71 protein-coding genes, 3 tRNA genes, 2 rRNA genes and 1 other RNA gene (1 of these 77 cut by a window edge) are annotated in these 82,959 nt (G+C 51.7%); 23 read left to right on the forward strand and 54 right to left on the reverse strand.

What is annotated here, in order from left to right; genetic code table 11:
- The 4 genes from GS535_RS08735 to GS535_RS08750 form a co-directional block, all read right to left on the reverse strand.
- Positions 1-949: the 5' portion of an efflux transporter outer membrane subunit gene (locus GS535_RS08735; RefSeq protein ID WP_160792967.1), read on the reverse strand. Its footprint begins 554 nt before the window's first position; only the first 949 of its 1,503 coding nucleotides appear in the window; the start codon lies at positions 947-949; its stop codon lies off the left edge, out of view.
- A 1-nt stretch (position 950) separates the two neighbouring features.
- Positions 951-1,862, reverse strand: a complete 912-nt coding sequence (locus GS535_RS08740; RefSeq protein ID WP_160792966.1) for an HlyD family secretion protein — start codon at positions 1,860-1,862, stop codon at positions 951-953.
- A 15-nt stretch (positions 1,863-1,877) separates the two neighbouring features.
- Positions 1,878-2,072: a DUF1656 domain-containing protein gene (locus tag GS535_RS08745; protein ID WP_018980075.1), complete on the reverse strand. Its 195-nt coding sequence runs from the start codon at positions 2,070-2,072 to the stop codon at positions 1,878-1,880.
- Between the two features lie 351 nt (positions 2,073-2,423).
- Positions 2,424-2,867 carry a hypothetical protein gene (locus GS535_RS08750; RefSeq protein ID WP_160792965.1) on the reverse strand — a complete coding sequence of 148 codons (444 nt, stop codon included), beginning with the start codon at positions 2,865-2,867 and terminating at the stop codon, positions 2,424-2,426.
- Positions 2,868-3,245: 378 nt separating this feature from the next.
- On the opposite strand from GS535_RS08750, the gene GS535_RS08755 reads away from it, so the two are divergent.
- The 5 genes from GS535_RS08755 to GS535_RS08775 all read left to right on the forward strand — a co-directional run bounded on the left by GS535_RS08755 (position 3,246) and on the right by GS535_RS08775 (position 6,234).
- Positions 3,246-3,986, forward strand: coding sequence for an extracellular solute-binding protein (locus GS535_RS08755; RefSeq protein WP_160792964.1), 741 nt, complete (start codon positions 3,246-3,248; stop codon positions 3,984-3,986).
- 37 nt (positions 3,987-4,023) lie between these two features.
- Complete coding sequence (locus GS535_RS08760) at positions 4,024-4,515, forward strand: YcgN family cysteine cluster protein (protein WP_160792963.1); 492 nt, start codon at positions 4,024-4,026, stop codon at positions 4,513-4,515.
- Positions 4,516-4,526: 11 nt separating this feature from the next.
- The gene (locus tag GS535_RS08765) at positions 4,527-5,195 is read left to right on the forward strand and encodes a M48 family metallopeptidase (protein ID WP_160799194.1); all 669 of its coding nucleotides are present in this window, start codon (positions 4,527-4,529) and stop codon (positions 5,193-5,195) included.
- A 20-nt stretch (positions 5,196-5,215) separates the two neighbouring features.
- Positions 5,216-5,301, forward strand: a tRNA-Leu gene (locus tag GS535_RS08770).
- A gap of 162 nt (positions 5,302-5,463) precedes the next feature.
- Positions 5,464-6,234 carry a tetratricopeptide repeat protein gene (locus GS535_RS08775; protein WP_160792961.1) on the forward strand — a complete coding sequence of 257 codons (771 nt, stop codon included), beginning with the start codon at positions 5,464-5,466 and terminating at the stop codon, positions 6,232-6,234.
- Here the strand turns inward: GS535_RS08775 and GS535_RS08780 are convergent.
- The 10 genes from GS535_RS08780 to rplM all read right to left on the reverse strand — a co-directional run bounded on the left by GS535_RS08780 (position 6,231) and on the right by rplM (position 13,112).
- The gene (locus GS535_RS08780; protein WP_160792960.1) at positions 6,231-6,659 is read right to left on the reverse strand and encodes a molybdenum cofactor biosynthesis protein MoaE; all 429 of its coding nucleotides are present in this window, start codon (positions 6,657-6,659) and stop codon (positions 6,231-6,233) included. The two genes, GS535_RS08775 and GS535_RS08780, sit on opposite strands and share 4 nt — an antisense overlap.
- A gap of 4 nt (positions 6,660-6,663) precedes the next feature.
- Positions 6,664-6,903 carry a MoaD/ThiS family protein gene (locus GS535_RS08785; RefSeq protein ID WP_237442262.1) on the reverse strand — a complete coding sequence of 80 codons (240 nt, stop codon included), beginning with the start codon at positions 6,901-6,903 and terminating at the stop codon, positions 6,664-6,666.
- A complete protein-coding gene (locus tag GS535_RS08790) occupies positions 6,903-7,499 on the reverse strand; it encodes an NTP transferase domain-containing protein (RefSeq protein WP_160792959.1) in 597 nt (198 codons plus the stop codon). The genes GS535_RS08785 and GS535_RS08790 overlap by 1 nt, the downstream gene beginning before the upstream one ends.
- A complete protein-coding gene (moaC, locus tag GS535_RS08795; protein ID WP_160792958.1) occupies positions 7,496-7,978 on the reverse strand; it encodes a cyclic pyranopterin monophosphate synthase MoaC in 483 nt (160 codons plus the stop codon). The genes GS535_RS08790 and moaC overlap by 4 nt, the downstream gene beginning before the upstream one ends.
- A 1-nt stretch (position 7,979) precedes the next feature.
- Positions 7,980-9,002, reverse strand: a complete 1,023-nt coding sequence (moaA, locus tag GS535_RS08800) for a GTP 3',8-cyclase MoaA (RefSeq protein ID WP_160792957.1) — start codon at positions 9,000-9,002, stop codon at positions 7,980-7,982.
- Entirely contained in the window at positions 8,993-10,174 is a 1,182-nt protein-coding gene (locus GS535_RS08805; RefSeq protein WP_160792956.1) for a molybdopterin molybdotransferase MoeA, read from the reverse strand. The genes moaA and GS535_RS08805 overlap by 10 nt, the downstream gene beginning before the upstream one ends.
- A 398-nt stretch (positions 10,175-10,572) precedes the next feature.
- On the reverse strand, positions 10,573-10,878 hold the full coding sequence (locus tag GS535_RS08810) for a hypothetical protein (protein ID WP_160792955.1): 306 nt from the start codon (positions 10,876-10,878) through the stop codon (positions 10,573-10,575).
- Positions 10,879-10,897: 19 nt separating this feature from the next.
- Complete coding sequence (locus GS535_RS08815) at positions 10,898-11,983, reverse strand: branched-chain amino acid aminotransferase (RefSeq protein ID WP_160792954.1); 1,086 nt, start codon at positions 11,981-11,983, stop codon at positions 10,898-10,900.
- A gap of 145 nt (positions 11,984-12,128) precedes the next feature.
- Entirely contained in the window at positions 12,129-12,629 is a 501-nt protein-coding gene (rpsI, locus tag GS535_RS08820) for a 30S ribosomal protein S9 (protein WP_018980089.1), read from the reverse strand.
- 9 nt (positions 12,630-12,638) lie between these two features.
- Positions 12,639-13,112: a 50S ribosomal protein L13 gene (gene rplM, locus GS535_RS08825; RefSeq protein WP_160792953.1), complete on the reverse strand. Its 474-nt coding sequence runs from the start codon at positions 13,110-13,112 to the stop codon at positions 12,639-12,641.
- Positions 13,113-13,489: 377 nt separating this feature from the next.
- Here rplM and GS535_RS08830 point away from each other — a divergent pair, with 377 nt between their 5' ends.
- Positions 13,490-15,043 carry a hypothetical protein gene (locus GS535_RS08830; RefSeq protein WP_160792952.1) on the forward strand — a complete coding sequence of 518 codons (1,554 nt, stop codon included), beginning with the start codon at positions 13,490-13,492 and terminating at the stop codon, positions 15,041-15,043.
- Positions 15,043-15,924 carry an NAD(P)H-binding protein gene (locus GS535_RS08835; protein ID WP_160792951.1) on the forward strand — a complete coding sequence of 294 codons (882 nt, stop codon included), beginning with the start codon at positions 15,043-15,045 and terminating at the stop codon, positions 15,922-15,924. Before GS535_RS08830 ends, GS535_RS08835 begins: the two co-directional genes overlap by 1 nt.
- Positions 15,925-15,941: 17 nt before the next feature.
- Here GS535_RS08835 and GS535_RS08840 read toward each other — a convergent pair.
- Positions 15,942-16,017, reverse strand: a tRNA-His gene (locus GS535_RS08840).
- A gap of 219 nt (positions 16,018-16,236) precedes the next feature.
- On the opposite strand from GS535_RS08840, the gene GS535_RS08845 reads away from it, so the two are divergent.
- The gene (locus tag GS535_RS08845; protein ID WP_160792950.1) at positions 16,237-17,694 is read left to right on the forward strand and encodes a SulP family inorganic anion transporter; all 1,458 of its coding nucleotides are present in this window, start codon (positions 16,237-16,239) and stop codon (positions 17,692-17,694) included.
- A gap of 511 nt (positions 17,695-18,205) precedes the next feature.
- Here GS535_RS08845 and hflX read toward each other — a convergent pair.
- The 7 genes from hflX to GS535_RS08880 form a co-directional block, all read right to left on the reverse strand.
- Positions 18,206-19,537 carry a GTPase HflX gene (gene hflX / locus GS535_RS08850; RefSeq protein WP_160792949.1) on the reverse strand — a complete coding sequence of 444 codons (1,332 nt, stop codon included), beginning with the start codon at positions 19,535-19,537 and terminating at the stop codon, positions 18,206-18,208.
- Positions 19,534-19,803, reverse strand: a complete 270-nt coding sequence (gene hfq, locus GS535_RS08855) for an RNA chaperone Hfq (protein ID WP_160792948.1) — start codon at positions 19,801-19,803, stop codon at positions 19,534-19,536. The genes hflX and hfq overlap by 4 nt, the downstream gene beginning before the upstream one ends.
- Positions 19,804-19,828: 25 nt before the next feature.
- Positions 19,829-21,250 carry a sigma-54 dependent transcriptional regulator gene (locus tag GS535_RS08860; RefSeq protein WP_160792947.1) on the reverse strand — a complete coding sequence of 474 codons (1,422 nt, stop codon included), beginning with the start codon at positions 21,248-21,250 and terminating at the stop codon, positions 19,829-19,831.
- A 9-nt stretch (positions 21,251-21,259) separates the two neighbouring features.
- A complete protein-coding gene (locus GS535_RS08865) occupies positions 21,260-23,614 on the reverse strand; it encodes an ATP-binding protein (protein WP_160792946.1) in 2,355 nt (784 codons plus the stop codon).
- A 4-nt stretch (positions 23,615-23,618) separates the two neighbouring features.
- Complete coding sequence (locus tag GS535_RS08870) at positions 23,619-24,299, reverse strand: helix-turn-helix domain-containing protein (RefSeq protein WP_160792945.1); 681 nt, start codon at positions 24,297-24,299, stop codon at positions 23,619-23,621.
- A gap of 63 nt (positions 24,300-24,362) precedes the next feature.
- Positions 24,363-25,466 (reverse strand): tRNA dihydrouridine synthase DusB, encoded by a 1,104-nt coding sequence (dusB, locus tag GS535_RS08875; protein WP_160792944.1) that lies wholly within the window; start codon positions 25,464-25,466, stop codon positions 24,363-24,365.
- 56 nt (positions 25,467-25,522) lie between these two features.
- A complete protein-coding gene (locus GS535_RS08880) occupies positions 25,523-25,807 on the reverse strand; it encodes a hypothetical protein (protein ID WP_160792943.1) in 285 nt (94 codons plus the stop codon).
- 105 nt (positions 25,808-25,912) lie between these two features.
- On the opposite strand from GS535_RS08880, the gene GS535_RS08885 reads away from it, so the two are divergent.
- Together GS535_RS08885 and GS535_RS08890 are read left to right on the forward strand one after the other, a co-directional pair.
- Positions 25,913-26,983: a quinone-dependent dihydroorotate dehydrogenase gene (locus GS535_RS08885; RefSeq protein WP_160793073.1), complete on the forward strand. Its 1,071-nt coding sequence runs from the start codon at positions 25,913-25,915 to the stop codon at positions 26,981-26,983.
- 178 nt (positions 26,984-27,161) lie between these two features.
- Entirely contained in the window at positions 27,162-28,679 is a 1,518-nt protein-coding gene (locus GS535_RS08890) for a glycosyltransferase family 2 protein (protein ID WP_160792942.1), read from the forward strand.
- 97 nt (positions 28,680-28,776) lie between these two features.
- Here GS535_RS08890 and GS535_RS08895 read toward each other — a convergent pair whose 3' ends face one another.
- The 7 genes from GS535_RS08895 to GS535_RS08925 form a co-directional block, all read right to left on the reverse strand.
- The gene (locus GS535_RS08895) at positions 28,777-30,216 is read right to left on the reverse strand and encodes a sugar porter family MFS transporter (protein ID WP_160792941.1); all 1,440 of its coding nucleotides are present in this window, start codon (positions 30,214-30,216) and stop codon (positions 28,777-28,779) included.
- Positions 30,217-30,302: 86 nt separating this feature from the next.
- Positions 30,303-31,727, reverse strand: coding sequence for a sugar porter family MFS transporter (locus tag GS535_RS08900; protein WP_160792940.1), 1,425 nt, complete (start codon positions 31,725-31,727; stop codon positions 30,303-30,305).
- 137 nt (positions 31,728-31,864) lie between these two features.
- A complete protein-coding gene (locus tag GS535_RS08905; protein ID WP_160792939.1) occupies positions 31,865-32,893 on the reverse strand; it encodes an asparaginase in 1,029 nt (342 codons plus the stop codon).
- Positions 32,883-33,467 carry a Fur family transcriptional regulator gene (locus GS535_RS08910; RefSeq protein WP_237442263.1) on the reverse strand — a complete coding sequence of 195 codons (585 nt, stop codon included), beginning with the start codon at positions 33,465-33,467 and terminating at the stop codon, positions 32,883-32,885. Before GS535_RS08910 ends, GS535_RS08905 begins: the two co-directional genes overlap by 11 nt.
- Positions 33,468-33,488: 21 nt before the next feature.
- Positions 33,489-34,430, reverse strand: coding sequence for an RNase adapter RapZ (rapZ, locus tag GS535_RS08915; protein WP_160792937.1), 942 nt, complete (start codon positions 34,428-34,430; stop codon positions 33,489-33,491).
- A 99-nt stretch (positions 34,431-34,529) separates the two neighbouring features.
- Positions 34,530-36,284 carry an ATP-binding protein gene (locus GS535_RS08920; RefSeq protein WP_237442264.1) on the reverse strand — a complete coding sequence of 585 codons (1,755 nt, stop codon included), beginning with the start codon at positions 36,282-36,284 and terminating at the stop codon, positions 34,530-34,532.
- A gap of 58 nt (positions 36,285-36,342) precedes the next feature.
- Complete coding sequence (locus GS535_RS08925) at positions 36,343-37,092, reverse strand: response regulator transcription factor (RefSeq protein ID WP_160792936.1); 750 nt, start codon at positions 37,090-37,092, stop codon at positions 36,343-36,345.
- A gap of 245 nt (positions 37,093-37,337) precedes the next feature.
- Here GS535_RS08925 and GS535_RS08930 point away from each other — a divergent pair, with 245 nt between their 5' ends.
- The 4 genes from GS535_RS08930 to infC all read left to right on the forward strand — a co-directional run bounded on the left by GS535_RS08930 (position 37,338) and on the right by infC (position 41,649).
- On the forward strand, positions 37,338-37,952 hold the full coding sequence (locus GS535_RS08930) for a nucleotide exchange factor GrpE (protein WP_160799195.1): 615 nt from the start codon (positions 37,338-37,340) through the stop codon (positions 37,950-37,952).
- A gap of 29 nt (positions 37,953-37,981) precedes the next feature.
- Positions 37,982-38,953 carry a glycosyltransferase family 9 protein gene (locus GS535_RS08935; RefSeq protein ID WP_160792934.1) on the forward strand — a complete coding sequence of 324 codons (972 nt, stop codon included), beginning with the start codon at positions 37,982-37,984 and terminating at the stop codon, positions 38,951-38,953.
- Between the two features lie 77 nt (positions 38,954-39,030).
- The gene (gene thrS / locus GS535_RS08940; protein ID WP_160792933.1) at positions 39,031-40,977 is read left to right on the forward strand and encodes a threonine--tRNA ligase; all 1,947 of its coding nucleotides are present in this window, start codon (positions 39,031-39,033) and stop codon (positions 40,975-40,977) included.
- Between the two features lie 111 nt (positions 40,978-41,088).
- A complete protein-coding gene (gene infC, locus GS535_RS08945; protein ID WP_202401684.1) occupies positions 41,089-41,649 on the forward strand; it encodes a translation initiation factor IF-3 in 561 nt (186 codons plus the stop codon).
- A gap of 87 nt (positions 41,650-41,736) precedes the next feature.
- Here infC and GS535_RS08950 read toward each other — a convergent pair whose 3' ends face one another.
- Together GS535_RS08950 and GS535_RS08955 are read right to left on the reverse strand one after the other, a co-directional pair.
- Positions 41,737-42,588: a methylenetetrahydrofolate reductase gene (locus GS535_RS08950; protein ID WP_160792932.1), complete on the reverse strand. Its 852-nt coding sequence runs from the start codon at positions 42,586-42,588 to the stop codon at positions 41,737-41,739.
- Between the two features lie 135 nt (positions 42,589-42,723).
- On the reverse strand, positions 42,724-43,680 hold the full coding sequence (locus GS535_RS08955; RefSeq protein ID WP_160792931.1) for a metalloregulator ArsR/SmtB family transcription factor: 957 nt from the start codon (positions 43,678-43,680) through the stop codon (positions 42,724-42,726).
- A 261-nt stretch (positions 43,681-43,941) separates the two neighbouring features.
- Between GS535_RS08955 and metE the strand changes: the two genes are divergently transcribed.
- Positions 43,942-46,260, forward strand: coding sequence for a 5-methyltetrahydropteroyltriglutamate--homocysteine S-methyltransferase (gene metE, locus GS535_RS08960; RefSeq protein ID WP_160792930.1), 2,319 nt, complete (start codon positions 43,942-43,944; stop codon positions 46,258-46,260).
- A gap of 15 nt (positions 46,261-46,275) precedes the next feature.
- Here metE and GS535_RS08965 read toward each other — a convergent pair whose 3' ends face one another.
- The 4 genes from GS535_RS08965 to GS535_RS08980 are packed head-to-tail and all read right to left on the reverse strand — an operon-like array spanning position 46,276 to position 50,090.
- The gene (locus GS535_RS08965; RefSeq protein ID WP_160792929.1) at positions 46,276-47,265 is read right to left on the reverse strand and encodes an ABC transporter substrate-binding protein; all 990 of its coding nucleotides are present in this window, start codon (positions 47,263-47,265) and stop codon (positions 46,276-46,278) included.
- Positions 47,266-47,315: 50 nt separating this feature from the next.
- Positions 47,316-48,047: an MliC family protein gene (locus GS535_RS08970; RefSeq protein ID WP_160792928.1), complete on the reverse strand. Its 732-nt coding sequence runs from the start codon at positions 48,045-48,047 to the stop codon at positions 47,316-47,318.
- An 11-nt stretch (positions 48,048-48,058) separates the two neighbouring features.
- The gene (locus GS535_RS08975; protein WP_160792927.1) at positions 48,059-49,513 is read right to left on the reverse strand and encodes a glycosyltransferase family A protein; all 1,455 of its coding nucleotides are present in this window, start codon (positions 49,511-49,513) and stop codon (positions 48,059-48,061) included.
- 55 nt (positions 49,514-49,568) lie between these two features.
- Positions 49,569-50,090, reverse strand: a complete 522-nt coding sequence (locus tag GS535_RS08980; RefSeq protein ID WP_160792926.1) for a hypothetical protein — start codon at positions 50,088-50,090, stop codon at positions 49,569-49,571.
- Between the two features lie 124 nt (positions 50,091-50,214).
- Here GS535_RS08980 and GS535_RS08985 point away from each other — a divergent pair, with 124 nt between their 5' ends.
- Positions 50,215-52,926: a pitrilysin family protein gene (locus tag GS535_RS08985; protein WP_160792925.1), complete on the forward strand. Its 2,712-nt coding sequence runs from the start codon at positions 50,215-50,217 to the stop codon at positions 52,924-52,926.
- Positions 52,927-52,996: 70 nt separating this feature from the next.
- Here GS535_RS08985 and GS535_RS08990 read toward each other — a convergent pair whose 3' ends face one another.
- The 7 genes from GS535_RS08990 to aroA form a co-directional block, all read right to left on the reverse strand.
- Positions 52,997-53,998, reverse strand: coding sequence for a glycosyltransferase (locus GS535_RS08990; RefSeq protein WP_160792924.1), 1,002 nt, complete (start codon positions 53,996-53,998; stop codon positions 52,997-52,999).
- A 64-nt stretch (positions 53,999-54,062) separates the two neighbouring features.
- Positions 54,063-57,044, reverse strand: coding sequence for a glycosyltransferase (locus GS535_RS08995; RefSeq protein ID WP_160792923.1), 2,982 nt, complete (start codon positions 57,042-57,044; stop codon positions 54,063-54,065).
- Positions 57,045-57,051: 7 nt separating this feature from the next.
- The gene (locus GS535_RS09000; RefSeq protein WP_160793070.1) at positions 57,052-60,402 is read right to left on the reverse strand and encodes a glycosyltransferase; all 3,351 of its coding nucleotides are present in this window, start codon (positions 60,400-60,402) and stop codon (positions 57,052-57,054) included.
- 212 nt (positions 60,403-60,614) lie between these two features.
- The gene (rpsA, locus tag GS535_RS09005; protein WP_026294224.1) at positions 60,615-62,324 is read right to left on the reverse strand and encodes a 30S ribosomal protein S1; all 1,710 of its coding nucleotides are present in this window, start codon (positions 62,322-62,324) and stop codon (positions 60,615-60,617) included.
- 293 nt (positions 62,325-62,617) lie between these two features.
- Positions 62,618-63,583 carry a hypothetical protein gene (locus GS535_RS09010; RefSeq protein ID WP_160792922.1) on the reverse strand — a complete coding sequence of 322 codons (966 nt, stop codon included), beginning with the start codon at positions 63,581-63,583 and terminating at the stop codon, positions 62,618-62,620.
- Positions 63,584-63,601: 18 nt separating this feature from the next.
- Positions 63,602-64,240 carry a (d)CMP kinase gene (gene cmk / locus GS535_RS09015; protein WP_160792921.1) on the reverse strand — a complete coding sequence of 213 codons (639 nt, stop codon included), beginning with the start codon at positions 64,238-64,240 and terminating at the stop codon, positions 63,602-63,604.
- On the reverse strand, positions 64,237-65,568 hold the full coding sequence (gene aroA / locus GS535_RS09020; protein WP_160799196.1) for a 3-phosphoshikimate 1-carboxyvinyltransferase: 1,332 nt from the start codon (positions 65,566-65,568) through the stop codon (positions 64,237-64,239). Before aroA ends, cmk begins: the two co-directional genes overlap by 4 nt.
- 171 nt (positions 65,569-65,739) lie before the next feature.
- Here aroA and GS535_RS09025 point away from each other — a divergent pair, with 171 nt between their 5' ends.
- Both GS535_RS09025 and GS535_RS09030 read left to right on the forward strand, forming a co-directional pair.
- Entirely contained in the window at positions 65,740-66,060 is a 321-nt protein-coding gene (locus GS535_RS09025; protein ID WP_160792919.1) for a TIGR02300 family protein, read from the forward strand.
- 151 nt (positions 66,061-66,211) lie between these two features.
- Entirely contained in the window at positions 66,212-66,697 is a 486-nt protein-coding gene (locus GS535_RS09030; RefSeq protein ID WP_160799197.1) for a hypothetical protein, read from the forward strand.
- A 112-nt stretch (positions 66,698-66,809) separates the two neighbouring features.
- Here GS535_RS09030 and GS535_RS09035 read toward each other — a convergent pair whose 3' ends face one another.
- From GS535_RS09035 to GS535_RS09070, 8 genes are all read right to left on the reverse strand, one after another.
- Complete coding sequence (locus GS535_RS09035) at positions 66,810-67,559, reverse strand: SDR family oxidoreductase (protein WP_160793069.1); 750 nt, start codon at positions 67,557-67,559, stop codon at positions 66,810-66,812.
- Positions 67,559-68,161: a recombination mediator RecR gene (recR, locus tag GS535_RS09040; protein ID WP_160793068.1), complete on the reverse strand. Its 603-nt coding sequence runs from the start codon at positions 68,159-68,161 to the stop codon at positions 67,559-67,561. Before recR ends, GS535_RS09035 begins: the two co-directional genes overlap by 1 nt.
- A gap of 15 nt (positions 68,162-68,176) precedes the next feature.
- Positions 68,177-68,500, reverse strand: coding sequence for a YbaB/EbfC family nucleoid-associated protein (locus tag GS535_RS09045; RefSeq protein ID WP_160792917.1), 324 nt, complete (start codon positions 68,498-68,500; stop codon positions 68,177-68,179).
- A 15-nt stretch (positions 68,501-68,515) separates the two neighbouring features.
- Positions 68,516-70,522 (reverse strand): DNA polymerase III subunit gamma/tau, encoded by a 2,007-nt coding sequence (locus tag GS535_RS09050; RefSeq protein WP_160792916.1) that lies wholly within the window; start codon positions 70,520-70,522, stop codon positions 68,516-68,518.
- 102 nt (positions 70,523-70,624) lie between these two features.
- An RNA gene (ffs, locus tag GS535_RS09055) (signal recognition particle sRNA small type) lies at positions 70,625-70,721 on the reverse strand.
- A 53-nt stretch (positions 70,722-70,774) separates the two neighbouring features.
- Positions 70,775-72,586, reverse strand: a complete 1,812-nt coding sequence (gene ggt, locus GS535_RS09060) for a gamma-glutamyltransferase (RefSeq protein WP_160792915.1) — start codon at positions 72,584-72,586, stop codon at positions 70,775-70,777.
- Positions 72,587-72,633: 47 nt separating this feature from the next.
- Entirely contained in the window at positions 72,634-73,434 is an 801-nt protein-coding gene (gene map, locus GS535_RS09065; protein WP_160792914.1) for a type I methionyl aminopeptidase, read from the reverse strand.
- Between the two features lie 128 nt (positions 73,435-73,562).
- Positions 73,563-74,573 (reverse strand): D-alanyl-D-alanine carboxypeptidase family protein, encoded by a 1,011-nt coding sequence (locus tag GS535_RS09070; RefSeq protein WP_370518177.1) that lies wholly within the window; start codon positions 74,571-74,573, stop codon positions 73,563-73,565.
- Positions 74,574-74,874: 301 nt separating this feature from the next.
- On the opposite strand from GS535_RS09070, the gene clpS reads away from it, so the two are divergent.
- Together clpS and clpA are read left to right on the forward strand one after the other, a co-directional pair.
- On the forward strand, positions 74,875-75,195 hold the full coding sequence (gene clpS, locus GS535_RS09075) for an ATP-dependent Clp protease adapter ClpS (RefSeq protein ID WP_160792912.1): 321 nt from the start codon (positions 74,875-74,877) through the stop codon (positions 75,193-75,195).
- Positions 75,196-75,268: 73 nt separating this feature from the next.
- Positions 75,269-77,584, forward strand: a complete 2,316-nt coding sequence (gene clpA / locus GS535_RS09080; protein ID WP_160792911.1) for an ATP-dependent Clp protease ATP-binding subunit ClpA — start codon at positions 75,269-75,271, stop codon at positions 77,582-77,584.
- Positions 77,585-77,592: 8 nt separating this feature from the next.
- Here the strand turns inward: clpA and GS535_RS09085 are convergent, their stop codons facing one another.
- Positions 77,593-78,093: a DUF3465 domain-containing protein gene (locus GS535_RS09085; protein ID WP_160792910.1), complete on the reverse strand. Its 501-nt coding sequence runs from the start codon at positions 78,091-78,093 to the stop codon at positions 77,593-77,595.
- A gap of 98 nt (positions 78,094-78,191) precedes the next feature.
- On the opposite strand from GS535_RS09085, the gene GS535_RS09090 reads away from it, so the two are divergent.
- From GS535_RS09090 to GS535_RS09100, 3 genes are all read left to right on the forward strand, one after another.
- On the forward strand, positions 78,192-79,205 hold the full coding sequence (locus GS535_RS09090) for an MBL fold metallo-hydrolase (protein ID WP_160792909.1): 1,014 nt from the start codon (positions 78,192-78,194) through the stop codon (positions 79,203-79,205).
- A gap of 188 nt (positions 79,206-79,393) precedes the next feature.
- Positions 79,394-80,980: an NAD(P)/FAD-dependent oxidoreductase gene (locus GS535_RS09095; protein ID WP_160792908.1), complete on the forward strand. Its 1,587-nt coding sequence runs from the start codon at positions 79,394-79,396 to the stop codon at positions 80,978-80,980.
- Position 80,981: 1 nt separating this feature from the next.
- On the forward strand, positions 80,982-81,815 hold the full coding sequence (locus GS535_RS09100) for an N-acetylmuramoyl-L-alanine amidase-like domain-containing protein (protein ID WP_160792907.1): 834 nt from the start codon (positions 80,982-80,984) through the stop codon (positions 81,813-81,815).
- A gap of 78 nt (positions 81,816-81,893) precedes the next feature.
- On the opposite strand, the gene GS535_RS09105 is transcribed toward GS535_RS09100, so the two are convergent.
- The 3 genes from GS535_RS09105 to GS535_RS09115 form a co-directional block, all read right to left on the reverse strand.
- Positions 81,894-81,970, reverse strand: a tRNA-Met gene (locus GS535_RS09105).
- A 33-nt stretch (positions 81,971-82,003) separates the two neighbouring features.
- Positions 82,004-82,118: ribosomal RNA gene (gene rrf, locus GS535_RS09110) — 5S ribosomal RNA — on the reverse strand.
- A gap of 86 nt (positions 82,119-82,204) precedes the next feature.
- Positions 82,205-82,959: ribosomal RNA gene (locus GS535_RS09115) — 23S ribosomal RNA — on the reverse strand; the annotation flags it as partial.

Below are 82,959 nucleotides of genomic sequence, written 5' to 3' on the forward strand. Positions count from 1 at the left end.
CAGCTACTCCGATATGAGCCGTACTTTCAGCATAGCGCCGCTCCGCCTCACGAATATCAGGACGATTAGCCAACACCATCGACGGAATCGTCGAAGGGAACGTAGGCACCTTGGGGAGGGGACGACGCTCTTCAAGCTCTGGCTCTAACGTGCCGGGCATTTCGCCCATTAACGTCGCGATCGCATGAATCATTCGCTCTTGCTGAGCATGAAGCGGAGGAAGTCGCGCCCGCTCTGTATGCTCTTCTGTTCGAGCCTGCGCAATCGCTAAGGTATTGCCCACACCATTAGCATACAGCCGCTCTACCATATTCGTGCTTGAATGTGCTGTGCGGATTGCATTCTCAGTCACAGCAAGACGGCTCTGAATGGTTCGTAACTCGACATAGTCACTGACAAGTTGGCTTAACAATGAAATTAGTAAGCCACGCCTTGCCTCAATCGTTTCTTCAACAGCACGTTTACGTTGCTGGACTTGACGAGCAATGCGCCCAAAAACGTCAATTTCCCAGCTGGCCCGTGCACCATAAGTCAAAACAGAAGCATGAGGATGATTTGTGGGATTTCCGGGCCGGATAGGCCAGTTATCTACATTAATGGAATAGCGACTATCCCCACCGCCGGCATTGGCATCAAGCTGAGGATACCAATCCGCCTGCGCTTGGCGTCTGAGCGCCTGTTCACTCCAAATATGCTGCGTGGCTGCTTGTAAATCATAGTTTCCTGCAATCGTTCGCTCTACGAGACGATTGAGGATAGGGTCGTGAAACTGCCCCCACCATTCTTTTAACGACTTCTCCGTAGCTGCGATTTCCTCTTTCGTCGCCGGATGAGGCTGACTCGTAAATTTCTTCGGCAGAACAATGTTATCTGGCTTATAATTTGGCCCCACCATGCATGAGGAAAGTAAACAACAACCAGAAATTAAAAGGGCAAGGGTACGTTTCATATTACAAGTGATTCTGCAGCCATGTCGTCAACAGACCGCTCCCCCCTCTTTTCGCTTCTCCCGCCGCTACAGTCGCTGTCATACCAGCAGACAAAATCAGATCTGGAGGCACATCATCAAACTCAATACGAACGGGAATACGCTGTGCTAAACGCACCCATGTAAAGATCGGGCTGACATCTGGCAGACCAAGCTTATCGGACACACCGTTCGCATCATTAATACCACGCCCAATGCTTATGACATGCCCTTTGAGAACACGACGATACCCCATCAGTTTAATACGGGCGACATCCCCAACATGCACACCGTGCATCTTGGTTTCTTCAAAATAGCCATTCACCCAATAACTATGCGCATCAATGACAGCCATACGAGGCTGACCAGCCTCAACATAATCCCCAACCCGCAAGTTAAGGTTTGTGATGTAACCATCAACGGAGGAATAGACTGTCGAACGTTGCAAATTTAAAATGGCTGTATCTAGGTCTGACTTAGCTTCCTCTACACGAGCGCGGCGCGTTTCCATCTCAGAGTTAAAGTTGTCTTGCTCTTCACGAGAGACAACACCCCCCAAGCCTTTGCGACGACGAGCGTTAGAAACACTCAGCTTATAATCTTCCATCACTCCCAATAAGCGGGCTCGCGCTTCATCAATTTTGAGGCGGAAACGTAACGGATCGATCGTAAACAGTGGATCGCCGCGATGAACAAACTGGTTATCAATAACGGGAACAGAGACAACCGTCCCTGATACTTCAGGTGCCGCATTCACTACGTAAACACGAACACGCCCATCACGTGTCCATGGATCTAGGACATAAATATCCCACACAACGTAGCCAAGACCCGCTGCCAAGCAGAGGATGAGGCATGTTAACAATGGACGCAAGAAACGGCGAAGCCATATCATAAGGCGGCCTCCCTGCTAAACATACAACACCAGGAGGCAAAGCACACAGACATATAACGCAATCTCAAAAAGGGCGACGTGCCAAAACCATCCTAAGGCTCCAATCCTCCATAACAAAAAACGGAGCATCAAAGTCACGAAAACGGCAACGACAGCATAAATAGCGATGGGGGAAACAAAAATACCAAAGAGATTGACTTCAGCAAGCATTACACATCCCTCTGACCTCCGTCACAACGACGAATTACATGGTCTGCTAACACTTGTGCCACGCTTCTCCCCAATCCTTAATAAATAGAGCTGATTCCTTTTCATCAGAATCAGCCAAGTCAGTAAGCAGAGGGTAACGAATTAGACGACTATTGACTAGTCTGATCTGGACACAGAAAAGGCACTTACCCCCGTCCAGATGAGGGAAAGTGCCTCTCCATTCCTTCAAAAAAGGCAGAATAACGCAATTATTCGTACGTCCACCCAATTATTGCGAAGATCTATCACCTTTACGTGATGCTGACATAACCCCCGCACTGTCCTATCTGCCTTAACGGCCCTTGCTCTTTTTTACGACTTCTTACGTGAGAAGAGAGAGCGAACAATCTTAAAAGCCTGACCTCCTGCATAACGACCAACCGGGCCGTTCAGCACACCTAAGACCGTTGACAAGGCAAAAACTTGCTTCAGTTCTTGAACTTTCCGATCACGCTCCATCCGTGCCTTTTCTTCTGCCACACCAGGGTGACGCGATAAGGACGCGAGAATAACAAAAATCAGCACAAAGAGCAGATCAACACCCAAGACACACAAGGCTGAATAAAAAGGCCCTAAATGACAAATTGTCAGGAAAAGAGCCCACAGAACCCCGTGGAAGGACAACGCGGCAAACCCCAAAAACGCCAGCGCAACAATTGCAAAAGCAGCGCGCAATCCATAGCGCTTTGCACAATGTCCGATAATCTGCCCTTGAGCAGAAAGAACCTCTTGACCAACTTCAACAGGACTACTCATGGCGCATCTATAACCTCTTTATGAAGAAAACAGACTTATAAACATAAAGAAGATCACCGAAAGAGAAAAGCCTTTCTCTCTTTTAATGCAAAAACCATATACTCTGCCTTATCGAAATAAATAATATTTTTATAAAAAATGACCTATTAAATTCCTAATTTTCTTATAAATCCTTAAATTTCTTACTAACTTTGAGAAAATAAGATAACATTCCTTCGTATAGTATCCTTTTCTCATGTTTGAAAATGATTTTTAGAATAACCCTATGATTTTCTACAACAAATCTTGCGAACTTCACAAAATACTCTAAAGTTTATTTTTTATCATCTTCACCTCCTATGCTGCCTTATGCTTCCCTTTTCTAAAAAATATTATCAAATGCTTCATTCTCAAAAGAAAATTATAGCATGCCTTATAGGGGGTTTTCTCAGTTTAGCATCACCGTCTTATTGTGCTGTTGGAACGGCGGAGCATACCTCACCAGTGCTCGTCGATGAAACACGGCTTATCCTCAACTGCGACCATGGGAAGTTTCAACCGCTCCATTCCCCTACAAACTGCGAGCAACCTGCCAGATATGCTGAGGATATTTTAGTATGGGATCAAGCACGTTTAAATACACCGCCCAAATGGCAAGATTTGTGGAATGTAGTGCAGCTCCCCGGGAAAAGAGCTCTTCCCAAAAGCGCACGTCTTACCCTTGAAATTGCTCTTCTTTCTGATGGTGTGCCCCCACAGCGTATTTACAGAACTCTTGCCACATCACGCGGCGTCGCCCATGCGTTCCATCGTCTAGACCAATTACGACCTTATATTGTGTGGTGGGACACCCCTTCTAAGGCACGAGACTTAATGCAAAAAAAGGCTTTTTTGATAGGCGTCACACCCCGTAGAAGCATGGTTCCATCAATGAAAACATCTAATGCCTCTCTTTTTATGAGCGGCACAGCATACACGCCTTATACCGCACAATTCTGGACAATCCTTCGGGAAGCAAACGCCGCAGATGTCTCCCCAAACACGCCGATCTCTGATAGAATGCTTGAAATTGACAACCATTTCTGGACGGTTCATGCACCTGTGCTAGAAGCACGTTTCGCAGCATGGCTTCGCCGTTAAGCTTTCATCTTCATCACCCCTAACGATACTGGACTCCATGACTTCTAACGCGCCCTTTTGGCAAACCACTTCCCTTGATGACATGACAACAGAACAATGGGAGTCTCTTTGCGACGGGTGCGGGCGCTGCTGCCTCAACAAATTACGTGACGAAGAAACAGACGCCATTATCTGGACGGACGTTTCATGCCGCCTTCTAGACGGATATAGCTGCCTCTGCTCAGACTATCATCGTCGCCATCGGCGTGTATCTGATTGCATCACCCTCACGCCGACTATCCTCCGCGAAGCAGATTGGCTCCCCCCTAGCTGCGCCTATCGCCTCCTCCGTGATGGGTTTGACCTACCAGACTGGCACCCGCTACGCAGCGGTACGCATGAAACAGTCCATGAAGTGGGCGCATCGGCCCGTGATCGTTGTATCAATGAGCGCGATGCCGGAATGCTCGAAGACCATGAGGTTGACTGGCCCGGTGAATGGCCAGAGCATGCTCCGCCTTGTGCGGCACCCCTGTCATCCGACACGTAATCTGCCTGTTTATGTTCGCCCCTCCGGTTATTTGGAAGAATGCACCGCGTGCTAAGCGACTTTCGCTACGCATTGATATACAGAGTAAAGCTGTGGTGATTACACTTCCCCCACGTGCAAGCCGGAAACAGGGTATCGCACTTTTACACAGCCAAGCACATTGGATCAGCGAAGCTCTCGCAGCGCTTCCCGCGTCTGCTCTGGAAAGACATCATGTGCTGTTACACGGGCGCTTCTACCGGCTCCAGCACTCTACAAGCAACGAGACGACACTCACCGCCGACGCCCTTCTCCTCGGTGGTGAATGTTTTGACGATAAGCAGCGCCTCCTCAAGAACTTTGTGCATCAGAAAGCCAAAGTGACCTTGCCGGCTCTTATTGAACATTACAGTCGCATCATGGGTCAAAAACCACAGAAAATTACTCTGCGCGATACAAAGAGCCGTTGGGGCAGCTGCACGCGCCAAGGACGCCTTATGCTCAACTGGCGCCTGATTATGGCGCCAGACGACATTGCTCGCTATGTGATTGTTCACGAACTTGCTCACATGACACATTTCAATCATAGCCCAGCCTTTTGGGCTCATGTGGATCGTTTTTGCCCTGATGGAAAAAAAGGGCGTCTTAAAGCAGAAAAATATCTTCATCAGAATGGTATTCTTCTTATGCGTATGGTATGAGGCTTTCAGCTTCTGGTGTTGCGCGCTTGGCGGAATGGTAGACGCACGAGACTTAAAATCTCGGGTCCGTAAGGACGTGCGGGTTCAAGTCCCGCAGTGCGCACCAGAAGCAATCCCCCCTCCGATAAAACCGTTCTCTTTAGCGTACATCTGTTATCAGGCCTCACCTAGAGGATGCCTATATTAAGATAATGCTTCTTATTCTCATCTATCCATTCTATCATGGGATGTCTTCTGCTTTCTCCCATTGATAGGGTTCTGCTTCTTCATGGCACTGACACGCTTTCTGTCCTTCTTTCGCCGTTCACAGAAAGACAACATCCCTACCCCATTGCCGAATTCCATTCAGGATATTTACCAAAAAGCAGCCAATGGTCATGTTCTTGAACAAGTTTTATGGGGAAAAACCCTTCTCAACAGCCAGTACGTAACCCCCGACCATAAAAAGGCCTATGACTGGTTCACCATCGCTGCTCAGGCCCATTATGGCCCAGCGCATAATATGCTTGGCCGTTGCGCCCAGTTTGGCTGGGGATGTCCGCTGAATCTGCCAACAGCCGTTCAACATTATCGCCGCGCGGCTGAGCTTAACGATTTATGGGGCATGTATAATCTAGCGATCTGCACGATGCGTGGGCTGGGGACACCCAAAAACATGAAAGAAGCCTTCACGCTTTTTCACCGTGCCGCCCATAAAGGACACCCCAAATCCATGAATCTTCTCGCCCGTTTCATAGAAGAAGGCTGGGAAACACCGCGTGACCCTCGCGCTGCTTTGGACTGGTATCGCCGTTCAGCAGAGGGGGGGGATTATCGGGGCCAGCATAATTATGCAACGATTTTACTCTCCCAAAACCGTCCCCAAGAGGCACTGTCACTCTGGCAGCGCGCTGTGCATGACGCCACGCCAGATATTCTTCTGGCCATGGAACGTGAACTCAGCCGCCCTCACGCCCCCCAAGACCCCGAGTTAAAAGCGCTTCTGGACGAAAAACTCACGATCCTGCGTGCACAGCAGGAAAACACAGCGTCTTCTTAACCATGATGGTGGCACGCCACCCATTGAGCCTCACCCCCTATGTAATGTTCTTTCTTCCACACGGGTAAGCGCTCTTTGATGGCATCAATAATAAAACGGCATGCCTGAAAAGCCGCCTCACGATGAGGGGCTGACACACCAATCCACACCGCCATGTCACCTATATCCAACATTCCAGAACGATGCATCGCAGCAGCGGCTGAAATCTCAAAACGCGCCATAGCGTCTTCCAAAATAGCGGTGCCTTCTTTACGCGCCAGAGCCTCATACACCTGATATTCCAGCGCTTGCACAACCCGCCCGTGATTATGGTTACGCACCCACCCCTCAAAAGAGCAATAGCCCCCTGCCTCTGCTAAATGCAGCGCTTGCTTCAAGGGGGTTATATCCATCTCTTGAGCTGCAATGACAAAACGCACCGCCATGGTTTTAACCGCCCGTCACGGGAGGAATGAATACCACCATATCCCCCTCATGAGGTGCCTCATCCCATGAAGCAAACGCATCATTCACCGCCACACGAAGCTGATCACGCTCTAATGGGAACTGATAATCACGCCTGACCTGCTCATAAAGCGTGCCGAGGCTAATCGCGTCAATGTCCCGCTCTTCACGCGTGCATCCTGCCAGATCGCGCAGTTGAGCGAAATATTCCAAGGTAATCCGCATCAGGCATCCTTTCCCATCTGTGCCAGAGCCGCTGCGCGATCCGCCTGACTATTCGCATTGTTCACATGATTCGCGTTCAGCGTATCCAACAGCGCACTCTCCTGCTTTATCAGAGCCCGACGTGGGCATACGTACCCTTGGGCAACGTACTCCGACAATGCCGCCAGCATAGGCGGCGTCCAGATCGCGCACAAAGGCTCGGGGAGACCATTATCTGCGTTACGATACGCAAGAGAACGGGAAGAAGATAGACGCCACTGATCACATAAATGTGCCAAACAGGCCGGATCTATAAAAGGCAAATCACACGCCAAGATCAGCCAACTCGCTTTGGGGAACGCACGATATGCTGCCAAAATCCCTGCTGCTGGCCCCGTGACGGTTCTATCGTCAACAAGGCACGAAAAACGCGCCCTTACGCTCTCATGGCGCTGTTCAGGCCTTATAGAAACGAAAGACTGCTGCACGTAAGGCGCCACCACCTCCATAAGATAATCAAGATGGGGCTTCCCATGGTAGGACAGCAGCGCTTTATCAGACCCCATCCGCGTACTCTGTCCGCCTGCTAGGACAAGGCCGTAAAGACCATCACTCATACATTTTCTCGTTGAAAATCACGTTTCCCGCCGGCTTTTTGCAGCAACCGCACCTCATGAATCTCAATGTCATGGCTCAGCGCCTTACACATATCATAGACCGTCAAAGCTGCGACAGAAGCCCCCGTTAGCGCTTCCATCTCCACCCCCGTTCGGCCATGGCACGACACACGGCATTGAACAACAACGTCGTCCCCCTCAACATGCAGGTCAACCTGACAACCATTCAGCAGCAATGTATGACAAAGCGGAATAAGCTGCGGCGTCGCCTTGACACCCATCACCCCAGCAATTTGCGCAACCGTCAAAACCGCGCCTTTCTTGGTCATAAAGCCTTGGTCACGTAACTGTTGCGCGCATTCAGCGGGAAAGCGAATACGCGCTTGCGCCGTAGCATGACGAGAGGTCACGTCTTTTTGGCCAACATCGACCATATGCGGATTCTGATTATGAGGATCAACATGATTTAGGATGGTCATTTCAGCCCCCGATATAATTCATCTCAGCACGTTGCGAGGTAGGCTTCTGCCCATCAAGCCCTGCGCGCTGCTCACTATAGCGGTCTGAACGCCGCTGCCATAACGTACGCAGAACCTCCTCCACAGCATCAGGCCCTCCATGACGCACGATCGAACGGAGATCTTTCCCTTCCTGGGCGAAAAGACACGTATAAAACCGACCATCTGACGATAACCGCGCGCGTGTGCATGTCCCACAAAAAGGCATCGTGACAGAGGCAATAATGCCCACCTCACGATCAGTCCCACGATAGCGGTAACATGTGGCAACGTCGCCCTTATAGCGCGGGTCTATACGCTCAAGGGGGCCATTTTGTTCAAGCAAAGCATAGATCTCATCAGCCGTCACAACCTCATGACGCTGCCACCCATTGCGCGTTCCCACATCCATATATTCGATAAACCTTGTATTGATCTGACGCGCCGCCCCATAAGCCGCCAGTTTGGGAACCTCACGCTCATTCACACCCCGCTGCACAACGCTGTTGATCTTCACACCATCAGGGAACTGAGCCTGACAAGCCGCTTCAATCCCGCTCAGCACATGCTCAACATGCCCACGACCGCCACTCATATGAGAAAAAATCACAGGGTCTAACGCGTCCAAGCTAACCGTCACGCGCCGCAACCCCGCCCTTTGCAACGGTTTTGCGAGATGCGGAAGCAGCACCCCATTAGTCGTCAGCGCTAAGTCCTCCACTCCTTCCAAAGCTGCTAAGGCTTCAACAAGCTCCAACAACTGTGGATGCAGCAGGGGCTCTCCTCCTGTCAGGCGAATTTTACGCACACCCAGCCGCACAGCACTGCGCGCAATCGTGACCATCTCCGCCACGCTCAAGCGCTCATCAGACGCGAGGAAACGAAAACCATCGGGATAGTCCGTCTCTGGCATGCAATACGGACAACGGAATGGACAACGATCAATGATCGACAGTCTTAAATCCCGCCACGCACGATCGTACTGATCCCGTATGACTATGCCCATGGATAAAAAGGAACGCGCGTCCCAACGAACGCCTCTCCTTCCCCTGGAGAGAGCTCAATAATCCCATCAGTGTGAGACAACCCCATAAAATCTCCCGAGGTCGGCATAGGGAAAGGCTGGGCCTCTCCGCCTCTCACCTGCACCGGTACAAAACGTGTTCGCTGTGCCAAGCGTGACACGGGGGCCGTTAACGACAACGATACAACCTCGCCCACCACGCGCTTAGCCGCTTGATCCAACAACGGCAGCACGTAACGCGCCATACATACCATGGCCGATACGGGGTTTCCCGGCAAACCAACGACACGTTGCCCCGCGGAACCATAACCAAACCATAGCGGCCCACCGGGGCGTTGTAAGACTTTATGAAAAACGCACTGTACCCCAATATGTTCTAAAGCACGCGGCACATAGTCAAAGGCCCCCATCGAAACCCCGCCACTGAGCAAGACCACATCGTAACGCGCTATAATATCCCCAAGCACAGCACATGTCTCATCATACGCATCCTTTAGCGTGCGATGTTCAAGCATTGAGCAGCCGTGCAGCTGCAACATCCCCATAATCGCATAATGATTTGACCGCCGTACCTGCCAAGGCTGGACAGGCTCATCCACCTCCACCAGCTCATCACCCGTTGTCACGACACAAACAGCGGGCTCACGGCTGACCAACGGTGTCGCCACCCCGTTCGCCGCTAGAACGGCCAAAGAAGGGCCGGCCAACTTCTGCCCCTCACATAGAAGAACGTCTCCTTGTGTGCGATCAGACGCTTGAGGATGAATGAACGCACCCTGAGTAGGGAGCGCGTCTCCTACAAAAAAGACCTGATCATCCACCCGCCGAATCTGCTCAACAGGAATGATGCAATTCGCCCCCATAGGCAGTACAGAGCCTGTCGTGACCTCCCAGCAGAAGGCGCCCTCAGGCAGTTCACGCGGTGGTTCCCCAGCCCGTTGCATCCCCAAAACATGAAGTGGGAAAGCAGCCCCTACTCTTAGAGCAATGCCATCCATCATCACACGGTCATAAGGCGGCTGATCACGCTCTGCTCTGACCTTCTGTCTCAAGACCCGTCCATTTGCACGATGTAACGGCACAGACTCACACCCGAAATCACCCGCATACCGCAGCACAGCCTTATGCGCCTCTGTTACTGTGATGAGAGCCATGGCTGTCCTCTTTTTCGTCCTCAGTACCGTCCCTCTTAAATAAGAACCCAATGCCCACAATCAACAGCTGACATAAACGCAGGGCCCTTCCTTTGTCGTCTCTCCTTCGCCTGCTTCTGTCTTTGCCGCTATAGGGCTATCGTCGCAAAGCCTCGCTCTTATTGTAGCAAGCCTCCGTCGCGCCCCCCTCCTCACAAACATCGACAATCAGTCAGGCAGAAGGCCATAGAAGAGAAGAGTATCAGCAATACAGAGCACGTTCCCAAGAGCGAGGCTTTACTAACGCTGGCCACATAAAAAAGGGCCTTCATTATCGAAGACCCTTTCCCATCACACCTTCCCTCTATCTCTCACTAAAAAACAGAGAGGGAACACTCTATGACAGTCTCTCCCCTCCTTTAAGAAGGAGGCGTTATGTTAAGTGCCCAAGCGGCATCTTGATTGCGCTCCGGCGTATCCGCCAGAACATAGCCCTCATCAGACAGCATACGCGTCATATAATGGCGATTATAGAAAAAGCAGTAAAATAACTGCCAAAATCCGCCCGTAATCGCCGTTAAAACGGCATGAAGAACAGCAACCAAAATCTCACCGCGAATAAGCGGCACGAGAAAGCCAAAAAAGAGATATGTCCAGCTAAAACCGATATAACCGTTCCGCGTGATCCCTGAAGCCGCGTTACGAATCAGAACTCTCTCTGCCATGAAGCCGTCCCTTTATTGCTCACAATGTTACGTGGTGAACCCAATTAAACGAATCCTCTGCCTCACCACGTTGCACGTTACTCAAGGCTTCGCGCAAGCGTAAAGCAACAGGGCCGGCCGTTTTCCCATCACCAAAGCGCGCCTCATCGCCCGACGCGCGATGGAAAGACCCAATGGGGGACACTACAGCAGCCGTGCCACACGCGAATGCTTCGACGATCTCCCCTGAAGCAGCGCCTGCAAACACATCATCAATAGCGATGGGCTCCTCACGCATCGTCAGGCCCATCTTACGGCCCAGCTTGAGCAAGCTATCACGTGTAATCCCACGCAGAATGGCTCCGCTCAGCGGCGGTGTCACGACAGAACCATCTTTATGAACGAACATGACATTCATGCCGCCCATCTCATCGACATAACGTCGCTCACGCGCATCAAGGAACAACACTTGATCGCACCCTTTCTCAGCAGCTTCTTGCTGAGGGACAAGGCTAGACGCGTAATTACCGCCACATTTTGCCTCGCCCGTTCCGCCGATTGCTGCACGGGTATAATCGTCAGACACCCACACAGACACACAGCCAGAGCTGAAATAAGCTCCAACCGGGCTCGCCAACAGCACAAACAAATATTCGTTCGCGCGCTTCACACCCAAAAACACTTCATTGGAGATCATGAAAGGGCGCAGATATAGGCTCTGATCACTTCCTTGTGGGACCCAGTCACGATCCACTTTAAGAAGGTTTTCGATAGCCCCCATGAAAAGATCTTCCGGCAATTCCGCCATCGCAAGACGACGAGCCGATGCCGCAAAGCGAGCGGCGTTTGCCTCAGGACGGAACAGAGTAATGTCCCCATCCTTTCCACGATAGGCTTTCAGACCCTCAAAAATTTCCTGCCCATAATGCAGCACCGTTGAGGCTGGATCGATCGACAGAGGGCCGCGTGGCACCACCTTTGCATCATGCCATCCCTGACCTTCAACATAGCGAATAACCACCATATGATCGGTAAACACACGACCAAATTGTGGGTCTTTAAGGAGTGCTTCCCGTTGATCAGCCGGAGTAGGAGTGGAGGTCTTTTCGATGTGGAAGTCAGCCATGACGTAAGATTCCTAAAGAAAATAGGGCATTTAACGCAATAATACTTTCCTAGCTCTGACACAAGTTTTCCCACGAAAAACCCCCGCTGCATAACGCAGACGGGGGCTTTCCATAGCGGCTTCCAAGCCACCAAACGTCGAAAAATTAACGCTTGGAGAACTGGAAGGAACGGCGAGCCTTAGCCTTACCGTATTTCTTACGCTCAACAACACGGCTATCGCGGGTGAGGAAGCCAGCTGCCTTCAGGACGCGGCGTAGCTCTGGCTCATAATGAGCCAACGCACGGGACAAACCGTGACGCACAGCACCAGCCTGACCAGACAGACCACCACCCGTAACCGTGCAATACACGTCAAACTGGTTGTAACGATCCACCAGCAAGAAAGGCTGAGTGATCAGCATACGCAGCACAGGGCGTGCGAAATATGTTGTGACCGGACGACCGTTCACAATGATATCGCCTTTACCTGGCTTGATCCATACGCGAGCAATAGCGTCCTTACGACGACCCGTCGCATAGGAACGGCCTTGTGCATCACGCTTGGCTTCATAAACCGGTGCAGCATTTGTAGTAACAGGAGCAGCGCTAGCAAGATCCTGCAGCGTGCCGGTACGCTCGGCGGAGCGCTCTTGAGTCTCTGACATGATCAGGCCTTACGACTTGCGTTGTACAGTATTCTTGCGGTTCATAGCGGCAACATCCAATGTCACAGGCTTTTGACCTTCGTGAGGATGCTCTGTGCCCGCATAAACGTACAAGTGCTTCATCTGAGCGCGCTGCAATGGGCCGCGTGAGATCATACGCTCAACAGCTTTCTCCACCACGTGGCCAGGGTTTTTCCCTTCCAGACGCTGGCGAATGCTGCGCTCCTTCACACCACCGGGATGACCAGTGTGATAATGGAACAGCTTCTGACCGACTTTATTGCCTGTCAGAACGATCTTGTCTGCGTTGATCACAATAACAGCATCACCAGCATCCACATGTGGTGTGTACTGAGGCTTATGTTTGCCGCGCAGACGGTTAGCGATGATGGTAGCGAGACGACCCAAGACCAGCCCTTCGGCATCGATCAGGATCCAATTTCTCGTCACCTCCGCAGGTTTCAACGAAACTGTGGTCTTCATTAATGACGTTTCCAACTTGAGGCGCCGCGAACATCGCCGCACCGGGAAAAGCTTTCCTCGCCTCCCTCCTCATTGTCAGAGAATCAAGGCATAAGAAAAGACATAAGATAGGGCGCGTTATCGCGAGAGATAGCGTTCAGGTCAAGTGTTTTTTACAAACAGAGTTTGAGTGTTTTTGGCTAAAAACTGCTACTTATTGCAATGTGGTATCATATTACCGTAATATTTTTACCAACAAATCATCCGATTGATCATTTTTTGCCATAATCATGTCCCCAACAGAGGCTTGCCCCCATCAAAGTGGATGATATGGTGGCCCTCTTTCCCGTTTCAGGCCCTCCCGGTCAGAAGATACGCCCTTTCAAAGAAGACACACCGTGAAAAGACCTTGGCTGACGACTTCTTTAACAGTCCTTATCCTCTGTGTGGCTGGTATTGGACTTTATCGTGAGGCGTCTCATGCGCTAACCCATATCCTCACACGGTTTCAGGAAACGCTGCCTGCTGGCAGTCATTTCACCTACCGCAGCGCTTCACCTTCCCTCCTCATAGGCGGCGCAACGCTCCATGATGTGACGTTTCACAGCCCGACAATTACCTTCCACGCTGCTCAAGTTCGTTTAGGACATCCTCATTTTCTCCACGATGGTAGCATCGGCATGGCAAGCCTTCAGCTCGATTCTGCCGATTATCGCGGCCCTTCACTTAATTTGCATGCAGCCAAGGCTATTTTCCGTCATCTTCTTATCCCGTCTCCCCCCAAGGCTGCACTCCATACAGACCTCACAACCGTCAGCACGCATTCTCTTGCCGCTATTCTCTCCTTCAACCCACAGCATCTCTCATCACTGCGCTTTGGCCGAACCCATGTTGAGGGGCTTGATTTCACCTTCCCGCCTCAACAACCCTTCTTTTCTCCTGCCCTCCACCTCACACATATCACAGTGGAAACCTTCACTTTGGAAGGCTATGGCATAGGGTCTCGCGTTCTCACAGATATCAAAAATGCGTCTTTGTCGTTGTCGCTATCTTCAAAGAGCACATCCACTTGGCCTGCGCTTCTTTCCGATATGCTGTGCCCTCCAGACATGACAAACACCGCAACCATCCCTCTTACACTCACGGTCGAGAGATTTTATGCTCGCAATGGCCATCATCATTGGCTCCAAAGCAATTCATCCCACATTGAAGAGGCATTATCCCAAGCATTTCAACATGATCCTCTCCAAAATTTGTGGGAAAGTCCTGGCTCTCTGTGGCTCCATCGCCTTGCGCTTACCATTGGGAAACCAACAAATAGCAGTGTCTTTCGGCTCGACCACTTGAACCTGACACGTAAAAATGACCCCTCATCAGCCCTCCATACAGAGGGCAACCTTCAAGGCATTCATCTACGCCCTGCTGGCGGACGACATTTTACCATGTCGATCAATGGCCAAAAGACGCTCTTACATTTCATAGAAAACAGCCATAAAAATGATAAAGGATGGGACAACGCCTTCACCTCCCATCTTACGGTTCCTTCTCTTGGGCATGTAGCGTTGGACGCACATACGCGCCTTCCAGCAGAAAACCCTTTCCATAATGCCATTGATCGAAAGAATTTTGCCCACAACACTCTTATGACAGACGCTACTATCACCCTTAAAGGCGAACGGCTTCTCGATCTCTGGCCACATCTCGCTCATATTAACGCCTCCGTAGAGGAACGGGCCCATTTCCGTGAAGATCTCATCCATGCACTAGAACGGGCCATCAGCGCACGTCCACTCTTCACACCCATGATGGATTATGTGCTCACTCCTAAAGACCGCACATTAACGATTGGTCTTGGCTCCCTGTCGGTTGATGATGTCATTCATCTCCCGCTCACAGGCCCCACCAATGCCGTGCTAGACCACGCGCATATTACCTCTGTCACGGTGCATTAATGAGCTCTTCAGCGCCCGTTGCCGTCATTGGAGCCAATGGCCGCACGGGCCGAGCTTTGTGCCTGACTCTTCTAAAGGCAAACATCCCCCTTATTGCCTGCACACGCTCACCTGAGCAGGTGCGCAAAAACCTCGCCCATTTTCCTCAGAACGCCGTTACCGTCCGCTCTCTTGAACTTCACGACAATCAAAGTGTTCGGAATGCGTTACGAGATGGGGTATTCATCATCACAACGGCCCATGCACGCCACTTGCCCACGATTCTCCATGCGTCAAAAGCCCCAATCGTCGCACTCGGAAGCACCCGTAAAAACACCAAATGGCCCGATGACCATGCCCGTGGCGTCCTTCTTGGCGAGCGTGCCCTGCAGAATGACCCGCGCCCTTCCATCATCTTACACCCAACGATGATTTATGGTGCAGAGGGTGAAAATAACGTGCAACGCCTCACCAAACTTCTGCGTTTTCTTCCCGTCATCCCACTTCCCAATCATGGGCGCGCTCTCGTGCAACCGATTGACCAAGGGGATGTCATACGCTGCCTTTCTGCCGCTTTAGAGCTTTTACGAAAACGCAACATCACGGGGCCAGAAGGCATCACGATCGCAGGGGCAGAATGCTTATCTTATCGAGATTTTATCACAAAGATCATGCGTCATGCAGGCTTAAAGCCGCGTCCAGTTCTCTCTTTGCCAGCCTCTTTTTTAATGCGGCTGGCCCAGCTCACGGCATTCATTCCCGCTTTACCGACCATTACACCGCCTGAAATCCGGCGTTTGTTGGAAGATAAAGACACTGATATCACCATTATGACCACACGGCTTGGCGTACAGCCCATCAGCTTTGACGAAGGACTAAAGCGTCTTTTTCAATCAACTTAATTTTTAAAGGGGAATGCTGGGGCGAATGATGGGACTCGAACCCACGACCACCGGTACCACAAACCGGCGCTCTACCAACTGAGCTACATCCGCCATACAGCGAGGCAAGTTCTATTAAATCCTCACCCTTACGTCCAGCCCCTAAATGATAAATTTTCAACAAAATATCATTCCACCATCCCATCCTTTATCTTCACAGCGTCTTGAGAAGCTTTTATACCACGAGAAGAATTGCCGCCCCGGGCCGGAATACGGTGTGCATCTGTCCTTAATTGATCACCACTTACCCGTATCACAGAAGGGTCATCCCCTATGGTATCCGCCACATCTTACGTCCAAGAATGGACACAACGCCCGGTGAAGGAAATTCTCGCCGGGATGGTGGGGACATTTGCCCTCATTCCTGAGGTCATTGCCTTTTCCTACATTGCCGGGGTTTCACCGGCCGTCTCACTGTTCGCTTCCTTTGTGATTTCCGTCTCCATTGCGTTTTTAGGGGGGCGCCCGGGTATGATTTCCGGCGGAGCAGGGTCCGTCGCGCTTGTCATGGCCCCCCTCGTCCATACGCACGGTGTGCAGTATATGCTGCTAGCGACCCTTATGGCCGGGGCCTTCCAGGTTATTTTCGGGCTATGTAAGCTGCAATCTGTCATGCGCTTTGTTTCAAGCGAAGTGCGCACGGGCTTTGTAAACGCTCTCGCCATACTGATCTTCTCCGCTCAAGTGCCGCAAATGCTGGGCGTAACATGGCATACGTACCTGCTCATCGCGATTGGTTTGGTGATTATCTACCTCGTCCCACGCGTCTTTAGCGCCATCCCCTCACCCCTCATCTGCATTATCGCGCTAACAGCCATTACAGCCTTCCACCCTATGCCTGTGCGCACGGTGGCTGATCTTGGAGAGCTTCCCACAGGCCTGCCACATCTCACCCTCCCCCACCTTCCCCTGACATGGCAGACCATCTCAGTCGTTTTCCCCTATGCCTTAGCGGCTGCGGCTGTTGGCCTGCTGGAATCCCTCATGACAGCGTCTGTTGTCGATGACATGACCGACACACACGGGAAGCCACAACGTGAATGCACAGGCTTAGGCTTATCCAACATCTTCGTCGGGCTTTTTGGAGGCATTGCCGGATGCGGCATGATCGGCCAGACCGTTGGTAACCTGCGCTATGGTGGGCGTGGGCGGCTCTCAACCTTTACCGCTGGGGCGTTTTTGCTACTCCTGATGGTCGCCTTGCATTCATGGATTGCCCGCGTGCCCATGGCCGCCCTCGTTGCTGTGATGATCATGGTCTCTATCAGCACCTTTGCATGGGACAGCTTAAGGGGCCTCATTCGCCAGCCTAAATTGTCGAGCTTTGTCATGATCGCGACCGTCATCGTTGTTGTGCTAACACACGATCTCGCCGCTGGCGTGGTCGTTGGCGTCCTGCTGTCAGGTGTCTTCTTCGCTTGGCGTACAGCAAAACTGGTTCAAGTCACCCCGGCTCGGGATGGTGGAGTGCTGACCTACTCCATCAGTGGGGAAGTCTTCTTCGCATCAGCCGACCTTATTCCCAGCTCTGTTGACTACCTGACCGATGCCCCAACCGTGGTATTTGACCTCACTCATGCACGGTTTTGGGATGTTACCTCTGTGCAGGCAATGGAAAAGGCCATTGATAAGCTTCGCCGGCATGATCGTAAAGTGATCATCCAAGGACTTAACGCGCTCCATCATTCGATTTTTAACAAACAATCGGATGAAAAAACGCTTCGCACTTAACCAATGATATTAAGCCAGTCTTTCTCTTTGGAAGACTGGCCGCATCAATAGGATGGTTAGAACATGCCCAACTGACACAATCTGGCATGTTCTAACCAGTTTTACCCCTTACCCACCGTGATATTAAGCTTGAGAGGGATGTCATCTTGGTACGCGCCTAGAAGTGTGCTCCATCACACCGAAGCGAAAAGCCCACGCGCTTTACGCCAGCCATCGTAGCCCCAAACCCCTCAAAAAGAGCGCGTCTGACAAAGTGCCTGCTTATCTCTGGCCTTTTTTATAACGATTACCGCTTTCAACCAACATCATGAGATAACAACCTCATCTGCCCTTCAGCAGTCAAAACATTTGAGCGGCCTCTCCGAGCCTTAACTCTCCGGCTTGATCATCCCTAAAACTGACGTCACTATCGTGAGACAGACTAACCACGACCTACACCCTCTTCACCCGAACTTCACCTGACCGGAAAGGGCACAAAACGCAAGCTCGACAGTATAAGCCAATGCGCTTTTTAATCAGTCGCGTTAGCCACATCTTCTAAAGAGAAAGTCGGATAAGCACGTTTAAACCGTTCACGGTTCACAGGTGTTAAGCGCACAGTCAGCGTAATCGCCTCGTCACTATCAGCACGCTCGATGACTTCACCATGATCGTAAAGCCATGCCATCGCCGCACCATCCGTGACAGCAAGAGACGTCCGTACGATTTCCATAGAGCGTGTCATGAACTGATCAAGCGCTTCAAGCAGATCAGGCAGACCCTCCTTGGTCAATGCAGAAACAACAACCGCACCCTCACGTTTAGGAATCGCTGCTGTACCCCCCAAAAGGTCAGCCTTGTTCATCACCTCAATCACACGCTCTGGCCAATGGCTATCCAACATTCCGTCTTTAGCCATATCATCAAGAACAGAAAGCACATCATCGCGCTGTGCGTTGCTTTCCGGATGAGCTGCATCACGCACATGCAAGATAATATCAGCTTCTGCCACTTCTTCGAGTGTCGCACGAAATGCGGCAATCAACTCCGTGGGAAGATCACTGATAAAGCCCACCGTGTCTGAAAGAATAACATGCCGTCCTGAAGGGAGCGTCAGCCCACGCATCGTTGGATCCAGCGTTGCAAAAAGCTGGTCTTGCGCGTGAACCTCAGCTCCTGTGATCGTGTTAAACAGTGTGGACTTTCCCGCATTTGTGTAACCAACCAACGCGACAATGGGGAAAGGAACGCGCCGCCGCGCTGACCGATGCAACCCACGTGTGCGTCGCACCTGCTCTAGCTCTTTACGAAGCTTTACCAAACGCTCATCAAGCATCCGGCGATCGGCTTCCATCTGAGTTTCCCCTGGGCCACCCATAAAGCCAAACCCACCGCGCTGACGCTCCAAATGCGTCCAAAGCCGCACGAGGCGTGAGCGTTGATATTCCAAATGAGCCAGCTCAACTTGCAGCACACCTTCACGCGTGGCCGCCCGTGCACCAAAAATATCAAGAATAAGCCCCGTACGATCCACCACTTTGCAGCCCAGCTCTTTTTCCAAATTTCGCTGCTGCACAGGTGATAAGCGCGAATCGACAACCACAACGCCAATATTCTGCGCTTTTACTTCATCACAGAGCTGCTCAAGCTGCCCGGCCCCCAACAGAGTCGCAGGGCGCCGTGAGCGTAGCGGGAAAATCGTTGTGTAAGCAATCTCCAGCCCAATAGAGGCTGCCAGCCCAACGGCTTCTTCAAGGCGCGACTGCGCGGCACGCGGATTGCTATAGGCGCCTGTTTTTTCTACGGGAAGGACAACGGCTGCAACCGTCGGAACACGTGCTGTTTCTTTTGGCTGACGTCTCACAAACTCTCTACACTTTCCTCAGAACCATCAATCAATTCTTGGGTGAAATCGGGCATTGACGCCACGGGCATGATGGTACTCACAGCATGTTTATACACAAGCTGTACATGGCCATCACGCCGTAGCACCAGCGTGCGATCATCAAAAAGAACAATAACGCCCTGAAGCTTCACCCCATTCACAAGAAAAACCGTTACCGATTCCTCACATTGACGCAAATGCTCCAAAAAGGCCTGTTGTACAGAACCTGACAGTGATGACGACATAAAGACTTCGTTTCCCCTATCGCCCTTAGCGTTCAGCCGAAGCAGATTGAGCGCTATTATTACGCTCTTCCTGCGTAACACCAAGCTGCTTGAGTTTGCGATGCAACGCGCTACGCTCCATGCATACAAAATTAGCCGTTCGGCTAATATTGCCTCCAAAACGCATCAGCTGCACCTGTAAATATTGTGTCTCAAATTTATCGCGTGCCTCACGTAGGGGCAGACTCATCACGTCCGCCTCCGCATTCAGGCGGGTCATGGAAGGCGCTCCCTTACGTACCATCTCAGGCAACATATCCGCACGGATTGGGTCTGTATGGTTCGCACTGCCACTTGGGGCCATGATCAGCATACGTTCCATCAGATTACGCAATTCGCGAATATTGCCCGGCCACTCATAGGTCTGCAAACTCGCAAGCGCATCGACAGAAAGTTCACGCTTAGGCAGGCCAGAGCTCTCCGCGCAGCTTTCCAAAAAATGCCGTGCAAGAGCTGGGATATCCTCAGGCCGTTCTGCCAATGAAGGAACCTTCAGCGGCACAACCGCTAAGCGATAATATAAATCTTCGCGGAAACGCCGTGCTTCAATTTCTTCCTGCAAATCACGACTTGTCGTCGCGATAACGCGCACATCAGCCTTTACATTATGAGTGCCACCTAAACGCTCAAAGGTGCGGATTTGCAGAGCACGCACGATCTTTCCCTGCGTCTCCAACGGCATATCCGCAACTTCATCAAGCAACAAGGTGCCACGATGCGCACGCTCGAGCACGCCACGACGTGTCGGCTGGCCTTCCTTACCCTCCACCCCAAAGAGCTCTTCTTCAAAATGGTCAGGGGCTAAGGTTGCGCAATTCAGCACCACAAAAGGTTCATCAGAGCGCTTAGACTGCGCATGAATCATCCGCGCGGCCACTTCCTTCCCTGCCCCGGCAGGGCCGCTGATCAACACACGTGAATTTGTCGGGGCTACGCGTGAAATTTGCTGACGCAACGCGGCCATCAAACCACTATTGCCCATCAGTGTCATTTGTGCCCCGGCACGCAAACGAAGCTCGGCATTTTCTTGCTTTAAACGCGCCGCTTCAAGGGCTCGCTGCACAATGACCAAGAGACGATCAGACTGAAATGGCTTTTCAATAAAATCGTAGGCCCCTTCATGAAGGCTCGAGACAGCCGTTTCAATCGTGCCATGTCCTGAAATCATCAAAATAGGCAGGTTGGGCTCTTCTTCCTTAAAGAGCTTAAGCAGCTCCATCCCGTCTAGCTTTGAATTTTGTAACCAAATATCAAGGATAACAAGTGAAGGCCTGTAGTCACGAAACAGTGCAATCGCCTCATCGGACTGCGCTGCACTCTGGGTACTATAGCCCTCATCCTCCAAAATTCCCTCAAGGAGAAAACGGATATCGGGTTCATCATCGACAATCAGAATCTCATGTTCCATCTGATATCCTCACGATCCGTTACACTCCTCTGCAATATTATCGTCTTCCACCAGCGGCAAACAGAGTGTGACAAGCGTTCCTTGCTGGCTCTCCCCGAACTGGTCGTCATCATTGAACCGGCCCCCCTCACGACGATCCGTAAAAGTGATCCGGCCACCATGAGCGTCCATGATCCGATGAACAATGGCAAGCCCTAGGCCCGTACCTTTTGGCTTGTGGGTTACATAAGGCTCAATAAGCCGATGGCGTTCACCGGATGGTAAACCAATACCATTATCACTCACGCCAATGACGGCTTCTTTATCGTTTACCTTCAACGATAAAACAATCTCTCCAATATACGGTTGCGTCTCATTTATTTTACGCCCTGTCATCGTGATCGCATCTGCTGCATTTTGCAAAAGATTAGTTAAACACTGCCCGATAAGACGCCGGTCGCACAAGACCATGACCCCTTTCGCTTCAAGCCCTTCCGTTCGATAGAGAATGTCAGGATGGGCATGGCGCTGCAAAATAGGCGCCTCTTGGCACAAACGCACAAGATCATAACGCGCCAATTCAGCTTGAGGCATACGTGCAAAAGACGAGAACTCATCAACCATGCGCCCAATATCACCCACTTGGCGGATAATCGTCGCCACAAGCTGGCTATACGTATCAGGATCACTGGTGATTTCCTTTTGAAAGCGCCGCCGCAACCTTTCTGCTGAAAGTTGAATGGGCGTCAAAGGATTTTTAATTTCATGAGCAATCCGTCGTGCAACATCCGCCCATGCTGCCTTGCGCTGCGCCACTTGGAGCACCGTAATATCGTCAAAAGTAACGACATAACCATCAATATCACGCTCCCCTTTCTCCGTCGCCACACGAACAAGAAGCGTGCGGCCAGCGCGTGCGCCCCCACCTTCACCAGGGCCACCGGGAGCTTGTGCCCCTTCCGTGTCGATCTGCACTTCAGCGGTATGTTCACGCTCAGGTACGCGTTGTACGGCCTCTAGCAACGCGGTAAATTCAGGCACACACTCTACAAGTGCCCGGCCAATATACTGGTGTAGGTCACGCTGCAAGATCACCGAAGCGGCGCGATTAGGCAGCTCCACAACCTGCCGGGTATCCAACCCAATCACCCCTGCGGACACACCTGAAAGCACCGCTTCTGTAAAGCGCCGTCGTTCGTTGATCTGGTCATAAGCCATCATCAACTCTGAACGCTGGCCTGCAAGCTGGTCTGTCATGCGGTTAAACGCCCAAGAGAGGGTTTTAACCTCATCATCGCGCTCAGTTGGCACGCCTTCAATCGGCACACGCGCCTCTAAGTCTCCACGTGCAATACGACGCGCCGCAATAATCAGCCGGCTCAGCGGATGAGCAATACGGTTCGCCAAAGCAAGGCCCGTCAGCATACCAACAGCGAGCACTAACAACCCCATCAGTGCCAAAATGAGGATGAGGGTAACCTGCGTTTTATTCCTGTTTCGCATCATACGCTGGTAATTATGCACCAGCGTATTTGTGCGCTGCATATGCCGAATAATGTCGGGATCAACTGGGCGTGTAATGACAAGCACAAGCCCCGAGCTTTCCCCCAGCGATACCACCGCCCTCACCACATGAGAGTCAGGCTGATCCAAGATGGCGACATCCCCCGCTTTCACCATCGCAATGACTGACCGTGAAGGAAGCGAGAGCTGAGGGGCTCCCTCTTTCCCCACGAACAACCCACCCGTGGCGATCACTTTATCGGATAAAGGATCAAAAATAATGGCATCGCTAAGCCCACGTTCTGTCACTTCATCTTCTAGAAGCGTTTGAAGCCGAGAAGGCGCATGGAAAAGATCCGTCCCATGCGCAAAAAACTCGTCATTTTGAATCGTCAACAAGGTGTTAGCGAGTGCAAATGCTTCCGTACGTGTGTTCTCGTTATGCTCACGCAAATAGCCTGCAGCGACCGAACGCGCTTCGCTCAATGCCGTATTCACACGGTTGGAAAACCAAATCTCCACACCATAATGAAAAAAGAGTGCCGATAACGCTCCAACCATCAAAGTGGGTGCCACGGCAATCACACCAAACAGCGTCACAAGACGGACATGGAGCCGCGCTCCCGCCATGCCCATCCGTCTCTCAGCCTGCATTCGCCCAATCTGGCCAATAGCCGCCGCACCGATCAGCAATAAGGTGATGAAATCCAGAAGGAACAGGAGGGCCTGCACCTGTGGAATATGCGCTACTGACATACCACTGGCGAGCACCCAAAAGGTGAGCAACGCCAAGAAAAGCGCCAAGACGGTGAGTGACACAATGCCATCGGCACTTATAAGCCGAGCTAGGAAGCGCCGTATCCACCGTGTTGAACGCCTCATCGTATCATCCCCCCTTCGGTAGATTGATACCCAGGTCTCGAATACGCTTACGCAGCGTATTGCGATTAACACCCAGCAAAGAAGCAGCACGCAGCTGATTGCCGCCTGTGTGATGAAGCACCATAGAAATTAACGGCTTTTCTACTGCTCCGACCACTTGCGCATGAAGCATGCATCCACCTGCTTCAAGACCAGCCTCCACATAGCTACGCATCGCAGGCTCCAATACAGAAGAAAGACCGGGGCTCCCTTTATGATCAGGCAAAGCTCGTACCGCTTTTATCCGCTCCGGCCCCAAACGCTGACTAGCTGTTAACCCCTCCAACCAACGATGGAGCGGCTCCTCTAACTGGCCATCACGCAATAAGAGACCATGATCATGACGACTGGCCACCATCAGTCGAATATCATGATCTCGGCCTAAGAGCAGATCAGCAACACGCTTCTGTAACTCTGTAGTCAGGCAATCCAACTCATCAATCAGCAACGTGCCGCCCTGCGCTTGCTCCACCCAACCCGTCACCTCTCTTGAGCCGAATAAATGCTCCCTCCGCAACGCTTGCGGGATCGACGTCAGCTGTGCCTCAACAAAAACAGCTCGTGCACGAGCACTATGGGCATGCAACTTACGGGCTACTTCCAGACGCTCAATCCGACTCGTTCCGTAGAGAAAAAGCGTTTTCATCAGAGCACCTCGCTCTGTTCACGCACCATCAGCCAACAACCCGCCTTCAATAGACCTAACCGATTAGGCCGCATGACGCGCCGCCATTCCTTCACGATCGCGCACAAAACCAGCGGCAATCAACGTGTCGTAAAATTGCGTCAAATGCTCCACAACATCTGGAGCGGAGCTCATATGATTAACAGCCGCACGAAAAGCAGCAGACCCCGGAAGACCTGCCGAATACCACGACACATGTTTACGCGCGAGACGAAGGCCGGGATACTCTCCAAAATGATCCAGCATCATTTGGTAATGCTTCAGCACAATGCGTTTTTCTGTTTCCAGATCAGGGTCAGGCACATCCTGACCTGTGCGGAGGGACTGCACAAGCTGGGCAGGGAACCACGGCCTTCCGTAACACCCACGGCCAACCATCACGCCATCAGCTCCAGATTGTGTCAGCGCTTCACGCGCATCGGCAATACTAGTGATGTCACCATTGACGATCACAGGGAGATCCATGGCCTCTTTCACCAGCCGCACAAAAGCCCAATCGGCCGTGCCATTATAGAACATCTGCCGTGTTCGGCCATGCACCGTGATCATGCGAATCCCACATTCCTGCGCGATTTTCGCCAAACGCGGCGCATTCAGATTGGTATGATCCCAGCCCATACGCATTTTCAGCGTTACCGGCACATCAACCGCTTTCACTGTCGCCTCAAGAAGGCGACCTGTCAGGGCTTCATCACGCATGAGGGAAGAGCCCGCCATTTGACCGATGGCCACCTTTTTTACAGGGCAACCAACGTTAATATCAATCACATCAGCCCCACCATCGACCGCGATCCGGGCTGCTTGTGCCATCGCCTCGGGGTCACATCCAGCAAGCTGCACAGCATTAAGCCCGTCTTTCCCCGCTGTACGCGCCATACGCATCGTATTCTCATTTTCACGGATCATCGCCCAAGATGCAATCATTTCCGACACAACAAGCCCAGCACCGAGCTCACGTGCAAGACGGCGAAATGGAAGGTCTGTTACACCAGACATAGGGGCAAGAATAACCGGATCCTCAATCACCTTACCGCCACCCAAAGAAATCGGGGGTAAAGAAAAAAGAGGAGCAGACGTAGAGCTCGGCTCTACCTGGACAGAAGACGATGGGGAGGGAATGGCGTTCATAGGCCGCTTAATTTAGCGCCCCCCCTTCAAAAGCGCAACAAATCCCCCACGTTCCTTCAGCCTTTTTTCAGGGCAGATATCCGAGGGGCCATCCCTTGGATTTCCTGCTCATGGCGCGCAGCTCCTTTAGGTGTAATCACAAACCGCCCATTCTCTCCCTGACGCGCAAAACCACGGTCGGCAAGGCGATCCAGGCAAGGACGATCTTTCAGGGGCTGCCTAAAATCTGGAAGCTGAGCTCCCGCAGGTGCCGCCGCAGGCCGCCCTTCATCGCCACTCAGCCACAGACGATGGAGCGCGGAGCGGCAGCAAGTTTCAAGATAGGGATCATCCCAACTCATGCTATCTCTACCTTTTGAAATTCGTTACACTGAACACGAAGGCTGGGCGCCGCCAAAGAACGTGGTGCGGCGATAGCGGGTTTTAAAGTCAAAGGAAACTGCATGATGATTGATACCAGTACGATCGCAAGTTGGGTGCTCCGCCACGTTAATCCTGAGCTCGCTCATGAAATCGCTATCCATTCCATTCGCTCGGGCTTTGCAGGAAGCGCCCCTGCCGATGACCCTGCTTTAGCCACCACAGCTCTTGGCCATTCTTTCTCCAACCCTATTGGTCTCGCAGCTGGGTTCGATAAAAATGCGCGTGCCGTTCGAGGCCTTGCCAAACTTGGCTTCAGCCATGTTGAAACCGGAACTGTGACACCTCGTCCCCAGCCTGGCAATCCACGCCCTCGTCTTTTCCGACTTCCAGAAGATGGTGCAATTATTAATCGTATGGGCTTTAACAGCTGTGGGATTGATCGTTTTTGCCAAAATCTCTCCCTCCTCTACCGCCCCGCTAGCGACGGCACCGTTCAGGCTGCGACGGCTCCCATCGGCATTAATCTTGGAATTAACAAAACCGGCTCATCCCCATTGAAAGACTACCCCGCCCTTGTCGGTCGGGTAAAAAACTATGCTGATTACATCACTATCAATCTTTCATCCCCCAACACACCGGGTCTGCGTGACTTGCAAGGGCCAGATACAATCAGCCGCCTGCTTGATGCTATTAAGCAGGCTCATCCCGACCATCCGCCTCTCCTCGTCAAGCTTGCGCCTGACCTCAGCGACGATTCGTACCGACCAATCGTTGATGCAGCCATTAATAGCGGGGCCAGTGGTTTAATTCTCACCAACACAACCCTCGCGCGCCCCAAGAGCCTCACCTCCTCTCATGCGCTTGAAGCAGGCGGCCTCTCCGGTGCACCACTTAAGGCACGTTCTAATGATGTCTTGCAGCTTGTCTCTCAGCTCACCCGTGGACGACTCACCTTAATTTCCTCAGGTGGCATCACGACCGGGCGCGATATTCTTGATCGCCTCAAAATGGGAGCAAGTTTGGTACAGATCTACACAGCCTTTATCTATGAAGGCCCTGCAGCCCTTGTGCGGTTAAAAAAAGAACTCCTAGCAGCCATGCGGGCTGATAATATCTCCTCTCTTGCTGAGCTCACTCCCTCTTCTCAGCGTTAAAGCCATCATAATACCTTGCCCCGCAGGGCAATAGTCTGAGGAAACATCCCATGCCCTGCGGCTTCCATCTCAGAGAAAATACCATTATCATGACGGTCTGTGCGGGTTGTACTTTTTGTCGAACCTGTCCAGCTTCAACGCCCCTAATCACCTTTAGCAATGGAGAATGGTACGCCTCATGAAAACTGCTCTAGTCGGGATTATCCGCAATGAGGCAAGTGACCTTCTCGCTTGGATAGGCTGGCATGCCCTACTCGGAGTAGATACATTCGTACTCTTCGATGATGGGTCTGATGACGGCACACGCGCTCTCTTAAAGGCTGCCTCAGTGCAGCATGATATCCGTGTGTTTTTCATTAATGAACTGCACGGCAGATCGTGGAAACCCCAGCAACCTGTTTACTGGGAACGCCAAAGAATCGTCTATATGGATGCCCTTCACGCGCTCAAAGACAGTGCGGATTGGGTCGGTTTCCTTGATACAGACGAATATCTAGCCCTGCACCGGCACGATACGCTGAAAAATTTCCTTCGTAGTTTTGGCCCCGATGTCGGTGCTGTCGGTATTCATTGGTGTCTTTATGGCAGTAGCGGGCACGTCACCTGTCCCGACATGCCTCCCTTTTACGCCTATACACGCCATAGCACAGAAGATAACCCCGTTAATCGGCATATCAAGACATTTTTGCGCCCACAATATTGGAATGGCGAGTGGGAAAATACCTATGCTTTCCCACTTAAAGAGGGTCGTTATGTTGACCCTAACGGGCGTGACCTAACCTGGGGTGCCCAGGTTGGGATGACGGAAGCGCTGCCTGACTGGGGCACAGCCCGTATCATGCATTTCCGCGTGCGAAGCCTAGAGCACTTTGTCGAGCGCGCACGCCGTCGGCGTGATAGCCGCCTTACCTTGGCTGATTTTAACGAAGATGACTGCAATGACTGCCAAGATAGCCGCCATCAAGGGCGTACACCTCTTGTGCTTGACTGGATGCGGCAGACCGTTTTTCAGGGTGTCGGAGAGGCGCTAAATAACCTCCCTCGACCAACCTCTATACCAGAACAAGTCTCCGTCACACGGCCTCAGACACCTTATAACCTAACTGTTTCACGCCTTATACCGTGGAATAATGACAAGCTCGAAATTCATGGCTCACGTGTTTGCTCACAAGGGCTGGCTAAAAACAATACAAGCCTCTTTGTTTTACACACCGCTTCTGTGCCCCATCAGGGTTTCCTCTTCGCACTTGATCTCAAGGATAATATCCTCGACTTCTCCATTTTGGCGGATAGTCGCTTAACAGGTTTTCTGGGCTACAACCTTGTTCCAACCGAAAAAGCTGATCACGTTGCTTTGCAACAAATAGGAGGAATGAGTCGCCGTCACGCGTACCTCACCACAGTGCCCGGCGAACCCCTCATTGCGGATCGACCTGTTCCCCATTTATGGGAAGCCTTCAGCCTTGCCCCTGCATATACAGCCCCTGATGGACGCTCGTGGCACGAGCTTTCATTCATGCGGTTACTGGAAAACACTCTGCGCCATCCGGTCACTCTCGAAACCATTGCCCATATGGCTCATAAAGATCGACGAGCCACGATCCGCCTTCTCCCCCTCCTGCACAATGTTCTCTCAGAAGGCGATCAAAAATATCTGGAAGCACAACTCGGCCCCTTTGCGCCCTTTGTCTTGTAAAATACGCTGTCGTACACCGTATAAAAAACCCCTTCTCTTCATATGAAAGAGAAGGGGTTTTTTGTATCGGGAATAGTGGAATGTCTTCTAAGGAACCTTAACGCCCCAATTTACGAAGTTTCACACCTTTCATCAGACGCTCTTCAATCACGGCCAGCGCCATACCTTTTGTTTCTGGAACCAATAGAATGGTCAAAATAAGGAAGAATGCATTCAACGCCCCTACCAACCAGAATGTTCCTGCTGACCCCAACGTTTCCATCAAGGTCAGTGCACTCAAGCCAACGGCCATATTGGTGAGCCAGTTCGTCAACGTGGACGCAGCCATACCAAAATCACGTCCGCCTATGGGCTGAATCTCAGAGCACAAGACCCACATCAACGGCCCCGCCGACATCGCATGTCCTGCACAGAAAACCATCAGCACAAAAACCGCCGCCATCTGCGCACCGCTGGAGCCCATGCCAGAATGAAGCAAACATCCTAAAACAACCATGGCAATCGCCATCACCGTAAAACCAACATACAAAATCGGCTTACGTCCCCAACGATCGACCAGACCAACAGCCACAAAGGTGGCAAACATGTTGACCATCCCGATAATAGCCGTGCACCATACTTGGGATTGCGTATCGAACTTCGCATATTCCAAAATTTTCGGTGCGTAAAACATCACAATATTGATGCCAGCAAACTGCTGCATCGCCTGCAGCATAATGCCCAAACCGACCGAGCGACGAAAATTGGAATTCGTCCGGAAGAGCTTCCAACCATCCTGCTTCGTTTCAAGTTGCAGACGAATAGCCTGAATCTCTTTCGCCGCTTCCAAAGGATCATTACGCAGATCCAGCATGATCTGCCGGGCCTCTCTATGGCGCCCCTGCATCACCAACCAGCGTGGACTATAAGGAAGAAATAAAACTCCTATCAGGAAGAGCGCCGCAGGGAAGGCCGCCACCCCGAACATCCAGCGCCAGTCACCACTATACGAAAAATACGTATCGGATAAAAACGCGACAAAAATCCCAACTGTCAGCATCAGCTGATAGGTGGAAACCATCGCTCCACGAGAATCCTCACTCGCAATTTCAGACAAATATAATGGCGCCGTAAAAGCCGATAGCCCAACAGCAACCCCCATCACGACGCGAAAGGCAATCATTGAGGGGATAGACCAGCTCAAGGCACAACCTGCCGCCCCAATAGCAAAGACAGCAGCGCCCAAGATAAGAGCGCGTTTTCGCCCCATATGATGAGACAACCATCCTGCGCTAACAGACCCAACAGCCGCGCCTGCCATCATTGAGCTCACCACCCAAGAAAGAGCCAAGGTGGAGGCATGAAATTGCTTACCAAAAAAAGAGAGCGCCCCTGACACCACGCCGATATCAATCCCTGACATCAACCCAGCGAGAGCCGCAACAACACCAATAGCCAAAATCTTAAAGCGTGTCGGATCAAAAAACGATGCTGAATCGTCTTCTGTTCCATCCGCGGACACCACGCCCTGTCCTTGACGGGCCTCTTCTTCAACCATGATTTTGGTTAGACCTTTCCTCTAAACAATGGCGCAAAGGTGCTTATGGGTACACGACCACATCATTCATAAGCACCTTCCCCTGTTTATTTTCCTAATTGACGCAGCTTAACACCACTCATCAGGCGTTTCTCAATTGTTTCTAACGAGACATCTTTTGTTTCTGGCACAAAGAGATAGATGAGAATAATAGCAAGAGCGTTAAAACTCGCAAATACCCAGAACGTATTAGAGCTGCCGAGCCCTTCAAGCATCGTCAAAAAGGTCGTCCCAATAAACAGATTGCTCAACATATTGGTACCCGTCGAAATTGAAATACCAAGATTGCGCCCAGCATTAGGCTGAATTTCAGAGCAAATCACCCACATCAGCGGCCCAGCCGACATCGCAAACCCACCGACGAACACAATAATGAGCGCCAACGCAGAAAGCTGAAGCGCCAAAGAACTCGGCCCGACATAGAGAATAACCGCAAGGATAGCCATGCTTAACGCCATGCTTGCATACCCCATGTAAAGAATAGGTTTACGCCCCCAGCGATCAGAATAACCAATCGCTACAAACGTCATCAGCACGTTAACGAGGCCAATCAGAGCGGTGCACCACATTTGCGCTGTGAGATCAAAATGTGCGGCTTCTAAGATGCGCGGGGCATAATACATGATGATATTAATACCAGCGAATTGCTGCATAATTTGCAACAACATACCAAGCCCAACAGAACGCCGAAAATTGGAATTTCTGCGTAAAAGCTTCCAACCTTCTTGTTTCGTTTGAAGCTGCTCATCTATAGCCTCCAACTCACGTTGGGCAGAAGACGACGTATCACGCAGATTAGTCATGACCTCAAAGGCATGTTCCCAATGACCACGCATCACAAGCCAGCGCGGGCTCTGTGGAAGGAACAAAAAAGCCCCCAAGAACAGTACAGCTGGAATAGCCTCAACAATCAACATCGTCCGCCATGCTCCCGACGGAGACAGCCAACTGTTGGAGAAAAAAGCAAGGAAAATCCCGATCGTTTTAAGCAACTGGTAGGTGGAGACCATTGCTCCACGCTGCTCTTTACGAGCAATTTCCGACAAATATTGAGGGGTTGTAAAATCGGAAAGCCCCATGCCTAAACCAACCAACACACGGCAAGCAATCATCGACGCAACAGACCAGCTTGCAGCCGATCCGAAAGCCCCAACGGCAAACAAAAATGCAGCAATTGTTAACGTATATTTACGCCCTAGATGGTTACAAAGCGTACCACCCGTTAGGGCCCCAATCGTCGCCCCCACCAACATACCACCAACAACCCACTCAAGGAGGCCTGTTGAGACATGAAACTGCGTGCCAAATGGTTTCAGCACACCTGAAATAACACCAATATCCAGCCCACACATTAGGCCAGCGAGTGATGCTATAAGACAAACAGCAAGCACACGGCGACGCGCTACTTTATTAACGTGACCTTCTTCGGGTGTGTCGGGAGCAGTAGCCTCCTGATCCGATACCGTTTTCATAAAGGGAATGCTCCTAATTTTATGAGAGCTCTTTAGGCAGTTCCCTCGCATCTACCACAAAAAGCACTTTTAACTAAGCTAATAGATCAGTCGCTCTTGTCATAAACAAGGCAACATCCCCCCTGTTCCGGCGCCAATCACCGGATAACAGAGCGAAGCATCCCGACCTCTCGACCACGCCAATTCAGCTGCTTACGCGCACTCCAACGATCGAGAAACGCCTCATCTTCTCCTGAATGACAGAGGCTCTTCTGACCAAAGCGCTTCAACAACGCTGTTAATGCTAACTCCGCCGCACGCGCTCCACCATCTTCAGCCTTCACGACGATGCCCAAACCTTCTTCTGGTAAAGCCGCAACCATAATGCCTTCAGCACCCATTTTCACAAAGGCACGCTCACCAAAACGCTCCATAATCGCGGTATCATAACGCCCAGTGCCCGCCACCATATATGGATGCGCCGCCACAGCCCGGCGCAGACGAGCCGCCGCCTCTGCGTAAGCATCCGATAGGCCATCCCCCGTGCCAAAACGGGCTAACCCTTGGGCCAATGCCCGATAAGGCACGGCATAAGTCGGCAATGAGCATCCATCCATCCCGCGATTTTCTGCGCGATGAGGCACCCCAATCACCTGTTCTAGTGAAGCGGTCACACGTTTTTGTATCTCATGCTCCGGATCTACATAACCGGTCGGGTCTATCCCCTGATCACACGAAAGGCAGACCATCCCTGCATGTTTCCCCGAGCAGGTATTATGCAAACAACACGGAGCCGTATGGCCTTGCGCCATCCATTGCCCAGCTGCAGGCGCATAACTCGGCCAATGAGCACCACATTCAAGTGCTGTTTCATCCCGCCCAACACGAGCTAACATCGAAGCCGCCAAACGCGTATGGGCCTCCTCCCCTCCGTGGGACGCACAACTTAAAGCAAGCGCATCATCACCGAGTTTCAAACGATCCGCCGCTCCGCTTGCAACCAATTCTAGCGCTAAAAAAGCTTTGACGGTCGAGCGTGGGAACAGCCAAGACTCCGCATCACCACACGACCAGACAAGACGACCCGCCGTATCGACGACAACGGCACGCCCATAATGACGCGACTCAACCCGCCCTCCACGCGTTGCCTCTGCCAATAAGCCCATATCCATCTTTTTATCGGTCATGATCACTATCTTTCCCGTGGTGAGAGGTACCGCCATCTGAAAGAGACACCGCGCATTCCGCACAGAGTCCTTCAATTTCCACCGTTGCCGCTTCTGCTTGGAAGCCCCTCCCACGTGCAGAAGACAGTAAAACAGCCGCCACAACATCCTGTTCCAGCTCTTCCACACAACGACATTGGCGACAAATTAAGAACTGCGCACGATGCACACCCCATGTCCCGTGCTCACGACAACCACTCTGGCAATCCAGAGCATGATGGCATCCCACAAAAGCACTCAGACGCTCAATTCGATGAACCAGCCCATACTCAAGAAGGAACTCTAACGCTCGGTACACAGTGGGAGGCACCGCACGTGGCTGCAACGTGCGCAAACGCGCTAAAAGATCGTACGCACCCGAAGCCTGTTTTTCAGACAGTACCAAGCCTAAAACTTGCCGCCGTGTTTTCGTCAAACGCTGCCCATGCTGACGGCACCATTGCTCGGCCTCATCTAACCGCCGTATCACCGAGGCGGGGAAAACTGCCTCTTCCCCGTCATGATCCTGAGCAGGCTGCCCAGCCTTTTGTGCCATGCGTGTTTCCTTCATGCCCTTTTAATCGCGCTGAGACGCTGTGCCTTCCTCCGGAGCCACCGCCCAACGCCATGACGCTAATCCTTGCCGCGCCAACTCACGATGCAACACCATAATCGGCACATGCTCAGCCTCTACAGGCTTTTCCCGTTGTGCTAAATCACGTGCCAAAGCTTCCACAAGCGTCACGGAACGATGGCGCCCACCACTACAGCCAATCGCAATAGTGACGTATTTTTTCCCCTCTTCTACAAAGCGCGGAAGCACCAGCGATACCAAGCCTAAAACATGATCATAAAATGGCTTATAAAAGGGGTCTTCCTTCACATAATCAGCGACCACTTTCTCCAACCCCGTACGAGGACGAAGAGCCTCATCATAATGTGGGTTCCGCAGAAAACGAGCATCGAGCACAATATCAGCTTCTCGTGGCAAACCGGCCGGATACGCAAAAGACATCAGAACGACGGAAAGATCATTATCCGCATGCCCACCAAACCGTGCCGTAATGAGTTGCCGCAACTCAGGTAAAGGAAGGTCTGACGTATCCACCACAAGGTCTGCTTCAGAGCGCAATGGGGCGAGCAGCTTGGCTTCCTGCTCTAGCCCTGTCACGACGCTTCCACCACTGACAAGCGGATGACGCCGGCGCGTTGCCGTGAAACGACGCAGGAGAATGTCATATTCAGCGGTCGCATAGAGAAGATGCACGACACTATCGGATTGCGCCCGCAACCACGAGACACGCTCCAGCACACGCTGAGCCTCAAAGCCACGGCTTCTGACATCAATGCCAATCGCGAGCCGCTTCCCTGCCCGCGAAATCAGTGCATCAAAAAGATCCAATGGCGGATTATCAACCACCTCATAGCCGAGGTCTTCAAGCATGCGCAGGATGGACGCCTTCCCTGCACCTGAAAGGCCCGTTACGAGCAAAATATGCCGAAGAGTCTGCTCTGTCATAATGAACAGTCCAGCCCTCTACGATCACATCGCTGTTCGCACCTTGTCACCATGTCGGAAGCCCTTTCCAAGACGACATGCGCGCCCCCTGTCTGATCGTTAGCCCCAACAACGCGGCAAGTGGATGATAAATCGAGCACCATTGACCTCTCTCCCTCCCTCTGAAGAAGATGAGGCATCATAGCGATTTTCTGCATAAAGATCACCTCCTAATGCACGCACAATCTGGCGGCTAATAGCCAGTCCTAACCCAGAATGCTGCCCAAAATCTTCCGTTCCAGGACGTTCGGAGTAAAAACGCTCAAAAATATTTTCAATCTTGGCAGGCGGAATGCCCGGGCCTTCATCTTCAATCACAATCTCAACGAAAGATGTTTTGCTCCCCTTCTTCCCCCTACGAGAAGCATCACTTTGTTGGGGGCTTTCACTCCCGCACACCCGCACCGCAATCGTAACCACCCCTTTCTCTGGCGAGAAAGACAGCGCGTTATTGATCAAATTACGCAGCACCTGCACCAACCGATCTTCTACCGCCCGCAAGCATAATTTACGTCCCTTTTTATCGGTCTTCAGGCGTAAGATCGGGTCTGTATCGCGCCGGGTCGTTTGGTGCATTTCCACCAACACATTCAGTAAAGGAACAATTTCCACACAACCACGCTGGCCACGGCGCAAGTCCCCTTCAACACGACTTGCATCCGAAATATCAGCAATAAGCCGCTCTAACCGCCCTACATCGCCGCTCACAATATTCAAAAGCCGGTCGCGCGCGGCTGCGTCATGAATCCGTGGCAGCGTTTCTAAAGCCGAGCGGATCGAAGAAAGCGGATTTTTAAGCTCGTGACTTACCTCAGCTGCAAAGCGCTCCGTGTCGTCCAACCGTGCCCATAAGGCCAAAGTGCTAATACGCAAAGCACGCGCAAGCGTGCCAATTTCGTCTTTTCTATTTAGAAGATTTTGCGGCACACAATCCGCTCGCCCCTTCCCGGGCTCACGCATATCATGCGACGTTTTCACCAACCGTCGCAATGGCCGAGCAATGGTTGATGAGAGATAAAGTGAGAGAAGAACCGTCAAGCACAAAGACAGTAAAAACAGCGATAAAATGGAAGAACGCACAGCAAACAAAGAACGGTCAATCTCTGGAGCATGACGCGTTAGTTGAATCTCACCAATCGTCGCATTACTGTCTGCTATAATCGGCTCCACCACCGTAATCACAAGCTCATGTGTATCTGTCCTACGGATATAGGGAGGCATCTCTACTTGCGTCGGCATCGACGATGAACCCGTCAATGCGGCGTCATCTGTTGAGTTATCAAGCGGCACAGGCCCTGCGCTTGATGTGAGTGGCAAACGCAGCAATACCCACGCATAAAACATATCAAAAATATTATCGCGTGGCGGAGACCAGCGCTCAGGACGCCCCGGAACCACGACACCACCAACCCGATCAGGAGGGAAGTCACGCCGACTATCAACCAGTAAATGTCCATCAGGGCTATAAAGACGTGCGTGGGCGTTCAAGCTGGAATTCATCAAGCTGGCTAATAAAGGACTCGCTAAAGATGCCTCCAGCGCCACCTCATGACGGTCACCACGACGAACAGCCGACTCCCCTAGCGCTCCTGCATAAATATGCGCCTGCTCACGCAGAGCCGTCACATCTGCTTCTAACAAGCTGGCTTGGAATTGATTGATATAGAGCAACATCCCCGCCAACAACATAAGCGGGACAATGTTTACCAACAGAACACGCACAAGTAAGGGCGATACTTGCCGAGGGGATCGTAACCAGCGAGGGAAAAGACGCCGCACCGTCATATCAAACGATCCTCCAGAGCGAGAAGGCATCTAAAACACCCCTCTTATGCGATTTAATGGCGAACATAGACCGATTAGGATAGACAGGTCAGGACGCAATATCGCGGTAACGATAGCCAACACCGTAGAGTGTTTCGATCTGATTGAAGCTCTCATCGACCTGACGGAATTTCTTCCTGACACGCTTGATATGACTGTCAATCGTCCGGTCATCAACATAGATGCTATCACCATACGCGGCATCAATAAGTTGATCGCGTGACTTCACAAGACCAGGCCGCACGACCAATGCCTTGACCAACAAAAATTCCGTTACCGTTAAGGCTACTTCCTTATCATTCCACAAGCATTGATGCCGCGCTTCATCCAACGCTAACGGCCCACGCACAAGAATCGACCGCCCGGCCGTATTTTCTCCCGTCACCTCAGCCTGACTGACTTCATGACGTCGCAACAAAGCACGGATCCGCTCAACGAGAAGACGGAGCGAAAAGGGCTTGGTAATATAATCATCTGCTCCCAGACGCAGCCCCATCAGCTGATCCATTTCTTCATCTTTAGAGGTCAAGAAAATAACAGGCATATTAGAGCGTGTCCGCAACCGCTTAAGCAGCTCTATGCCATCCATCCGGGGCATTTTAACGTCTAAAATCGCTAACGAGACAGGACGAGATAACAAGCCCTGCAATGCGCTCTCACCATCTGTATAGGTATGCACCCCATAACCTTCTGCCTCTAATGCCATTTGCACAGACGCTAAAATGTTACGATCATCATCCACCAACGTGATAATAGGCGCTCCGCTCGCACGCCCATGCTGTTCGTCAGAATTCGGCATCTCTATAGGATCTCCTAACATAATCAAACACAATATATATTTTAAAAGCACGCATTGAGAGATCACCCGTAGCATGAAAGCGCCTAAGACCAAATATCCCCCAAAGAGCTGTTTTTAGCCTTCCTCTCCCGCCGCCATATGGCATATTCCTCTTGCTTTCAGGCTCATCATCATTATGTCCTCTACGAAGGAAGGGTCGTCCTGAAGGCCCATTTAAAAGACACAAAACGCAATAGGGTCATATTATGACAGAACAAAATCCTCATACAGAAACAGACGAAACAGCTGGCGCACGTGCCGCTGCAGAGGCTGCCGCCGCTCTTGATGAGCAAAAAGAAGGTGAAAAGCCTGCAGCTGATGCCTCACCAGAGGAGCGTATTGCGGCTCTGGAAGCAGAAGTTGAAGAAATGAAGAACCGCTGGCTCCGCTCTGAAGCAGATAATCAAACCCTGCGGACACGTGCGAAGCGCGATCTTGATGATGCCCGCCAATATGCCGTGCAAAAATTTGCACGCGATGTCGTTGAAGCTGCAGAGAATCTTCAACGCGGTGTCGCCTCCCTTCCCGAGCCTAAAGAAGGGGAAGATAAAATCATCACCAGCATTCGCGAAGGGCTCGAGGGCACGGAGCGTTCTTTCCTTGCCATCCTTGAACGCAACGGGATCACCCGTCAGGATGCCACAGGCCAGGCTTTCGATGCCAACCTTCACCAAGCCATGCAGGAAGTTGAGTCCCCTGACCATGCTCCGGGCTATGTTGTGCAAGCATGGACACCGACATGGATGCTCAAAGACCGCTTGCTGAAGCCTGCCATGGTTTTGGTTGCCAACAGTGATTCCAAGGGCAAAAAACCCGAGTAATCCCTCTACAGTTATGAAAGGCGGAGACGTTGGCTCATATCCTCGTCATTAAGCACGGTGCTTTAGGGGATTTTTGTCAGGCCTTTAGTGCTTTTGCCACGCTCCGCCATCATTTCCCCTCAGATCATCTCACGTTACTCACCAGCAGCCTGTATCGCGCCTTAGCTGAATGCTCGCCGTGGTTTGATGACGTGCTGGTGGACGATCGCCCGTCATGGACGCATTGGCGTCATCACATGTGGATTCGCCAGCTTCTCCGCCGGGTTGATAAGGTTATTGACCTCCAAAACTCCGGTCGCACACAGTCCTATTTCCGCCTTGCTGGACGACCTGCTTGGTCGGGACAGCATGCGAAGAGCGACAAAGCTCATACCAATCCGCAGCGCCGTGCTATGCACGGCTTAGCACGGCAAAACGACCAGCTCCGCACAGCCGGCCTCACCCCTCTACCTCGCCATGTCCCCGATTGGCTCACAGCTGAGGGGCCCGTTCTCTCCCCTCCCTATGCTGTTCTCGTCCCCGGGGCAGCCGCCCATCGCCCAGCAAAGCGCTGGCCTGTCCGTCGTTTTGCCGCACTCGCTCAATGGCTTGTTGAGCAAGACATACAGCCTGTCATCGTCGGCGATGCTGCACAGCACGGGTTAGGCTCCTTCATCTGCAACACCGTGCCAAGCGCGCACGACCTAACTGGCCGGACATCTTTGCCAGAACTCGCCGGCTTGCTTCATCGTGCGGCTTTCGCGGTCGGGAACGACACGGGGCCTATGCATATGGCCGCCACAATGGACTGCCCCAGCCTCACTCTTTTCTCCCACGACAGTGACCCACGCCTTTGCGCGCCGCTCTCTCTCACACCGGGCTATAGCCGCTCTCTTGTGACGCGTGACCTAGCCACCCTTTCAGCCGAGCGCGTATGCCGCTACCTTCAAGACTGGGCCTTCCCCTTACTTAATCTTGAGCCGCAACAGAAAAGCGTGCAAAATATCTTAATGATCGGCTAGACTACGCCGCTCGTGAGGAAACGTCCGACCTCCTCGCTCATTTTTATCGATAACATCCTCAACCAAGGAGCGCCTTCATGCCTGCCATTACGTTGCCCGATGGAAGTATCCGAACCTTCGACGGGACAGTAACTGGCACGACGATTGCCAGCTCCATTGGTGCCGGCCTCGCCCGTGCAGCCCTTGCCATGGAGGTTGATGGGAAGCTCGTCGATATCGCAACACCCATCGAAAACGATGCACAGGTGCGTTTCATCACACGTAAAGATGATGAAGCCCTTGAGATGATTCGTCATGATGCGGCCCACGTTCTTGCAGAAGCTGTGCAAACCCTGTGGCCAGAAACACAAGTGACCATTGGGCCAAGCATCAAAGACGGCTTTTATTACGATTTTGCGCGCGACAAGCCTTTCACACCCGATGATTTTGCCGCCATTGAAAAGAAAATGGCCGAGCTTATCGCTAAAAATACTGACTTTACCCGCGAAGTCTGGGATCGCGATGAAGCCATCCGCTTTTTTGAAAAGAATGGAGAGCATTTTAAGGCAGAGTTGATCCGCGATCTCCCTGAAGATGAGGTCATCTCCATCTACCGTCAGGGAGAGTGGCTGGATCTCTGCCGTGGCCCGCATCTGCGCAGCACCGCTGATGTTGGTAACGCCTTTAAGCTGATGCGCGTGGCAGGCGCCTATTGGCGCGGTGACCATCGCAACCCCATGCTGACCCGTATTTACGGCACCGCATGGCGCGATAAGAAAGAGCTGAAAGCCTATTTACAGCGCCTAGAAGAAGCGGAAAAGCGCGATCATCGCCGTATTGGCCGCGATATGGACCTTTTCCATATTCAAGAAGAAGCTGTAGGCCAAATTTTCTGGCATCAAAAGGGCTGGCGCCTGTACTCAACCGTGCAGGATTATATGCGCCGCATTCAAGAGCGCTATGACTACCAAGAAGTGCGCACCCCACAGCTGGTTGACCGCGCTCTTTGGGAAGCCTCAGGCCATTGGGATAAATACCGCGAGAATATGTTCATCGCCACTGTGGAAGATGAAGATAAAACCCTCGCCCTTAAACCCATGAACTGCCCCTGCCATGTGCAGATTTTCCGCCACGGGCTACGCTCTTACCGTGAGCTTCCCTTGCGTATGGCAGAATTTGGCGCTTGCCATCGTTACGAACCCTCAGGCTCTTTGCACGGCATTATGCGTGTGCGCGGCTTTACCCAAGACGATGCCCATATTTTCTGCACAGATGATCAAATTGCCGAGGAAACCGCTCGCTTCGTGACGATGCTCGGTGAAGTGTATAAAGATTTCGGCTTTGAAAGCTTCCGCGTTAAATTCTCCGATCGTCCTGAAACACGCGCTGGGTCTGACGAGGTATGGGATCGCGCTGAAGGCTCTCTCAAACGCGCGTGCGAAATGGTCGGCGTCGATTATGAGCTTAACCCCGGCGAAGGGGCATTCTACGGCCCTAAATTAGAGTTCGTCTTGACCGATGCGATTGGTCGTGACTGGCAGTGCGGCACCCTTCAAGTCGATTACGTCTTGCCGGAACGTCTGGATGCTTCTTACATTGGCGAAGATAGCGCCCGCCACCGCCCCGTCATGCTTCACCGCGCTATTTTGGGAAGCTTCGAGCGCTTTTTAGGCATTCTTATTGAGCAATATGCTGGGAAATTCCCACTCTGGCTTGCTCCTACGCAAGTGGTTGTGGCCAGCATCGTGACCGATGCCGCTGATTACGCCCATGAAGCAGCCCAACAGCTCCGTCAGGCAGGCCTGCATGTTGAAACCGATACACGCAATGAGAAAATCAATGCGAAAGTACGTGAGCATAGCTTAGCGCGCGTGCCTGTGATTCTTGTCGTTGGTCGCCGTGAAGCAGAGGAGCAGACCGTGAGTATGCGCCGCCTTGGCGACCAAGCTCAAAAGGTTATGCCACTTGCAGAAGCCGTCACCACCTTAAGCTCTGAAGCATTAGCTCCAGATATTGCTCGCAAAAAGAATGCACTAAAGCCTTAATCAGTCTCCTTCATAGCCCTTGCACCACTGCCGTAGCAGGGCTATGAATCGTAGAGAATTGTAATACCTTGCTTGGAGTCTTTCCGATCAAGGACGACATAGTGACAGGAGTTGACCATAGCTAGACCGCCGTTTAACGCCGCCCCTCAACGTGATGGGCCGCGCGTCAATGAAGAGATCCGAGTGCCGCAGGTTCGTGTCATCGACGCTGATGGCGAAATGATTGGTATCATGCCGACCCGTGACGCCCTGTCGCGTGCTTTCTCTGCCGGACTCGATCTTCTAGAAATCAGCCCGACGGCTGAACCTCCCGTAGCTAAAATTCTCGACTACGGTAAGTTTAAGTACGAACAGCAGAAAAAGCGCAACGAAGCTCGTAAAAAGCAAAAGGTCATTGAGATCAAAGAAGTGAAGGTGCGCCCAGGCACGGGTGAACATGACTTCATGACCAAGGCCAAAGCTGTGCAGTCGTTTCTTGAAGAAGGCGACAAAGTGAAGGTTTCTCTTCGCTTTAAGGGCCGCGAAGTCGCCCATCAGGATCTTGGCTACAAGATGATGGAGCGTATCCGTGAAGCTACCGCGGATATTGCTAAGGCTGAGCAGCGCCCTCGTCTTGAGAACCGCCAAATGATTATGATCTTGGCTCCGACAAAGACGCGGGAAACAAAGTAACCCCCATTTCGCGCCCCCTCCCTGAGTGAGGCGCTCTATCGCGGGTATTTAAAACCCCTGCCCCATCAGACTGGCAGGGGTTTTTTCTTATTCGGGGAAATGCCCTAAAAGCCGGCTTACAGCCGCACAAGTGGCACTTTGGTTGAGCGTATAGAAATGAAAATGATCTACTCCCTCATCCAACAATTTTTGACACATACGGTCAGTCATCACCGCAGCAAGATGCGTGCGTACCGCCACATCATCTTCTAACCCAGCAAAAAGATGACGTAAGTCTTGGGGAACCGACGCTCCGCACATTTCAGCAAAACCCCACGCCTGTGCGGGATTGCTCAGTGGCAAAATACCCGGCACGACAGGTTTGGTCATGTTATGAGCGGCCAAACGATCACGAAAATGCAAGAAACGATCGGCTTGGAAAAAGAACTGCGTAATAGCCCGATCTGCTCCCGCATCAAATTTACGCTTCAAATTATCAAGATCAGATTCTGGACTTTGAGCTTCTGGGTGCGTTTCCGGATAGGCAGCAACGGAAATCTCAAACGGAGCAATTTTCTTCAGCCCGGCAACAAGCTCCGCCGCATTCCGGTAGCCTTGTGGATGCGGCTCAAACGACCGTGCTTTGCCATCAACTGGACGTGGATCACCACGCAACGCCACAATATGACGCACGCCACTGTCCCAATAAGCCCGCGCTACGTCATCCACCTCACCCTTGGACGCATCAACACAAGTCAAATGACCGGCCATTGGTACAGAAACAAGCCCGACCATATCACGCAGCGTTTTCAATGTACGCTCCTGCGTGCTGCCCCCCGCGCCATAGGTCACGGACATAAATTCAGGGTTGAGCCCTGCAAGAGTTTGCGCTGTTTGCAGCAGCTTCGCGGCGCCCTTTTCCGTTTTAGCGGGAAAGAACTCGAATGAAATCTTAGGCATGCTACCGGTCTTCCTTTACATAAGCGCTCGTTGCGTCTCCTGAAAATTAGTTCAATCATGATCGGAAAAGAGAACCCTCAAAGCAGTAGCGCTGCCACCCCCTTCAGGGCTCTCACTCAGGTTATATGTCCGCCTTTACGACGCCGTTGAACGAAGCTGACCAAGCCATAATTTGACCGTCAGCTCTCCTTCCAACGCCTCGGTTAAGACAAGGTCAAAGCCCGCTGCTTTAAACCACTCGGCCATCTGCTCGTCACGAAACCCCAAATAGACGTGTGCATCACGCATCCGGAGTTCTTCACGTTGGTGAGCAGCAAAATCAACCAGCAAGAACTGTCCACCCGGCGCTAAAATACGCGCAGCTTCCGCAACCACCGCCGCAGGGTGCTGCGCATACCGCAAAGCTTGATGCATAATGGCCAAATCAGCAGCATTTTCAGCCATTGGCAGGGCATAAAAATTCCCCTGACGGAGCTTAATCCCCTCACCAGAAGCCGTTTGTATATGCTCTAACTTCGCCCGGGCTAAGCGCAACATAGAAGGACTACGGTCAAAACCCACCGCACTACGGGCAGTCCCTGCCAGTAGCTCCAACATCCGTCCCGTTCCTGTGCCAATATCCACAAGGCAATTCTTAAGCGAATCGCCCAGTACCCGGCCAATAGCAGCTTCGACCTCCTTTTCCGACACATGCAAGGAGCGAATCGCATCCCACTCCGCTGCATGAACTTCAAACCAATCCTCTGCGGCCCCCATGCGCACATTACGCACGGCCTGAAGACGCTGCCGATCCGCTCGTACTAAGTCATCTTCCGCTTCCGATTCGGCTGGATGCCACTGATCCAGCGCAGCAAAGACCGGGTCGAGGTCTTTTTTCGCCCCTAAGGCCAAAAAAACCCAGCTCCCTTCTTTGCGACGCACCACGAGTTCTGCCTCAGCCAAGACTTTAACATGGCGAGACACACGCGGCTGGCTTTGGCCCAGAACCTGGGCCAATTCCCCTACAGAAAGCTCCATCTCACGCAGAAGACGTAAGATTCTTAAACGAGTCGGCTCAGCAAGAGCCTGAAAAATGATAAGCGCACGATCCATAAGAGAGTGTATATAACGACTTCATTATATGCGCAATAGGCTATTGACAGTTTTTAGGGAGCCTGTCAGTGCTTAATGCAGTCACGGTCGTGAAACGATTTTTTTTGGGAGTCACGTCACCGACCGAGACCCGACACACCCCTGTCGGTTCAGTATGGTTTTACAGGGCAAACGCCCTCCCTCTCTGTTCCGTTTCTCCCTACGGAGCGGAGCGGGAGGTGCCCTTTTCCTGCTGGCCGCTACGCCATGAGGCACACATAAATGACTGTACAGGTTGCTACACTGGGCTTCCCTCGCATTGGGGCCCGCCGTGAACTTAAAAAAGCTCTTGAAAGTTTCTGGGCTGGAACCAGCACAAAAGCTGATCTTCACCAAACGGCAGAACATCTCCGCGCTGAAGCATGGTCTCGCCAGAAAGCCCAAGGTGCGGACATCATTCCGTCAAACGACTTTTCTTTTTACGATCATGTGCTGGATACCAGCGCGATGGTTGGTGCCGTTCCTGAAATTTACGGGAAGGTTGAGGGCAATGTTGACCTCACCACCTATTTCGCCATGGCACGCGGTCGTCAGGTCAAAGGTGAGTCGCATGAGGATTGCGGTTGTGGCAAACACAGCCATGGTAGCGACGTTCCTGCTGCTGAGATGACAAAATGGTTCGACACGAACTATCATTATCTCGTGCCGGAATTCAGCGCTGATCAGACATTCCGCCTCTCCTCAACTAAAATCGTTGATGAATATCGCGAAGCGAAAGAACAAGGCCATGAAACGCGCCCCGTTCTCCTTGGCCCGGTTAGCTTCCTCCTTTTGGGGAAAGGACGTGATGCCTCCCTTAACCGGCTCGACCTTCTGGGCTCTTTGCTGCCTGTTTACGCGGACGTGCTCACTAAGCTTCATGAAGCCGGTGCGCAATGGGTTCAAATTGACGAACCTGCACTCGTTCTAGACCTTGAAGACGCCACACAAGCCGCTTTCAAGCAAGCTTACCAGAGCCTAACGCAAGCTGTTCCCGCTATTAAGCTTCTGCTGACCACCTATTTCGGTGGACTAGGCCATAATCTGGACACCGCTCTGAGCCTGCCTGTGCACGGCCTGCATCTGGATCTCGTCCGTGCTCCTGAGCAATTGGACACCGTTTTGAGCAAAGCGCGTCCAGACCTGCTTCTGTCGCTCGGTGTAATTGACGGTCGTAATATTTGGCGTGCTGACCTCAACGCGATTTTAGAGCGCCTTGAACCTATTGCCGCTAAACGTGATCTCATTATCGCTCCATCATGCTCGCTTCTGCACACCCCGATTGATCTAGAACGCGAAACCGCGCTTGATCCAGAGGTAAAGTCTTGGCTGGCCTTTGCTGTCCAAAAGATTGGCGAACTATCCACCCTCGCAAAAGCCCTCAACCAGGGACGCGATGCTGTGCGTGCAGCCCTTGATGAATCAGCAGCTGCTGTGAAAAGCCGCAAGAGCTCTGTTCGTATTCACAATACGGCTGTTAAAGAGCGCTCTGCTCAGAAAGATGCATCTTTAGCAAAACGCCTCTCTCCCTTCCCTGTGCGTCAAAAGGCCCAAGAAGAAGCGCTTCACCTACCGCTCTTCCCAACCACAACGATTGGCTCCTTCCCACAAACGAAGGAAGTCCGTCAGGCACGCGCCAAGCACGCTAAGAAAGAAATCAGCACCGCTGAATACGAAGCGTTTTTGAAAGAACAAACCGCTTCTGCGATCAAATGGCAGGAAGAAACCGGCCTTGATGTGCTGGTTCATGGTGAGTTCGAACGTAACGACATGGTGCAGTATTTTGGTGAGCAGCTCTCCGGCTTTGTCTTCACCAAACATGCATGGGTGCAGTCTTATGGTTCTCGCTATGTGCGCCCACCCATCATTTATGGCGATGTCACACGCCCAGCACCCATGACGCTGGATTGGTGGAAATATGCACAATCCTGCACGCAGAAGCCTCTAAAAGGCATGCTGACCGGCCCAGTCACCATCTTGAACTGGTCTTTTGTGCGGGACGATCAGCCTCGTTCTGAAACATGCCGCCAAATTGCTTTTGCCATCCGTGATGAAGTGCAAGACCTCGAAAAAGCAGGCTGCCCTATCATTCAGATTGACGAAGCCGCTCTGCGTGAAGGCTTGCCACTACGCCGCCAAGACTGGAAAACCTACCTGGATTGGGCTGTCGAGAGCTTCCGCATTGCCTCAAGCGGTGTGCAGGATAAAACCCAGATTCACACCCATATGTGCTATTCGGAGTTCAATGACATCATTGAATCCATCGCTGCAATGGATGCTGATGTGATCTCCATTGAGACAGCACGCTCTAAGATGGAGCTTCTGGAAGCCTTTACCGACCATCACTACCCAGCCGAAATTGGCCCTGGCGTGTATGACATTCACTCACCGCGTATTCCAACCGTAAGCGAAATGGCGGATCTGTTAGTCGCAGCAGAAAAGAAAGTCAGCCGTCGCCAACTTTGGGTCAACCCAGATTGCGGCCTGAAAACCCGCCGTTGGGAAGAAGTTCGCCCAGCGATTGCCAACCTTGTTGCAGCCGCACGCGAACTCCGCGGCTAACGAAGATTCTCCTCTTTAAGAAGGAGAAGGAGGCAGGGCGGCCAACATCCGCCCTGCCTCCCAGTTGCTCACGTGCAGACCATAGAAGTCGCGATAAAAAGCCACGATCCGATCCATCATCGCGCCTTCATCACTATGGCCTGCCGTGACAATCTGCTTAGCCCAGTCTAGCTGGAGCAACAATTCCGGGCCGTAACGATCCCACAGAAACAACCCAGCGGGGTTACGATAAACACGTTGTGTCTGCACCGCGCGTAAACGCGATAAAATAGGGTGAGATTGGAAAAAATCACGCTCTGGAGCCGACGCTGGGATAATAATCACGTCAGGGTTCCACATCACAATCTGCTCCGCTGTGACCTCACGATGATTTCCCGAAAGAGAAGCTGCATTTTGCCCTCCAGCGGCTTCTATCCATTGGTCAATAATCGTTTGTCGTCCGTCAACTTTAAGCGGCTTTAACGATGCCATATGTAAAAGACGTGGCCCATGCGGTGATGGAACACACTGCGTTAACGCATGACGTAACGCCCGCTCATATGCACGCGCACGCCGGAAAGCGAGCGGTGTATTGATCAGAGATGCCGTTTCTCTCACGCAATGCAGCAACCCTTCCATATCTGAAAATCCGAGCGCTACAGCACGTAAGCCTTGCTGACGGAAAACGGTACTCTGCCCCATCTCTGTTTCAGGAAGAAATAAAAGATCCGTCTTGAGCGACAACAACGCTTCAGCATTAAGTGCAGGCGGTTGCAGACGTGCGATCTTGCGAAATTGAGGGAAAAAATGAAACATCCACGGTGTTATTTCCGGCCGCGCCGCCGTGGCTACAAGGCGATCTTGCGCTCCAAGCAACACAAGAAAAGCCGTGTGCGCATACCATGCCTCTGCAATAAAATGCGGTGACAGTTGCCGTTCCTTCTCCGCAGGGAAAGCAGAATCTATACTCTGAAATACAGCACCGAAAGCCGCGCTCTTATAAAGTATGGCACGCCGCGTAAGCATTCCCCTACCCACACACGACTTCCTGTGCATCAACGCCTAACCACCCACCCCTAATGCTGGGATTGTTGAGTGTTTTTCGAAGTGTCCTGCGAAGAAGAAGGCTGTGTAGGCAACGCTCCACCATCGTGAGAAGATGACGAGGACGGCACAACGGACGCCCGTGACGTCGATACCCCATTATCTTGATGAGACGAGGCAGAGGTCTTCGCTGGTGAGGATGAAGACGTTCCTCCAGCACGCTGTTGAACGGGAGTAGCAGCTTTAGGCTGCGCGTCACGCGATGGGGGCCCTTCTGCCTCCGCCTTGGAATGGTCTACAGCCTCACTCACAACACGGCACGAAACCGACATATCATCACGATCGACCCGAGAGAATGTCGCTTCATCCCCTTGTGTCGCCCATGAATAACGATCGGCCACATATTTCGCTCCAGACCCCGATATGACATTCGCCATGGCCAACATATTTCCATCCACGGGAAGAACAGCCAGCGCTGTCATATCGGCATTTAGATACGACGCAGTAAAACGTCCACCGTCAGGGAGAGATTTGAGCAAATCCTTCCCTCCATGCTCATCTTTCTTGTCGTTATCTGTGCAATGATAGATCACATCCTGCCGGTTCGAAGCTTCACCATGATGGAGCGGCACCATCATCACCCCATTAGGCGGGCTCTTCTCATGATGGGCAGAGGATTGTTGGGCAGCATAAGCGCATCCAGCACTTCCCACCAGAAGAGCAAGCCCCATAGGTGCACAACCCATCAAAAATGGTGATTTCATACGTCTCCTTTTCACTTATCCCAGCTTCCATCACTATGGCGGTACACACCAAGCTGAGAAATCATATCGGCCCAAGCCTGAGCTTTACGCGCTTCATCGCACTGATCAGGGGCCTGGCTATTAGCAAAAATCATCCGCGCATCCGCAGCACTCGCCGCCCCGTAATTGGTAAAGAGCACGCGAAACTCAAGAGTGGGATAACGCGCCGCAATGGCATCAACCAGTCGTTTAAAGTCAGGCACACGCGTATGCGAAGGGCGATGACTCCCTTCATAATGAAGCGTCTCTTGCCAATCGCGCACAAAGAGCACACGCTGTGTCCCATCGCAAAGCTGGTCAAGCTGTGCCAGATAATTCTGATATTCCTGTTTAAGGCGCCCCAGCTGACTATGAAACAGCTCTACACTCGCCCGCTCACCGGGGGGAATATCCAAACAATTATGATAGACAATCAGACTATCGCGGCAGCGCAATGCATCGTGATAGCCATAGAGACAATTGGTCGAGAAAAGATCGCGAAAATCCGTTTCAAATAAAGTAATCAAACTGTGAAAAGGCGCCATAAAGCCGTCAAAAAGCCGCGACCCCGTTTCACCAAAAACCTGCTCCAGATAATGAGAGATTTTCTCACTTCCACCCAACGAAACAACCGCATCAAAACCGTTATCACTCGGCTGTGTTGTTGGCGTTGGACGGTTCAAAGCGGCTTCCATTTCTTCACGAAACAAAAACATCTGCTCATCAGAGCGCCATGGGGCCCGATAAAGTGGTTCATGTTGAATCTGCCGGTGCAGCTCAACATTGCGGTGCACACATTCTGGCGTTCCATGCGATTCAGAGGGCAATGTCTCCAGCCCACCACGTAAAAAGAACACTTGGCCCCGTTCCGGCGTTCTAAATTGTGGCAAACCACCATACCCCGCTCTTAGAAAGCGATGGGTATGCTCCACATGTTCTTCACCATATTTTTCGAAGCGAACCTCGAGATAGCCGACAAAATCGAGCGCACGCGCATGATACCCCACGCAATAAGCTTGATGCATCGGTGCAATGTAAGGATCAGCCGCTGTGCCAGTGCCAGAGGAAACATCATTATCAATCTCAAGCGTGATTTCGGGCATATGGTTCATATGACCATAAGCCTCAACAGCCTCAATCCACTGTTTTTCCCACCCGAACACGCATGGACGACAATCATCTTCAAACACTAAGATAACATCGCACTGCTTTTCTTCTTTAAGCCACCAGATCGCCCGATTACGGTTCCAGGCGATCCCACGGTTATCGCCAGTTATGTAAGGAACGTGCAGGCGCTCTAGCAAAGATGGCGTACCATCATGGGAGCCATCATCCGCAACGACCAACTCAAAAGGATGTTGCGTAAACGTGCGAAGGGCCTCCACGCATTGCCGCACAGTCTCCTTCCGATTGTAGGTGATGACCCCAATACCAAGCTTTATGGCCACGCTTCACTCCCATAACGACCAGTTATGCCCCTATCAGTCCTCAGACCTAACATGTTTACCGAGCAGCCGCACGCCCCTGAAAAGCCCCTTTCCAAGAAGAAGCCTTTTGTGTTTTCGGCGGTCGAGGCTGGCAGGCCATAAAATAAAGCCCAATGACAAAAATAACTAAAGACACAAAGTCCAGATCATTCCAGAGCTCATCACCTGATGGGTCTGTCATTAAACACCAGCCACTATAGAGCACAAACCCAATCCCGATAACGCGCAAGCTCCTCATCATAGGGCGCAAAGGGTTCATCATATCCGGACGAACAAGGGTGCGATAACGCTGAAAACCGAGAAATAAGACAAGGCTGCACAGAAAGCCCAAAACAGACTGCACAACAAGATTGACGCTCACACGATAAAAAAGAAAAGGCACAACAATAGACGCCCCCTGAAAAATCAGAGAACCAAGTTGAAAGCTCATTCCCACCGACCAAGACGACCATCCTGCGGGCAGGCGGTCTGCTATCGGTTGGAAAACACCATCAAGCAAAGCACTATCAGCACGACGAATCGTCTCTTGCACACTCACTCTTATTTATCCTTTCCGCTCATTTCATGGGGTTTCAGCCATAGACAAAGACGACGTCAAGCTTTTTACTCAGTTGTACGTTTTTCTTTGGCCCACCACTGACGCGCTCATTGCTGGAGGTTGCATGTTCCCCTCTCTTTCCCGTCTGTCACGATGGACGCTCCTTAGTGCGTCCATCCTCGCCGCTCCGTCACTCGCTTGGGCTCACCAAACCCCGTCTTCAACACCCACCGCGCCTTCTAGCTCTCCAGATACAGTAGCTCCCCTACGCGCAACGCTGCCCAATGGACTACGCGTCGTCATCGTGCGTAACCGTCTCGCACCCGTTGTGCAAACCATGCTGAATTATGAAGTTGGCTCCGCTAATGCGCCCGCTGGCTTCCCCGGTACAGCCCATGCTCTTGAACATATGATGTTCAATGGCTCACACACCCTCTCGCGTGATCAACTTTCAACACTCAGCGCACGGCTCGGCAATGAAGATAACGCTGACACCACGTCTGATGTCACACAATATTATTTCACAGCTCCTGCATCTGACCTTGATATCCTGCTCCGTATTGAAGCAGGCCGTATGGAAGGGCTCACTCTCGACGCCAAAGAATGGGCCCATGAAAAGGGCGCTATCGAGCAGGAAGTCTCACGTGACCTTTCAAGCCCTATCTATCGCTATATGTCCCAAGTACGAAGCATTCTCTACAAGAATACGCCGTATGAATATGATGCTCTCGGGACGCGCCCCTCTTTTGATGCGACCAACACGCATACACTCCGCCATTTTTACCAAGACTGGTATGCCCCTAATAATGCCGTCCTCATCATTGTAGGCGATGTAGACCCACAAGAGGCCCTTGCCCATGTGCAACGCGCTTTTGGTCGCATCCCTCCACACGCTCTTCCAGCACGCCCCACCGTTAAACCACAATCGGTCACGGCCAAAGACCTCCAACTACCCACCGATTTACCAATCGGCCTCACGACCATGGCGTGGCGAATGCCAAGCCAGCGTGACCCACGTTATGCCGCCGCTACGTTACTCTCCGATGTCTTAGCAAGCGAACGTGGACAGCTTTTTGCGCTCGTGCCCCAAGGCCAAGCCCTTGAAACAGGCTTCATGTACTCCCCAGAAGCACAAGGAGGCATTGCCACGGCCTATGCAGGCTTCCCTAAAGGCAGTAATCCCGCAGCCCTTAAAGCAGCAATGGCGCGTATTTTAGAGGATTACCGCCAACATGGCCTCCCAGAAGAGCTGATTGAAGCAGCACGACAACGCGAAATTGCGGCTCTGGAATTTAACGCCAACAGTATTTCCGGCTTAGCAGAGAGCTGGTCACAGGCGGTAGCGATTCAACATCTTAACAGCCCAGAAGATATGATCGCCGCGTTCCGTTCTGTGCGTAAAAGCGACATTGACGCCCTCGCTCGCCAATGGCTGAACCCCAACAATGCGGTTAGCGCAACACTCACCCCCAGTGATTCCGGCAAACCCATTGCTGATAAGGGCTTTGGTGGAACAGAAACTCTGACCTCTCCCCCTAGCCGTGCGGTCACCTTGCCCGACTGGGCCCAGAAAGCCTTGGCGCGGTTAACCCTTCCGCCCAATGCCCCTCAACCTGTCAGCACGGTCTTACCCAATGGGTTACGTCTGCTTGTGCAGCCTGAGCATGTCAGTCACACAGTTGAGCTTTTTGGCACCATTCGGCAAAATCCGGCTTTAGAGCAACCTCATGGGAAGGAAGGGGTTGCAGGATTAACCGATTCTCTCTTCCTTTATGGAAGCCACAGCCATGACCGACTCGCCCTCGCAAGCGCACTTGATGCCCTGTCAGCCGATGAGAACGCCGGTTCATCCTTCAGCCTCAGCGCATTAAGCTCCAAATTCCATGATGGGCTCACGCTGTTAGCCGACCATGAACGCGACCCAGCTTTCCCACAGAAAGCATTCGACATTACACGGGAGCAAGAAGCACAAGCACAATTCGGCACCTTACAATCTCCGGGCTATCATTTCAGCCGTGCCGTACGCCGTGCTCTCGTCCCCCCAACAGACCCAACCTTGCGTGAAGCATCACCAGCGGGCATTCGCGCTCTCACACGGGACGATGTCCTTGCTTATTATCGCACGGCCTACCGCCCAGACCTGACGACAATTGTCGTCATCGGTGATATTACACCTGAAAAAGCACGCGCTGAAGTTGAACGAACCTTTGGCTCGTGGGAAGCAACAGGGCCCAAACCACAGCTTGACCTCCCCAGCCTTCCTGAAAGTCGACCCTCTCAAGCTGTGATTGCCGACCCCGGCCGCTCACAAGATAAAGTCACACTGGCTGAAACCTTAGCCCTCACCGTTCAACATCCAGACCGCCATGCGCTTGCTGTTGGGAATGAGATTCTTGGTGATGGTTTTTCATCACGCCTTATGCAAGACCTCCGCGTACGCACCGGCTATGTTTACGGTGTTGGAAGCGGCATTAACTATTCCCGCACGCGCACAAGCTTCTCCATTACTTTCGGTGCAGATCCTTCTAAAGTCAGCACAGCACAGAAACGCGCCCTTGAGGATGTCGAATCCCTCCGCACAACTCCTGTTTCAACCGAAACACTCGACCTCGCAAAAGCAACCTTACTGCGCAGCCAACCGATGGGACGAGCAAGCTTTAGCAGTCTTGCAGGCACATGGCTTGGGCTGATCTCCCTTGACCTGCCTCTCGACACACCTGATCAATCAGCACGTGCCATTTATACGATGACACCACAACAGGTGCAGGCAGCCTTCTCTCGTTGGATACGCCCTGCCGATATGGCACGCATTATCCTTGGGCCAAAACCACAATAACGCCCTCATCAAAAAAGCCTTCCCACATTGTGTGGGAAGGCTCCAACATCTCTTACAGCCCCAATCGCCGTTACGACGCTTTCGGCAACAATTTCTCACTCTGTAAATAATCAACTACACGTTGAATCCGATGTTTATAGAGGTGCTCTTTCTGCGTACGCTCCTGAGCTTTTCGTGCCATCGCCAAGCGCTTTTCATCATCATAAAGATATGTATCAATCAACGCTTCAAAATCCCGTCGATTTGAAAACACAGGGATCTCGTCCGCCCCATAATAACGACGCAGTTCACACGTCTCTTCATGAAATGCTTGGAAGGCCCCTGCAAGAGCCGCCTCAAACGTCCGCGGGCCCGGCGTTGAAGGCGCAATCATAAAGCGTTTATTCTCAAAATGCAGAGAACGGCCTAAGTTCAGCACAATCTTCGACCGGCTATAGAGCTCAATCAGCTCCTTCTTTTCAATACGGGCATCGGAAAAACCAATCCCCATATCTCCCCATCCCGGGCCAATAAAGCGCGTATTCAACTTCTCCAGAACAGGCATGAGATTACGCGCAACTTCCTTGCGCGAACTAAAGGCCACACCACAGAAAAGCACATCAATCGTTTTTTCAGTACGATCATTAAACGGCACATAATGCAATTTAGGACAAGCACCCAGCGGTAGATGCACCACCCGGTCTCGTTGATAAAAATTATGCCCCCAGCGATCGCAAGAGAAAATCACATCAAAATCATAAGCGATTTGATAGCTCGCATCCTGCTCATAAGGGTCTTCCGTTGCCCAAAACGCTGTCGTCGCGCCATGTTTCTTCGCCTCACGTGACACTTCTCCATAGTAAGTGCTCTCAGGCAAATAAGACCCCATCGCAAAAACCAGCACAGGCTTTAATAGACGGATTGATGCAGCAGCTGAGGAAATATCAACAGAGGTGACGTTACCCTCACCAAAGCAGGCTTCAAGACCATCTTTAATCGTCTTGCGTACCTGCGCATTCGCGTGGCTTTCATACCGCCCACCACTGCACAATAAAACATGCCCCATGGCTTTAGGCCCTGTCTCTGCTGTCATATGCTTACTTCCCGCCTCATCAAGTCCGTGCCGTCAACCGGTTAAATCGTCCGCCTCTTCGTGGTCAAGCAAAAGAAGCTGTCATGATATCCGCTAGGCGTTTCTTAAAAGCAACCGGATCAACATCCCGCTTTACTGACGCTAAGGCACCCTCTCTAAGATGATGCCACAAATCCCGATCATCATACAGTCTTCTTACCGCAGACGCGAAATGCTCAGGAGCTTCTGAAGAAGCCGTCAACAAGGCCTCTCCATTACCCCACCCCACCTGTTCACCCAAGAGGGACGTCGCCACAATCGGAAGACCATAAGCTGCCGCTTCATGGAGCTTAAAGGGCAAACCACCGGCAAAACGCGTCGGTGCGACAAAAACACGATGGCGATCAAAAAGCGGTGCCAAATCCTCAACCGCGCCTATAATATCCACGCGCGGATGCCGCGCAAGAGGTGTCATATCCACCCAAGGGGGCACATACCCCGCAATGCGTAACACGACGTCATCGGCCAGACCATCAAGATGGGGCATCACCTCCCTTACAAACCACATCATACTGTCATAGTTTGGTGATGTTTCACTGTGCATCGCCCCTAAGAAGAGGATATCCTTACGCTCTTCAAAAGACCGTACCGTTGGATGCGGCTTCATGCTATGGCCTAATACGAACACATTGGGATAACCAGCTCGTCGAATAAGCGCCGCGTCATGCTCTGTAACCGCAACAATTTGCTGGCAATAATGCGCACTTTGAAGCTCTTCTTTTAAAAGCGTATCAAGACTTTCCCGAGGCTCTTTACCGTCAACAATTTTCTCTTGCAGAAGCGTCCGTGGCGCTGCCACGACCTCTGTATCCAACACCGATCCACACCGGAAAAGAAACCGACTAGCCTCGCTCAAAATAGGCAATAAACGCGTCATATTATGCGTGCGGCCGATCCAAAGCAGATCATAATACCCCGCACGCTCTTCCAGAAAACGCCCTAACGTGGACATATCCTGTCCACAGGCAAGCTCAACATCTTCCGGAAATTCTCGATAAAGAAGGAAACTTTCCTCCTGAACGGGAAGAACCGGATACACAGTGACATGATACCCCAACGCCACCATAGCGCATATAATATCATTGGATCGCACATAACCCGACCCTAACCCCCGCAGAGGCATACGATCTTCAATAAACAAGACACGCTTACGATCGGAACGACGACGCTCACGCCCAAGCAGCGCATTACGCACATGAGGTGGCTGCTGATGGCGCAAAAACTCCTGATGCGTCTGTGCAAATATGCGCCAGTGTTTCTGAATCAGGTTATGAGAGCCAGCATGACCTGAACTTCCAAATTCGAGATGTTCAACCACAACGGAAGGGTCATACACTATACGCGCGCCAATCTGCCCTAAGCGAACGCATAAATCTGTATCTTCAAAATAAGCCGGGAGGTAACGCTTATCATACCCGCCTAAACGCCGCACCAGCCCTGTCCGCACAAGCAAAAAGGCTGCGGAACCGTAATCGACCTCTCGGACAAAATTTGCTTCTGGCAGGTTAGGATCATCTTGGCGGCGATAGCCATATGTCGCACCATCACGCCAAATAATAGAACCCGCCTCTTGCAAATAAAGATTTGAGCGTATGAGCTTGGCAGCAACAGCGCCCGTTTCCTCATGCTGATAGAGACGCTGCAATGCATGAGGCAGAGCGTCTGGATACAATCTTAAATCATTGTTCAGGTATAAAATGGCCGGGGCTTTCACATAGGCCAACGCCACATTACACCCCGTCAAATAACCGATATTGGCACGAGAACGTATAATATCCGCCCCATGAACAAGCTTATCAATCTGAGATGTTTCATCAGAAGAGCCTGAATCGACTAAGATCAGCTGGATAGACCCGCGATAGTTCGCCCGTAAGGATAGAAGGGCCTGCATGGTCAGAGCAATTTGATTATGCACCACCATAATCACACTGACTTCCGGCATCCCCTGCACGCTAAAATCAAGCGGAGAGCGTGCCATACTCGCCAGCAATGCCTCAGCTTCTCGTTTAAAAAGAACGCGTGACTGGCTCTCCTCGATCTCGGGCGCGTCCTCTCCCGTTGGGCCAGCATAGCCCTGACGTTCAGCCACAAAACGTGCAAACGCACTATCAAACAGTCCATTTTCACATTGGGAGCGCACAAGGAGATTGCGGCTATACGCGTCTAACTCAATCCCTTCTTCTGGAACACGCCCCTCATGAGCACCAAAGTAAACAAAATGCTCATAGCCGTTACGAAATCTTCCTGCTTCAAGCGTTGGAAGAATATCAGGAGAATGTTCGAGATAGTATTCTTCACAGAAAAACGGCAGCGGATTGTAACGCCGTGGCGTTTCGTTCATAAAATAATGATGAAGGGCGTTCGCGTAACGTCCCTCCTCAATCCCTCGCTGCACCTCCGGGTAGGTCTGCTTATACCAAACCGGATCAAAATACCATGAAATGGGCACAGCATCGGCAATTGTTGATGGCAGAACGAACCACGAGGCTAATAATCCTTCGTCACCAAAATACTCTGGGTAACGCGCTGCCATCTCACGGCACAGACGAATATCAACAAAGGGGCTCCCCTGAAAACCGCGCCTTTCGCCAATTTCTAGGTAATGATCATACCCGTTCCACAAACCATCTTTTTGTAGAGAGAACTCTGTTAACGATGGATGGCGGCGCCGGTAATAATGCTCATCAAATAACCAATGCGGTGCGTAGGTTTTATACCCTTCTGCACAATAATGCTCAAAACCAGACCGCCATGTCTGGTTGATAAGGGCACGATGGACATCGCTATAAGTGTCGCGATACCAGACTTCATCAAAATACCGGTTGGGGGAGTGCCCATACAGGCACCCCACCTCCCGATAGAAGAGTTCAGGATCATCATAGCCCTTCTCTTCCATCCAAGAGGTAACTTCCGGGTAGCGCAACACGTACCACGCACGCTCAAAGATCAACCAGCGCGGCTGACGAGCACCTCTTGGGTCTTCAGACGAGCTAGATGACATAGACATAGCCGACTTAACGCTCCATCAGCTGCAAAATAAGCGACCTCATACGGTCTTCCTGCTTTTCAGACGTTTTTTTGCGATCTACCTCGACAACGCGGCCCTTCGTCAGGGTTGCCCGCAACTCTGTAACCGTCACGCCGTACAGGTCACCGGCAATATTAACCAACGCAATGCGCCATGTCCCGTCCATCTTATCAACCTGCCCCTGCCAAGGCCGGAGCACCTCATGGAAGCCAGAGCACAACGGTGCATCACGATGGACAACCTGAACATCATTCCGGGCAAAACGTTCAGTCGCAAAGAGGCCGATTTCATCGTCCTTCTCATGCACCATGGCCACAAAAATCTGCCCTGACCGCGTGAGCCCTTCTAGGAAGCTCCATCCACGGATAAAGAGCGCCCCTTGATCTTGATCAGAGGCTCCCTCGCCCCCCATGATCTCAAACGTATCAATAAAGTGCGTTAACTGTCCGCGCTCATACGGATAGAACGTCCCCGCTGGGAAACGCGACAGACGAATACCACGCAGCAGGTTATCGCTTTTCAACACACGACGGAAATCACTCAAAATAACGTCATTGGAAGGCGGAGAGGTATAAACCTGCTCGATCTTACTTCCCTTAACCTCCACACCGTGAGAGAGAAGCTGGAAAGCCCCCCGGCCATTAATGACATTAATGATCCCAATACGATAACGCCCTTCACACCATTTACCACGCAGAGCCGCTTGTGCGGCAAAGCCCGAACGACGTGGCACATTCGAACCAAATAGCTTAGAAATATCTGAGCGTATCTCGCGTTGGGCGTGCATAAAGATGAGTGGCCCTTCCGGATCATCACTCACGAGGACGATATGGATCTGTCCAGATGTATTCACATCTGGAAGGAAGGTCCAACCACGGATATGAAACTCATCCGCAGCTTTAAAGCGCTTTTCATACCCCTCAGAAAGCACACAATGGCAGATGTCATCCACGTAACATTGAGCCCCCTGAATAGCGAACCAGTCAATGATCTGGGGAGGCAAGCCAATCGACAAATCACGCGAAATGGGAGGATCAAAAATATGCCGTGGAGGAGCTTGGTGCCGCCATGATGCAATCGGCAGAATATGAAGCTGCCCCACATCAAACTGAAGCTCGGACACACCCATACTGCGACGTGGTGCAATACGACGATACAGCTCAAGCAGACCTTTGCCGTATTCCTTCTCATGCGTCCACAACTTCGGTGAAATGGCCTCCATCATCTTCTTGCGAATAGAATCTGATGACCGCAGCAATTCAAGCCGCTCTAGGACAATATCAGGACGGCTCACAGGCACTTTAAAGCCATTGACACCATCGGTTACACGATCGCCCAAACCACCAATATCGGTCACGATCGGCACAAGCCCATGCTGCCACGCTTCTGAAAGCGAAATACAATAGGTCTCGGGCCAAATAGACAGCGCTAAGGAGACATCGGCCTGCTGCAATACACTGGTATTACCAACATCATAACGCCCATGAACGGTAACATCCGAGCGCTTCATCTGGTCAAACACACCCTGATATTCAGGGTGAATATAACCAAAGATGTGGAAGTGAAAATGTCCAGGACGCGCGGCCTCAATGAGAGCAAGAATAGTGTCTGCCCCCTTTGTCCGCAAAAAGTTCCCAACAATCGCCACACTCAATGGGCGCCCATCAAGAGGTTTATACGCTTTTGGTGTCACCGGAACCGTCGTCTCAGGGCTCGGAATTCCGTTCACGACACTCAGTTTTTGATCCAAAATCGGATAAACCGAATGCATCAAATCGCGCGAATGCGGCGTCCCGAACATAATCGCATCAATATGGTGCAACATACGGTCGATAAAGGCACGGCGCGTCTGCTCCCCACCATATTCCACCCCCTCTGCAACCTTCAGCATAACATCCATCGCCAAGACAGAGGTAAACTCCCCCTCCACATGGCGCAGATCCTGATTAAGGAGGTTATAACGCGATGAAATAAGCCAGAAATCATGGGCAGAGAAGACAACGCCTGCACCATTCGCTTTCGCGATTAACGGCAAGGAAAGCGCGTGATGGCCCAAATGCTGGAAATGAACGACGTCAATATTATACTGACTAATGACGCTGGAGAACATGCTCTCCTCAGCAGCGTCACACACGATATCTTGCCAAGGCTGTTCTGTAATATCGAAACGCTCAAGCTCTTGCCCAGCAGCACTCAACAAGCGACAGAAATTACCGCGCCTCAACCAATAGAAAAATTCAACATCGCGCCCCAATAGCGAACATAGACCGCGCTGATAGACCTCAACACCGCCCCACTCCTGCTCATGAATAGTGGAGTGCGTGCACATCAGCACACGCAAACGATGGCGCCGCTCTACCAGAGGAATTGTCTGATTTTTACGACGAGAGAAGTTCGCTTTCGTAATATCGCGCATCTGCTCAAGGCGATGCTCATAAAGATGCTGCTTTAATGCACTTTTTTGAGACGCCTGCGCAGCACGACGACGAGCAGCCTTATTATTGAGAAGCCGTGACACAGCCTCAACCACGTCGTCAGGATCATGAGCTAAGCTAAAACCACCAAGGCTTTTAAAGTGCTCCATATCCATTCCTGGAGCCGCTTCGACAACTTGAGCTGTTCCTGCCAAAGCAAGTTCAAAAAAGCGAGGCCCAGGTGCTGTCGCCTGACTGACATCGCCATGGCTCGCATAATCGCGAAACATGGTCAGCGTCACAGCACTGACATTGGCAAAGTCAACAAAAGCTTCGTGACTGACTGGACGCTGCAACGCCAAGGCTGAAATATCATCTGGGAGGGGAGGAAGATATTCGTTACCCGGGCAAATCAGCTTCAGACGCGCCTCAGGGAAAGCAGCAATAACACGTCGTAAAGTCTGGACGCGATTAGGCCACATCGTGCCGGCAAAAAACAAATCATACTCAAAAGAGTCCGCCGGCTGGATAGGCCTCTCATGCAACCAACGACTCGCCGCTAGAGGAAGATAATGTCCCTTACCTTGATAGGCTGAAACACACGATGGATCATTGGTGAAAATATGATCAAAGAGAGGCCCTGCTTCGACGTTAAAATCCTTCATAAACGGATCTTCAAACGTCCATAAGATCATCGTCTTAAAAGCTGGACGCACACGCCGGATCAGCGCCGTATTGAGACGCTGCCCATCAATACATAGCAGCGTGTCGTGCTCCCCTGCTGCAGCAAGCTCCCCCAAACTCATATTATCTGCAACAACAATATTGTCCTTACCGAAAAGGAGCTCCGCAGCCTGCCTAATAGCAAGGGTAAGATATGAGTTGGGGTTATGTGTGTAGTTGGTATTATAGATAATAGCCATCATTCCCCCCGAGCACGACGGCTCATCTTATGTCCCACGTCCCTTAGCAAAAGCACCCTTCTATGGCTATAGACCCATAGATAGCCCTCTTCTGCTCTCTGAGTGTACTTTGATCATTCATCGTAAGAAAGGGCGGTCTTATAAAAGACCGCCCTTTCTCGCAAGTCTAGAGTATTCTGAGAAGCATTTTTCTTTCCAGAACTCTCTAAATTTTAATCGTCTGTGCTACGACGACGGATTGCAGCACCCAGGATATCACCCAAAGATGCACCAGAATCCGACGAACCGTATTCACTGATCGCTTGCTTGTCTTCTTCAACCTCACGACCACGGATGGTCAGGGCCAACTTGCGCGAAGCACGATCCAGGCTCACAACCTTAGCATCGACCTTCTCACCAACAGCAAAGCGCTCTGGGCGTTGCTCAGCCTTGTCACGAGCCAGTTCACCACGACGGATAAAGCCGGTCAGAACATCGTCCACCTTCACTTCGATCCCGTTGCTCTGAACAGCCGTCACAACACTGGTGACGATGTCACCCTTGTGGATACGAGCCAGGATGTCAGCAGCAGGGTCTTCCTGAAGCTGTTTAATACCGAGGGAGATACGCTCCTTCTCAGCATCAACATCCAGAACCTTCGCCTGAACCACCTGCCCCTTTTCATAACGGGACATCATGACTTCGCCTGGTTCATCCCATGATAGGTCAGACATGTGAACCATGCCGTCAATATCAGCGGACAGACCGATGAAGAGACCGAACTCAGTGATGTTACGGATCTCACCTTCGATGACCGAACCCACTTTGTGCTCTTCAGCAAACTGCTCCCATGGGTTGCGCTGAACTTGCTTCAGACCCAAGGAAATACGGCGTTTCGCACTGTCCACATCCAGAACCATGACTTCCACTTCCTGAGAAGTTGCCACGATCTTACCTGGATGGACGTTCTTCTTCGTCCAGGACATTTCAGAAACGTGCACCAGACCTTCAACACCTGGTTCCAGCTCAACAAACGCACCGTAATCGGTGATGTTCGTCACGCGACCTGTGAAGCGAGCATTGACCGGATATTTAACGGACACATTCTCCCATGGATCAGCTTCAAGCTGCTTCATACCAAGGGAAATACGCTGTGTTTCGGAGTTAAAGCGAATCACCTGCACGCGCACTGGCTGACCGATCTGAAGAGCTTCAGATGGATGGTTAATGCGCTTCCAAGCGATGTCCGTCACGTGCAACAGACCGTCAACGCCGCCGAGATCCACAAAGGCACCGTAATCGGTGATGTTCTTGACCACACCGTCAAGAATCATGCCTTCCTTCAGCCCCTGGATCAGCTCAGAACGCTGCTCAGCACGAGTCTCTTCAAGCACGGCACGACGGGAAACAACGATGTTACCACGTGCACGATCCATCTTCAGAATCTGGAAAGGCTGTGGCTGCCCCATCAGTGGGCCAACATCACGCACTGGGCGAATATCAACCTGACTACCAGGCAAGAAGGCCATAGCCCCACCAAGATCCACGGTGAAACCACCCTTCACACGGCCGTAAATGGTGCCGTTCACGCGCTGGTTGTTCGCAAAAGCACCTTCCAGAGCAGTCCATGCCTCTTCGCGGCGTGCCTTTTCACGAGACAGAACGATGCAACCATCACGGTCTTCGTAACGTTCAATGTACAGTTCCAGCACGTCACCCGGCTTAACATCCGGCGTCACACCTGGCGGACCAAATTCACGCAGAGCAACGCGCCCTTCGCTCTTCAGGCCAACGTCAACGATCGCGTGATCATCTGTCAGACGAACAATGCGACCACGAACAACGGAACCATCAAAGCCCGTATCGCTACCGAGTGTTTCGTCAAGAAGAGCAGCAAAATCTTCTGTTTCGTGATTCGGTGTATTCTGAGTGGCAGAAGCCATGTAATTCAATATTCCAGAGTCTCTAACCCAATCAGGCCAAGACCCGCGCTTTGCGCCGCCCATTCTGCAACGAGGATAAAGCGACGTCTCCTCTCACCTCATAGCCAAGCGAGAGTTCATCTAAACAACAGTAAGGCCCGCTGCACCTACGGGCAGCGGTTCTTGCCACGGCACGGCTATATACGCGTGACATAAACTTGGCGGGCACCCTACGATATCTTCTGCAAAGATAAAAGCACTAAATGTGCATACTTAAATCAACACTTAAATTTGGAATATACATTAATGATATGTTATTGTTGTTTCGATATTTTTTGCTTTTTACTTAATGTCTCTGCAAGTAAAAACCCGAACCATACCATAGTTATTATCAATGAGAAAAATATCCCTATATTGATAGAAATGTTCTCTCCGTAAAAATGAATGTTTAGGTGAGTGTTAACAGAGTTCCCTTCATCCACAGCATCATAAATTTGGAAAAAAGAGACCAATAACGCCATCATAGAAGAAATAATGGCCGTATAAAAACGATACCGCTTTCTTTGCGATAAGCTTCCCAGTGATTGGCGATAAACGCGCCATGCCCAAAGACCGTCAAGCGTGTCCATGAGAATCATACCTGCCGCAAAAAGGCATGGCAGAAGAAGCACACGCCATACAGAGACACCCTGCATGGATTGCGTAGCCGACACCCCTAACACGCCAATTTCTGCCGTCGTATCGAACCCCAGCGCAAATAAAAACCCGAGCAGATACACGCCCCATCGTCGGGCTGAGAAACGCTGGATCATCCCCTGGCACTGCCGAACACCCCAAGGAATCGCATGATGATCACGCCACCCCTCAAGCAAGGTTGCACTCCCAGCAAACAGCAAAAATGCCGTTGAGATGATCGTTCCGACCACAGCCCAGCGCGCCATATAATGGTGTATATGCTGCTGCAAGCCATGACCAAGGCAGAAGATCAGCACACACATCCCCACGACGATTGTCGAATGGCCCAGCGAGAAGAACAGCCCAGCACTCGCAGACCCATCACGCCTATGCGCATCGAGTCGAAGGGCACTGTCGATACTCGCGAGATGATCTGCATCTAAAGCGTGGCGTATGCCGGTGCCGTATGCCAAAGCAGCAACCCCGAGCAAAACCGGCTGGTTTGTGAAAAACCAGCCGACGAGTCCCCACAAGGCGAGGTTACCGATGACGGGCCCTACCAGCCATCCAAGCTGAGACACGGTCTTTTCAGCACGCCCCGCCATTACCACAGGAGCGTCATCTTACACCTGTCGTTCCTGTAAGAGCTTAAGGACATGGTCCAAGACCGCCTCTGCATCCATATGGTCTGTTAGAATTTGCACCGCATTATCTGCCGGACGTAAGGGCGACACCTCCCGCGACGCATCTTGCTCGTCTCGCGCGACAATTGCTGCCACTTCCTGAGCCAACTGCTCAGCATCCTGACATTCTTCACCATGCCGTTGGCGATAGCGCCGCTGTGCTCTGACCTCAGGAGAAGCCGTAATAAATAGCTTCAAATCGGCATCGGGAAAGACAACCGTCCCAATGTCACGACCATCCACGACGGCACCATGGGCTCGCCCAACAGAGCGCTGACGTTCAAGCAATGCCTCCCGCACGGCTGGCTGACGCGCGACAAGAGACGCCGCACGGTCCACTTCAGGCACACGCAAATCATCACGTTCTAGGTCAGCAGGCTCAATCGCTTTTGCATGATGTTCGCCCTGTACGGCGGGATCTTCCCCATGGTCTAAAACACGCCGTGCAACAGCGCGATAAAGCAGCCCAGTATCCAGATATGGCAGAGCTAAGCGCTTCGCTAGTGCTTTTGCCAAAGTGCCTTTACCTGCCGCTGCAGGCCCATCTACCGCAACAATTAGCCGACGTGACCCTGTCATACTGTAATCCCTGCTCCTAGCGTATTCATCACATCCACAAACCCGGGAAAGCTTGTTTCAATAAAGGCCGTATCATCAATGGATACAGGCTTTTGCGCAGCCAGACCCAGCACAATCGCACTCATCGCCAAGCGATGGTCCATATGGGAGAGCACCTGCCCACCCCCCGGAAGAGACGGCTGCCCCTCAATAATCAGATCATCACTCTCAACATGCACGCGCGCACCGTTGACCTCAAGCAACGCAACCGTTGACGCCAGACGATCACTTTCCTTCACCCGTAGCTCCGCCAATCCTTGCAAACGCGATGTCCCTTCAGCAAAGGCACACGCCACTGCCAAGATCGGGTATTCATCAATCATGGACGGCACACGCTCTGGAGGCACCGTCACGCCTTTCAATGCCCCGGCACGAACATGAAGGTCTCCCACAGACTCACCACCTTCAATCCGCTCATTGAGAATCTCAAGTGAAGCCCCCATTTCTTGCAGGCTGATAAATAGCCCTGTCCGCAACGGATTAAGCCCCACACCCTCAATCACGCAATCAGAGCCCGGCACCAGCAAAGCCGCCACCAGTGGGAAGGCTGCCGATGACGGATCCCCTGGGACCACCACATCACGCGCCGTCAATGTCGCAGGGCCCTGAAGGCTAATCGTGCGCCCGCCACCCTCAAGAGGCGACACCTGCACATCCACACCAAAATGCTGAAGCATGTTCTCGGTATGGTCACGCGATAGGACGGGCTCTTCCACCACGGTTGTGCCGTGGCAATTCAACCCAGAGAGCAACACAGCCGACTTCACCTGTGCGGACGCAACGGGAAGACGATACTGCAAGGGTTTGCCAGCCCCTGTACCCTGCACAGCGAGTGGCAACCGCTGCCCTTCCCGTGTCAGGAACTGCGCCCCAGTTTCTGACAAAGGCGCAGTTACACGCTTCATCGGGCGGGATCGCAGCGACGAATCACCACTCATCACACTCATGATAGGGTGCGTTGCCAGCAGACCCGTTAAAAGACGCGCTGCCGTGCCAGAATTGCCCATGTCCAAGACATCGCTTGGCTCTTTGAGCTGCCCAACCCCGCAGCCTTCAACGCGCCAAGTTGTCTCACCACGCGTAATCTTCGCACCAAGCTGGCGAAGTGCGCCGGCTGTGCACAGCACATCCTCACCTTCCAGAAGGCCAGAAATCTGCGTTGTGCCTTGCGCAAGAGCAGCAAACATCAGCGAACGATGGCTGATAGACTTATCTCCCGGCACGTGGACACGGCCACAAAGCCCAGCAGGAGAAGCGGAAACAGTAAGGGGACGGTGTTGGGCGGTCATAAGGGTCCTTCATCACGGAGGGATTGCGATGGTATCAATCTACTCACAAGAAAGTGGACTTTAACCATTGCCAGCAAAAGCGAAAAGAGAGAAACATTTGACAGGCCCTGCCTGAAGTGGCATGGGCCCAATACTTCTTCCTTTAGCGTGGCATGGCAGGCTTTCAACATTATGGCAAAACCTGAACTTGGTTTAAAACGGACATGTGTCGATTGTAACGCACGTTTTTATGATCTTAACCGCGTTCCGGCCGTATGCCCGAAATGTGGGACAACACAGCCCTCTAACCTCTCCCGTCTCCAACAGCACGAAGAGGACCTTCCTAACGAGAAGGATAAAGAGCTGGATCAAAACGAGCATGAGAATGATGTCGATCTCGACACCGCCGGTGACGATGACGATGTGATTTCTCCCGACGATGATCTGGATGACGACGACATCAGCAATGATATTGAAGTCACCACTGACAAAGACGATCGCGACGATTCGTAAACGTCTTTGGAGGATCTTTCTCCTCCCCGCGCTGGTGCGCCTTTTCTTACAAGGCGCACTGAAGCGCACTTTTTCTGGGATAAGCAACGCACCCTTTTATCACCTTGGGCGCTCTTTCCTCCTCCCGTTTCTCTATTACGGCGTATTCGGCATGGCTCCCGCTTCTGCCCATGACCAAGGCCAAAAGTTACGCGCGCTTCTCCTAGAGCGTGACAGCGCAACGGCAAGCTTACAGAGCTTCTGCAAAACACCCATTCACGCTGTCTTACTCCATAACCACAGCATTCCCGACAGCGCATTAATCGCCTCACTCAATCTGAGTGCCACCAGCGATGCCGCTATTAACATACGTCATGTGCAACTTATGTGTGGCTCAACGCTCCTCTCTGAAGCCTGGAACGCCTACGTACCCAATCGCCTCACCCCCGTTGCGCGCGCACGGCTTGCTGATAAACACACACCCTTTGGCCGAGCTATCGGAAGTACCACATTCTGGCGTGAAAGGCTTAGCAGCCGTGTAACGGGCCTCCCTACTGGTTTTATTCTCGAAAATCGGGCTCTTTTGCACCGCCATACCGATAATCTTCCTATCGCTGCCGTGCTTGAACGCTACACAAAAGACGCCCTACCACGTTAAGCCTGTGGAAGCCTTTATCCCCAGCCGCACGACTATAGAACGCTGCCAATGAACATGCACGGCCACTCTGCAAGAAAAGCGCGGTGCGAAACTCTGGTAAAATGATCCTCTCTCAGCGAGGAGGCGACCAATTAAGATGCTGCCCACTATCAAGGGCAATCATCTGCCCCGTTATAGACGGTGTCGCTATCAAAAAACGTGCTGTTTGAGCGACTTCCTGAGGGGTCGCTCCACGATGAAGAGGCGTATTGTGGCACATCTGTGCAAAATGCTCATCAGACTGTCCCGCAGCTGGCAAGACAGGGCCGGGGCCGATCGCATTGACGCGAATCCGTGGCGCAAAGCCCAGCGCCATGCTTTGAGTCAAACTCCACAGCGCAGAGCGTGACACCGTGTAGCTGACAAAATGTTGCGTCAGATTCCACACACGTTGATCTAACATATGGAGAATCACCCCTTCTGATGCAGGGGGTAACGCCTCTACCATCGCTTGCGAGAGGACAAAGGGCGCACGCAAGTTAGGCTCCATATGCTGATCCCAGCTGGCACGTGTCACCTCTCCAAACTCATCTCGTTGGAAAACAGAGGCATTATTAATCAGCACACCAACCGGCCCCAACCGGTCATGCACGTCTGCCATCAGCGGCAATAGAGCCTCTTCTTGGGTGAGATCTGCCTGTACGACACAGCCTTTCCCCCCAATAGCCTCTAAAAGCTCTTGGGCCTGCTCAACGCTTCGATGGCAATGGATCGCCACGCTGAACCCTTCTCGCGCCAGCATCGCCACCATCGCACGTCCCAAACGCCGTGCGCCTCCCGTCACAAGAGCAACACGAGGGATAGTGGTGGGGAATGATCCCATCATGTTTCAAGCCTACGTCGTGCCATCAGCGCAGCCGCAAGGGTTCCATCATCCATCCCCTCCAATGCACCGCCCATAGGCACGCCTTGGCCAAGGCGACTAACCGTCACACCTGTTTCAGCGAGTTGATGATGTAACCAATGCGCTGTCGTCGCCCCTTCAACCGTTGCCCCGAGAGCCAACACGACTTCTTTCACACCGCCGCCATCAACACGTTCCAGCAGGCCACGCGTGTTCAAATCATCTGGGCCACGCCCTGAAAGAGCCGACAACGTACCACCAAGCACATGATATAGGCCCTTATGCACCCCGGCGCGCTCAAGAGCCCATAAATCCCCGACTGTTTCGACCACACAAATCACGCTTTGATCACGCTCAATATCTGAACAAATCACGCATGGGTTCTGGCTGTCGAGATTTCCACATTCCGAGCAGGTGCAAATCGCCTGTGCGGCATCGCCCATAACGGCCATCAAAGGCTTAAGCCGTGTTTCTGGCTCCTGCAACAACGCTAAAGCTGCCCGACGCGCGGAGCGTGGCCCAAGCCCGGGCAGACGCGCCAAACGGACAATCAACGCTTCAATTTCTGGGCTTGACCACACGCGCAACGTCCCTCCTTAGAAAGGCAGATCCATACCGGGAGGTAGCTTCAGGCCACCTGTAACCTGACGCATTTCTTCTTCACTGACGGATTCAGCTTTTTTCTTCGCGTCTTCATGAGCCGCAATGATCAAATCTTGAACGGTGTCGGCATCTTCTGGATCCAACAATTTTGGATCAATGGTCAGATTCTTCAATACACCTTTGCCTGTCAGCGTCAGACGCACGAGCCCTGCTCCTGCCTCACCTTCAACTTCAAGCTTGGAAAGCTTTTCCTGCACTTCTTTCATGCGGGCCTGCATTTGCGTGGCCTGCTTCATCATTCCAGCAAGATTTTTCATCAGAGTTCCTGTTTGTTAATCCAAATCGTCTTCACTAATGGATTCGGCATCAATCGGTGCAAAATCCAAATCAGGCGGGCCGTCCTCTCCTAAGGGCGTTGTCGGTTCAGGCGGCAAACCATACTCATCAAGAGAATGGTCTGTCACCTCACCGATCGTCGCCCCCGGAAAAGTCGTCAGCATCGCCTTCACCAAAGGAGACTGCGCTGCTTTATCACGATTGAGCGCAACGACCTTCTCCCCTTGCTCATCAAGGCTCGGCTCCCCCTGTTCCTGCGATGGCTCCACGCGCCACTGCCCAGGATAGAGACGCTCCAGCAGCATACTCAGCTCACGCAGAGCCCGTCGGCACACTTTGTTATCATCAATACGCACGGCCAACAGAGGCGGGCCAAACTGCACGAGATGCGCCTCAAAGCGTAAAATACCATGCAGCCAAGGGTCGTTATGTTCTTTCTTAACGAGCTGAACCATTTCACGCCAGCTGCGCGGCATTGATACGGGGAAAGATGAAGACTGGGGCTCTGGGGAAGAAGCTCCCGTCGTCTCCCGATATTCCTCGCCTTCCACCAACACACCATCACGCGCCACAACGCGTAGCGCTGCCCGGGGCGGTGTTGGTGCCTGTTGTGGCTGAGAGGGTGACTGTACCGCACGCGGTTGGGCTAACGCAGCGGTACCTCCCGACGACGCAACCGACATAGGCGAAGCACTCTGCGCTGAAGCACTTCCTGCTCCCTGCATTGGTGCGCTTGGCCTCTCTGGTGGGGCATCTCCCCCGGTGCGTTGCTGCAACTGGCGAATAATCCGCTCTGGTGTCGGGAGCAAACTGGCATGACAGAGACGAATAAGCACCATTTCGGCTGCTTGCCGACGGTCTGGCGCCATATCGACTTCCGCTATCCCCTTCAACAGAAGCTGCCACGCACGACTTAGCACACTCACAGAGAGACGGTCGGCTAACGCTCCACCACGTACGCGCTCCATCTCCGACAGTTCCATCCCTTCACGGAGCTTAGGGAGGGCTTTGATGCGGGACAGAAAATGAAGCACGTCCATTACATCACCCAGCAACACGCCCAGATCACCCCCACGCGCATAAGCATGGTCGGCAATTTTAAGCGCTTTCGCGACATCCCCTTCCATCGCGGCATCGAGCAGGTCAAACACCATGCCGCGATCAGCCAAACCGAGCATGTCCGCGACAGAAGCCGCATCACTCGCGCCTTGAGCAATCGCCTGATCAAGCAAAGAAAGCCCATCTCGCACAGACCCATCAGCAGCGCGTGCGATGAGCGCAAGGGCTTCCGGCGCAAAGCTGGCCCCTTCTTTGGCTGCAATGCCCCCAAAATGCTCGACCAACTGAACTTGCGGCACACGATGAAGATCAAAGCGCTGACAGCGGGACAACACTGTGACCGGCACCTTGCGCAGCTCTGTCGTGGCAAAGATGAAAGTGACCTGCGCTGGGGGCTCTTCCAGCGTTTTAAGCAGCGCATTAAAGGCATTGCGGGACAACATATGCACTTCGTCAATGACGAAAACTTTCATCCGCGCTTGCATCGGACGGAAACGGGAGGCCTCAATAATCTCCCGCACATCATCCACACCTGTACGCGATGCCGCGTCCATCTCCAAAACGTCAGGATGTCGATCTGCTAAAATGGCCCGACAATTCGGACAAACACCGCACGGCTCAGAGGTTGGGCCGCCGTTACCGTCTGGCCCTATGCAATTAAGAGCACGCGCGATAATACGCGCCGTCGTCGTTTTGCCGACCCCACGCACCCCTGTCAGCATGAAAGCATGCGCTACACGCCCAACCTCAAAAGCCCGACGCACAATACGCACAAGGCTATCTTGGCCGATCAGATCATCAAAGGTTTGAGGGCGATATTTACGAGCGAGAACCTGATAGGGCTTTTTTTCATCAACGGGCGCCATCTGAGGTGCCGATGCAGGCTCATCGCCAAAAAAACCACCACCTTCATCAGGTGGTAAGGGAAGATCGTCATCAGTCAAAGGGGTAACGCCTCCTCCCACGAAGAGGAATGTGCCAGGCCCTGTCGGGTTATGCCGCACAGATTGCGAGCAGGGGCACAAGGGCCTCTATCTGTCTCATCGGTGGAAGACCGGACACCTGACCCAGTGTGATCTTACTACGGCTGCTTCCTTCCGGACCTGACCGAGTTCGCAAGTCAACCGTCCAGGGCCGATCTCCCAACGCGCTTTTAGCACAAACATAGGGGACTAAAGCAAGCCCCCTTAAACGACTTATTGTCCAGCAGCACCACCACCGGGATGACGAGGGTCTGCCACCCCATACACACGCCCTGTGTAAGGGCCGTTCAGACGCGGGCTACCAATCACAATATCCTCAGCAATCCCCCACGGACGATGAGGCACAAAATGGTAGCCTTCATGCGTGAGCGTTTGACGAACGGCGTCAGATAGCGCGCCTTCTTCCATCTCCACCCCATCAGGCATCCATTGTTCGTGCAAGCGTGGGAGGTCAACCGCTTGTCGCAAGTCCAGCCCGTAATCCACCATTCCTGTCAGGGCTGAGAGAATAATCGTCGGGATGCGAGACCCGCCGGGGCTCCCCAGCACTAAAACAACATGTCCGTCCTTGCTCACCACACTCGGCGCCATAGACGAAAGCGGCGTTTTCCCGGGTGCAATCGCATTCGCTTCTGACCCAACAATCCCGAACATATTAGGCTCGCCGGGCTTAATGGCGAAATCATCCATCTCGTCATTCATCCAGATACCCGTGCGTCCACCCATCACGCCAGCACCAAACCACCCATCAAGCGTATAGGTCGTTGACACAGCCATACCGTCACGATCCACGACGGAGAACTGGGTTGTCTCATGTTTTTCTGAAGACGGTGTTACCCCCGCCTTTTGTCCTGACTGAGGGAGCGCAACTCCCACTTGAAGCTGCGCAGAGGATAAAGCGCGGTCACGCGGAATCGCTTCACGCACCTGCTGCGCATACTGTGGGTCTAGGAAATGAGCGACAGGGTTTTGAACAAAAGCAGGATCCCCAAGGTCGCGTCGGTCGGAATAGGCGTGGCGCATCGCCTCAACCTCACGCTGCACAGCAGGGGCTGTGTGTAATCCAAGACGACCCAGATCATCTCCTGACAGAATCGTCAGCATTTCACACAAAGCGACACCGCCCCCGCTAGGCGGAGGTGCGGTCTCTATAAGATACCCACGATACGAACAACGCAGCGGCTCCATCAGGCGAATTCGGTAGGTCAGCAGATCCGCTTTGCTTAAAATGCCACCACCTGCCTGGCTCGCTTGAAGAATCTCATCTCCGATAGGCCCCGCATAAAAGGCGTCCTCACCATCACGCGCAATAAGCGCTAAGCTTTGCGCTAAGTGAGACTGCACAAGCCGATCACCCACCTGAAGGGGAGAACCATCAGGACGTAAAAAAATCGACCGTGCTTCTGGAGAATGACGGAAATAGCCGGTGGAGGTATTCAACAACTCCACATCACCCTCTTCAAGAGTGAAACCATTCCGGGCCAGTTCAATGGCTGGGGCCATATCTTGCGCACGGCTCAACCGTCCCCAGCGCTGACGCACCCCTTCAAGCCCCGCTACCGTGCCAGGAACCGCAACAGCCTTCCACCCTTGGGTCGACTGCCCGGGCACCACATGCCCGGAGGCGTCCAGATACATCGTTGCCGTTGCTCGCTCTGGTGCACGTTCACGAAAGTCAATAAAGACCGTCTTTCCATGCGCAGGACGCAGGGTCATAAAACCGCCGCCACCCAGATTGCCCGCTGCCGGATACACGACAGCCAGCGCATAGCCTGTTGCCACAGCAGCATCCGCAGCGTTTCCGCCTTGCTTGAGAACCCGCGCGCCTGCCTCCGATGCTAAATGCTGCGCAGAGACGACCATCCCATGCGGAGCGGATACCAGAACGCCTGGGCGCACAGTGTCTGGCCCATAAGCCAGCGGGTCATGCGCAGCACTAAGAGGGGCGGCAAGAGCCACTCCCCCCGTCCCGCTTAACCCACACAAAGCACTCCCCAACAAACAAGCATAAACACGCTTCCGCATAGGTTATTCCTTCTCGCTTAGCTTCAACTTAAAGAGGGGAACACCCCTTATTTATAAGGCGGTTTCGTATAACCTTGAGGAGAAAGAGTGAAAATTTCATACCCATCTTCTGTCACACCCAACTGATGCTCAAATTGAGCGGACAAAGAACGATCACGTGTAACTGCTGTCCAGCCATCGGCCAGCGTCTTCACATCAGGCTTTCCGCTATTGAGCATAGGCTCAATGGTAAACACCATCCCGGGCTTTAAAACAGTTCCTGTCCCTGGACGACCAAAATGAAGCACGGATGGTGCCTCGTGGAACCCGCGCCCAATGCCGTGACCACAGAAATCTTCCACCACACCTAAGCGCTGCTTTTCAGCAAACGTCTGGATAGCATGGCCAATATCCCCCAGCGTCGCCCCTGGTTTAACCTGCTCAATCCCGAGCATCAAAGCCTTATAGGTTGCGTCAATTAGCTTTTGTGCTTTGATAGGTATCTTTTTGCCAACGGTATACATCCGCGACGAATCACCATACCAGCCATCAAGAATGGACGTCACGTCGATATTAACGATGTCGCCTTCTTTAAGCGTTCTCTCTCCTGGGATACCGTGGCACACAACATGATTGATCGAAATGCAGCATGATTTTGGAAAGCCATGATAATTCAGTGGTGCAGGGGTGGCCCCATGTTCCAGCGTAAAATCATGCACACGCTGATTAAGTTCCTCTGTCGTCACGCCAGGCTGTACATAGTCAGTAATCATATCCAGCGTCTTTGCCGCCAGCTGACCAACCGTGCGCAAATGCCGGAAATCATCCTGAGAATAAAATTGTATACCACGTTCGTTATGAGAAGCCATGAATCCGTATTATCCTAACATCACTCAATGATTAGGCTAACAAGATGCGTCCGCTCCTCCGCCAACGCAAGAGAAGACGTTTACATCCACGCTTCTTCCCTCAAATCTGCCGTGTTGATGAGGCCGCTTTAAGAGCGATGATGCCCACGACGTGACACGCTGATACGATGGGCCACACGCCCATGCAAAGCACGCGGACGGTAAGACACGAGAACAACGCGATGCCTGTGCCTACCAAAATGAGGCACTGTACGTCGTCCCCAACGACGGCGCCCATGGCCAGAAGCAACAAGAGATGGTGTCTTTAACAAGGGTTGTGGCGCCTGGCCTTCCGCCTCAAATCCCTTATTGAGCATCGCAATCATTACATTATTCCGCTGCGTGTTACTCTCTGCCCCCATCACCACACCAATAAGGCGAATGCGGCCTTGTCGTGCAGAGCTCACAAGATTATGCCCCGCAAGATCCGTAAACCCTGTTTTGAGACCATCAGCTCCCGCATACAGCTTCAGCAATGGGTCATGGTTTGTGATAATACGGTGATGAAAGACGAATTGGTCTGTCGCAAAATAAGAATAATATTGCGGGTAATCGGTAATGAGGTGCCGCGCGAGTCGGGCGAGATCACGCGCCGTCGTAACTTGATCAGGATCAGGCAAGCCAGAAGCGTTTTGGAAGGTCGTATTGCTCATCCCCAAACGTCGTGCCTGGCTGGTCATGTAGGCTGCAAAGCGCGTTTCATCCCCACCACCTAGAAACTCCCCTAACGTGCATGCTGCATCATTAGCAGATTTTGTAACAAGAGCGAGTATCCCTTGCTCAACAGTTAGAAAGCTGCCTGGCCGCATGCCAAGCTTAGACGGTTTTTGCAAAGACGCATGAATAGACACAGGCATTCTTTGCCCTAGCGTAATGCGCCCCTGCTCGAGTGCCTGAAACGTCAGATACAAGGTCATCATCTTCGTCAAAGACGCCGGATAACGCTGCAAGTCTGCGTCTGTCTCTGATAGCACAGCCCCCGTGCGCGCATCCATCACAAAACCGGAAAGATGGCCCACATACTGCGCCCGAGCCATGCCGCTCGCAAAGAGAGTTAATCCCAAAGAGAAGAGCAAAGCAAAACGACGCATAAGGGGCATGAGAATGATCAGCCTATGTGATAAATGACGAAAGCTGTAGAAAATAGGGATTGAAGGATTATAAAATCCCATACGTTTCTTCCATTAGTAGAATCACGATTACAGGCCTGTCCATAAAAATTTCCATTTCTTGGCCGTTTTCCCGCCCGATTCTCCTTCCGATCGAGGGCTCTTTTGTATGATCCCCCTTCTCAAACGCGCAAGAACTGCCCATAGTCTCTCCTATATACGGGTTCCACGGCACGTATCATCGTCGCTTATGGAGCATGTTGAGGCTCACCCAGCACTTGAGGAGACCGCTATGGGACAGGCAGAACGAATTGGCGCCGTACGCGACGAAACGCTTACCAGCCGCAAAACAGACCTGGCCCATCCTTCAATGTATAAGGTCATCATGCTCAATGATGACTATACGCCCATGGACTTTGTCATAGAGGTTCTCGAGCGTTTTTTTGGTAAAGCACATCAAGAAGCAACCGCTATCATGCTTGAAATCCATAACAAGGGAAGCAGCATTTGCGGTATTTTCACTTATGAAGTGGCAGAAACAAAAGTGAGTCAGGTAATGGATCTCGCACGACAAAACCAACACCCTCTCCAATGTACTCTTGAGAAGGCGTAGCAGACGCGCCACATGACATATTTGTCTCTTTATTTTCGTCTGTCTGACCCTTGCTCACTATAGGGAGCGCTCTATGCTGTCCTCTACACTCGAACAGACGCTTCAGCGTGCACTCGTCTTCGCTGGGCAATACCAGCATGAATACATCACTTTGGAGCATCTCCTCCTTGCCCTTTGTGATGATAGCGATGCGGTAGCTGTCCTGGAGGCTTGCCGAGTTGACCGTACCCAGCTGCAGCGCGACCTCACCGACTTTCTAGAGCATGATCTCCACGCTCTACAACGTCCTGATCTTAGCGATCCACCTCAGCCGACATCCGCTTTTCAACGAGTTATCCAACGGGCAGCGATCCATATCCAAAGTGCAGGTCAGCCAACGATGAATGGCGGAAATGTGCTTGTGGCGTTTTTTGCAGAACGTGAAAGCCACGCGGTTTTCTTCCTCCAAAATCTTGGTTTGACACGCCTGGATGCGATCCATGCTATGGCACAAGAGGAACCACGCAGCACGTATCAGCGTTCCACTCGTGGAGCGCGTGCACATACAGCAGACCCCGATGCAGCACCGAAGGGCGAACCCAAAGACGACAAGCATGACGCGCTTGATGCCTATTGCGTGAACCTCAACGATCGTGCTCGCGCCAACAGCATTGACCCCCTCATTGGACGTGAAGCAGAGGTCGAACGCCTCGTTCAAATTCTCTGCCGTCGTACTAAAAACAACCCTCTGATGGTCGGCGATCCTGGCGTTGGGAAAACCGCCATTGTGGAAGGATTAGCAGGGCGTATTATTGCCAAAAAGGTTCCTGCTATCCTTAAAAAATCCGCAATTTATAGCCTTGATTTAGGAAGTCTCTTAGCCGGCACGCGCTACCGTGGAGATTTTGAGGAGCGCCTTAAAGCAATCGTCAATGAACTTGAAAAAACACCTAATGCTATTTTGTTCATTGACGAGATCCATATGCTCGTCGGCGCAGGCGCCACAACAAATGGCGCTATGGATGCGTCTAACCTCCTTAAACCTGCTTTAGCTGCTGGAAAGCTGCGCTGCATCGGCTCCACGACGTATTCTGAATATCGTCAACATTTTGAAAAAGACCATGCTCTTACCCGGCGCTTTCAGAAAATTGACGTTACAGAGCCCTCAGAAAAAGATAGCATACGGATCTTACGCGGCCTTAAAAGTCGCTACGAAACGCATCATGATATCCGCTACACCGATGCCGCCATTAAAGGGGCTGTGACCCTTTCTGCGCGTTATATCCATGACCGAAACCTGCCTGATAAAGCGATCGACTTAATTGACGAAGCGGGGGCTGCTTGCCGCTTATTACCCCCTCATCGCAAAAGACAGACAGTTGGCCTTAAAGATATTGAAGCCACAGTTGCTCGCATTGCGCAAATCCCGCCACGCCATATGTCTAAAGATGACCGTTCGACGCTGCGACATTTATCGTCAGACTTACGCAAGGCTGTCTTCGGTCAACAAACAGCCATTGATGCCCTCTCTTCAGCCATTATGCTATCACGCGCAGGCCTACGAGATGGTGAAAAAACAATCGGTAGCTACCTTTTCTCCGGCCCAACTGGCGTCGGCAAAACAGAGGTGGCGCGCCAGCTCGCATCTTCACTCAATATCAAGCTCATTCGCTTTGATATGTCAGAATATATGGAGCCTCATTCGATCTCACGTCTGATCGGCACTCCACCGGGTTATGTCGGTTTTGAGCAGGGCGGCTTGCTGACTGAAGCGGTCAGCCAAAACCCGCATGCTGTCCTCCTGCTAGATGAGATTGAAAAGGCCCATCCCGACCTCTTTAATATTTTGCTGCAAGTTATGGATCACGGCAAACTAACCGACCATACGGGGAAAGTGGTAGATTTCCGCAATGTGATCCTCATTATGACGACCAACGCTGGGGCCGCAGACCTCTCTAAAGAGGCAATCGGATTTGCACGCACTAAACGTTCCGGAGATGATGAAGAAGCGATCAAGCGACTTTTCTCACCAGAGTTCCGTAATCGGTTGGATGCGATTGTGCCCTTCGCTCCACTCTCACCTGAGATTGTGCAGCATATTGTCAGCAAGTTCGTTGAGCAGCTGAGAACATTATTGAGCGCAAAGAAGGTTACGCTAGAGCTCTCAAAGAAAGCGTCTCAGTGGCTGGCCGAGAATGGCTATGACCGCCTCAACGGAGCGCGACCGCTGGGACGTCTTATTCAAGAGAAAATCAAAAAACCCCTCGCTGAAGAGCTCCTGTTTGGCAAGCTCGCTGAAGGAGGGCATGTCCGCATTGACGTAAAGAAGGACATACTCACCTTCAGCTATACAGACTCCCATCATGACACGAGTAAGGCGCAGAAACAGCGCGATCTCACTCCTGCCTGACCGAGAGCTTACTGATAAGACTGGCCGTTAACAGCAACAAAACCTGCCCACGGCCAGTTGCGGCTCGTCCCATGATGGGTCCAATCCACCCCTTGGCGACGAGGGCCGTCGTAATAATAGCGCCCCTGCACCTCGACGTGATCGCCCACTTTCACCCACGGCCAAGCAGGTGCGCGCATTTCATCAAGATTTGACACAACCCGGACAGGCTCTCCTGAGCCAACGCTCATCATGAAATAGCCATGCCAGCCGCTACGACTACGGCGTGCGCGGAAAATTTTTGTCACTTGGCCACAGATATGCTCAGGCAGGTCACTGTGCAGACCATAGGCTGTGCGGTGAGAAGAAAACTGCTGCGCAAATGCGTTTTGATCCCCCAGAAAATGCGCATTATCGCATTGTGTCGGCATAACCGCACCAGCAGGCGGCCCTGCCAAGGCTTTACCCGGCGCGATAAAGGCCAAACCCACCAAACTTAGAACCGCCAATGACGGATAAAAGAGACGCATAATAGCTTCCTTACTCACGTAAATGCCTTTCCCCACTCTTGAGGCAGGACTATCCTTGTAGAGCATGAGTGTAAACAAATCCGTAGGAGATCAATTCCATGAGTGCGACGATCCTGTCATCCCTTCGCGGGCTGATCAAAAAAGCTCCCTCAAACCAAGGCCCCGCCTTTGCAGACACCCATCCCGATTTCGAGATTATCGCCCTTGGAACACGCAGCGGTGTCATTGACGGCAATCTCACCTCATACATGGTCCGCCCTCTTGGCCGTAACGAAGCGGTCTTATGTGATGCAGGCACATTAGGGCATGGGTTAAAAATCGCTGATCAAAACGGGTCGCTAGACGATATCCCCATTATGCCCGACTCCCCCTTAAGTCGTGCGGGACATGTGTTGAAACAAACCATCCGCGCTTATCTCATCAGCCATCCTCATTTGGACCATATGGCGGGACTGATCCTAACGTCTCCTGACGATACGCCCAAACCCATTTACGGCCTCCCCAGCACCTTAAACGCGCTTTCCGCCCATCTCTTTAATAATGAGATCTGGGGCAATCAAGGAGACCGTGGAGCAGAGCCGGTTATTGGTAAATATCGCTATCAAGAGATGGAAAGCGGTATCGCACAGACGATTGCCGATAGTGATCTGACTATTCGCGCTTGGCCTTTGAAGCATGGCCCCATAACCTCTACGGCTTTTCTCATCGAAACCGGCGGAAAAGCCGTGCTCTATCTCGGCGATACAGAGGCAGATAAGCCTGAAAACGACGAACAACACCTCCATGAATTGTGGAAAGCTGTCGCACCACTTGTGAAAGAGCAACGCCTCAAAGCCATCGTGATGGAAGCCACCTATAACAACGACCATCCCGAAAGTGCCCTCGCTGGCCACATGACCCCACAGCATGTGCTCGACAGCTTACGCGATCTCGCGTTAGTCTGCGGGGGACGGCATCACGTGCGCGGTCTTAAAGTGCTGATCACGCATGTAAAAGAAACATTTCAACTCGCAGAAGACCCCGTTACTCATATTGCCCGTGAGCTCAATGACGGGAACGATATGGGCATCTACTTTCTAATGGCAAAGCAGGGTGAGCGTTACCTTGTCTAAAACCAATCTTCATTAAAGAAACACGCATTATCAATAATGGGTACCAATAAGTCCCATTATTGATAATGGCATTACTCAACTCAAATCACATCAAAAAATTGTGGAATATAATAAACTTTACACCATGCACGATATGTCTAGAATCTAAAGATATATTTCCAATGAACTCTTACTGTCGGAGTTGTGTGATGGCTAGCTATGATGTGACCATTATTGGTGCTGGGTTCTCAGGTTTAACACTTGCCTACCAACTCCTACAGAATATCGGTCCTATTCAAATTGCCCTGATCAATGATGGCTCTTTCCCGGTTAATAATGCTGCCCATAAGGTTGGAGAATCTGTCAATGAGGTTGGCGGACTATACCTTTCGCATATTTTAAAATTACATGATTATATGGAAGATAATCATTTTAAAAAAATGGGCATGCGCTTTTTTAAAGAAACGAACGGCTCTTTTGCAGAAATGGGACCTGCAGCTTTTCCTGCCAATGATTCATTTCATTTCCAACGCGGGAAATTCGAAAATGATCTCTATGCCATGTTGAAAGAAAACGTAGACTTCTTCAATCATCATAAATTCGTCGATTTCTCCGAAGAAACATCACATAAACATGTTCTTTTTATCGATAAAGAAGGAAAAGAAAAAAGCCTTACAACACAATGGGTTATTGATGCCTCAGGCATGAAAAAAGTTCTTTCAAAGAAATTTAATATAACACGCAAGCTCCCGATCTCACACGCATCAGTATGGAGCCGTTTTTCAGGGTTTATCAATGTCAGTGATATCTATCTTGATCATGGAGAGACCCCTTTCAGCTATGCCACAAGAGAACGCAGCTCTATCCACGTTGAAGGATTAGGATATTGGATTTGGATTCTTCCGCTTTCTGATCATGCAACTAGCCTTGGTATTGTGTTTGATGAAGAAAGATACTCATTTGACGACTTTTCATCACAAGAAAAAATGCTGTCTTGGCTAGATAAACATGAACCTCTATTGGGCTCTTACCTTCGAAAAAAGAATTTCAATATTCTAGATTTTAAAATCCTTCGGAAGTTTGCAACGCTTTCCGATTATGCAACGTCTCCAGACCGTTGGGCTCTGACAGGAGACGCTTATGGTTTTTGGGACCCCTATTATTCAGGAGGTTTCGATGTCGTCGCTTTTCAAAATACAATGCTTACACAAATTATTAAAAGCGATCTAGCGGAAGAAGATATAACCCGAAAAATCCATAACAATAACGTACTCATTTCTTCCTTTATGGAATTAATGGAGCATATGTTCAATAACATGTATACACTAAAAGAAAATTGGTATTATTTAACTGTTAAATACTGCATTGATAGTGTTACCTATTTTGGCAGCTTTTGTGTTATTATGAGAAACATTGATTTCTCAGATGATATCCTTGTTGAAAGTATTATCTCTCTTGTAAAAGAAACTATTTCCATTTATTCTGACATCGCTTCTTTCTTAAGAAGTGATACCTTCAAAAAGCTTAACTATACAGCTCCAAGAAAGTTTCTTTTACATCCGACATTATTTAGCACCACTAATATGAATATTAATACGCCTAATAATAATAAAAATGAACTGATAAATATACTCAAAAAACATGTGAATATTATGAAATACCAATATTATTACCTTTTGAAAGGATATGATTATATGATACTCTTACACTCATCTATCTATGATATAATCTCAAGTAATACAGATATCGACTCTTACGCAGATAATCCTCTTTTGCTGCTCCAAGAAGGAGCATAAGATGAATGTAACATCGCATGGTATGTATAGACGATCATTTTTAGCACTTAGTGGGGCCTTCTTAGGTAGCGGATGCAGCCCCTTCTCGCGTCCTCATCTACCCCATGACCTTACAATCGACAGCTATACACGTGATAAAATTCATACTCTCACCTCTCTTCATTCAGAAATGTGTGGAGAAGCGGCCCGCCTATCTTTTATTTCAGAAGCTCTTCTTAGAACTTCCTACCTTGCCAACCATCTTATTGGGTCCGCAATCTCTCCCGAGAAGCTTGTCGTTGATTTACGAAGCGTAGATTGTCTTTCTTTTCTGGAATATGTTATCGCACTAACTCATAGCAGATCACTTGACAGTTTCCTACAGGCCTTAGTTCAAACACGCTATAGTAACAATATTATTTCGTTCCCTACGCGACGACACTTCTTTAGTGACTGGTCCTGCGCATCCCCCTTACTCGCGCGAGACGTTACGCAATCTCTCTCCTCTGACGTTGTTTCTGTTACCAAGAAGCTCAACCAAAAAGCAGATGGTTCTCTTTATTTACCGGGGATTCCTGTTAAAGAGCGTCGTATTTCTTATCTTCCGAGCTCAGCTCTTCCAAAGGCGCTTCCTCTTTTAAAAACCGGTGATCTGATCGGAATTTACAGTGGCCTCCCCGGTCTTGATGTAAGTCATACGGGTTTTGCTATTTGGCGGTCTGGCCAGTTATTTTTCCGGAACGCATCTTCCCTCAAACGGAATCGTTATGTTGTTGATACGCCCCTCAACGACTATATGCACGGAAGGATCGGACTTGTTGTTCTACGTCCGCTAGAGAGAGCGTGTCTTTCTTGAAGACGCATCGTGCTTCTAGGCTGAGAGGTATTCGTGCTCATCTTAGAAGGAACGGAATATTTTATTTTTATGGGGTATTGGATGCGGGGGTAGGATTTGAACCTACGACCTTCAGGTTATGAGCCTGACGAGCTACCGGGCTGCTCCACCCCGCGTTAGTGGGTGGTATTGTAAGGGTAAGCGAGGGGACCTGGCGGCGACCGACTTTTCCACTCATCGAGGAGCAGTATCATAGGCGCTGGGGGTTTTGACGGCCGAGTTCGGGATGGGATCGGGTTTGGAGCCCCCGCCATAGCCACCAGGTCTTCCCGCTCACCCTGTAAGGTGATGGGAGTGTTGGTTGGTGTTTTTTGAAGAGAGTGTGACTGACTACTGTGCATGTGTTTTGATGTGTGAGAGATATGGGCGATTAGGATCAGTTAGCTTCATACGTTGCCGCACTTCCACACCTGACCTATCAACGTCCTGGTCTTGGACGGCCCTGTGAGACCTTGTTTTAAGGCTGGTTTCCCGCTTAGATGCTTTCAGCGGTTATCCATTCCGAACTTAGCTACCCGGCTGTGCCACTGGCGTGACAACCGGTGCACCAGAGGTTCGTTCATCCCGGTCCTCTCGTACTAGGGACAAATCCTCTCAAGTCTCTTACACCCACGGCAGATAGGGACCGAACTGTCTCACGACGTTCTAAACCCAGCTCACGTACCACTTTAATCGGCGAACAGCCGAACCCTTGGGACCTGCTCCAGCCCCAGGATGTGATGAGCCGACATCGAGGTGCCAAACCTCCCCGTCGATGTGAACTCTTGGGGGAGATCAGCCTGTTATCCCTAGAGTACCTTTTATCCGTTGAGCGATGGCCCTTCCACGAGGGACCACCGGATCACTATGGCCGACTTTCGTCTCTGCTCGAGCTGTCACTCTCGCAGTCAGGCAGGCTTATGCCATTGCACTCAACAGTCGGTTTCCGACCGACTTGAGCCTACCATCGCGCGCCTCCGTTATCCTTTGGGAGGCGACCGCCCCAGTCAAACTGCCTACCATGCAGGGTCCCGGACCAGGCTTACTGGTCTCGGTTAGATATCAGAAGAGTTGGGGGTGGTATTTCAAGGATGACTCCACCAAGACTGGCGCCTTGGGTTCAAAG

Source organism: Saccharibacter sp. EH611 (genome assembly GCF_009834765.1).
GTDB lineage: Bacteria > Pseudomonadota > Alphaproteobacteria > Acetobacterales > Acetobacteraceae > Saccharibacter.

Excerpts from the sequence above, each read along its gene's own strand:
- GS535_RS08740 (WP_160792966.1), bottom strand. The coding sequence starts at position 1,862 with ATGATATGGCTTCGCCGTTTCTTGCGTCCATTGTTAACATGCCTCATC.
- GS535_RS08745 (WP_018980075.1), bottom strand. The coding sequence starts at position 2,072 with ATGCTTGCTGAAGTCAATCTCTTTGGTATTTTTGTTTCCCCCATCGCT.
- GS535_RS08750 (WP_160792965.1), bottom strand. The coding sequence starts at position 2,867 with ATGAGTAGTCCTGTTGAAGTTGGTCAAGAGGTTCTTTCTGCTCAAGGG.
- GS535_RS08755 (WP_160792964.1), top strand. The coding sequence starts at position 3,246 with ATGCTTCATTCTCAAAAGAAAATTATAGCATGCCTTATAGGGGGTTTT.
- GS535_RS08760 (WP_160792963.1), top strand. The coding sequence starts at position 4,024 with ATGACTTCTAACGCGCCCTTTTGGCAAACCACTTCCCTTGATGACATG.
- GS535_RS08765 (WP_160799194.1), top strand. The coding sequence starts at position 4,527 with ATGTTCGCCCCTCCGGTTATTTGGAAGAATGCACCGCGTGCTAAGCGA.
- GS535_RS08775 (WP_160792961.1), top strand. The coding sequence starts at position 5,464 with ATGGCACTGACACGCTTTCTGTCCTTCTTTCGCCGTTCACAGAAAGAC.
- GS535_RS08780 (WP_160792960.1), bottom strand. The coding sequence starts at position 6,659 with ATGGCGGTGCGTTTTGTCATTGCAGCTCAAGAGATGGATATAACCCCC.
- GS535_RS08785 (WP_237442262.1), bottom strand. The coding sequence starts at position 6,903 with ATGCGGATTACCTTGGAATATTTCGCTCAACTGCGCGATCTGGCAGGA.
- GS535_RS08790 (WP_160792959.1), bottom strand. The coding sequence starts at position 7,499 with ATGAGTGATGGTCTTTACGGCCTTGTCCTAGCAGGCGGACAGAGTACG.
- moaC (WP_160792958.1), bottom strand. The coding sequence starts at position 7,978 with ATGACCATCCTAAATCATGTTGATCCTCATAATCAGAATCCGCATATG.
- moaA (WP_160792957.1), bottom strand. The coding sequence starts at position 9,002 with ATGGGCATAGTCATACGGGATCAGTACGATCGTGCGTGGCGGGATTTA.
- GS535_RS08805 (WP_160792956.1), bottom strand. The coding sequence starts at position 10,174 with ATGGCTCTCATCACAGTAACAGAGGCGCATAAGGCTGTGCTGCGGTAT.
- GS535_RS08810 (WP_160792955.1), bottom strand. The coding sequence starts at position 10,878 with ATGGCAGAGAGAGTTCTGATTCGTAACGCGGCTTCAGGGATCACGCGG.
- GS535_RS08815 (WP_160792954.1), bottom strand. The coding sequence starts at position 11,983 with ATGGCTGACTTCCACATCGAAAAGACCTCCACTCCTACTCCGGCTGAT.
- rpsI (WP_018980089.1), bottom strand. The coding sequence starts at position 12,629 with ATGTCAGAGACTCAAGAGCGCTCCGCCGAGCGTACCGGCACGCTGCAG.
- rplM (WP_160792953.1), bottom strand. The coding sequence starts at position 13,112 with ATGAAGACCACAGTTTCGTTGAAACCTGCGGAGGTGACGAGAAATTGG.
- GS535_RS08835 (WP_160792951.1), top strand. The coding sequence starts at position 15,043 with ATGAGCTCTTCAGCGCCCGTTGCCGTCATTGGAGCCAATGGCCGCACG.
- GS535_RS08845 (WP_160792950.1), top strand. The coding sequence starts at position 16,237 with ATGGTATCCGCCACATCTTACGTCCAAGAATGGACACAACGCCCGGTG.
- hfq (WP_160792948.1), bottom strand. The coding sequence starts at position 19,803 with ATGTCGTCATCACTGTCAGGTTCTGTACAACAGGCCTTTTTGGAGCAT.
- GS535_RS08860 (WP_160792947.1), bottom strand. The coding sequence starts at position 21,250 with ATGGAACATGAGATTCTGATTGTCGATGATGAACCCGATATCCGTTTT.
- GS535_RS08865 (WP_160792946.1), bottom strand. The coding sequence starts at position 23,614 with ATGAGGCGTTCAACACGGTGGATACGGCGCTTCCTAGCTCGGCTTATA.
- GS535_RS08870 (WP_160792945.1), bottom strand. The coding sequence starts at position 24,299 with ATGAAAACGCTTTTTCTCTACGGAACGAGTCGGATTGAGCGTCTGGAA.
- dusB (WP_160792944.1), bottom strand. The coding sequence starts at position 25,466 with ATGAACGCCATTCCCTCCCCATCGTCTTCTGTCCAGGTAGAGCCGAGC.
- GS535_RS08880 (WP_160792943.1), bottom strand. The coding sequence starts at position 25,807 with ATGAGTTGGGATGATCCCTATCTTGAAACTTGCTGCCGCTCCGCGCTC.
- GS535_RS08885 (WP_160793073.1), top strand. The coding sequence starts at position 25,913 with ATGATTGATACCAGTACGATCGCAAGTTGGGTGCTCCGCCACGTTAAT.
- GS535_RS08890 (WP_160792942.1), top strand. The coding sequence starts at position 27,162 with ATGAAAACTGCTCTAGTCGGGATTATCCGCAATGAGGCAAGTGACCTT.
- GS535_RS08895 (WP_160792941.1), bottom strand. The coding sequence starts at position 30,216 with ATGGTTGAAGAAGAGGCCCGTCAAGGACAGGGCGTGGTGTCCGCGGAT.
- GS535_RS08900 (WP_160792940.1), bottom strand. The coding sequence starts at position 31,727 with ATGAAAACGGTATCGGATCAGGAGGCTACTGCTCCCGACACACCCGAA.
- GS535_RS08905 (WP_160792939.1), bottom strand. The coding sequence starts at position 32,893 with ATGACCGATAAAAAGATGGATATGGGCTTATTGGCAGAGGCAACGCGT.
- GS535_RS08910 (WP_237442263.1), bottom strand. The coding sequence starts at position 33,467 with ATGGCACAAAAGGCTGGGCAGCCTGCTCAGGATCATGACGGGGAAGAG.
- rapZ (WP_160792937.1), bottom strand. The coding sequence starts at position 34,430 with ATGACAGAGCAGACTCTTCGGCATATTTTGCTCGTAACGGGCCTTTCA.
- GS535_RS08920 (WP_237442264.1), bottom strand. The coding sequence starts at position 36,284 with ATGCCTTCTCGCTCTGGAGGATCGTTTGATATGACGGTGCGGCGTCTT.
- GS535_RS08925 (WP_160792936.1), bottom strand. The coding sequence starts at position 37,092 with ATGCCGAATTCTGACGAACAGCATGGGCGTGCGAGCGGAGCGCCTATT.
- GS535_RS08930 (WP_160799195.1), top strand. The coding sequence starts at position 37,338 with ATGACAGAACAAAATCCTCATACAGAAACAGACGAAACAGCTGGCGCA.
- thrS (WP_160792933.1), top strand. The coding sequence starts at position 39,031 with ATGCCTGCCATTACGTTGCCCGATGGAAGTATCCGAACCTTCGACGGG.
- GS535_RS08950 (WP_160792932.1), bottom strand. The coding sequence starts at position 42,588 with ATGCCTAAGATTTCATTCGAGTTCTTTCCCGCTAAAACGGAAAAGGGC.
- GS535_RS08955 (WP_160792931.1), bottom strand. The coding sequence starts at position 43,680 with ATGGATCGTGCGCTTATCATTTTTCAGGCTCTTGCTGAGCCGACTCGT.
- metE (WP_160792930.1), top strand. The coding sequence starts at position 43,942 with ATGACTGTACAGGTTGCTACACTGGGCTTCCCTCGCATTGGGGCCCGC.
- GS535_RS08965 (WP_160792929.1), bottom strand. The coding sequence starts at position 47,265 with ATGCTTACGCGGCGTGCCATACTTTATAAGAGCGCGGCTTTCGGTGCT.
- GS535_RS08970 (WP_160792928.1), bottom strand. The coding sequence starts at position 48,047 with ATGAAATCACCATTTTTGATGGGTTGTGCACCTATGGGGCTTGCTCTT.
- GS535_RS08985 (WP_160792925.1), top strand. The coding sequence starts at position 50,215 with ATGTTCCCCTCTCTTTCCCGTCTGTCACGATGGACGCTCCTTAGTGCG.
- GS535_RS08990 (WP_160792924.1), bottom strand. The coding sequence starts at position 53,998 with ATGACAGCAGAGACAGGGCCTAAAGCCATGGGGCATGTTTTATTGTGC.
- GS535_RS08995 (WP_160792923.1), bottom strand. The coding sequence starts at position 57,044 with ATGTCTATGTCATCTAGCTCGTCTGAAGACCCAAGAGGTGCTCGTCAG.
- GS535_RS09000 (WP_160793070.1), bottom strand. The coding sequence starts at position 60,402 with ATGGCTATTATCTATAATACCAACTACACACATAACCCCAACTCATAT.
- rpsA (WP_026294224.1), bottom strand. The coding sequence starts at position 62,324 with ATGGCTTCTGCCACTCAGAATACACCGAATCACGAAACAGAAGATTTT.
- GS535_RS09010 (WP_160792922.1), bottom strand. The coding sequence starts at position 63,583 with ATGGCGGGGCGTGCTGAAAAGACCGTGTCTCAGCTTGGATGGCTGGTA.
- cmk (WP_160792921.1), bottom strand. The coding sequence starts at position 64,240 with ATGACAGGGTCACGTCGGCTAATTGTTGCGGTAGATGGGCCTGCAGCG.
- aroA (WP_160799196.1), bottom strand. The coding sequence starts at position 65,568 with ATGACCGCCCAACACCGTCCCCTTACTGTTTCCGCTTCTCCTGCTGGG.
- GS535_RS09025 (WP_160792919.1), top strand. The coding sequence starts at position 65,740 with ATGGCAAAACCTGAACTTGGTTTAAAACGGACATGTGTCGATTGTAAC.
- GS535_RS09030 (WP_160799197.1), top strand. The coding sequence starts at position 66,212 with ATGGCTCCCGCTTCTGCCCATGACCAAGGCCAAAAGTTACGCGCGCTT.
- GS535_RS09035 (WP_160793069.1), bottom strand. The coding sequence starts at position 67,559 with ATGGGATCATTCCCCACCACTATCCCTCGTGTTGCTCTTGTGACGGGA.
- GS535_RS09045 (WP_160792917.1), bottom strand. The coding sequence starts at position 68,500 with ATGAAAAATCTTGCTGGAATGATGAAGCAGGCCACGCAAATGCAGGCC.
- ggt (WP_160792915.1), bottom strand. The coding sequence starts at position 72,586 with ATGCGGAAGCGTGTTTATGCTTGTTTGTTGGGGAGTGCTTTGTGTGGG.
- map (WP_160792914.1), bottom strand. The coding sequence starts at position 73,434 with ATGGCTTCTCATAACGAACGTGGTATACAATTTTATTCTCAGGATGAT.
- GS535_RS09070 (WP_370518177.1), bottom strand. The coding sequence starts at position 74,573 with ATGCCCCTTATGCGTCGTTTTGCTTTGCTCTTCTCTTTGGGATTAACT.
- clpS (WP_160792912.1), top strand. The coding sequence starts at position 74,875 with ATGGGACAGGCAGAACGAATTGGCGCCGTACGCGACGAAACGCTTACC.
- clpA (WP_160792911.1), top strand. The coding sequence starts at position 75,269 with ATGCTGTCCTCTACACTCGAACAGACGCTTCAGCGTGCACTCGTCTTC.
- GS535_RS09085 (WP_160792910.1), bottom strand. The coding sequence starts at position 78,093 with ATGCGTCTCTTTTATCCGTCATTGGCGGTTCTAAGTTTGGTGGGTTTG.
- GS535_RS09090 (WP_160792909.1), top strand. The coding sequence starts at position 78,192 with ATGAGTGCGACGATCCTGTCATCCCTTCGCGGGCTGATCAAAAAAGCT.
- GS535_RS09095 (WP_160792908.1), top strand. The coding sequence starts at position 79,394 with ATGGCTAGCTATGATGTGACCATTATTGGTGCTGGGTTCTCAGGTTTA.
- GS535_RS09100 (WP_160792907.1), top strand. The coding sequence starts at position 80,982 with ATGAATGTAACATCGCATGGTATGTATAGACGATCATTTTTAGCACTT.